This is a genomic window from Nioella ostreopsis, from assembly GCF_004000255.1.
Classification (GTDB): Bacteria; Pseudomonadota; Alphaproteobacteria; order Rhodobacterales; family Rhodobacteraceae; genus Nioella; species Nioella ostreopsis.
On sequence record NZ_RCIQ01000013.1, the window covers coordinates 1 to 109,392 of the forward strand.

General features: G+C 63.4%; 116 protein-coding genes and 2 tRNA genes. 47 read left to right on the plus strand and 71 right to left on the minus strand.

Features of this window, described 5'->3' with window-relative positions:
* Together EP237_RS13795 and EP237_RS13800 are read left to right on the plus strand one after the other, a co-directional pair.
* Window positions 1–713, plus strand: a 713-nt coding sequence (locus EP237_RS13795) for a Hint domain-containing protein (protein ID WP_164744710.1), incomplete at its 5' end; no start/stop codon positions are given.
* A gap of 146 nt (window positions 714–859) precedes the next feature.
* Window positions 860–1,714 carry a hypothetical protein gene (locus EP237_RS13800; protein ID WP_127561489.1) on the plus strand — a complete coding sequence of 285 codons (855 nt, stop codon included), beginning with the start codon at window positions 860–862 and terminating at the stop codon, window positions 1,712–1,714.
* A gap of 23 nt (window positions 1,715–1,737) precedes the next feature.
* Here EP237_RS13800 and EP237_RS13805 read toward each other — a convergent pair whose 3' ends face one another.
* Both EP237_RS13805 and EP237_RS13810 read right to left on the minus strand, forming a co-directional pair.
* Window positions 1,738–2,145, minus strand: a complete 408-nt coding sequence (locus tag EP237_RS13805; protein WP_127561490.1) for a Rossmann-fold NAD(P)-binding domain-containing protein — start codon at window positions 2,143–2,145, stop codon at window positions 1,738–1,740.
* Window positions 2,146–2,212: 67 nt separating this feature from the next.
* A complete protein-coding gene (locus tag EP237_RS13810; protein ID WP_127561491.1) occupies window positions 2,213–2,839 on the minus strand; it encodes a class I SAM-dependent methyltransferase in 627 nt (208 codons plus the stop codon).
* An 86-nt stretch (window positions 2,840–2,925) separates the two neighbouring features.
* On the opposite strand from EP237_RS13810, the gene EP237_RS13815 reads away from it, so the two are divergent.
* Window positions 2,926–3,813, plus strand: coding sequence for a LysR family transcriptional regulator (locus EP237_RS13815; protein WP_127561492.1), 888 nt, complete (start codon window positions 2,926–2,928; stop codon window positions 3,811–3,813).
* Between the two features lie 224 nt (window positions 3,814–4,037).
* Here the strand turns inward: EP237_RS13815 and trpE are convergent, their stop codons facing one another.
* The 4 genes from trpE to EP237_RS13835 all read right to left on the minus strand — a co-directional run bounded on the left by trpE (window position 4,038) and on the right by EP237_RS13835 (window position 9,221).
* Window positions 4,038–5,549, minus strand: a complete 1,512-nt coding sequence (trpE, locus tag EP237_RS13820; protein WP_127561493.1) for an anthranilate synthase component I — start codon at window positions 5,547–5,549, stop codon at window positions 4,038–4,040.
* A gap of 6 nt (window positions 5,550–5,555) precedes the next feature.
* Window positions 5,556–7,415 carry a peptidylprolyl isomerase gene (locus tag EP237_RS13825; RefSeq protein WP_127561494.1) on the minus strand — a complete coding sequence of 620 codons (1,860 nt, stop codon included), beginning with the start codon at window positions 7,413–7,415 and terminating at the stop codon, window positions 5,556–5,558.
* 69 nt (window positions 7,416–7,484) lie between these two features.
* The gene (locus EP237_RS13830; protein WP_240661642.1) at window positions 7,485–8,684 is read right to left on the minus strand and encodes an aminotransferase; all 1,200 of its coding nucleotides are present in this window, start codon (window positions 8,682–8,684) and stop codon (window positions 7,485–7,487) included.
* A 12-nt stretch (window positions 8,685–8,696) separates the two neighbouring features.
* Entirely contained in the window at window positions 8,697–9,221 is a 525-nt protein-coding gene (locus tag EP237_RS13835) for a single-stranded DNA-binding protein (RefSeq protein WP_127561495.1), read from the minus strand.
* A gap of 205 nt (window positions 9,222–9,426) precedes the next feature.
* Between EP237_RS13835 and EP237_RS13840 the strand changes: the two genes are divergently transcribed.
* Window positions 9,427–9,969: a lytic transglycosylase domain-containing protein gene (locus EP237_RS13840; protein WP_240661643.1), complete on the plus strand. Its 543-nt coding sequence runs from the start codon at window positions 9,427–9,429 to the stop codon at window positions 9,967–9,969.
* 26 nt (window positions 9,970–9,995) lie between these two features.
* Here EP237_RS13840 and EP237_RS13845 read toward each other — a convergent pair whose 3' ends face one another.
* Window positions 9,996–10,685, minus strand: a complete 690-nt coding sequence (locus tag EP237_RS13845; protein ID WP_127561497.1) for a hypothetical protein — start codon at window positions 10,683–10,685, stop codon at window positions 9,996–9,998.
* A 157-nt stretch (window positions 10,686–10,842) separates the two neighbouring features.
* Between EP237_RS13845 and EP237_RS13850 the strand changes: the two genes are divergently transcribed.
* On the plus strand, window positions 10,843–11,547 hold the full coding sequence (locus EP237_RS13850) for a hypothetical protein (protein ID WP_127561498.1): 705 nt from the start codon (window positions 10,843–10,845) through the stop codon (window positions 11,545–11,547).
* Here the strand turns inward: EP237_RS13850 and mnmA are convergent.
* Entirely contained in the window at window positions 11,544–12,686 is a 1,143-nt protein-coding gene (gene mnmA, locus EP237_RS13855) for a tRNA 2-thiouridine(34) synthase MnmA (RefSeq protein ID WP_127561499.1), read from the minus strand. The two genes, EP237_RS13850 and mnmA, sit on opposite strands and share 4 nt — an antisense overlap.
* A gap of 124 nt (window positions 12,687–12,810) precedes the next feature.
* Here mnmA and sciP point away from each other — a divergent pair, with 124 nt between their 5' ends.
* The 5 genes from sciP (at window position 12,811) to EP237_RS23695 (ending at window position 18,609) form a co-directional block, all read left to right on the plus strand.
* On the plus strand, window positions 12,811–13,086 hold the full coding sequence (sciP, locus tag EP237_RS13860; RefSeq protein WP_127561500.1) for a CtrA inhibitor SciP: 276 nt from the start codon (window positions 12,811–12,813) through the stop codon (window positions 13,084–13,086).
* 116 nt (window positions 13,087–13,202) lie between these two features.
* Window positions 13,203–13,916: a response regulator transcription factor CtrA gene (gene ctrA, locus EP237_RS13865; protein WP_127561501.1), complete on the plus strand. Its 714-nt coding sequence runs from the start codon at window positions 13,203–13,205 to the stop codon at window positions 13,914–13,916.
* A 76-nt stretch (window positions 13,917–13,992) separates the two neighbouring features.
* Window positions 13,993–16,251 (plus strand): NAD-dependent DNA ligase LigA, encoded by a 2,259-nt coding sequence (ligA, locus tag EP237_RS13870; RefSeq protein ID WP_127561502.1) that lies wholly within the window; start codon window positions 13,993–13,995, stop codon window positions 16,249–16,251.
* Entirely contained in the window at window positions 16,244–18,346 is a 2,103-nt protein-coding gene (gene recG, locus EP237_RS13875) for an ATP-dependent DNA helicase RecG (protein WP_240661644.1), read from the plus strand. Before ligA ends, recG begins: the two co-directional genes overlap by 8 nt.
* Before the next feature lie 140 nt (window positions 18,347–18,486).
* On the plus strand, window positions 18,487–18,609 hold the full coding sequence (locus EP237_RS23695; protein WP_276317003.1) for a hypothetical protein: 123 nt from the start codon (window positions 18,487–18,489) through the stop codon (window positions 18,607–18,609).
* A gap of 196 nt (window positions 18,610–18,805) precedes the next feature.
* On the opposite strand, the gene EP237_RS13880 is transcribed toward EP237_RS23695, so the two are convergent.
* A complete protein-coding gene (locus EP237_RS13880) occupies window positions 18,806–19,261 on the minus strand; it encodes an iron-sulfur cluster assembly scaffold protein (protein WP_127561503.1) in 456 nt (151 codons plus the stop codon).
* Window positions 19,262–19,328: 67 nt separating this feature from the next.
* Between EP237_RS13880 and hisI the strand changes: the two genes are divergently transcribed.
* Window positions 19,329–19,688: a phosphoribosyl-AMP cyclohydrolase gene (hisI, locus tag EP237_RS13885; protein WP_127561504.1), complete on the plus strand. Its 360-nt coding sequence runs from the start codon at window positions 19,329–19,331 to the stop codon at window positions 19,686–19,688.
* A 103-nt stretch (window positions 19,689–19,791) separates the two neighbouring features.
* Here hisI and gluQRS read toward each other — a convergent pair whose 3' ends face one another.
* From gluQRS to gyrA, 10 genes are all read right to left on the minus strand, one after another.
* Window positions 19,792–20,697: a tRNA glutamyl-Q(34) synthetase GluQRS gene (gene gluQRS / locus EP237_RS13890; RefSeq protein WP_127561505.1), complete on the minus strand. Its 906-nt coding sequence runs from the start codon at window positions 20,695–20,697 to the stop codon at window positions 19,792–19,794.
* Window positions 20,694–21,302 carry a class I SAM-dependent DNA methyltransferase gene (locus EP237_RS13895; protein WP_127561506.1) on the minus strand — a complete coding sequence of 203 codons (609 nt, stop codon included), beginning with the start codon at window positions 21,300–21,302 and terminating at the stop codon, window positions 20,694–20,696. Before EP237_RS13895 ends, gluQRS begins: the two co-directional genes overlap by 4 nt.
* A 22-nt stretch (window positions 21,303–21,324) precedes the next feature.
* On the minus strand, window positions 21,325–22,662 hold the full coding sequence (gene trmFO, locus EP237_RS13900) for a methylenetetrahydrofolate--tRNA-(uracil(54)-C(5))-methyltransferase (FADH(2)-oxidizing) TrmFO (RefSeq protein WP_127561507.1): 1,338 nt from the start codon (window positions 22,660–22,662) through the stop codon (window positions 21,325–21,327).
* 51 nt (window positions 22,663–22,713) lie between these two features.
* Entirely contained in the window at window positions 22,714–23,106 is a 393-nt protein-coding gene (locus EP237_RS13905; RefSeq protein ID WP_164744711.1) for a hypothetical protein, read from the minus strand.
* 106 nt (window positions 23,107–23,212) lie between these two features.
* Window positions 23,213–24,067: a LysR family transcriptional regulator gene (locus tag EP237_RS13910; protein WP_127561509.1), complete on the minus strand. Its 855-nt coding sequence runs from the start codon at window positions 24,065–24,067 to the stop codon at window positions 23,213–23,215.
* A gap of 135 nt (window positions 24,068–24,202) precedes the next feature.
* Window positions 24,203–24,631, minus strand: coding sequence for a hypothetical protein (locus tag EP237_RS13915; protein WP_127561510.1), 429 nt, complete (start codon window positions 24,629–24,631; stop codon window positions 24,203–24,205).
* Between the two features lie 330 nt (window positions 24,632–24,961).
* Complete coding sequence (locus EP237_RS13920; protein WP_127561511.1) at window positions 24,962–25,558, minus strand: hypothetical protein; 597 nt, start codon at window positions 25,556–25,558, stop codon at window positions 24,962–24,964.
* Between the two features lie 454 nt (window positions 25,559–26,012).
* Entirely contained in the window at window positions 26,013–26,417 is a 405-nt protein-coding gene (locus EP237_RS13925) for a VOC family protein (RefSeq protein ID WP_127561512.1), read from the minus strand.
* Window positions 26,414–26,653, minus strand: a complete 240-nt coding sequence (locus tag EP237_RS13930; RefSeq protein ID WP_127561513.1) for a hypothetical protein — start codon at window positions 26,651–26,653, stop codon at window positions 26,414–26,416. The genes EP237_RS13925 and EP237_RS13930 overlap by 4 nt, the downstream gene beginning before the upstream one ends.
* Window positions 26,646–29,387, minus strand: coding sequence for a DNA gyrase subunit A (gyrA, locus tag EP237_RS13935; RefSeq protein WP_127561514.1), 2,742 nt, complete (start codon window positions 29,385–29,387; stop codon window positions 26,646–26,648). Before gyrA ends, EP237_RS13930 begins: the two co-directional genes overlap by 8 nt.
* A 194-nt stretch (window positions 29,388–29,581) precedes the next feature.
* Between gyrA and EP237_RS13940 the strand changes: the two genes are divergently transcribed.
* Window positions 29,582–29,851, plus strand: a complete 270-nt coding sequence (locus tag EP237_RS13940) for an usg protein (protein WP_127561515.1) — start codon at window positions 29,582–29,584, stop codon at window positions 29,849–29,851.
* Between the two features lie 93 nt (window positions 29,852–29,944).
* On the opposite strand, the gene EP237_RS13945 is transcribed toward EP237_RS13940, so the two are convergent.
* Entirely contained in the window at window positions 29,945–30,991 is a 1,047-nt protein-coding gene (locus EP237_RS13945) for an ornithine cyclodeaminase (protein WP_127561627.1), read from the minus strand.
* A gap of 5 nt (window positions 30,992–30,996) precedes the next feature.
* Complete coding sequence (gene rocF / locus EP237_RS13950; protein ID WP_127561516.1) at window positions 30,997–31,926, minus strand: arginase; 930 nt, start codon at window positions 31,924–31,926, stop codon at window positions 30,997–30,999.
* Window positions 31,927–32,047: 121 nt separating this feature from the next.
* Here rocF and EP237_RS13955 point away from each other — a divergent pair, with 121 nt between their 5' ends.
* A complete protein-coding gene (locus tag EP237_RS13955; protein ID WP_127561628.1) occupies window positions 32,048–32,479 on the plus strand; it encodes an Lrp/AsnC family transcriptional regulator in 432 nt (143 codons plus the stop codon).
* Here EP237_RS13955 and EP237_RS13960 read toward each other — a convergent pair.
* Window positions 32,444–33,286, minus strand: a complete 843-nt coding sequence (locus tag EP237_RS13960; RefSeq protein ID WP_164744712.1) for a LysR family transcriptional regulator — start codon at window positions 33,284–33,286, stop codon at window positions 32,444–32,446. The genes EP237_RS13955 and EP237_RS13960 overlap by 36 nt on opposite strands.
* 100 nt (window positions 33,287–33,386) lie before the next feature.
* Between EP237_RS13960 and EP237_RS13965 the strand changes: the two genes are divergently transcribed.
* From EP237_RS13965 to EP237_RS13975, 3 genes are read left to right on the plus strand one after another with little or no spacing between them, the layout of a single operon-like run.
* On the plus strand, window positions 33,387–34,430 hold the full coding sequence (locus EP237_RS13965) for an LLM class flavin-dependent oxidoreductase (RefSeq protein ID WP_127561518.1): 1,044 nt from the start codon (window positions 33,387–33,389) through the stop codon (window positions 34,428–34,430).
* 3 nt (window positions 34,431–34,433) lie between these two features.
* Window positions 34,434–34,646 carry a 4-oxalocrotonate tautomerase gene (locus tag EP237_RS13970; protein WP_276317004.1) on the plus strand — a complete coding sequence of 71 codons (213 nt, stop codon included), beginning with the start codon at window positions 34,434–34,436 and terminating at the stop codon, window positions 34,644–34,646.
* Window positions 34,647–34,655: 9 nt separating this feature from the next.
* A complete protein-coding gene (locus tag EP237_RS13975; RefSeq protein WP_127561520.1) occupies window positions 34,656–35,432 on the plus strand; it encodes an alpha/beta fold hydrolase in 777 nt (258 codons plus the stop codon).
* Here the strand turns inward: EP237_RS13975 and EP237_RS13980 are convergent.
* The 3 genes from EP237_RS13980 to EP237_RS13990 all read right to left on the minus strand — a co-directional run bounded on the left by EP237_RS13980 (window position 35,429) and on the right by EP237_RS13990 (window position 38,787).
* A complete protein-coding gene (locus tag EP237_RS13980; RefSeq protein WP_127561521.1) occupies window positions 35,429–37,591 on the minus strand; it encodes a DEAD/DEAH box helicase in 2,163 nt (720 codons plus the stop codon). The two genes, EP237_RS13975 and EP237_RS13980, sit on opposite strands and share 4 nt — an antisense overlap.
* 141 nt (window positions 37,592–37,732) lie before the next feature.
* Window positions 37,733–38,212: a disulfide bond formation protein B gene (locus EP237_RS13985; RefSeq protein WP_127561522.1), complete on the minus strand. Its 480-nt coding sequence runs from the start codon at window positions 38,210–38,212 to the stop codon at window positions 37,733–37,735.
* The gene (locus tag EP237_RS13990; RefSeq protein WP_127561523.1) at window positions 38,209–38,787 is read right to left on the minus strand and encodes a YqaA family protein; all 579 of its coding nucleotides are present in this window, start codon (window positions 38,785–38,787) and stop codon (window positions 38,209–38,211) included. Before EP237_RS13990 ends, EP237_RS13985 begins: the two co-directional genes overlap by 4 nt.
* Window positions 38,788–38,931: 144 nt before the next feature.
* Here EP237_RS13990 and EP237_RS13995 point away from each other — a divergent pair, with 144 nt between their 5' ends.
* The 9 genes from EP237_RS13995 to EP237_RS14035 all read left to right on the plus strand — a co-directional run bounded on the left by EP237_RS13995 (window position 38,932) and on the right by EP237_RS14035 (window position 47,189).
* On the plus strand, window positions 38,932–40,185 hold the full coding sequence (locus tag EP237_RS13995; RefSeq protein ID WP_127561524.1) for a flavin-dependent oxidoreductase: 1,254 nt from the start codon (window positions 38,932–38,934) through the stop codon (window positions 40,183–40,185).
* 261 nt (window positions 40,186–40,446) lie between these two features.
* Window positions 40,447–40,617 carry a DUF1203 domain-containing protein gene (locus tag EP237_RS14000; protein WP_127561525.1) on the plus strand — a complete coding sequence of 57 codons (171 nt, stop codon included), beginning with the start codon at window positions 40,447–40,449 and terminating at the stop codon, window positions 40,615–40,617.
* Window positions 40,614–41,597, plus strand: coding sequence for an XdhC family protein (locus EP237_RS14005; RefSeq protein WP_127561526.1), 984 nt, complete (start codon window positions 40,614–40,616; stop codon window positions 41,595–41,597). The genes EP237_RS14000 and EP237_RS14005 overlap by 4 nt, the downstream gene beginning before the upstream one ends.
* The gene (locus tag EP237_RS14010) at window positions 41,594–42,607 is read left to right on the plus strand and encodes a molybdopterin-binding protein (protein WP_127561527.1); all 1,014 of its coding nucleotides are present in this window, start codon (window positions 41,594–41,596) and stop codon (window positions 42,605–42,607) included. The genes EP237_RS14005 and EP237_RS14010 overlap by 4 nt, the downstream gene beginning before the upstream one ends.
* A 100-nt stretch (window positions 42,608–42,707) precedes the next feature.
* Window positions 42,708–43,193 carry a (2Fe-2S)-binding protein gene (locus EP237_RS14015; RefSeq protein ID WP_127561528.1) on the plus strand — a complete coding sequence of 162 codons (486 nt, stop codon included), beginning with the start codon at window positions 42,708–42,710 and terminating at the stop codon, window positions 43,191–43,193.
* The gene (locus tag EP237_RS14020; RefSeq protein ID WP_127561529.1) at window positions 43,190–43,561 is read left to right on the plus strand and encodes a hypothetical protein; all 372 of its coding nucleotides are present in this window, start codon (window positions 43,190–43,192) and stop codon (window positions 43,559–43,561) included. Before EP237_RS14015 ends, EP237_RS14020 begins: the two co-directional genes overlap by 4 nt.
* Before the next feature lie 38 nt (window positions 43,562–43,599).
* Entirely contained in the window at window positions 43,600–43,956 is a 357-nt protein-coding gene (locus EP237_RS14025; protein WP_127561530.1) for a hypothetical protein, read from the plus strand.
* A gap of 57 nt (window positions 43,957–44,013) precedes the next feature.
* Window positions 44,014–46,377 carry a xanthine dehydrogenase family protein molybdopterin-binding subunit gene (locus EP237_RS14030; protein ID WP_127561531.1) on the plus strand — a complete coding sequence of 788 codons (2,364 nt, stop codon included), beginning with the start codon at window positions 44,014–44,016 and terminating at the stop codon, window positions 46,375–46,377.
* A gap of 23 nt (window positions 46,378–46,400) precedes the next feature.
* On the plus strand, window positions 46,401–47,189 hold the full coding sequence (locus tag EP237_RS14035; RefSeq protein ID WP_127561532.1) for an FAD binding domain-containing protein: 789 nt from the start codon (window positions 46,401–46,403) through the stop codon (window positions 47,187–47,189).
* A gap of 71 nt (window positions 47,190–47,260) precedes the next feature.
* Here the strand turns inward: EP237_RS14035 and EP237_RS14040 are convergent, their stop codons facing one another.
* Window positions 47,261–48,259: a hypothetical protein gene (locus tag EP237_RS14040; protein WP_127561533.1), complete on the minus strand. Its 999-nt coding sequence runs from the start codon at window positions 48,257–48,259 to the stop codon at window positions 47,261–47,263.
* Between the two features lie 187 nt (window positions 48,260–48,446).
* Between EP237_RS14040 and infC the strand changes: the two genes are divergently transcribed.
* Together infC and EP237_RS14050 are read left to right on the plus strand one after the other, a co-directional pair.
* Entirely contained in the window at window positions 48,447–48,989 is a 543-nt protein-coding gene (gene infC / locus EP237_RS14045) for a translation initiation factor IF-3 (protein ID WP_127561534.1), read from the plus strand.
* 109 nt (window positions 48,990–49,098) lie between these two features.
* The gene (locus EP237_RS14050; RefSeq protein WP_127561535.1) at window positions 49,099–49,677 is read left to right on the plus strand and encodes a hemerythrin domain-containing protein; all 579 of its coding nucleotides are present in this window, start codon (window positions 49,099–49,101) and stop codon (window positions 49,675–49,677) included.
* Between the two features lie 56 nt (window positions 49,678–49,733).
* Here EP237_RS14050 and EP237_RS14055 read toward each other — a convergent pair whose 3' ends face one another.
* From EP237_RS14055 to cysG, 6 genes are all read right to left on the minus strand, one after another.
* A complete protein-coding gene (locus tag EP237_RS14055) occupies window positions 49,734–50,588 on the minus strand; it encodes a ferredoxin--NADP reductase (RefSeq protein WP_127561536.1) in 855 nt (284 codons plus the stop codon).
* A gap of 71 nt (window positions 50,589–50,659) precedes the next feature.
* The gene (locus tag EP237_RS14060; RefSeq protein ID WP_127561537.1) at window positions 50,660–51,064 is read right to left on the minus strand and encodes a DUF934 domain-containing protein; all 405 of its coding nucleotides are present in this window, start codon (window positions 51,062–51,064) and stop codon (window positions 50,660–50,662) included.
* Window positions 51,065–51,075: 11 nt separating this feature from the next.
* A complete protein-coding gene (locus EP237_RS14065) occupies window positions 51,076–51,825 on the minus strand; it encodes a phosphoadenylyl-sulfate reductase (protein WP_166435160.1) in 750 nt (249 codons plus the stop codon).
* Entirely contained in the window at window positions 51,815–53,482 is a 1,668-nt protein-coding gene (locus EP237_RS14070) for a nitrite/sulfite reductase (RefSeq protein ID WP_127561539.1), read from the minus strand. The genes EP237_RS14065 and EP237_RS14070 overlap by 11 nt, the downstream gene beginning before the upstream one ends.
* An 81-nt stretch (window positions 53,483–53,563) precedes the next feature.
* Complete coding sequence (locus EP237_RS14075) at window positions 53,564–53,863, minus strand: DUF2849 domain-containing protein (RefSeq protein ID WP_127561540.1); 300 nt, start codon at window positions 53,861–53,863, stop codon at window positions 53,564–53,566.
* Entirely contained in the window at window positions 53,853–55,253 is a 1,401-nt protein-coding gene (gene cysG, locus EP237_RS14080) for a siroheme synthase CysG (RefSeq protein ID WP_127561541.1), read from the minus strand. The genes EP237_RS14075 and cysG overlap by 11 nt, the downstream gene beginning before the upstream one ends.
* 144 nt (window positions 55,254–55,397) lie before the next feature.
* Between cysG and EP237_RS14085 the strand changes: the two genes are divergently transcribed.
* Window positions 55,398–55,871 carry an Lrp/AsnC family transcriptional regulator gene (locus EP237_RS14085; protein ID WP_127561542.1) on the plus strand — a complete coding sequence of 158 codons (474 nt, stop codon included), beginning with the start codon at window positions 55,398–55,400 and terminating at the stop codon, window positions 55,869–55,871.
* Between the two features lie 6 nt (window positions 55,872–55,877).
* Here EP237_RS14085 and EP237_RS14090 read toward each other — a convergent pair whose 3' ends face one another.
* Both EP237_RS14090 and EP237_RS14095 read right to left on the minus strand, forming a co-directional pair.
* Window positions 55,878–56,126 carry a DUF6455 family protein gene (locus EP237_RS14090; RefSeq protein WP_127561543.1) on the minus strand — a complete coding sequence of 83 codons (249 nt, stop codon included), beginning with the start codon at window positions 56,124–56,126 and terminating at the stop codon, window positions 55,878–55,880.
* A gap of 67 nt (window positions 56,127–56,193) precedes the next feature.
* Window positions 56,194–57,414: a bifunctional alpha/beta hydrolase/OsmC family protein gene (locus tag EP237_RS14095; RefSeq protein ID WP_127561544.1), complete on the minus strand. Its 1,221-nt coding sequence runs from the start codon at window positions 57,412–57,414 to the stop codon at window positions 56,194–56,196.
* A gap of 182 nt (window positions 57,415–57,596) precedes the next feature.
* Here EP237_RS14095 and EP237_RS14100 point away from each other — a divergent pair, with 182 nt between their 5' ends.
* On the plus strand, window positions 57,597–57,986 hold the full coding sequence (locus EP237_RS14100; protein WP_127561545.1) for a hypothetical protein: 390 nt from the start codon (window positions 57,597–57,599) through the stop codon (window positions 57,984–57,986).
* 112 nt (window positions 57,987–58,098) lie between these two features.
* Complete coding sequence (locus EP237_RS14105) at window positions 58,099–58,992, plus strand: endonuclease/exonuclease/phosphatase family protein (protein WP_127561546.1); 894 nt, start codon at window positions 58,099–58,101, stop codon at window positions 58,990–58,992.
* Here EP237_RS14105 and dddP read toward each other — a convergent pair.
* A complete protein-coding gene (gene dddP, locus EP237_RS14110) occupies window positions 58,989–60,323 on the minus strand; it encodes a dimethylsulfonioproprionate lyase DddP (RefSeq protein WP_127561547.1) in 1,335 nt (444 codons plus the stop codon). The genes EP237_RS14105 and dddP overlap by 4 nt on opposite strands.
* Window positions 60,324–60,408: 85 nt before the next feature.
* Between dddP and EP237_RS14115 the strand changes: the two genes are divergently transcribed.
* Together EP237_RS14115 and EP237_RS14120 are read left to right on the plus strand one after the other, a co-directional pair.
* The gene (locus tag EP237_RS14115) at window positions 60,409–61,212 is read left to right on the plus strand and encodes a heme-dependent oxidative N-demethylase family protein (protein ID WP_127561548.1); all 804 of its coding nucleotides are present in this window, start codon (window positions 60,409–60,411) and stop codon (window positions 61,210–61,212) included.
* On the plus strand, window positions 61,209–62,408 hold the full coding sequence (locus EP237_RS14120) for a class I SAM-dependent methyltransferase (RefSeq protein WP_127561549.1): 1,200 nt from the start codon (window positions 61,209–61,211) through the stop codon (window positions 62,406–62,408). The genes EP237_RS14115 and EP237_RS14120 overlap by 4 nt, the downstream gene beginning before the upstream one ends.
* 11 nt (window positions 62,409–62,419) lie before the next feature.
* Here EP237_RS14120 and EP237_RS14125 read toward each other — a convergent pair whose 3' ends face one another.
* The 8 genes from EP237_RS14125 to EP237_RS14160 form a co-directional block, all read right to left on the minus strand.
* Window positions 62,420–63,511, minus strand: coding sequence for a 2'-deoxycytidine 5'-triphosphate deaminase (locus EP237_RS14125; protein WP_127561550.1), 1,092 nt, complete (start codon window positions 63,509–63,511; stop codon window positions 62,420–62,422).
* A gap of 59 nt (window positions 63,512–63,570) precedes the next feature.
* Window positions 63,571–63,647 (minus strand) — tRNA-Pro (locus EP237_RS14130).
* A 77-nt stretch (window positions 63,648–63,724) separates the two neighbouring features.
* Window positions 63,725–64,459, minus strand: a complete 735-nt coding sequence (locus tag EP237_RS14135; protein WP_127561551.1) for a MerR family transcriptional regulator — start codon at window positions 64,457–64,459, stop codon at window positions 63,725–63,727.
* Between the two features lie 6 nt (window positions 64,460–64,465).
* Window positions 64,466–64,768, minus strand: a complete 303-nt coding sequence (gene ihfA / locus EP237_RS14140) for an integration host factor subunit alpha (RefSeq protein WP_127561552.1) — start codon at window positions 64,766–64,768, stop codon at window positions 64,466–64,468.
* Between the two features lie 100 nt (window positions 64,769–64,868).
* Window positions 64,869–65,864, minus strand: coding sequence for a beta-ketoacyl-ACP synthase III (locus EP237_RS14145; RefSeq protein WP_127561553.1), 996 nt, complete (start codon window positions 65,862–65,864; stop codon window positions 64,869–64,871).
* Entirely contained in the window at window positions 65,861–66,952 is a 1,092-nt protein-coding gene (plsX, locus tag EP237_RS14150) for a phosphate acyltransferase PlsX (protein ID WP_127561555.1), read from the minus strand. Before plsX ends, EP237_RS14145 begins: the two co-directional genes overlap by 4 nt.
* 30 nt (window positions 66,953–66,982) lie before the next feature.
* Complete coding sequence (gene rpmF, locus EP237_RS14155) at window positions 66,983–67,189, minus strand: 50S ribosomal protein L32 (protein WP_071690374.1); 207 nt, start codon at window positions 67,187–67,189, stop codon at window positions 66,983–66,985.
* Window positions 67,190–67,412: 223 nt separating this feature from the next.
* On the minus strand, window positions 67,413–67,988 hold the full coding sequence (locus EP237_RS14160) for a YceD family protein (protein ID WP_127561556.1): 576 nt from the start codon (window positions 67,986–67,988) through the stop codon (window positions 67,413–67,415).
* Between the two features lie 144 nt (window positions 67,989–68,132).
* Between EP237_RS14160 and EP237_RS14165 the strand changes: the two genes are divergently transcribed.
* Both EP237_RS14165 and EP237_RS14170 read left to right on the plus strand, forming a co-directional pair.
* A complete protein-coding gene (locus EP237_RS14165; protein WP_127561557.1) occupies window positions 68,133–68,594 on the plus strand; it encodes an outer membrane protein assembly factor BamE in 462 nt (153 codons plus the stop codon).
* A 146-nt stretch (window positions 68,595–68,740) separates the two neighbouring features.
* Window positions 68,741–69,493: a GNAT family N-acetyltransferase gene (locus tag EP237_RS14170; protein ID WP_127561558.1), complete on the plus strand. Its 753-nt coding sequence runs from the start codon at window positions 68,741–68,743 to the stop codon at window positions 69,491–69,493.
* Between the two features lie 156 nt (window positions 69,494–69,649).
* Here EP237_RS14170 and EP237_RS14175 read toward each other — a convergent pair whose 3' ends face one another.
* The 3 genes from EP237_RS14175 to EP237_RS14185 all read right to left on the minus strand — a co-directional run bounded on the left by EP237_RS14175 (window position 69,650) and on the right by EP237_RS14185 (window position 70,903).
* Complete coding sequence (locus EP237_RS14175) at window positions 69,650–70,147, minus strand: MarR family winged helix-turn-helix transcriptional regulator (RefSeq protein ID WP_127561559.1); 498 nt, start codon at window positions 70,145–70,147, stop codon at window positions 69,650–69,652.
* Between the two features lie 76 nt (window positions 70,148–70,223).
* Window positions 70,224–70,496 (minus strand): succinate dehydrogenase assembly factor 2, encoded by a 273-nt coding sequence (locus EP237_RS14180; RefSeq protein ID WP_127561560.1) that lies wholly within the window; start codon window positions 70,494–70,496, stop codon window positions 70,224–70,226.
* Entirely contained in the window at window positions 70,493–70,903 is a 411-nt protein-coding gene (locus EP237_RS14185) for a helix-turn-helix domain-containing protein (RefSeq protein WP_127561561.1), read from the minus strand. Before EP237_RS14185 ends, EP237_RS14180 begins: the two co-directional genes overlap by 4 nt.
* 122 nt (window positions 70,904–71,025) lie before the next feature.
* Here EP237_RS14185 and EP237_RS14190 point away from each other — a divergent pair, with 122 nt between their 5' ends.
* Together EP237_RS14190 and EP237_RS14195 are read left to right on the plus strand one after the other, a co-directional pair.
* A complete protein-coding gene (locus tag EP237_RS14190) occupies window positions 71,026–72,228 on the plus strand; it encodes a pyridoxal phosphate-dependent aminotransferase (RefSeq protein WP_127561562.1) in 1,203 nt (400 codons plus the stop codon).
* A 151-nt stretch (window positions 72,229–72,379) separates the two neighbouring features.
* Window positions 72,380–74,029 (plus strand): sulfatase-like hydrolase/transferase, encoded by a 1,650-nt coding sequence (locus EP237_RS14195; protein WP_127561564.1) that lies wholly within the window; start codon window positions 72,380–72,382, stop codon window positions 74,027–74,029.
* A 4-nt stretch (window positions 74,030–74,033) separates the two neighbouring features.
* On the opposite strand, the gene EP237_RS14200 is transcribed toward EP237_RS14195, so the two are convergent.
* The 10 genes from EP237_RS14200 to EP237_RS14245 form a co-directional block, all read right to left on the minus strand.
* Entirely contained in the window at window positions 74,034–75,200 is a 1,167-nt protein-coding gene (locus EP237_RS14200; protein ID WP_127561566.1) for an iron-containing alcohol dehydrogenase, read from the minus strand.
* A gap of 69 nt (window positions 75,201–75,269) precedes the next feature.
* A complete protein-coding gene (locus tag EP237_RS14205; RefSeq protein WP_127561568.1) occupies window positions 75,270–75,887 on the minus strand; it encodes a TetR/AcrR family transcriptional regulator in 618 nt (205 codons plus the stop codon).
* Window positions 75,880–76,767, minus strand: a complete 888-nt coding sequence (gene ppk2, locus EP237_RS14210) for a polyphosphate kinase 2 (RefSeq protein ID WP_127561569.1) — start codon at window positions 76,765–76,767, stop codon at window positions 75,880–75,882. The genes EP237_RS14205 and ppk2 overlap by 8 nt, the downstream gene beginning before the upstream one ends.
* A 53-nt stretch (window positions 76,768–76,820) precedes the next feature.
* Window positions 76,821–77,768, minus strand: a complete 948-nt coding sequence (locus tag EP237_RS14215; RefSeq protein ID WP_127561570.1) for an alpha/beta fold hydrolase — start codon at window positions 77,766–77,768, stop codon at window positions 76,821–76,823.
* Between the two features lie 2 nt (window positions 77,769–77,770).
* Entirely contained in the window at window positions 77,771–78,715 is a 945-nt protein-coding gene (gene metA, locus EP237_RS14220; RefSeq protein WP_127561571.1) for a homoserine O-acetyltransferase MetA, read from the minus strand.
* A gap of 36 nt (window positions 78,716–78,751) precedes the next feature.
* Entirely contained in the window at window positions 78,752–79,624 is an 873-nt protein-coding gene (locus EP237_RS14225) for an ATPase (RefSeq protein WP_127561629.1), read from the minus strand.
* 81 nt (window positions 79,625–79,705) lie between these two features.
* Window positions 79,706–80,608, minus strand: coding sequence for a DMT family transporter (locus EP237_RS14230; protein ID WP_127561572.1), 903 nt, complete (start codon window positions 80,606–80,608; stop codon window positions 79,706–79,708).
* A 108-nt stretch (window positions 80,609–80,716) separates the two neighbouring features.
* The gene (locus tag EP237_RS14235; RefSeq protein WP_127561573.1) at window positions 80,717–81,832 is read right to left on the minus strand and encodes an OmpP1/FadL family transporter; all 1,116 of its coding nucleotides are present in this window, start codon (window positions 81,830–81,832) and stop codon (window positions 80,717–80,719) included.
* 162 nt (window positions 81,833–81,994) lie between these two features.
* Window positions 81,995–82,825, minus strand: a complete 831-nt coding sequence (locus EP237_RS14240) for a DMT family transporter (RefSeq protein WP_127561630.1) — start codon at window positions 82,823–82,825, stop codon at window positions 81,995–81,997.
* A gap of 141 nt (window positions 82,826–82,966) precedes the next feature.
* Complete coding sequence (locus tag EP237_RS14245; protein ID WP_127561574.1) at window positions 82,967–83,248, minus strand: putative quinol monooxygenase; 282 nt, start codon at window positions 83,246–83,248, stop codon at window positions 82,967–82,969.
* Between the two features lie 164 nt (window positions 83,249–83,412).
* Between EP237_RS14245 and msrB the strand changes: the two genes are divergently transcribed.
* Window positions 83,413–83,853 carry a peptide-methionine (R)-S-oxide reductase MsrB gene (gene msrB, locus EP237_RS14250; RefSeq protein WP_127561575.1) on the plus strand — a complete coding sequence of 147 codons (441 nt, stop codon included), beginning with the start codon at window positions 83,413–83,415 and terminating at the stop codon, window positions 83,851–83,853.
* A 114-nt stretch (window positions 83,854–83,967) separates the two neighbouring features.
* On the opposite strand, the gene guaA is transcribed toward msrB, so the two are convergent.
* Both guaA and EP237_RS14260 read right to left on the minus strand, forming a co-directional pair.
* The gene (gene guaA / locus EP237_RS14255; RefSeq protein WP_127561576.1) at window positions 83,968–85,539 is read right to left on the minus strand and encodes a glutamine-hydrolyzing GMP synthase; all 1,572 of its coding nucleotides are present in this window, start codon (window positions 85,537–85,539) and stop codon (window positions 83,968–83,970) included.
* Between the two features lie 58 nt (window positions 85,540–85,597).
* Window positions 85,598–86,140, minus strand: a complete 543-nt coding sequence (locus EP237_RS14260) for an NUDIX hydrolase (RefSeq protein ID WP_164744713.1) — start codon at window positions 86,138–86,140, stop codon at window positions 85,598–85,600.
* A gap of 234 nt (window positions 86,141–86,374) precedes the next feature.
* On the opposite strand from EP237_RS14260, the gene EP237_RS14265 reads away from it, so the two are divergent.
* On the plus strand, window positions 86,375–87,922 hold the full coding sequence (locus EP237_RS14265) for a trimethylamine methyltransferase family protein (RefSeq protein WP_127561578.1): 1,548 nt from the start codon (window positions 86,375–86,377) through the stop codon (window positions 87,920–87,922).
* Window positions 87,923–87,932: 10 nt separating this feature from the next.
* Here the strand turns inward: EP237_RS14265 and EP237_RS14270 are convergent, their stop codons facing one another.
* A complete protein-coding gene (locus EP237_RS14270; protein WP_127561579.1) occupies window positions 87,933–88,184 on the minus strand; it encodes a DUF6477 family protein in 252 nt (83 codons plus the stop codon).
* A gap of 214 nt (window positions 88,185–88,398) precedes the next feature.
* Between EP237_RS14270 and EP237_RS14275 the strand changes: the two genes are divergently transcribed.
* Window positions 88,399–89,538, plus strand: coding sequence for a DUF6456 domain-containing protein (locus EP237_RS14275; RefSeq protein WP_127561580.1), 1,140 nt, complete (start codon window positions 88,399–88,401; stop codon window positions 89,536–89,538).
* 109 nt (window positions 89,539–89,647) lie between these two features.
* On the opposite strand, the gene EP237_RS14280 is transcribed toward EP237_RS14275, so the two are convergent.
* Window positions 89,648–90,868 (minus strand): MFS transporter, encoded by a 1,221-nt coding sequence (locus EP237_RS14280; RefSeq protein ID WP_127561581.1) that lies wholly within the window; start codon window positions 90,866–90,868, stop codon window positions 89,648–89,650.
* A gap of 89 nt (window positions 90,869–90,957) precedes the next feature.
* Window positions 90,958–91,932, minus strand: coding sequence for an arginase family protein (locus EP237_RS14285; protein ID WP_127561582.1), 975 nt, complete (start codon window positions 91,930–91,932; stop codon window positions 90,958–90,960).
* Window positions 91,933–92,016: 84 nt separating this feature from the next.
* Here EP237_RS14285 and EP237_RS14290 point away from each other — a divergent pair, with 84 nt between their 5' ends.
* The 5 genes from EP237_RS14290 (at window position 92,017) to speB (ending at window position 96,479) form a co-directional block, all read left to right on the plus strand.
* Window positions 92,017–92,646 carry a DNA-3-methyladenine glycosylase family protein gene (locus EP237_RS14290; protein ID WP_127561583.1) on the plus strand — a complete coding sequence of 210 codons (630 nt, stop codon included), beginning with the start codon at window positions 92,017–92,019 and terminating at the stop codon, window positions 92,644–92,646.
* Window positions 92,643–93,326: an alpha/beta hydrolase gene (locus EP237_RS14295; protein ID WP_127561584.1), complete on the plus strand. Its 684-nt coding sequence runs from the start codon at window positions 92,643–92,645 to the stop codon at window positions 93,324–93,326. Before EP237_RS14290 ends, EP237_RS14295 begins: the two co-directional genes overlap by 4 nt.
* A 360-nt stretch (window positions 93,327–93,686) precedes the next feature.
* Window positions 93,687–94,277: an HNH endonuclease gene (locus EP237_RS14300; protein WP_127561585.1), complete on the plus strand. Its 591-nt coding sequence runs from the start codon at window positions 93,687–93,689 to the stop codon at window positions 94,275–94,277.
* 9 nt (window positions 94,278–94,286) lie between these two features.
* Window positions 94,287–95,501 carry a reductive dehalogenase domain-containing protein gene (locus EP237_RS14305; protein WP_127561586.1) on the plus strand — a complete coding sequence of 405 codons (1,215 nt, stop codon included), beginning with the start codon at window positions 94,287–94,289 and terminating at the stop codon, window positions 95,499–95,501.
* 30 nt (window positions 95,502–95,531) lie between these two features.
* Window positions 95,532–96,479, plus strand: a complete 948-nt coding sequence (gene speB, locus EP237_RS14310) for an agmatinase (protein ID WP_127561587.1) — start codon at window positions 95,532–95,534, stop codon at window positions 96,477–96,479.
* Window positions 96,480–96,598: 119 nt separating this feature from the next.
* On the opposite strand, the gene EP237_RS14315 is transcribed toward speB, so the two are convergent.
* Window positions 96,599–97,540, minus strand: coding sequence for a radical SAM protein (locus tag EP237_RS14315; RefSeq protein ID WP_127561588.1), 942 nt, complete (start codon window positions 97,538–97,540; stop codon window positions 96,599–96,601).
* 206 nt (window positions 97,541–97,746) lie between these two features.
* On the opposite strand from EP237_RS14315, the gene zwf reads away from it, so the two are divergent.
* Genes zwf through pgi form a run of 3 tightly spaced genes read left to right on the plus strand, consistent with a single transcriptional unit; the run spans window position 97,747 to window position 101,529 of the window.
* Window positions 97,747–99,201, plus strand: a complete 1,455-nt coding sequence (gene zwf, locus EP237_RS14320) for a glucose-6-phosphate dehydrogenase (protein ID WP_127561589.1) — start codon at window positions 97,747–97,749, stop codon at window positions 99,199–99,201.
* Window positions 99,198–99,869 carry a 6-phosphogluconolactonase gene (pgl, locus tag EP237_RS14325; protein ID WP_127561590.1) on the plus strand — a complete coding sequence of 224 codons (672 nt, stop codon included), beginning with the start codon at window positions 99,198–99,200 and terminating at the stop codon, window positions 99,867–99,869. Before zwf ends, pgl begins: the two co-directional genes overlap by 4 nt.
* Window positions 99,870–99,915: 46 nt before the next feature.
* On the plus strand, window positions 99,916–101,529 hold the full coding sequence (gene pgi / locus EP237_RS14330; protein WP_127561591.1) for a glucose-6-phosphate isomerase: 1,614 nt from the start codon (window positions 99,916–99,918) through the stop codon (window positions 101,527–101,529).
* A 38-nt stretch (window positions 101,530–101,567) separates the two neighbouring features.
* On the opposite strand, the gene EP237_RS14335 is transcribed toward pgi, so the two are convergent.
* The 9 genes from EP237_RS14335 to EP237_RS14375 form a co-directional block, all read right to left on the minus strand.
* Window positions 101,568–101,641 (minus strand) — tRNA-Gly (locus tag EP237_RS14335).
* A gap of 38 nt (window positions 101,642–101,679) precedes the next feature.
* Window positions 101,680–103,065, minus strand: coding sequence for a T6SS phospholipase effector Tle1-like catalytic domain-containing protein (locus EP237_RS14340; RefSeq protein WP_127561592.1), 1,386 nt, complete (start codon window positions 103,063–103,065; stop codon window positions 101,680–101,682).
* Window positions 103,066–103,137: 72 nt separating this feature from the next.
* Entirely contained in the window at window positions 103,138–103,689 is a 552-nt protein-coding gene (locus tag EP237_RS14345) for a carboxymuconolactone decarboxylase family protein (protein WP_127561593.1), read from the minus strand.
* 42 nt (window positions 103,690–103,731) lie between these two features.
* The gene (locus EP237_RS14350) at window positions 103,732–105,780 is read right to left on the minus strand and encodes an ASKHA domain-containing protein (RefSeq protein WP_127561594.1); all 2,049 of its coding nucleotides are present in this window, start codon (window positions 105,778–105,780) and stop codon (window positions 103,732–103,734) included.
* A gap of 103 nt (window positions 105,781–105,883) precedes the next feature.
* Window positions 105,884–106,591 (minus strand): hypothetical protein, encoded by a 708-nt coding sequence (locus EP237_RS14355; RefSeq protein WP_127561595.1) that lies wholly within the window; start codon window positions 106,589–106,591, stop codon window positions 105,884–105,886.
* Between the two features lie 148 nt (window positions 106,592–106,739).
* Window positions 106,740–106,970, minus strand: coding sequence for an N-(5'-phosphoribosyl)anthranilate isomerase (locus tag EP237_RS14360; RefSeq protein WP_127561596.1), 231 nt, complete (start codon window positions 106,968–106,970; stop codon window positions 106,740–106,742).
* A 35-nt stretch (window positions 106,971–107,005) separates the two neighbouring features.
* The gene (locus tag EP237_RS14365; protein WP_127561597.1) at window positions 107,006–107,971 is read right to left on the minus strand and encodes a methyltetrahydrofolate cobalamin methyltransferase; all 966 of its coding nucleotides are present in this window, start codon (window positions 107,969–107,971) and stop codon (window positions 107,006–107,008) included.
* 10 nt (window positions 107,972–107,981) lie between these two features.
* Complete coding sequence (locus tag EP237_RS14370; protein ID WP_127561598.1) at window positions 107,982–108,914, minus strand: methylenetetrahydrofolate reductase; 933 nt, start codon at window positions 108,912–108,914, stop codon at window positions 107,982–107,984.
* A gap of 35 nt (window positions 108,915–108,949) precedes the next feature.
* Window positions 108,950–109,261 (minus strand): virulence factor, encoded by a 312-nt coding sequence (locus EP237_RS14375; RefSeq protein ID WP_127561599.1) that lies wholly within the window; start codon window positions 109,259–109,261, stop codon window positions 108,950–108,952.
* Between the last annotated feature and the right edge of the window lie 131 nt (window positions 109,262–109,392).

The following is a 109,392-nucleotide window of genomic DNA, read 5'->3' on the forward strand; positions in this document are numbered from 1 at the left end:
ATGACGATCTGCTGATCGGGGCCTATCTGGCGGATGATGGCGGCGGCAGCAACTCCGGCAGCAGCTACCTGATCCATGCCGCCGATCTCGCCACGCTCGATGCGGCCGATGGCACCACAGACGGGGTCATCGACCTGGGCAATGTGATGTGCTTCTGCGCGGGTACCCGGATTGCAACGCCCACCGGCTGCCGCGCGGTCGAGGCGCTGGCGATCGGCGACCGGATTCTGACGGCAGAGGGCCGTGCGGTCCCGGTGAAATGGATCGGCCGCCAGACGGTTGTCACCCGCTTCGGCCCTGCGGAAAGGCTAATGCCGGTACGGTTTGCGGCGGGATCGCTTGGGGCTGGCCTGCCTTATAAGCCGCTGACCGTCACCGCCGATCACGGGATGCTGGTCGAGGGCGTGATCTGCCATGCTGGGGCTTTGGTGAATGGCACCACGATCACGCGGGTGCCACTCGCAGAGATGGGAGAGACCTACACGGTCTATCACATCGAAACCGAGGACCACGAGATCATCCTCGCCAATGGCGCTCCCGCCGAAACCTTCATCGACAACGTTTCCCGCCGCGTCTTCGACAACTTCGCCGAGTTCGAGGCGCTCTACGGCGACGTGCCCGAGATGGAAGAGCTCCCCTATCCCCGCGCCATGTCCTCCCGGCAGGTTCCGGGACGCATCGCGTCAAAGCTGGTGGGGCGACAGGTTGCGTGATGATTGCTCCGGCGCGGGTTTCCTGCGCTGAAGCACCAGTTTGGAACTGCGAAAATCACAACAGTGTAAAAAATACACTATCATTATCCTTCCGGTTTGGATAGGCTCGCCTCATCACATTGAGAATCACAATCGAGAGCTTTTCCATGACCCGTTTTCCCATGATCCTTGCCGGTGCCGCCGTGGCGCTCAGTTCCGTTTCCGCCCATGCGCAGCAGGGTTATAGCTGGCAGCATTACGCGACCCTCTCTGCCGATCCGTTCCAATCCAATGTCACGCTGGTTTACGGGGTGCCCGAAACCGATGATCTGCAATTCTTCGCCAGTTGTCAGATCGGCGCGGGCGGGCCTTACGCCCTGGTGCAGATCGCGGCCGATACGGCGGGTCTGCCCAATGGCGCGCCTGTCTCGCTCTCCTTCACCGATGGGGCCGGGGCGGGCACCATCCTTGACGGCACGATCATCGGCGTGAATGCGGAGTTTGGCGTGACCGGGGTCGAACTGGCGCTGGAGCTGGACGATGGGCTGTTCAACCTGATGCGGGTGCGCGATGTGCTGAGCTATGCCATTCCCGGCGGGCAGGGGATCGAGATTGGTACTGCGGGCGTCGCCGGACCGATGGATCAGTTCCTGTCGACCTGCGCCGATCCGGTGGCAGGCGCGGCCCCCGTGACCGGGGGCGAATTGCCGCCGCCCGCAGGTGACGCCCATGGCTGTGAAATGCTGGGGCAGGTCCTGTCGCATACCGGCGACATGCCGCAGCAGATCACCCTGACCAATATGACCGACGGCTATCGCGGCGTTGTCTGGATCGACTATAACGGCAACTTCGTCGATATGGGGGCGCTGAACGCGGGCGAGACGATGACCATCGACAGCTATGTCACGCACCCGTTCATGATCACGGACGGGCCGGGCAACTGCCTTGAGGTGATGGTGACGACCGGCGGGCAGCCCGAGTTTTCGATCACCGCGCCGGGGCAGTTCTTCGGGAACGAGTGACGGGGCAGGGCGGCAGGGAACACCTAGCCCTTGTCGCCCTTCATCAGCCGGTCGGCCTTCTTGCGCACCAGCACGCTGCGCAGGTCGTGCATGGCCATCAGCAGCCGGTCGGTGACGTCTTCCAAAGCGGCATCATCGGCGCGGCTTTGCGCCCATTGGGCGGTCAGGTTCAGGTGGTCGATGGTGCGGTGGATGTCGTCGAGGTCGCGCCGGGCCAGCAGTGCCTCGCGCTCGGCCATCCACTCGGCAATGACCCTGGTTTCCTCAGGCGTGAGAACATGGTCGCCATGGGGTTTCACCCGGCCGTTCTTGATGTTCACGACCGCGATCTCGTTCATCTCGATCCGCCGCTGGCGGTTCTGGGTATCGACCCGATAGACCGCCGCGCCGTTTTCGCGGACCCGGAAGTAGAACTCTGGTAACTCTGACATGAAACGCCCCGCCGATCTGGCCAATGGCGGCCAATCTAGAAACGGGGCGCGACACTGTCAAAGCCTGTCAGCGCTTGCGGGCCACGAAATAGGGACGCTTGGCGGAGTTGTTGAAATCCTGCACTTCGGTGATCTCGAACCCGGCGGCCTCGATCCGCGCGCGCAGATTGTCTGCGGTCAGGTAGAGGATATGCGGGGCCTTGTTGATCAGCTGCATGCACGCAATGATCGGCCGGAATGGCGAGAACGCCCCGCCGATGCACACGGTCTTGGAAATCAGCAGCCCGCCGGGTGCCAGACGATCATGCATTTCAGCAAGCCCCGCGTCGAGATCATCCAGCAGGTGCAGGGCGTTGAAGGCCAGAACCGCGTCAAACGGGCCGTCCGGCAACACCCCCTGATCCGCCGCCGCGCGAATGAACCTTAGGTTTTGCAGGCCCGCGTCCCAGCATTTTTCCCGCCCGATCTCGACCATCTTGCCCGAGACATCCGTGGCCACGTAATCCGCGACGGCAGGAGCGAGGTCAATCGCCGTGCTGCCGGTGCCACAGCCGATCTCCAGCACCCGGTCGCCGGGTTTGAGATAGCTGCGGGTGTGATCGAGCGTTGCCTGGTAGGCGGCGATGTCTTTCACCGGATGGGCGGCGTATTTCGGGGCGATCTTGTCCCAGAAGGCGGTGGCGGCGGCTGTCATGGTGTGTCTCCTTTGACGGCAGGAGGTATCTGGCGGACATACTAAAAGAAATTGCAGAAATCCGCAGTCAGTTTATACGAATATGCATGAATTGGGCAGCGATCTCCTTCGACTGGAACCAGGTGCGCGCCTTCCTTGCCACGGTGGAGGAGGGCACGCTGTCGGGTGCGGCGCGGGCTCTGCGACTGACGCAACCGACGCTCGGGCGGCAGGTGGCGGCGCTGGAGGAGAGCCTGAACATCACGCTGTTCGAACGGGTCGGCAAAAGCCTGATCCTGACGCAGGCGGGCATGGATCTGCTGGAACATGTGCGCGCCATGGGGGAGGCGGCGAACCGGATTTCGCTGTCTGCTGCGGGCCATGTGCAGGAGGTGCGGGGCGAGGTCCGCATCTCGGTCGCCGATGGCTATGCCGCCTATATCCTGCCCGATATCCTGAAGCGCCTGCGCAAGGAAGCCCCTGGACTGACCATTGAAATCGTTGCGGAAAACCGCGTTTCGGACCTGCGCAGGCGCGAGGCGGATATCGCCATCCGCCACATGCGGCCCGAGGACCCGGAGCTGATCGGCAAACGCCTGCGCGACGGAACCGGCAGTTTCTACGCGTCAAAGGAATGGCTGGACCGGAATGGCAGGCCCTCAACCATGGCCGATCTCGAAAAGCTTGAGATGATCGGCATCGACCGGCCCGAACGGATGGTCATGGAGCTGAACAAGCGCGGTATCCCGGTCAGCCATTTGAACTTCCCGATCCGCACGCTGAATTCGGTGGTGGCCTGGGAAATGGTGCGCCGTGGGCTTGGGGTCGGCGTGGGATCGGACCTTGTGGCGGCCGGCACGCCCGAGGTGGAACGCCTGCAGATCGAGGGGCTGGCCCCGATTTCCTTCCCCAACTGGCTGGTCACGCATCGAGAGCTGCGCAACAGCCGCCGCATTCGGGTGGTGTTCGACCTGCTGGCGGAGGAGCTGGGGTAGTGATCCGAGCTGAATAGGGGTCAATTAGCCCACGGGATTTCCCTTTGCGGACTCAAGGCGAAGCCGACGCGCCATCGCCGACGCGCCCCCACGCGGAGGCGATTTGGTGAGGCTGGGAGAGCCAGTTGAGCCGCGAAGATGCGGCAGAGATAAAGTGGTCCCCGAATGGGTTCAGAACGCCACCGCGCGCGTCGACAATGGCGCTTGATGGCCCCACAGCCGTCTCAGCTGTTCCTGCGCCCCGAGAACAGGCTCGCTTCCTCGGCGGCCCTGCGCAGTGCGCGGGACTTGTTCACGGTTTCCTGAAACTCGGCCTCGGGGTCGCTGTCATAGACGACGCCGCCGCCCGCCTGGATATAGAGCTTTTCATCCTTCAGAACCGCCGTGCGCAGGGCAATACACATATCCATGTCGCCACCGGCGCTGAAATAGCCCACGCCGCCGCCGTAGACGCCGCGCTTTTCCGGCTCCAACTCGTCGATGATCTCCATCGCGCGAACCTTGGGTGCGCCGGACACGGTCCCGGCAGGCAGACCCGCCAGCAGGGCCGAGAGCGCGTCGTGGTCGTCCGACAGCTCGCCCACGACGTTCGACACGATATGCATGACGTGGGAATAGCGTTCAATCACGAATTCCTCGGTCGGGCGCACGGTGCCGATCTTGGACACGCGACCGGTGTCGTTGCGGCCAAGGTCCAGCAGCATCAGATGCTCGGCAAGTTCCTTCTGGTCGGCCAGCAGGTCCAGTTCCAGCGCCTTGTCTTCCTCGGGCGTCGCACCACGGGGACGGGTGCCTGCGATCGGGCGAATTGTGACCTCGCCGCCGAAGACCCGCACGAGGATCTCGGGGCTGGCGCCAATCACCTGGAAGCCGCCGAAATTGAAGAAGAACATGAAGGGCGAGGGGTTGGTCCGGCGCAGCGCGCGGTAAAGCGCGAAGGGCGGTTCGCGGAATTCCTGCGTCCATCGCTGCGAGGGCACGACCTGAAAGATATCGCCCGCGCGGATGTAATCCTTGGCGGTCTCCACCGCCGCGAAATAGTCTGCTTTCGCAAAATTCGACACGGGTTCCGCCACCGCATGGGCCTCGCCCATTTCGCGGGCGGCGGTGGTGGGCGCGCGTTCCAGATCGCGGACCGCGTCCATGACCCGCTCGGCGGCCTGCGCATAGGCCGCGCGGGCCGACAATCCGCCCCCGACCCAGGCGGGGGAGACGACGGTCACCTCGCCCTTGACCCCATCGAGAACCGCGATGACCGAAGGCCGGATCAGCACCGCGTCGGGCAGGCCCAGAGGGTCAGGGTTCACATTCGGCAGATGCTCCACCAGCCGGATCATGTCATAGCCGAGATAGCCGAATAGCCCTGCCGCCGCAGCGGGCAGATCGTCGGGGATGTCGATGGCGCTTTCCGCCAGCAGCGACCGGATCGCCTTCAGCGGTGGTTCCGAACAGGGGTCGAACGCATCCCGGTCATAGCGCGCTGACCGGTTCAGGCGACTGTCCTCGCCCCGGCATTCCCAGATCAGATCGGGTTTCATGCCGATGATCGAGTAGCGCCCACGCACCTCGCCCCCGGTGACGGACTCGAGGATGAAACTGTCGCGGCCGGCATCGGCGAGCTTCATCATCACCGACACGGGCGTGTCCAGATCGGCGGCAAGCCTGGTATAGACCAGCTGGTTCTTGCCCTGCGACCAGCCTTGGTCGAATGCCTCGAAGGACGGGGTCAGTGCCATGGTGCCTCAGGGAAACTGTGCGTTGACCGCATTGATGACAGCGGAATCGAGGGAAATGCCGATCTCGGTTTCCAGCGCCTGGCCGAAAGCCTCGAACACATCCGCCGCGATGGAATTGGCAATCTGCGCCCCGAAGAGCCCCTGAAGCGCCGCCACCTCGGGCGTGCCACGGGTGCCCTGGTTGATGCTGTCGAGCCGGGCGATATAGGCTGCGCGGGCGCCGGGAATGACCACCATGTCGCCGGGGGCGTCCAGCTGGAACACCTGCGGCACCAAGGTGGGCGGCGCGTCGGGGATGAAATCCTGACGGCGGATCTGGTCTTCGGTTGTCAGCGCAAGCCCCTGATCCTCCAGGTTGCCGGTCAGAGCAAGGTTCGCCAGGATCGCATTGGCACGCTCCTCCAGCCGGATGCGCAGCTGAGTGGCGCGCCAGGCGGCGGCGACCTCGGCTTCGATCTCTTCCAGCGGCGGGATGGACGGCGGCACGACCGCGTCGAGGCGCAGGGCGAACTGGCCCCCGTCAGAGAGGCCCAGAAGCTCGGGGAAATCGCCGTCCTGCGCGGCGGCCGCGGCCTCGGCGAAGCTGTCATAGGCGGCGATGCCCTGATCCATGCCGTCGAACCAGTCGATGGTGCCGAACTGCATGGCGGTTTCCTCGGCCAGTTCTTCCAGCGTGGCGCCCCCGGCCAGCAGGTCGTCCAGATCCTCGCGCATGTCGTCGATGGCGCGGCGGGCGGCGTCCTCGGCCAGTTCATCGCGCAGATGTTCGGCAGCGTCTTCATAGGGCACTTCGGTCGCGTCCAGCACCGCGTTGATGCGGAACAGTGCGGGGCCGAAACGGCTTTCGAGCGGGCCGATGATTTCGCTTTCGGTATCGGCGAAGATCACCTCGGCGGCAGCGGCGGCAAGGTCGGTTGCGGCGGTTTCGCCAAGATCCACGTCATCGAGCGTCAGGCCCCGATCCTCGACCAGCGTGTCGTAATCGGTTTCCCCAGCATCGAGCGCGGCGCGGGCGGCATCGGCTTCTTCCTGGCTGGGGAAGACCAACCGTTCCAGCAGGCGGCGTTCGGGCTGGACATATTCCGCAATGCGTTCGTCATAAAGCTCGCGGATCGCTGCAGGGTCGACCTCGACCTCATCCATGATCATGTCGGGGATGATCCAGGCGTAAGAGATGGTCCGGCTTTCCGGGCGTTCGAAGCGCTGGCCGTTCTCGTCGTAATATTCCTGCAATTCCTCGGGCGTCGCGGCGGCCAGACCGGCGGTCAGGTCGGTTTCGGTGACGCGGGCAAGGGTGAAGCTGCGGGTTTCGGTCTGATAGGCGACCATGATCTCGGTAAAGCTGTCGGGTGTCGGCAGCCCGCCGATAACGGCTGCCTGCAGGATCGAACGGGAGACATCCTCGCGGATGGTTTCCTCGAATTCCTCGACGCCGTAGCCTGCCTGTGTCAGCGCCAGTTCATAACCTGCGCGGTCGAAATTTCCGTCGATGCCCTGAAAGGTGGAGGTCGTGGTGATCTGGCGCGCGACTTCTTCGTCCCCGACAGAGAGCGACATTTCACCGGCTTCATGGGTCAGGGCGGCGCGGGCGACCAAACCTTCCAGAATGGCACGGTCGAGCCCGGCATTGCGCAGATCGGTCAGCGTCTGGTAGGGGCCGCCTTCCGCCGCCTGCGCACGCAGCTCCGCCTGGATGGCGCGGGCATAGGCATTGGCCGAGATCGAGGCGTTACCGACCGAGCCGACCTGAACGGCGGAATTGCCGAAATTGCCGATGCCGAAGCCAGCAAGCCCAAACATCAGAAGGGCAAGAATGGCCCAGACGAAATAGTCTGACAGCTTCCGTTTGCCTGCGCGTCGTGCCATGCCGGATATCTCCCTTGATCTGGCTCTGAAGCGCAGGTTTAGGGGGTCGCGGCAAGGGGGGCAAGGGGCTCAGAGGGAAAGCTGGGAAATCCTGTGCCCAACTTCGGCCAAACCGGCGGCATCCGCATTGGCAAAGGCGATGCGCAGGGTGGTTTCGGCCTGACCCGATCCGCCTTCGTGCTTGAGGGGGCCGAACATGGTGCCGGGCAGGGTCAGAAGGCCCGCTTCCGTCACCATGGCCTTGGCGACCTCATCCGAGCGCATGTCGAACGGGTGGCGCACATAGGCGAAATAGGCCCCGCAACCGAGCAGCTCCCAGCCCGACAGCCGCTGAAAGGCAGTTTCCATGGCAGCGCGGCGATTGAGGATCTCCAGCCGCTCGCCCGCCAGCCAGTCGGCAAGGTTCCGCATTCCCCACAGCGCGCCGATCTGGCCGACCTGGCTGGGGCAGATGGCGACGGTGTCGAGGAACTTCTCAACTTCAAACAGCCGCTCGGGGCTGGCCACGATGGCGCCGACGCGGTGGCCGGTGAGGCGGTAGGATTTGGAGAAGGAATAAAGCTGGATCAGCGTGTCGTCCCAGTCGGGATCGGCAAACAGATCATGTGGCGCACCTTCGACCGAATGGAAATCGCGATAGGTTTCATCGACGATCAGCGCAATCTTGCGGCGGCGGCAGAGGTCGCGGAAGGCGGCCATGATCTCGGGCGGATATTCTACGCCACCGGGATTGTTGGGCGAGATCAGCACGATGGCGCGGGTGCGCTCGGTGATCAGAGTCTCCGCCGCGTCAGGATCGGGGATCAGGGTTTCGCCGGTTGCCAGCAGTTGCGCCTCGACCCCGGTCATATCCAGCCACATCTTGTGGTTGAAATAATAGGGCGTGGGCAGGATCACCCCGTCGCCTTCGCCCGCCAGCGTCGCCATGACCGCGCAGAACGCCTGGTTGCAGCCAGAGGTGATCGCCACCTGATCGGGCCGGACCGCGCCGCCATAGCCGTCGGACCATTGTGCGGCCAGTTCGCTGCGCAGCTCCTCACGCCCCAGAACCGGGCCGTAAAGATGGCTGTCGGCCTGCGTCAGCAGCGCCTCTGCCATGGCCTGTCGCAAGCCTTCGGGCGGGGGATCGACGGGCGCAGCCTGGCTGAGATTGATCAGCGGCCGGTCGGCGGGGAAGGTGACCCCGTCGACCCAACGCCGCGCCTCCATCACAGGGGGCGGGAAGGTGGCCGCGAATCTGGGGTTCAGCACATGCATGGCGCGCCTCATCGGATGGGTGTCTTAGAAGGGAATCTCGTCATCCATGTCGTTCGAGCGACCACCGCCACCCTGGCTGCTGCCGCCGCCGCCACCGCCGTAGCCGCCGTCACGGTCATCTGGGTAGCCGCCGCCACCGCCATAGCCGCCGCTTTGACCGCCACCACCATAGCCGCCGCCGCCACCGCCGCCTTCGCTACGGCCGTCAAGCATGACCAGCGTGCCGCCGAAGCCTTGCAACACGACCTCGGTCGAATAGCGGTCCGCGCCGGATTGGTCCTGCCATTTGCGGGTTTGGAGCTGGCCCTCGATATAGACCTTGCTGCCCTTGCGCAGATATTGCTCGGCCACGCGGACCAGACCTTCCTGGAAGATGGCGACGCTGTGCCATTCGGTCTTTTCACGCCGTTCGCCGGTGTTGCGGTCTTTCCAGGTTTCGCTGGTGGCGATGCGCAGGTTGCAGACTTTGCCGCCATTCTGGAACGACCGAACCTCGGGATCGCGTCCCAGATTGCCTATCAGAATGACCTTGTTGACGGACCCAGCCATGATCTCTCCCCGTTATTCGAATCTCAAGCACAGAAGCACGGAGCTTAGATCACCGCAACACGGTTAAGAAAACCCAAATGCGCGGTCGATTGCCAACCGGGCTGTGGCAAGCTGGAAATGCCGCATCTTTTCCGTATATTGCGGCGAGTTGCAAACGAAGCGAGGGCGCATGCTGCCTGCGAAAGCCTGTCTTTATGTATTTGCCATGATCTGCGGGAGCGCAGGAGGGGCGCTGGCGCAAGGCCTGAGTTCCGACCGTCTGAGCCGGTTCAGCGAACAGCTGGACCTGCTCGACAGCCGCGCGGCCACCCAATACGAGTTTTCCGACCGGCTGCGTCCTGACAGCGAGGCCGAGGAGACCATCCCCTATTACAACGGCAGCTACAACGGCCCCTGGCTGGAGGTCGCCCGCTCTGCCGCGCGCCGTCATGGCATTCCCGAAGATCTGTTCCTGCGGCTCGTGCAGCAGGAAAGTGCATGGGATCTGGATGCGGTCAGCCATGCAGGCGCGATCGGGCTGGCGCAGCTGATGCCCGATACGGCAGCGCTGCTTGGGGTGGACCCGCATGACGCCAATGAAAACCTCGACGGCGGCGCGCGCTATCTGGCGCAGCAATATCGCCGCTTCGGCAATTGGCGTCTGGCGCTGGCGGCCTATAACGCCGGGCCCGAGGCGGTCGAGACCCATGATGGCGTGCCGCCCTATGCCGAGACGCAGGAATATGTCCGCGCGATTCTGGGCGCCTGATCAGCGCGCATGAACATCCTGTGGCGTCATCCCCCCGGCAGACAGACACCGTCATAGCCGCGTCCGGTGGTGCGGGTCATGCGCGACGGGCGATGCGGCAGCCGGCAGGCCACCAGCGTGTAGCCATCTGGATTGCCCGGTATCGACGACAGGAGCGCGCCCGCGCGGTCGAGCAAGGTGGAGTCGCCGGGGGCCAGAACGATGGATTGTGCGCAGGGGCTGGGGTTTTCTTCGCCAGGCAGGCACAGGCCCACGACAATCTCGTGATCGCAGAGATTGGTCGCATCCAGATTGTCCTCGGCCCCCTGCGTATAGCGCACGCAGCCATTCACATCGGCCCTGAGCGAGGGGCGCTGATACGCGCCGGTAAGACTGTCCACCAGGACGGGAACCGCGAAGGCCATGCAGGTGGCGAACAGCAGACCGGCCCAGATCGGCACCCTGCGGGGCTGGCCCTTTCGCTCGAACAAGGTCAGTGCTGCAAGCGCGAACCATGCGCCCAGAAACACCATGCCCCCGGTGATCTCCGGCAGCCAGGGCGACGCCCGCCAGTATGGCTGGATCCACGCCAGGAGATGGGGCAGCACATAGGCCGAGGCAAGCGCGACAAGCAGCACCCGCCGAAACGAGATGCCGCCGCGCCCATGCGCCACGATGATGGCAAAAAGCCCCCCGAAGAGGCCGAAGAAAACGGAACCGTCAGAAAAGCCGGGCATGGATCCTCGGATATGGGGGCAGGGACTGCGAACGCGGCGCGTCGCAATTGGCTCAGTCTGGCGTGCAATGCAATGATTTGCCAAGCCGATTCCGTCACGTAGCCGTCGCCGGTCTTGAGGCTGTACGGACGCGGCTGGCTGCGCCACAATCGCCGCTATGCTACGCCTGACCGCGCCCCTTCTGATGCTTGTCCTCTTGATCGCCCCGCTGAGGGCCGATCCCGTTCCGCCGGATCTGGGCGCTTTGCTGGATATCGCGGAAGCCCCCTTTCAACAGCGCGACGCGGTCGAACGGCAATTGGCTGGGGCCTTGCCGCAGTTCAGCCCCTCGCCTGAGCCCGCGCAGCCCGGACCCACTGTGGGGGATTTGTACTACTGGTCGCTCGAAGGCCGCTTCGGCCTGCATATCGCAGGAACAAGCGCCCCCGGCGGTTTTGTGACCTGCGCCCGCTACGGGCGGATCACGCTGGACCGCCTGCAGGAGCTGCCAAGCTCTGATCCGCGTGTCTTTCCACTGATGCGGCAGGCGGCGATCCTGCATGACGACGCCAGCGCCTGGCCGGAACAGGCGGTGGCCCGGCTGGTCTGCCAGGTGACATGGGACGATGGCCGCAGGGTCGCGCCGCTGGAGCGTGATACCGTCGAGGACCTTCTGTCGGACAGGTTCGCAACAATCCTCAGTCGTCCGGATCCGGCCGAGCGCCCAAATTCGGTGCGGGTCTTCGGGCCGGGGGGCTACGTGATCGAAGGGCAGGGCGGGCCTGCGGACATGATCCGGGTGGTGGACCACGCAGAGGTCAGGCAGGTGGCCACGCACCAGTTGATCCTGCTGCGCGGCTTTCTGTTGGGCGGGGGGGCCTAGTTGCCGCGCCAGATCCAGCCGCCGCCGAAAATGCGGCTGCCTTCGGGGTCGTAGAACACGCAGGCCTGACCGGGGCTGACGCCTTCCTCGGCCACGATCAGTTCCACCTCGGCCTCGGTGTCCGAGATCGGGCGGATCACCGCCTCGCGCGGGGGGCGGGTGGAGCGGATCTTGACCGACAGGTGCCATTCGGGCCGCGACGTGAAGGGCTCGTCCCCAAGCCAGTTGATCTCGCGCACGGGGACGATCCGCCTGGACAAAGCCTCTTTCGGGCCAACCACAACCTGCCGCGACTCCGGGTCCAGCTTGACCACGTAAAGCGGCGTATCCAGCCCGCCAATTCCCAATCCGCGGCGCTGGCCAATGGTGTAGTGGATGACGCCGCGATGCTGTCCCAGAATCGTGCCATTCATATCGACGATATCGCCGGGATCGGCCGCACCTGGACGCAGTTTCTCGATCACCGAGGCGTAGTTTCCATCCGGGACGAAACAGATATCCTGACTATCGGGTTTATCCGCGACCGGCAGCCCGTATCGCGCCGCCAGTTTCCGCGTTTCGTCCTTCGAGGGCAAATGGCCCAGGGGAAAGCGCAGGAACTCCAGCTGTTCCTTTGTGGTCGAGAACAGGAAATAGCTTTGATCGCGGGACGAATCGGCGGCGCAATGCAATTCGGCCCCGTTGGTGCCGTCCATTCGCTGAATATAGTGTCCGGTTGCCATGCAATCCGCGTCGAGCTCTCGGGCGGTTTCGAGAAGGTCCTTGAACTTCACCCGCTCGTTGCAGCGGATGCAGGGCACTGGCGTGGCCCCGGCGAGGTAGCTTTCGGCGAACTCGTCGATCACCGCGTCCTTGAAGATGTTTTCGTAGTCCAGCACGTAATGGGGGAATCCCATTTCCTCGGCCACGCGCCGCGCATCGTGGATGTCGCGGCCCGCGCAGCAGGCGCCTTTCTTGGCCAGTGCCGCCCCGTGATCATAGAGCTGCAAGGTCACGCCGATGACGTCATAGCCCTGTTCTGCAAGCTCTGCCGCTACGACAGAGCTGTCGACACCGCCCGACATCGCCACCACGACCCGGGTTTCGGAGGGCGGTTTGGCAAAGCCAAGAGAGTTCACGGGATGTGGGTCAAGGGGCATGGGCGTCTCCGGGGGTTTGAGGCGCAATATAGGAAAATGCCACCCATCCTCAAGGGACGTGCTTACCGGCTGTTAAACTTATTGCGACAGGGTGGCCCCAAACCCGAGCGGTGAGAGGAGCGCCATGTATATCCGACGTGTCAAAGGGGTCCATTCCGTTACCCTTCCCGATGGCAGCGTGATGACCCGCGCCGATCTGCCCAGTGCCTCGACCAGTCGATGGGTTGCCAGCCGGAAAGCGGCGGTGGCGAACGCTGTGTCATATGGCTTGCTGGATCGTGAAGAAGCCTGCCGCATTTACGCTTTGTCCGAAGAAGAATTGGACAGCTGGACACGCGCCGTTTCCGAACATGGGACGCAGGCATTAAAAGCAACAGCCCTGCAGAGATTTCGTGCTTAATGCAATTTTGGGATTGCATTAATGGATTTTTTCGGAAGACTATCTAAAAAGATAACTTGAAATTAACGAAGTGTGCCCATGGTCGTAACCAGTTCGAAAGATTCGGAGAGTTCGTGATGCGTGTCTTGCTTGTAGAAGATGATCCCACCACCTCGAAAAGCATTGAGATGATGCTCAGTCATGCCAATCTTAATGTCTATTCGACCGATTTGGGGGAAGAGGGCGTCGATCTTGCAAAGCTCTACGACTACGATCTGATCCTTCTCGACCTGAACCTTCCTGACATGAATGGGCACGAGGTGCTGCGCCAGCTGCGCCTGGCCCGTGTCGATACCCCGATCCTGATCCTGTCAGGCTCCGATGATACCGAAAGCAAGATCAAGGGATTTGGCTTCGGGGCCGATGACTACCTGACAAAGCCCTTCCATCGCGATGAACTGGTGGCGCGCATCCACGCCATCATTCGCCGGTCCAAAGGTCATGCCCAATCCGTGATTCGGACGGGGCGGATCAACGTCAATCTCGACGCCAAGACTGTCGATGTGGATGGTCGCTCGGTGCATCTGACCGGCAAGGAATATCAGATGCTGGAACTGCTCAGCCTGCGCAAGGGCACCACGCTGACGAAAGAGATGTTCCTCAACCATCTTTATGGCGGCATGGACGAGCCGGAGTTGAAGATTATCGACGTCTTTATCTGCAAATTGCGGAAAAAGCTCTCGCAGGCCACAGGCGGCGACAACCATATCGAAACGATCTGGGGCCGGGGTTATGTACTGCGCGATCCGATAGAAGAGGCGCAGCCGCAGGGCTTTGCCGCCACGGCCTGAAGCGCTCTCACATCTGGACCTCCCGGTTGCGGCCTCCTATCACTTCAGGAGGCCGTGACAGTTTCGAGGGGCAGAGATGGCAACGCAATCCGAGACACCGGAAGACCGGGCGAGGGCCGTGACAGAGGCCGAGGCCCCCGCACGGCTGAAGGACCTGGCCGAGGCCATTGCGCGGGCCAATGACGCCTATCACCGGAAAGATGCGCCCGAGATCTCGGATGCGGAATACGACGCGCTGAAGCGTGAGAACGCGGCTTTGGAGGCGCGCTTCCCGGCCCTGAAACGTTCCGACAGCCCGACAGATCAGGTGGGCGCCGCCCCGGCGGAGGGGTTTTCCAAGGTCACCCATGCGGTGCGGATGCTCTCGCTTGGCAACGCGTTCGAGGATGAGGACGTTGCGGAATTTGCCCGATACATCCGCAATTTCCTGGGCCTTGCTGCCGATGCGCCGCTGGCCTTCACGGCGGAACCCAAGATCGACGGGCTGTCCCTGTCGCTGCGCTATGAAAACGGGCGCCTGGTGCAGGCCGCGACCCGTGGCGATGGCGAGGTGGGAGAGAATGTCACCGCCAATGCCCGAACCATCGCCGATATACCGCAGACACTCACCGGCGCGCCGGAGGTGCTGGAAGTGCGCGGCGAGGTCTATATGTCCCACGCCGATTTCGAGGCCCTGAATGCGCGGCAGGCGGACCGGGGCGGCAAGACCTTCGCCAACCCGCGCAACGCCGCCGCCGGTTCGCTGCGCCAGCTGGATTCGGACATCACCCGCGAACGCCCGCTGAAGTTCTTCGCCTATGCCTGGGGCGAGCTGTCGGAACCGCTGTCCGACACCCAGATGGGCGCCATCGAGCGGTTGAATGCGCTCGGCTTCCAGACAAATAACCGCACGAAGCTTTGCGACACGACCGAGGCGATGCTGGCCCATTACCGCGACATCGAACAGGCCCGCGCGACGCTTGGCTATGATATCGACGGAGTTGTCTACAAGCTCAACGATCTGGCGCTTCAGGCTCGGCTCGGCATGCGCTCCACCACGCCCAGATGGGCCATCGCCCATAAATTTGCGGCCGAACTGGCCTGGACCCGGCTGGAGGCCATCGACATCCAGGTGGGCCGCACCGGCGCGCTCAGCCCTGTTGCGCGGCTTTCCCCGGTCACGGTCGGCGGTGTCGTCGTGTCGAACGCGACGCTGCACAACGAGGATTACATCGCCGGGCGCGATTCCAGCGGCAACCAGATCCGCGAGGGCAAGGACATCCGCGTGGGCGATTGGGTGCAGGTCTATCGCGCCGGGGACGTGATTCCGAAAGTGGCGGATGTGGACCTGACGAAACGGCCCGAGGGTGCGCAACCCTACGCGTTTCCAACGCTATGCCCAGAATGCGGGTCCGATGCGGTACGCGAGGAAGGCGACGCGGTGCGCCGCTGCACCGGCGGGCTGATCTGCCCCGCGCAGGCGGTGGAAAAGCTCAAGCATTTCGTCAGCCGCGCCGCGTTTGATATCGAGGGGCTCGGCGCCAAGCAGGTGGAGCAGTTCCACAAGGACGGCTGGATCGCGGAACCCGCCGACATTTTCGAGCTTCAGGCGCGCTATGGCAGCGGTTTGCAACAGCTGAAGAACCGCGAGGGCTGGGGCGAGAAATCGGCGGAAAACCTGTTCAAGGCAATTGAAGAGAAACGCTCCATCCCCCTGAAACGGCTGCTGTTTTCCCTCGGGATCCGGCATGTGGGCGAGGTGGCGGCGGCGGACCTTGCCCGCCATTTCTCGACCTGGGAGGCTCTTGCGGAAACGGTGGATCGCGCACAGCCCGCCGCCGACGCGGCCCGCACGGCGGATGAGGCCATCGCAACCGAACGCGCGCGCGCGGCCGATGAGGGCCGCCGGGCCCAGATCAGCGCCACGCGAGAGGCAGCCTGGCAGGACGTTCCTGCCGAGGCGCGCGCGGCCTGGGATGAGATCACCGGCATCGACGGGATCGGCGCAACCGTGGCGCAGGCGCTTGTGACGGCCTTCGGGCAATCCCGCGAGCGGGCGTCGATCGACCGGCTGGTGACCGCGTTGACCGTGCAGGCAGAGACCGCGCCCACCACGTCTGGCAGCCCTGTCGCGGGCAAAACCGTGGTCTTCACCGGCACGCTGGAAAAGATGACCCGCGCCGAAGCCAAGGCGCGGGCCGAGGCCTTGGGGGCGAAGGTCTCTGGGTCCGTTTCCGCCAAGACCGATTTGCTGGTGGCGGGGCCGGGGGCTGGCTCGAAGGCGAAAAAGGCCGCCGATCTGGGCGTGGAAACCATTGATGAGGACGCGTGGCTCGCGTTGGTCGGCGATGGTTGAGATGCCAAAGGGACGCCCGGAAATCCTCTTCCCTCTCTTTGCAGAGCTGGAGGGGCTGGATGGGATTGGCCCCAAAACGGCAAAGCATTACAAAGGTTTGGGCGTTGAAACGCCCAAGGATTTGCTCCTGACCCTGCCGGTTGGTGGCGTCGACCGGACCCGGCGGGCCAGCATTCGCGACGCGGTGCTGCCGGGGGTCGTGACGGTCGAGGTCGAGATTGGCCCGCATCGCAAACCCGCCTCTCGTGGCCGGCCCTACCGGGTGCAGGTGACGGACGCGGCGACCAGTTTCGAACTGGTGTTCTTCCATGCCCATGGGGATTATTTGCAGCGGGTTTTGCCGACGGGCAGCCGTCGTCTGGTGTCGGGCAAGGTGGAGCTTTTCGACGGGCTGGCGCAGATGGTTCATCCCGATCACATCCTACCGATTGCCGAGGCGGATGAGATTCCAGCCTATGAACCGGTCTACCCCCTGACCGCTGGCGTCACCCAGAAAGGGATCACAAAGGCCATCGCCTCGGCCCTGCCGCGCGCGCCCTATTTCGGGGAATGGATTGATCTGGAACTGCTGAAATCCCGCAAATGGCCCGCCTGGCCCGATGCGTTGGAGCAGCTGCATTGCCCCGATGGCCCCGAAACCCTGTCGCGCAGCCACCCGGCGCGGGAGAGGCTGGCCTATGATGAGCTCTTGGCCCATCAGCTGACGCTTGGCCTTGCGCGGCTGAAACTGAAACGCGCCAAGGGGCGGGTCAGCGAAGGTGACGGGGCGTTGCGGGCCAAGGTATTGAATTCGCTACCCTATCGACCCACGGGGGCTCAAGACAGGGCGATTGCCGAGATCGCTGCCGATATGGCGCAGCCGATCAAGATGAACCGTCTTCTGCAAGGCGATGTGGGTGCGGGCAAGACGCTGGTGGCCCTGATGGCCCTGTTGGTCGCGGTCGAGGCTGGCGGGCAGGGGGTGATGATGGCGCCGACCTCGATCCTTGCCGCGCAGCATTTCGACGGGCTGAAACCGCTGGCCGAGGCGGCGGGGGTGCGCCTGGAAAGCCTGACGGGGCGCGACAAGGGGGCGGAGCGGCGGGAAAAACTGGCCGCACTGAAATCGGGCGAGATCGGCATTCTGGTCGGCACCCATGCGGTGTTTCAGGATGATGTGGAGTTCGCTGACCTGCGGCTGGCCATCGTCGACGAACAGCACCGGTTCGGGGTGCGCCAGCGGGTGAAGCTGGGCCAGAAAGGCGCGCAGGCCGATGTGCTGGTGATGACGGCGACGCCCATTCCCCGCACACTCAGCCTCGCCACCTATGGCGACATGGATATCTCGGTGCTGGATGAGAAACCGCCGGGCCGCAAACCGGTGCGCACCGCACTTGTCAGCACCGCGCGGATGGATGAAGTGGTGGATCATCTGCGTCAGGCGGTGGCCGAGGGGCGGCAGGCCTATTGGGTCTGCCCGCTGGTCGGCGAAAGCGAGGCGGTGGAAATGACCGCTGCCGAGGAACGCTTCAAGCATCTGCGCGCGGCCCTGGGCGAGGGTGTGGTGGGGCTGGTCCATGGTCAGCTGCCGCCCGCCGAGAAGGATTCCGCAATGGCCGATTTCGTGGAAGGGCGGGCCCGCGTTCTGGTGGCGACCACGGTGATCGAGGTGGGCGTGAACGTGCCCAATGCCACGATCATGGTGATCGAGCAGGCGGAGAATTTCGGGCTGGCGCAACTGCATCAGCTGCGCGGTCGCGTGGGAAGGGGCGAGGGGGCCTCGACCTGTCTGCTGCTTTATCGCGCGCCGCTTGGGGAAACCGCCACGCGGCGTTTGCAGGTGTTGCGCGAGACCGAGGACGGGTTTCGCATTGCCGAGGAGGATCTGGCCATTCGCGGCGCGGGCGATTTGATCGGCACCGCGCAATCGGGGCTGCCGAAGTTCCGGGTGGCGGATCTGGAGGGGCAAACAGCGCTGATGAGCATCGCGCAATCGGATGCGCGGGCGCTGCTGGACCGGGACCCGGAGATGATCAGCCCAAGGGGGCAATCGGCGCGGGTTCTCTTGTGGTTGATGGAGCAGGAAAAGGCGATTGGGTTGATCTCGGTTGGGTAAGAAAGGTTAATAACCTATTAACCATCGTTAACCATTGGACCGGGTTTGTTCTCAAATGTTCTCATAAAGTTCTTGCATTGCGGCGGTGAATATGAGAACAAAGCGTTAACACGCACCAAGTTGTTCAGGAATTGGAAACCATGATCACCCAGATCCGCCAGATTCTCGAAAGTTCGCGCGACTCCTTGCTCTATGATTTCGCCGGTGTTCTGGCGATCGGAGTCATGACACTTGGCGCCCTGCATCTGCCCGGCGCGCTCTGACACGCCTGCCGTTCTGCCTGCGGTCGTACCTCCGGATGGCTTCTCAATAGCTGCGGGTCTGTCCCCAACCCCGCGCTGCCTCTGCCTCAGGGTTCTTGGAACTGCCTGTCCAAGACCCGGCCCCCGGACGCCCCGACACGCATACCTGCCGCCGCCTCCGTGCCCCGGAGTGCGGCGGTTTTTTTGTGCTGGGTGATCAGGCGCAGGAGGCGGCGGCTTCCGCGTCTGCCATGGCCTGAGCGGTGGCCTCGAACGCCAGCATGATCGAGGCATGGCGGTTCTTGTAATCGCGGGCGGGCTCCAGCACTTCGTAACCGGAAAACGGGGCCTCGGGCGGCGGGGCACCGTCCTTCAGCATGGCGCGCAACTGGTCGCGGCCCCGTTCCACCTCGGCGCGGCTGCGCCCGATGATATGGGCCGCCATCAGCGCGGCAGAGGCCTGACCAAGCGCGCAGGCTTTCACATCCTGACCGAAACGGATGATGCGGCCGTCTTCGATATCGAGATCCACAGTCACGGTCGAGCCGCAGAGCGGCGCGCGTTTTCGCACGGTCGCCTGGGGGGCCTCCAGCCGGTCGGTCAGCGGAATATCTGCCGCCAGCGCAAGAATGCGCTGCGAATAGAGTTTGATCAGGTCGCTTTCGGTGCTCATGGGCTTTTCCCCCGCGCTTGTGCCCTATAGGTAGCGGCCAATCACAGGATTGCAAAGGGTGCTGGTCATGAGCTTCGATCCCGCAACGCTGACATATACCGCTGACGGGCTGATCCCCTGCATCGCGCAGGAGGACGCCACGGGCGAGGTGCTGATGATGGCCTGGATGAACGCGGAAGCGGTGGCGCGGACGCTGGAGACGGGCCGGGTCACCTATTGGTCGCGCTCGCGGCAGAGCTTTTGGGTGAAGGGCGAAAGCTCCGGCCATGTGCAGGAGCTGGTGGAGCTGCGCGTCGATTGCGACCGGGATTGCCTGCTGGCGCTGGTGCGCCAGACCGGGCCCGCCTGTCACACCAACCGGCGGAGCTGTTTCTATACGGCGGTGCGGGAGGGGGACGAGGTGGAGATCATGGCGCCCATGGTCTGAGGCCTGTGCCTTGCGGCTTCTGTTGGACGCCTCCGGCGGGAGTATTTTGGCCAAGAAGAAGGGGCGGGCGCGTTAAGGTTAACGGGGATGCGTAAGGATCTCGTTAAGCTTGGGGGAGCCCGACCATGCGGCGGATGTCACCGGGGGTGAGGCCATCTTCGCGATATGTGCGGATGGCGCGGGCGTCGTCGCGTTTCGCAAGGCGTTTGCCGTGCTGGTCCCGGATCAGGCGATGGTGGTGATAGCGGGGGGTCGGCAGGCCGAGCAGCCGTTGCAGAATGACATGGATGCGCGTGGCGTCGAACAGGTCCGCGCCGCGCACCACATCGGTGATGCCCTGTGCGGCATCGTCGAGCACTACGGCCAGATGGTAGGATGTTCCCATGTCCCGGCGCGCGATCACCACATCGCCAATGTCGCGGTCGATTTCGTCTGGGGTGAATTCGACGAGGCCGCGTGGGATGCCCTCGCCATTGCCCAATTCCTCGAATGCGGCGACGCGCGTCGTACCGATCCGCCGGGTGTAGACGTCATTGGCCCGGGCAGCCTGCGCCATGTCGAGCCGCAATGCACCAGAGGGGCGCGGGATTAGGTGGCCATGGGAGTGCGTTTTTGGTCGGCAGGTGCCGGGATAGATGATCCCGTCAGGCCCCAGCAAGGGGGCGCCTTCCTGCGGGGCGGAGGCGGCCTCGGCGATATCGCGCCGTTTGCAGGTGCAGGGATAGAGCAAGCCGCGCGCCCAGAGCGCGTCGAGCGTTTCGGAATAGCTGTCCAGCCGCTCGGATTGGCGCATCACCGGCCCGTCCCAGCCGAGACCGAGCCAGGTGAGATCCTCGTAGATCAGATCCTCCCATTCCGGCCGCGCGCGGGAGCGGTCGATATCTTCGATTCGGAGCAGGAACTGACCGCCGCGGGCGCGGGCCATGTCATGGGCCAGGATTGCCGAATAGGCATGGCCCAGATGCAGGGGGCCGGTTGGAGATGGGGCGAAGCGGGTGCGAAAGGTCACGTCTTTTCAAACACGTAGACGGTCGACTTCAAGCCGATTCCCGGAAGGTGATCGCCATGTTCCTCGAGGCGCAGAACGAGGTCTGCCCGCGCCTTGTTCGCGGCGACCTTGCTGGCGTAGCCCGGATCGGCTAGCGCCTTGTCGTTCAGCGAATAGAGCAGGAGCATGCCGGGTTTCAGCGCGTCGACCATCAGGTCGATCAGCTCGGGTGGGGCCGCGCCATGGCCGAGAACCCCGACGCCTGCAATGACATCATAGGCGCCCTCGGGCAACGGCGCCCCCGGTTCGGTGAGCGTCAGGTTGCGATAGATCGCGCGTTTCTCGGCCACGGCCATCATGTCGGCCGAGACATCGACCCCGTCGAAGAGCGAGAACCCCGCCTTTGCAAATGCCACGGCGGACAGACCCGTGCCGCAGCCCACGTCGAGGATCGCCACATCTGGCGACAGGCCGAGGCTGGCCAGGGCTTCCGCCGCCCGGCGCGGCAGGGCGTAGCCGTTTTCCATGATCTCCGCATCATAGCTCGCGGCCCATTTGTCGTAATGGGCTTTCACGTCTTGGGGATCCGTCAGATCGTAGGTTGAGTCGAGAAAACTTCTGGCCATGATCCAAGGCTAGCAGCGTGGTTCAAGCCACGTCCAGCCATTCCTGCCACGCGGATTTCGCACGGTCGGTATAACCTTTGTAGCGCGCCTTGCGGTTCTTGCGCCCGCCTTTCAGATCAACGGGCGGGAAGAGGCCGAAATTCACGTTCATCGGCTGGAAAGTCTTGGCCTCTGCCCCGCCGGTGATGTGGTGGATAAGCGCCCCCATTGCGGTTTCCTGCGGTACGGGCGGCAGGCTGTGCCCCAGCACCTCGGCGGCAGCGAGCCGACCGGCCAAGAGGCCCATGGCGGCAGATTCCACATAGCCCTCGACCCCGGTAATCTGGCCGGCAAAGCGGATATGCGGCTTGGAGCGCAGGCGCATCTCGTGATCCAGCAGGGTGGGCGAGTTGATGAAAGTGTTGCGGTGGATGCCGCCAAGGCGCGCGAAACGGGCGTTTTCCAGACCGGGGATCATACGGAACACTTCGGTCTGTGCGCCATATTTCATCTTGGTCTGGAAGCCCACGATATTGAACAGCGTGCCAAGCTTGTTGTCGCGACGCAGTTGCACCACAGCGTGGGCCTTGATGTCGGGCTGGTGCGGGTTGGTCAGGCCCACGGGTTTCATCGGCCCATGGCGCAGGGTTTCGCGGCCGCGTTCGGCCATGACCTCGATGGGCAGGCAGCCGTCGAAATACTTGGCGGTTTCGCCCTCGTGGAACTCTGTCTTGTCGGCGGCCAGCAGGGCGTCGATGAAGGCCTCGTAGGTGTCGCGGTCCATCGGGCAGTTGAGATAGGCGGTGCGCTCTTCCTCGGTCTCGCCCTTGTCGTAGCGCGACTGCATCCAAGCCTTGGACATGTCGATGCTGTCGGCATGAACGATGGGGGCGATGGCGTCGAAGAAGGCGAGGCTGTCTTGCCCAGCCTCCTGCGCGATGGCCTCGGCCAATGCGCCGGAGGTCAACGGACCGGTGGCAATGATCGCGGGGCCGTCATCGGGCAGGGCGGTCACTTCCGCCTCGCTCACGGTCACGAGGGGATGGCTGCGCAGCCGGTCGGTGACGGATTGGGCGAAATTCTCCCTGTCCACGGCCAGAGCGCCGCCTGCGGGCAGGCGATGGCGGTCGGCCATTTCCATGATCAGGCCGCCGGCCGCACGCATTTCCCAATGCAGCAGCCCGACGGCGTTCTGTTCGTCATCATCGGAACGGAAGGAATTGGAACAGACCATTTCCGCAAGGTTGCCGGTCTGGTGCGCAAAGGTGCCCACACGCGGGCGCATTTCGTGAATGACCACGGGAACGCCAAGATTGATCGCTTGCCAGGCGGCTTCTGAGCCGGCCATGCCGCCGCCGATAATGTGGATCGCTTTTGTCATGATCGGGGATGTAGGCTAGGGGAGCTGATTTGCCAAGCCACGCAGTTGCGATCAGGCGAGACGCTTTTCACCCTTGCGATACGGCGCAAACTGTCCGCCGCCGAACAGCGCCACAGGAACGGCGGTTGCCGCGGCTGCGATGGCCAGCCATGCGCCATACACCGTCTGGATTTGCATGGCATCGAACCAAAGGGTGAGCCCGCAGAGCAGGGCCGCCCCAAGCATGGCGACTGCCCGGCTGCGGATGCCGACGAGAAGCCAAACCGCCGTGGACAGGATAAGAGCGCAGAGCACAATGATGGCGGTCCATTCCACGCCGTGGATTCCGCGCGTGCCGGCGCTCCAGTGCAAATCGATAACCGCAAGCGCCTCGATCGCGCCTGTTGTCAGCAGGAAAGCGGTCAGCATCCTGCACAATAGATGTGTCATCTGCCAGAATGTCATAGAGAGTCTGCCTGTGCGCTGCAATTTTTTTTATTAACAATAATCGTTAATGAAATATCTTAAAGCCGAAACGTTGCAAAAGCATCTTTGCAAGAACCAGGAGGGCTTACTCTATATTCAAAAGGTTAGGTTGCGACTGTTCGAAAGAGGAAATGATCCAGCTCATGGCATCGATTGCGGCCTGGTCTTTTTTCCTGGAACTGTGAAATGCCGCCCAGAAATCCACGTTGATTGGGTCGATGTCGTCAAACGCTGGTTGAAATTCCGAATTCTGTTTTGCCAGAAAGGTGGGAAGCAACACTGGCAGGCCGGTCGATTTCGAGATTCGGAATGCATCGAAGAAATTGGCGGCGCGGAGAGACGGGGGGCGCCGGAACAGCGCCCGTGCGCGGCGCATCGGCTCGAAATCATCATGCTTGTCCACGAGCCCGACCCAATCGTCGCCGAGGTCGGAGGATGACTTGCTGAAGATGTTGAATTCCATTTTGCCCACACGGCGAGTGATAAGACTGCCGCGATCGGGCGGGGCGTCCATGATCATTATGTCGACATCACCAAGACCCGACCGCGATGTGCGGTTGTGAAGTTCTATCGTGTAGCCTTTGTTTTTAGATAGAAAATCACCAACATTGGAAGACAGAACGCCACCCAGAACAATGGGCGGTGCCCCGACGCGGATCATGACGGGGTTTGCGGCGTCGGATTTCAACGCGATCTGATTGCGCTCCGCGTTCAGCTTTCCTTCGAAGTCTTCGACCAGAAAAAGCAGGCTTTCCAGGTCAGGGTTCAGCTTCCAATCTCCTGATGTCTTGATGAAAAGCGGAGCGCCCAGTGTCTGGCCAAGACGTTCGATCCGACGGGAGACGGTCGCCACATTCGCACCAAGATGACGGGCAGCCGCGACCATCGTACCGCTTTTGTGTACAGCGAGAAAATATTTCAGATCGTCCCAGTTGTCCATCTTGAGGAACTTCCATTTGTCTTCGTCACGCCAGCTGTCCGCTGGCCATTCCCTATACTAGGGGAAATGACAATGGAAAACAGGCAATTGACGATCAATTGCCTGTATTAAATAAAGTGCGATCTGGACAATTTGTCAAGCGGATTGCGTTTCGCTGTCCTGCTGTCCACGATTGATATTGAGTGCTTCGTGAACTTCATAAAGCGTATAACGTCCGCCGCCATACAGGATCAGAGGCACCGAGAAGACCGAGACCAGGGTTATCTTGACGGCCAATGCGGGATCTCCGTCGGGGTTGGTCATGATTGCGGGCAGGACCAGGAGCGCCATCGACATAGCGGCGACCATCGAAGTGCGAATGCCCAGGATCAGCCAGAAGCTCAGAACGAAGAAGAGTGCGGCCAGTGCGGCAGAGTGGTACTCCAGCCCCTCCATGCTGCCGACGACCGTCGGGACGTTGCAATCCCTGAGCTGCGGAATCAGGCCGATGGCGGCCTCGATCATGAGAGTCGCCGAGAGGCAGACCCGGAAGTTCAGGCGGAGCCATTCGGTAAGGTTGTTCATCGTCTCTGTCCCGTTAAGGTTAATTGCTCGATATGGTCAGTCTCTTCGCCAATTGGGGCAGGACAATGCCGCTGAAGGGGAACCTTCGGGGAGATTTATGCCCAACACATGCTTCAATGGTTTGGTCGTGCCAGTATTGTTTTCAAATTGGAAACCAGACCTGAACTTTTAGGCAGGTCTCTGCCTTAATTCCCGGTGAAGTCGCAGCGAAACACCGGCATTGTTTATCGGGTTTCAGGAACGAACCGGGATGGCTGTCGAGCCATGCAAAAACGCCGCGCCCCCTTTACGGAGAGCGCGGCGCCTGGGCACACCCGCTGGAGCAGGGCGTTAACCGGTCGCGGTGAGATCGGTAAAGATGTTGTCAATCGGGTCAGGAAGATTGGCGGCCAGCTTGCGACGGCTGACGAAGGCGGCGACCGGTGCGATTGTGGGCAGCGTGGTCTGCGGCGCGGGCGTCACGGCTGCCGGACGCGGCCGGTGCGGATGATCGACCGGAGCCACCCGGCGCGGCGTCACCTTGCGGCGAATGGCGCTGCGCATCCGGTGGTCACGCGGCGCGTTTTCCGCATAGGTCAGCATCAGGGCCGCGATCAGCACGAGGTCACGCCAGAAGGTGCCAAGCTCATCCGCGACGCCCAGTTCGATCATCCGCAGGTAGCTGGCAAAAAGCGTCATTAGGCCAAGCACCAGAGCGGCGGGACGCATGTAGAGGCCGATCATGACAAGAAAGGCGAGGGCAAAGACCATCATGGCCGCCAGTGGCTCGGCCACATGGGACGGCAACACTTGCTCGGCGAGGATGGTCAGGTTGGTGCCGGGGATCAGATTCAGCCCGACAGCGAGAAAGTAAGAGGCGATGACGATCCGCAGCAGGTTCTGGGCGGTGGCATTCAGCGTGATGCGTTCGGCACTCGGGTTGGTCATGACCAATGTCTTCTCTGCTTGGCAGCCTTGCAGACTGGTTGTCGCCCCCCGGCGTGTCGCCCCAGTGAGACCAATCTGGGTCCGAATTCTGGCGGTTTTATAATGTATTTGAGGTAAAGCCGGTGCATTCGCGGGGCAGGGCAGGGGCGGAAATGCGGCCGGACTGTGGCCAAGCCTGAAAACGCGACCGCCGCAGGCAGAACTGCCCGCAGCGATTGGCATTAACCAATATGGCGACATCAGGCGACGGCTGAGTGGGAAAGACGGCTATCGGCCAAGAACGCCCGGCTCCATGCGCAGCAAAGGCGAGGTAACCGCCTGCCATTGCGAGGTTTTTCAGGAAGGAGCGTAGACATTGAGGTGGTTCCTTCGAGCTGATGTCTTCTGTCTGCTCGGGTGATGTCTCACCTCTCGCCTGTTCCTCAATGCGCAATCTTGCGCGTATTCCCGCTGTTTATGTGCCTTTCTGTGGCGGCTCGGGTTGAATCAGATCCCACCGGTTGCCGTAGAGGTCGCGGAAAACGGCCACCGTGCCATATGCCTCGCGCCGCGCGTCTTCCTCGAACGTTACACCAGCGGCCAGCATCCGGGCGCGGCTGGCCTCGAAATTATCGGTGTGCAGGACATAGCCCACGCGCCCGCCCGCATGCTTGCCGACAGCGCCAATCTGCTCGCCGACGGCGCGGGCGATCAGGAACTGGGTCGCCGCACCGGCATCCGGGGCCATGCGCACCCATCTCTTGCCGCCGCCCATATCGGTATCTTCCAGAAGCTGCCAATCTAGCGCTGCGCGGAACCAGGCAATCGCGTCGTCATAGTCGCGGGCCAGAAAGGCCACCAGCGCCAGGCGGTTGGTCACGCCTTGCGTTCCAGCGCCGTGGCGATGCGATCCAGCAGGGCATTCTGTTCGCGCAGCAGCGCATTATGCGCCTCTTGCTGCTCAATCTGCCGGGTCTGGTTGGTGGTCACCTTCTCGGTTTCCGCCGTGTGACGCGCCAGATAGTCTTGATACCGGCCCGATTGATAGCGGGCCAGCAGCACCATCGCCAAGATGACCGCCCCTCCAAACAGGAAGAGCGGGCCCCAGTCACTCATCGGCATCGCTGTCCTCGTCATCGCCCTGTTCGGCAATCCACGCGACCGAGACGACCTCTTCGCCCTTGGCGGTGTTGAACACCTTCACCCCGCCCGCAGAGCGCGAGCGGAAGGAAATGCCCTCGACCGGGCAACGGATCGACTGCCCCTTGGAGGTCGCCAGCATGATCTGGTCGCTTATCTCGACCGGGAAGCAGGCCACGAGCGCGCCACCGCGCATCGCCTTGTCCATCGCCGCGACGCCCTGACCACCCCGGCCACGCACCGGATAGTCATGCGACGAGGACAGCTTGCCCGATCCCTTGGCGGTGATCGTCAGGATCAGATCTTCTGCCGCTGACATCTCGGCATATTGTTCGGGGCTGAGCGCGGTGTCGGCCACGGCTTCCTCGTCGCTGTCTTCGACCTCTTCTGTCACACCGGCCACGGCGCGGCGCATCTTGAGATAGGCGGCGCGGTCTTCGGCACTGGCCTCGAAATGGCGGATCACGGCCATGGAAACGACAGTGGCATCACCCGACAGGCGAATACCCCGGACACCGGTGGAATCGCGGCCCTTGAAGACGCGCACATCGGTGGTGCGGAAGCGGATCGCGCGGCCCGCGTCGGTGACCAGCATGACATCATCGTCTTCGGTACAGATGCGGGCATTCACCATGCTGACGGACCCATCCTCGGGCAGTTTCATGGCGATCTTGCCGTTCGCGCGCACATTGGCGAAGTCCGACAACTGGTTGCGCCGGACATCGCCCGCCGAGGTGGCGAAGACGATCTGCAATTCGTCCCAGTGATCCTCGTCGCGGTCGATGGGCAGCACCGCCGCGACGGACACGCCGGTCGGGATCGGCAGGATGTTGACGATCGCCTTGCCCTTCGAGGTGCGCCCGCCCTGCGGCAGACGCCAGGTCTTGAGCTTGTAGACCATCCCGTCGGTGGTGAAGAACAGCAGCGGCGTGTGGGTGTTGGCAACGAACAGGTTGGTGACGACGTCGTCTTCCTTCAGCCCGCCGCCCGACAGCCCCTTGCCACCGCGCTTCTGGGCGCGGAAATCGGCCAGAGGCGTGCGCTTGATGTAGCCGCCCGAGGTCACGGTCACGACCATGTCTTCGCGCTCGATCAGGTCCTCGTCGTCCATGTCGCCGGACCAGTCCACGATCTCTGTCCGGCGTGGCACGGCGAATTGGTCCCGCACTTCGGCCAGTTCGTCCGAGATGATCTGCATGATCCGTTCACGGCTGGCGAGGATGGCAAGGTAGTCCTTGATCTTGGCGGCAAGCTCCTGCAGCTCGTCGGTGACTTCCTTGACCCCGATCTGGGTCAGACGCTGCAAACGCAGTTCCAGGATCGCGCGGGCCTGGGTTTCCGACAGGTTATAGGTCCCGTCGTCGTTCATCGTGTGGGTCGGATCGTCGATCAGCCGGATGTAATCGGCGATCTCGCCCGCAGGCCAGCGCCGCGTCATCAGCGCCTCGCGTGCTTCGGCGGCGTCGGCAGACTGACGGATGGTGGCCACGACCTCATCGACATTGCTGACAGCAACGGCCAGCCCGCACAGAACATGCGAGCGTTCACGCGCCTTACGCAATTCGTAGGCGGTGCGCCGGGCAACCACGTCTTCGCGGAAATCCAAGAACGAGGTCAGGAACCGCCGCAAGGTCAGCTGTTCCGGCCGTCCGCCATTCAGCGCCAGCATGTTGCAGCCGAAATGGGTCTGCATGCTTGTAAAGCGGAACAGCTGGTTTAGCACCACCTCGGGCGTCGCGTCGCGCTTCAGCTCGATCACCACGCGCACGCCGACCCGGTCGGATTCGTCCTGGACGGCGGAAATGCCCTCCAGCTTCTTCTCGCGCACCAGATCGGCGATCTTCTCGATCATCGAGGCCTTGTTGACCTGATAAGGGATTTCGTCGAGCACGATGGCGTAGCGATCCTTACGGATCTCCTCCACCCGCGTCTTGGCCCGGATGATGACGCTGCCGCGCCCTTCCAGATAGGCCTTGCGTGCGCCGGTGCGCCCCAGGATGATCCCGCCGGTGGGAAAGTCGGGGGCAGGGACGTATTCCATCAGCTCTTCGCTGCTGAGATCGGGGTTCACGATCAGTGCCTGACAGGCGTCGATCACCTCGCCCAGATTGTGCGGCGGGATATTGGTGGCCATGCCCACGGCAATACCGCCCGCGCCATTGACCAGCATATTGGGGAAGCGGGAGGGCAGGACCGTCGGTTCCCGATCCTTGCCGTCGTAATTGTCCTGGAAATCGACCGTGTCCTTGTCGATATCGGCCAGCATGAAGGCGGCGGGCTTGTCCATCCGCACTTCGGTATAGCGCATGGCCGCCGCGTTATCGCCGTCCATCGAGCCAAAATTGCCCTGACCGTCGAGCAGCGGCAGCGACATGGAGAAATCCTGCGCCATGCGCACCAGTGCATCATAGATCGCGCTGTCGCCATGGGGGTGGTATTTGCCCATCACATCGCCCACGGGACGGGCCGATTTCCGATAGGGCTTGTCGTGAGTGTTGTTGGTCTCATGCATCGCATAGAGGATGCGCCGATGAACCGGTTTCAGCCCGTCGCGCAGATCGGGGATCGCGCGGGAAATGATCACGCTCATCGCGTAGTCGATGAAGCTGGTCTTCATCTCCTCGGCGATGGAAATCTGGGGGCCATGGTGTGCCGGGGCTACGGGTCCGGTTTCATCCATGTTTTCAGGGGGTTCTGGGGTGTCGGTCACGCCTGATGCTCGCTTCTGTCCGCGCGTCTATATGTTGTTGTCGGGCAGTATAGAGGGCCGGGATATGGGGTGCAATGGCAATGGGCTTGAACCTTTGGCACTCACATCGGCTGACGGATAACAGATTGATTTACTTGATTTTTAATCTGTTGTTGGCATGATTTCCGTCAGAGCAGCTAGACAGGAGGTAAAAGATGCCGGACACCCCGACAGAACTCATGCTGAAGGGCTATGGGCTGACCGTGGCCGAAATGTTCTATCACATGCCAGATTATCCGCATGTCCTGAACAGCTTCATCTGGCAGGATTACGACCTTGCGCCGGACCACCCGAAACTCTTTTCCTTCATCGAGTTCTGGCAGGAAGAGATCGAGGGTCCGCTGCATTCGGTGCGCTTTACCCATCGCAAGCTGATCGGCCCTGGCGAATGGCGCAATGTGGTCGGGGAGTTCACCCTTCATTAACCCCGGCTGCCTTTCATCTTGGCCCAAATACCTCAGGGGGGTGCGGGGGGAGGATCCCCCCGCGGGTCGACGACGTAAGGCGGCGAAACACCCTTATCCCTTGGCGCGCTGAACCATCCCGAACAGGTCGCGCGGGTCATCCGGGTCCGCCAGCATGTCCAGCTGCGCGAACAGCTCCGTCCCTTCCAGCCGGTCGCGCACATAGCGGAGCGCCGAGAAATCCTCGATGGCGAAGCCCACGGAATCAAACAGCGTGATCTGCTGGGGCGACACGCGTCCCTCTGCCTCGCCCAGAATGACCTGCCAAAACTCGGTCACCGGGTGATCTTCCGCCAACTGCTGGATCTCTCCCTCAATCCGTGTCTGCGGCGGGTATTCCACGAAAATGGATGACCGGTGCAGGATCGCGGGGGCCAGTTCCGTCTTGCCGGGGCAGTCGCCGCCGATCGCGTTGATATGAACGCCTTCGCCGACCATGTTGTCGTTCAGGATCGTGGCATATTGCTTGTCGGCGGTGCAGGTGGTGATGATCTCGGCCCCCTCCATGGCCTCCTCAGGCGTGGCGCAGGTGACGACGGTCAGCCCCTGACCGGTCAGGTTGCGCGCCGCTTTTGCCGTCGCAGCCCGGTCGATGTCGTAGAGCCGCACGGTGTCGATTCCCACGACGGCCTTCATGGCAAGCGACTGGAATTCCGACTGTGCGCCATTGCCGATCATTGCCATGGTCTTTGCGCCCTTCGGGGCGAGGTGTTTTGCGACCATGGCCGAGGTCGCGGCGGTGCGGATCGCGGTCAGAACCGTCATTTCGCTGAGCAGCGTCGGATAGCCCGTCGCCACATCCGCCAGCAACCCGAAGGCCGTCACGGTCTGCAGACCCGACCGGGTGTTGGTCGGGTGGCCGTTCACATATTTGAACGCATATTGCTCGCCGTCCGAGGTCGGCATCAACTCGATCACGCCCTCAGCCGAATGCGCCGCCACACGCGGGGTCTTGTCGAAGAGCGGCCAGCGGAGGAAATCCTCTTCGATATAGGCGGCCATCTCCACCAGCATCCGTTCCAGCCCGATGGCATGGACAAGCCGCATCATGTTCTCGACGGACACGAAGGGAACGTAAGCACGATCAGAGGGTTGGGGCAGGGTGTTCATGCGGCGAAACTCCGGGTCGGGCGGTCAAAGACGCGACGGCCCATCAGCGATGCGGTGAGGTCGACCATCAGCGACGCGGTGCGGCCGCGTTCGTCGAGAAAGGGGTTGAGTTCGACAAGATCGAGCGAGGTCACAAGCGCGCTGTCATGCAGGATCTCCATGACCAGATGCGCCTCGCGGAAGGTGGCGCCACCGGGCACCGTGGTGCCAACGGCAGGGGCGATGGAGGGGTCGAGGAAGTCCACGTCGAGCGACACATGCAGCAGGCCATTGGCCGCCTCCACCCGTTCAAGGAACTCTCGCAAAGGGGCGGCGATGCCGTGTTCGTCGATGGCGCGCATGTCCTGCACGTCGATTTCCGTCTCGGCCAGTGCCTGCTTTTCCTCCAGATCGACGGACCGCAAACCGATCATGCAGACGCGGTCCTGCGGCACGGGGGCGGTCAGGGCCGGGAAGTGGTCGAAGCCGGGCAGGCCGGTGACATAACCCACGGGCGTGCCGTGCAGGTTGCCGGACCCGCTGGTCGCGGGGGTGTGAAAATCGGAATGGGCATCGAGCCAAAGGACGAACAAGGGACGGCCCTGCGCCTGAGCGTATTCCGCGACACCCGCCACCGTGCCGAGCGACAGGCTGTGGTCGCCACCTAGGAAGATCGGGAAGCCCTCGGCCATCGCGTCCCGCGCGGCGGGGATCAGCGCCTCGGTCCAGGCGACGGTTTCCGCCAGCGCGTGCACCTTGCCCGATGCAGGAAGGTCCTTGAGCGGGGCCTGAGCCACATCGCCCAGATCATGGGTGTCCATGCCGAGCCGGGTCAGGTGTTCGGCAAGACCGGCGGTGCGGAAGGCGTCGGGGCCCATCAGGCAGCCACGGGTGCGTTTGCCGCTATCCACTGGGGCGCCGATCAGAAGGCAGGGTTTTGAAGTCATGTTGAAATGGTCCTGAATGCGCGTTTTCCCATGGGTAGCGCCCGGATCGGATTGGACAGAAGCGCTCAGAGTGGTCATATTGGAGTTTAATTGAGCGAAATGGATATCAGTTATGACCGAAATGGATGATACAGATCGCCGGCTGCTCGCGGCGCTGCGTCGGGACGGGCGAGCCTCTGTCTCGGACCTCGCCATTGACCTCGGCGTGACCCGCGCCACGGTCCGCGCGCGGATGGAGCGGCTGTCCAAGGCTGGAGAGATCCGGGGGTTCACCGTTGTCACCCGCGGCGACATTGCGCAAAGCCCGGTCAGGGCGCTGACCATGCTGGGGATCGAAGGGCCGGGGATGGACCGCATCCGGCGGCAATTGTCAGGACGGCGAGAGGTTCAGGCTGTGCATTCCACCAATGGCAAATGGGATCTGATCGTGGAACTGGGCACCGAGACGCTGGAGGCGCTGGACGCCGCGCTGAGGGATATCCGGCGGCTGGAGGGCGTCAGCACCTCGGAAACCAGCCTATTGCTGTCCACCAGCCGCTACAGCCGGATCTGAGGGCGCAAGAAACCCGAAGCTGTCCGCACTGGCCTTGCGCCATGAAAGAACAAGGCGTCTGTCGAAGCTGACCGAATCCGCGACCGGATGCAGGTTGCGAGCCTCAATATCCGCCTGAACGATCCTCTCCGGCAGATAGGCGGCGCCCCCGTCGTGGCGCATGTGGTCCAGCGCCCAATCGGGGGTGGAAAAGGCCAGCGCGGCGCTCTCATCGCTGGGCCAGGCTTCGGCATGCTGGGCGCGGAAGAGGGGGCCGTAATCGACATAGATGTAGTGGCTCTGCCACGGCACATCTGGCGCGGTTGTCACGAGGATCAGCCGGTCGGTCGCGAAGTCCCGATGGTCGATCCCCGCGCCGATCACCGGTTCGGGCAGCAGGGCCGCGTCGCTCATCCCGCTTTGCAGCCAGGTGTCCGCATCACGGGCGAGGCCCGACCAGATTTCGATGGCGGTTTCCGGGTGATCCCTGCGGATCGAGTCGATCCAGCGCTGCCCCAGCCCCGTCCACAGCCCCGGATCGCAGACGAAGCTGAACAGCCGCGTCACCCCGCGTGGCAGGTTCGCCCTTGCGCGGGCATTGTCCCAGGTGCGGGCGATGACCTCTGCCTGTTCCAGAAACGCAAAGCCCGCCTTGGTCAGGGTCGCCCCTTTACGTGAGCGGATCAGCAATTGCGCCCCGAGCGCCTGTTCCAGCGTGTCCAGCCGGGCCGTGACGGCGGATTGGGTGACATTCAGCTGCTCTGCCGCGCGGTTGAGGTTGCGGCAACGGACAACGGCCAGAAAGGTCTGAATTGCGGTGATGTTCATACGCAGATAATGCAAGAACTTTGAATTACTGCATAGATAAAATCCGTTTTCCAGATTCAAAACCTCGTGCCACTCTGACCCCATAACAGGGAGGTGCGCGATGGAGTTTTCAGCCCAACTGTCTTCGGACTACCCCGACAAAACCTATGGTGGCGACAGGGTTTACGGCGACATGCTCGACCAGGCGGTGCTGGCCGACCGGATGGGGTTCGACGCGGTGTCGATCACCGAACATCACCTGATGAATTGCCTGATGATGCCCGCGCCGCTGCAGTTCGCCGTCAAGATCGCGGCGATGACCAAATCGGTGAAGATCATGACCTCGATCGTGGTGCTGCCGCTGCATGACATGCGGATCTATGCCGGTGAGGTCGTGGTGGCGGACATTTTCACCGAAGGGCGCCTGCTGCTCGGCGTGGGACGCGGGGCGTTCAAATACGAGATGGAACGGCTTGGCGTCCCGATGGAGGAAACGCAGGCGCGGTTCAATGAATCGCTGTCTGTTCTGCAGGCGCTGCTGACCGAGGAGGAGGTCAGTTGGGACGGGGACTATTACAAGTTCGATCCCATTACCGTCATGCCGCGCCCCGTGCGCCCCGGTGGACCGCCGATGATGATGGCGGTGATGAACCCGGAAGGCATCTACCATTGCACCAGACGCGGCTTTCACATCCAGACGACGCCGCTATCGGGCAATCACCAGTTGCTGCTGGATCAGGTGGGCGCGTTCAACCGGGCCAAGGCGGATATGGAGGGCGCGGGCGACGGGCTGACCCTGACGCTGTCGCGCGTGGCCCATGTGGCGAGGACGCCGGCGGAACGGCAGCGCAAGGTGGAGGCCGCTCATCGTTATTACGGGCGGTTCGACAATGTCTTCACCGGGCCGGGGCTTGTGGATAATGGCATGGTGCGGGAATTGCCCTGCGCGACGCCGGTGGACGAGCTTGGGGAAAGCCTGCTCATCTGTACGCCGCAGGAAATGATCGACAAGCTGGGGCCCTATGCGGATCTTGGTATCGACCGGGTCATCCTGAACTTCAATTTCGGGCTGGACCCGTCCGACACGCTCGACGCGATCCAGTGTTTCGCGGAAGAGGTCATGCCCCATTTCACCGGTAGGCCCGCCAGTGTGGCCGCCGAGTAACCCATTGAAAGGACATATATCATGCCGATCATCCGAGTGGAGATGTTCCCCGGTCGAACCACGGACCAGAAGCGAGAAATGGTGAAGGCGCTGACCGATGCCTTTGTCGCCACGGCGGGCGGCACCCCGGCCAGTGTCCATGTGGTCATCACCGATATCGAGAAATCAAACTGGGGCACCGGGGGAGAGCTGAACTCCGACCGGTTCCCGGATTAGGGGGCGGACATGAGCGAAGCGATGGACTGCGAATACACCGTACAGGGCGAAGGGCCGCCGCTCTTCCTCATTCACGGGATCGGGGCTGCGCGGAACACATGGGCGCGGGCGCTGCCGGTGCTGACCCCGCATTTTACCGTGGTCACTTATGATTTGCGCGGGCACGGGGCGTCGCCGATGCCGGATGGCGCGTTCGGGCTGGATGAACTGGTCGCCGATCTGGAGCGGGTGCGGGAGCGGACAGGCTTCGAGACCGCGCATTTCGCGGGCCATTCGCTCGGTGGCATGATCGGCCCGGCCTATGCGCTGAAATATCCTGACCGGGTGTTGTCGCTCGGGCTGCTGTCCACGGCGGCGTTCCGCACCGAAGATGACAGCGCCAAGGTCTGGGGCGTGGTGCGCGCGATGGAGGAGAAGGGCATTCCGCAGGTGCTGGAAACGCTTTCGGATCGGTGGTTCACCGACGGGTTTATCGCGGCCCACCCGGATGTTGTGCGCAACCGGCTGAAACAGGTGGTGGACACCGATCCTGACGTGTTCCTCAACGTCTTCCGCATCTATGCGGGGACCGAAATGGCCCCCTGGCTGCACGAGGTCACGGCGCCGTCACTGGTGCTGACCGGCGAGTTTGACGGCGGCTGCAATCCGCGTCTGAACCGGTTGATCGACGAGGCGCTGCCCAATTCGGAACTGGTGATCCTGCCCGACCTCAAGCATTCGCTGCTGCTGGAGGCCGGGGAGGTGGTGGCCGAAAATATTCTGCGTTTTGTGCGGACGCTGAATTAGGGCTTGGGACGGCGCGGGGGCGTTGTCCCGCCCTTGCGCGGCTTCGATCCGGGTTTGTTCAGACCCGCCTTGCCCGCGCGGGCGGGCTTGGGCTTGGCTCCGGGGCGCTCGAACCGCTTGGACGGATCGGCAGCGGATACGCGCGGGGCAGGGGCTGCGGCGGGCTTGTCCCCGCGCGGTTTGTCGGAGCCGGGCTTATCGGACCGGGGCTTGCCGCCCTCTGGCTTCGGCCCACGGGGTTTGTCAGACCTTGGTTTGTCAGACCGGGGCTTGTCTGCCCAAGGCTTGGCCCCGTCGCCTTTGGGCTTGCGCGGCTTGTCGAAGGATTTGCCCTTGGGGCCATCCGTCGGTTTTGCACGCGGCTTGCCCTTGGGCGCGTCACCATCGCGGCGGGGTTTGCCGAGGGGCTTGACGGCGTCCTTGAGATAAGCGTCACGCTCGGCGGGCGTGCGGCGCGGTTTTGCCTCGCGCTCCGGTCGGTCTTCACGCGGTGCGCGGCGCGGCTTGTCATCGCGCGGGCCAGAGGATCGGGGGCCGGGGCGCGGACTGCCGCCGGGTTTCGGCGCGCGGGGCATTGCGGCGAAATCGGGCGCGCTGTCCATGGCGCGCACCGTGATGCCCTCATCCAGTTCCGCGCCATTGCCATAGCTGCTTGCGAATTTGGCGGCACTTGCCTCGGTCAGTTCCACGAAGGTTTCCGATTGCTGAACGCGGATCGCGCCGATGGCGTCCTTGTCGAGATTGCCGGCGCGGCATAGCAGCGGCAGCAGCCAGCGGGCCTCGGCCCGGTCATTCGCGCCAACTGACAGGGCGAACCAGCGGCTCGGGCCGAAGGGCTTGCGGTCTTTCGGGGCGGGGCGCGCGTCGGGGGGGCTCAGCTCCTCGGGCGCGGAATGGCGGCTGCGATAGAGCCTCAGATAGGCGGCGGCCACGGCTTCGGGCTTGTGCAGTTCCAGCAGGCGGGCGGCGAAGGCGGCCTGATCCTCTGTCGCGTCTTCCTGCCACGCCGGATCGTTCAGCAGCCGTTCCTCATCCTGCCGCAGAATGTCATCTGCCGAGGGTGGCACCGTCCATTCCGCCGTGATCTTGGCCCATTTCAACAGGCGCTCGGCCTTCTTGACGATCTTGGGAGGCACGATCAGCGCGGAAATCCCCTTGCGCCCGGCGCGACCCGTGCGGCCGGACCGGTGCAACAGCCCTTCGGCGTTCGAGGGCAGATCGGCATGGATCACCAGTTCAAGGTTCGGCAGGTCAATGCCACGGGCGGCCACATCGGTGGCCACACAGACGCGGGCACGCCCGTCGCGCATCGCTTGCAGCGCATGGGTGCGTTCGCTCTGGCTCAACTCGCCCGAGAGGCTGACAACCGAAAAGCCCCTATTGGCGAAACGCGCGGTCAGGCGGGCCACCGCGGCGCGGGTATTGGCAAAGACGATGGCGTTCTCCGCCTCGTGGAAGCGCAAGAGGTTGATGATGGCGTTTTCCGCATCGACCTCGGCCACGCGCAGGGCCTGATAGGTGATATCGGCGTGCTGGCGGCCGCCGGTCTGGGTGCTGACACGAACGGCGTCGCGCTGGTAATGCTTCGCCAGCGTCACGATCATCGGCGGCACGGTGGCCGAGAACATCAGGGTGCGGCGATCCTCGGGCGCTTCGCCGAGCATGAATTCCAGGTCTTCGCGGAAGCCGAGATCGAGCATCTCATCGGCTTCGTCCAGCACCACGGCGCGCAATTGGCTCATGTCGAGCGTGCCGCGCTGGATGTGGTCGCGCAGCCGCCCCGGCGTGCCCACGACAATATGCGCACCGCGTTCCAGCGCCCGGCGTTCATCGCGGAAATCCATACCGCCGACGCAGGAGGTCACCCGCGCACCGGCCTTGGCATAAAGCCAGCTCAGCTCGCGCATCACCTGAAAGGCGAGCTCTCGTGTGGGGGCCACGACCAACGCCAGCGGCGCCTCTGCCGGGCCCATTGTGTCGGCCTCGCCCAGAAGCGTATGCGCAATTGCAAGGCCAAAGCCCACGGTCTTGCCCGATCCGGTCTGCGCAGAGACCAGCAGGTCGGCATCCTGAAGCTCCGGGTTGGTCACGGCCTCCTGCACGGAGGTCAGGGTGTCGTAGCCGCGTTCCGCAAGGGCGTCGGAAAGTGTCTTGATCATTGGGAGGGTCTATCCGTCAGGGTCAGGCGTGGTCGCGGCGGTGTGGTCCGGCGTCGCGGTCACGGGAAAAAACGGACGTCTAACGCCTGATCCGACGAATGTATACAGGGAAAGCGTGATGCGGTGATGATTATCCCACGCTCACGCCCGGCGGGCGGCCATGATCCAGACGCCCATGAGCACCAGCGAGATGATGGCGTTATAGTTGGCCATGGACAGACCGAAGAGCTGCCACGAAATTTGATCGCAGAGCACAATGGCCTCGCCGCAATTGGGGTCGAGCAGCCCACATTCAGAGGCGCTCAGATCCACCCCGCGAGAGGTGCAGGAGGCCGGTCCGATCCACCAGCCCCGTTCCACGCCGGAATGGAAGATGGCAAGCCCCGTGGACACCGCCATGTTCAGAACCCCAATCCAGGCAATCAGCGCTTTGGGAATGGCCAGCCCGACAATGCCCAGAAGGATGCCGATCCGATGCGGCCAGCGCTGCCAGAAGCACATCTTGCAGGGCGCCACACCCACCACATACTGAAAGAACAGCGCCCCGAAGAACAGCCCGGCAGAGCCCAGAGCGGCCAGCAGGACAAGGTTGCGTCGGGTAAGCGTGCTGAGAGAGCTCATAGGTATTTCACCAGGAAGAATCCGCCCACAAGCAGTAGCACGAAGATCGTGAACATCAAGCCGAGGCGGCGTTCGATGAACTCACGAATGGGTGCGCCGAATTTCCACAGAAGCGCTGCGACGATAAAGAACCGCAATCCCCGTGCGATGACGCTGGCCACCATGAAGACGCCGAGATTCAACTGCGTGACCCCCGACATGATGGTGATGACCTTGTAGGGGAAGGGCGTGACCCCCGCGATCAGCACGGCCCAGGCCCCGAATTCGTTGTAGCGCGTGGCGAAGTCGTCGAAATAGGCGTCCTTGCCATAGAATTCGAGAACCGGGCGGCCCACGCTCTCAAACAGGCCATAGCCGATATAGTAGCCCAGAAGCCCGCCAAGCACGGAGGACACGAGGCAGACCGTGGCGATCAGAAACGCCCGTCGCGGGGCGGCGATGATCATCGGGATCATCAGGATATCGGGCGGAATCGGAAAGACCGAGCTTTCCAGAAAGGACACGATGGCCAGCGCCACCAGCGCATAGCGATGTTCGGCCAGGCTGATCGTCCAGTCGTATAATCCGCGGATCATATGCGTCTCCTGAAAATGCCTGCCCGCGATGCCCGATCTCGGCGCGGTGGTCAAGCGCGCTGCGTCAGTGGGCGGGCTATGCGACGCGGACAGGACGCGCTATGCCAAGACAATAGGCAGAAGGTGCAGAAGGAGAGGCAGGCCATGACGGTCATCATCGCGGGCGCAGGGATTGGTGGGCTCAGCCTGGGGTTGTCGCTGCAACAGGCGGGCATTCATTTTCATATCGTCGAAGCGGTGGAGGTGATCAAACCTCTTGGCGTCGGGATCAACCTGCAGCCTCATGCGGTGAGAGAGCTGTTTGAACTGGGGCTTGAGACACAGCTGGACCAGATCGGGCTGCGCACCGCCGAGGTCGCCTATTTCTCGCAACAGGGCGGGTTGATCTGGTCGGAACCGCGCGGCCTGGATGCAGGATATCACTGGCCGCAATACTCGATCCATCGCGGCGAGTTGCAGTTCCTGCTCTACAGAGAGCTGCTGTCGCGCTGCGGGGCTCAGGCGATCACATTGGGGGCCGCGCTGTCCGGATGGGACGAGGATAGCCACGGCGTCGTGGCGCATCTGGTCAACCGCCGGACGGGCGCGCCCCTGCCGGACCTGCACGGGCTGGTTCTGGTCGGCGCGGATGGCATCAATTCGACCCTGCGCGCGACGCTTTATCCCGATGAAGGCCCGGCCCATTGGCGCGGCACGATGATGTGGCGCGGTGTGACGCGGGCCAAGAGCTTTCTGACCGGGCGGAGCATGGCGATGGCGGGCACGGCGGATCGCAAATTCGTCTGTTACCCGATCCAGGAATTCGAGGATGGGGATCTTCGGATCAACTGGATCGCCGACCTTGCCAAGCCCGCCGACTACCAATGGAACCGGCAAGACTGGAACCGCGAGGGGCACCTGCACGATTTCGCGGATCATTTTGCCGACTGGAGCTTCGACTGGCTGGACATTCCGGCCCTGATCCGGGACGCGGAAGGCATCTGGGAATACCCGATGGTCGACCGCAATCCGCTGCCCCGCTGGAGCCATGGGCGCGTGACGCTTCTGGGCGATGCGGCCCATGCGATGTATCCGATCGGGTCGAACGGGGCGACGCAGGCGATTCTCGATGGCCGGGTTCTGGCGCGGGAGCTGCTGAAGCATGGGCAGGGGGCAGAGGCGCTTCAGGCCTATGATGACGACCGTCGCGAGCCGGTGAATGCGCTGGTGCTGGCCAATCGCGGCGACGGGCCGGACGTGGTGCTGGACAAGGTCGCCGAACGTGCCCCTGAGGGGTTTGGCGACATCTCGGAGGTGATGAGCCGCGAGGAACTGGCCGAGATCGCCGGGGCCTACAAGAAAATCGCAGGCTTCGATGTGGATCGGCTGAACGCGCGGCCGGGGGTGATGGAGTTGTAGAGGCAATGTAGAGGGCCTTCAGAGATCCGGTTTGGATCGAGCGCCGCGAAAGGCGCTTCGAAGCGCCTTTCACCTCCCATTCGACCTGGTGTGACAGGTTCGGCCCGGCGCGAGGGATCGAGCGTCAAGCGGGCCTGCCGGGATGCGATCCGCCTGCGTTCTGTCGGAGATGGGCATTCGAATGCCCATGAAAGGCGCTTCGAAGCGCCTTGGCGCAGCGTTCGGCTCGTGCCTTCGGAACGTCTCTGAAACGCTCCGCTCATGGGCTGCGATCGCGATGATGGGACCATCGGCGGCACAGCTCACACTGCCGATTGCGACGATGTGCAAGAATCCACGGCACAGCTTCTCAGCCGGAGGGATGTCGCCTATGTTGATGTCAGATCGGCCCGCAATAACTGTTTCCAGACAAGGATCACCGCTGCGCCATGACACCCAATTACGACCGCATCCCCGAGACTGCTCTGACCTGGCATCGCCAGGGCAAGGGCGCGGCGCTTGCCACTGTCATTGAAACATGGGGCAGCGCGCCCCGTCCGGTTGGCAGTCAGCTGGTGATTTCGGGTGAGGGGGACATGGAAGGCTCGGTTTCGGGCGGTTGCGTCGAAGGCGCGGTTGTCATCGAGGCGATCGACTGCCTGGAGGGCGGTACCGCGACGGTGCTGGAATTCGGCGTCGCGGACGAACAGGCCTTCGCCGTGGGTCTGGCCTGCGGCGGGCGCATTCGGGTGCTGGTGGAACCGGTGGGACGGGTGATCCCGGTCGAGATGCTGGAGGCGCTGGTCGATGCCCGCGCCGGGCGCGAACAGGTGGCCTATGTGGTCAACCCCGATACGGGGCAGCGGCGGCTGGTGACCGGGCAGGGCGATGTGCTGGAGGCGGAAATCGCCGAGCGGTTCCGCACCGATAAATCGGGATTCGAGGGCGACTGGTTCATCGGTATTCACAACCCGCCCCTGCGCATGGCCATCGTCGGCGCGGTTCATATCGCGCAGGCGCTGGTGCCGATGGCGCGGCTTGCGGGCTATGACCCGGTGGTGATCGACCCGCGCCCCGCCTTCGGGGCAGAGGCGCGGTTTCCAGGCGAGACGCTGATGGAAGACTGGCCGGACGAGGCGCTGGCGGCCTACGGGCTGGATCCGCGCACCGCGGTCGTGACGCTGACACACGATCCCAAGCTGGACGATCCTGCGATCCGCGCGGCATTGGGGTCTGACTGTTTCTACCTTGGCTGCCTTGGCTCGACCCGGACCCATGCCAAACGGGTGGAGCGGTTGACCGAAGCGGGCTTCAGCGCGGACCAGATTGCCCGCATCCACGGCCCCGTGGGTCTGGATATCGGCGCGCAGGGACCGGCGGAGATTGCCATTTCGATCATGGCGGAAATCACCAGCCGGTTGCGCAAGGCATGAGGTTCGGGCCGGTTCCCCTGCATGAAGCTGAAGGGACGGTCCTGGCCCATTCGGTTCAGTTGACCAAGGGGCGGCTGCGCAAGGGCCGGATCCTGAGCCGCGATGATATCGCGCTCCTCGCTGCCAATGGTCTGACTCGCGTGACGGTGGCGCGGCTGGACCCCTCCGACATAGAGGAAAACGAAGCCGCCCGCCGCTTGGCCGCCGCACTGGTCCCTGATCCGGAGGCGGCGGGGCTGGAGGTGCAGGAGGCCTTTACAGGCCGCGTCAACATCCGCGCCACGCGGCCCGGTGTTGTTGCCATCGACGTGGCGGCGGTCGAGGCGTTGAACGCGGTCGATCCGATGATCACGCTGGCCACCGTGCCGCGCTGGCAGCGGGCCTGGCCGGGAATGATGGTGGGGACAGTCAAGATCATCGCCTATGGGGTCGATGAGGACGCGCTGACACGGGCCGAGGCGGCCGCCCGCAATACGCTTTCGATCCGGCCCGTGGAGCTGCACAGCGCCGGGTTGATCGTCACAGAGGTTCCCGGCGACCCTGTTTCTCCCGAAGACAAGGGCATTCGCGCCGTGGCGGGGCGGCTGGATGCGCTTGGCATGACGCTGGAGACCGTGCGGATCGTGGCCCATGACACCGGCGCAATCACCAGGGCGCTGACGGATCTGCCGGGCGCGTTGAAGCTGATCCTGACGGCCTCGGCCACTTCTGATATCCACGACGTTGCGCCCTCGGCGGTGGTTGCCGCGGGCGGGCGGATCACCCGCTTCGGCATGCCAGTCGATCCCGGTAACCTGTTGTTTTTAGGCCAAATGGGTTCTGCACCCGTGATCGGACTGCCCGGTTGTGCCCGCAGCCCGGCGCTCAATGGGGCCGATTGGGTTCTGGAACGGGTTGCCTGCGGGGTGTCCGTCAGCGCAGCCGATATTTCGGCCATGGGGGTGGGGGGATTGCTGAAGGAAATCCCGACCCGGCCACAGCCCCGCGCCGGACGCAACCCAAACGGGTAGCACCAGCGGAAACGATCAAATTTTGACCATCCAAAAATTTTTTCATTTGTCCTTCAACGATTCCGTGCTTGGATAATTCCATAACCAAGGGAGGAATTTCATGACCCAGGTCACGATGACCGTGAACGGCAAATCCGTTTCCGGTTCAGTAGAAGGGCGCACTTTGCTGTCCGATTTCATCCGCGAGGGGTTGCGCCTGACCGGCACCCATGTGGGCTGCGACACCAGCCAATGTGGCGCGTGCGTGGTGCATGTGAACGGCCAGCCGGTGAAAAGCTGCACCATGCTGGCGGCCGAGGCCGAAGGCGCGGACGTCAAGACCATCGAAGGCATGGCCAATGCCGATGGCTCGCTCTCAACAATCCAACAGGCGTTTCAGGACCATCACGGCCTGCAATGCGGCTTCTGCACACCCGGCATGGTGATGAGCGCCTCGGCCCTTCTGGCCGAAAACCCCACGCCATCAGAGGCCGAGGTGCGCGCCTATCTGGAAGGCAATATCTGCCGCTGCACCGGCTATCACAACATCGTCAAGGCGATCATGGCCGCAAGCGGTCAGGATGTTGCCGCGGTGGCCGCAGAATGAGGGGCGCTGCGCTTGCCATTGCGGCGACCGTTCTGGTTCCTGCAATGGCCCAGGCCGAGGGGTTTTCCTCGGGCTACGTCACCGGCTTCAACTCCGACACCGAATGCATGGATATGGCCCGCACCTCGATGGATGCGCATTTCCGCACCCATGGTGGAACGCCCGATACGGGCGAGGCCAGCTTTTCGGTCTTCGGCTTCGACGTGCCGCCGGGGCGTACTCAGGTGGCCATTATCTGCACCGAGGATCAGGGCCGCTTCACCGCGACCGTGACCGGCTACAGCCTGCAGGAAGATGGCACCCGGCTGGAAACGGTCGAGGCCATGCTTGACCTGCTGGAGGGGATCACGCCGACCGGCAGCAAGTGAGGATCGGGTAGGGGGTTCCCTGCCGGACTGGAGGATTGATGCGAAAGACCGTTTTTCTTGCTGCGATGCTGATGCTGACATCTGGCGCGGCCAAGGCTGACAATTTCGCCAATATCGACCTGCATTCTGTCGAAAGCCAGCAAGCCTGCATGGCGCAGGCCCGGCAAGCGCTGGTCGTTCTGGCGGCGGAAAACGGATCGGACAATCCCGACATCACTCAAGGCAGCTGGAGCACGTTTGGCTGGGATTTCCCGCCGCGCGCGGTGGATATCTCGATCATTTGCCCGGATATCGACGGGGTCACGTACCCGTTCGCCACCGGTCACACCACCGGCGACGGCAATGAACCCGGCGACATGATCGAGCGACTGGCGGAGATCTTTAACAAGCTATGACAAGCCCACGCCCGCGGGAGGCGGACGCAGGGCAGCACATAAATAAGGGAGGTTACCATGCCAAAGGATAGTGGCATCGGCGCAAGTTCGAAGCGTCGAGAGGACGTCCGGTTCCTGACCGGGACCGGCAATTATACGGATGACATCAACCTGCACGGACAGGCCTATGTGCATTTCCTGCGCTCTGATGTGGCCCATGGCCGGTTGAACAAGGTCGATACCTCGGTCGCGGCGGAAATGCCCGGCGTGGTGCGCATCTTCACCGGTGCGGATTTCGAGGGCGTCGGCGGTCTGCCCTGCGGCTGGCAGGTGACCGACAAGCACGGCAACCCGATGCAGGAACCGGCGCACCCGGTTCTGGCGCAGGGCAAGGTGCGCCATGTGGGCGACCCGATTGCCGCCGTGGTGGCCGAAACCGCCGCGCAGGCCAGGAATGCGGCCGAGGCGATCGAGCTCGATATCGAGGAACTGCCCGCCGTCATCGACATGAAGGAAGCGGTGAAGGAGGGCGCGACCAAGGTCCATGACGATCTGGACTCGAACCTCTGCTATGACTGGGGTTTCGTCGAGGAAAACAAGGCCGCCGTGGATGAGGCGTTCGAGAAAGCCGCCCATGTCACCTCGCTGGAGCTTGTGAACCAGCGGCTGGTTGCCAACCCGATGGAACCGCGCGTTGCCGTGGGCGATTACAACCGCGCCACGGGCGATTCCACGCTCTACACCACCAGCCAGAACCCGCATGTGATCCGGCTTCTGATGGGCGCTTTCGTTCTGGGTATTCCGGAACACAAGCTGCGCGTCGTGGCCCCCGATGTGGGCGGCGGCTTTGGCTCCAAGATCTTCCACTATGCGGAAGAGGCGTTCTGCACCTTCGCCGCCAAGGCATTGGCGCGGCCCGTCAAATGGACCTCCAGCCGGTCCGAGGCGTTCATCTCGGACGCCCATGGGCGCGATCATGTAACCAAGATCGAACTGGCGCTCGATGCCGACAACAATTTCACCGCGCTCAGGACCGACACCTATGCGAATATGGGGGCGTATCTCTCCACCTTCGCGCCCTCGGTGCCTACATGGCTGCACGGCACGCTGATGGCCGGCAACTACAAGACGCCGCTTATCTATGTGAACGTGAAGGCGGTCTTCACCAACACCGTCGCCGTGGATGCCTATCGCGGGGCCGGGCGGCCCGAGGCGACCTACCAGTTGGAGCGTGTCATCGACAAGGCGGCGCGGGAACTGGGCGTCGATCCGGTGGCGCTGCGGCGGCAGAACTTCATCACCGAATTCCCCTATGCCACGCCCGTGGCGGTGGAATATGACACCGGCGACTACAACGCAACGATGGACAAGCTGCTGGAAATGGTGGACCGCGACGGGTTCGAGGCCCGCGCGGCGGAAAGCGCCAAATCGGGCAAGCTGCGCGGCTTCGGCGTCAACACCTATATCGAGGCCTGCGGAATCGCGCCGTCTGCCCTTGTGGGTCAGTTGGGCGCACGGGCGGGCCTGTATGAAAGCGCCACGGTGCGGGTGAATGCCACGGGTGGTCTGGTGGTCATGACCGGCAGCCACAGCCACGGGCAGGGCCATGAAACCGCCTTCCCGCAGGTCGTGGCGGACATGATCGGCATCCCCGAGAATATGGTCGAAATCGTCCATGGCGATACCGCCAATACGCCCATGGGCATGGGCACCTATGGCTCGCGCTCGCTGGCTGTGGGCGGGTCTGCCATCGTGCGGGCGACTGAGAAGATCATCAACAAGGCCAAGAAGATCGCGGCCCATTTGATGGAAGCCTCGGAAGGCGATGTCGAGCTGAAGGACGGCCAGTTCACCGTTGCGGGCACCGACAAATCGGTCGCCTGGGGCGATGTCACGCTGGCGGCCTATGTGCCCCACAATTACCCGCTGGAAGAACTGGAACCGGGGCTGGAGGAAACGGCGTTCTATGACCCGGCCAACTTCACCTATCCCGCAGGGGCCTATGCCTGCGAGGTGGAGGTCGACCCCGATACCGGCAAGGTCACGGTCTGCAGCTTCGCGGCTGCGGATGACTTCGGCAACGTGGTTAACCCGATGATCGTCGAAGGCCAGGTCCATGGCGGTCTGGCGCAAGGCATCGGTCAGGCGCTGCTGGAAGGCGCGGTCTATGACGAGAACGGGCAGCTTCTGTCCGCCTCCTACATGGATTACGCCATGCCGCGCGCCGACGATCTGCCGAGCTTCCAGGTGGATCACAGCTGCGCCACGCCCTGCACCCATAACCCCCTCGGGGTGAAGGGGTGCGGCGAGGCCGGGGCCATCGGCAGCCCGCCTGCAGTGGTCAACGCCGTGGTGGACGCCCTGCAACGCGGGGGCCATAACGTCACCCATATCGACATGCCGCTCAGCCCCGGTCGGGTCTGGCAGGCGATGAACGGCTGATCCCGGAACAAGGAGAGAAACCCATGTATGAGTTTGAATTCAAACGTCCGGGCACCATCGCTGATGCCGTCGCCGCCATTGGTGCGGAAGAGGCGCAACTGCTCGGGGGTGGGCAAACCCTTCTGCCCACGATGAAGCAACGGCTGGCAGCCCCTGCGGTGCTGGTCAGCCTTGGCGGCATTTCCGAGATGCAGGGCGTCTGCACCGATGACGCGGGCCGCATCTGCGTCGGCGGCGGCACCACCCATGCGGCGGTGTCGGCGGCCACGGCGGAAAGCTATCCGGCGCTCTCGCATCTGGCGGGCCATATCGGTGACCCGGCGGTGCGCAATCGCGGCACCATCGGCGGCAGTTTGGCCAATAACGACCCGGCGGCCTGCTATCCGGCGGCGGTTCTGGCCTCTGGGGCCAATGTGGTCACCAATACGCGAGAGATTGCGGCGGATGATTTCTTCGAGGGCATGTTCACCACAGCGCTCAATGATGGCGAGATCATCACCGAGGTGAAATTCCCGGTGCCGGTGGCTGCAAGCTATCAGAAGTTTCTGCAACCGGCGTCCCGCTTTGCCCTGACCGGCGTCTTTGTGGCGAAGTTCGCGGGGGCCGTACGTGTGGCCGTGACCGGCGCGTCGGAAGACGGAGTGTTCCGCTGGTCCGAGGCGGAGGCGGCGCTGTCGGCCGACTTCTCGCCCGATGCGGTGGATGGCTTGTCGGTGTCGGCTGACGGCATGATCGCCGATATGCACGGATCCGCTGCCTATCGCGCGAACCTGGTGAAAGTGCTGACTAAGCGGGCCGTTTCCGCCTGCTGACCCATGCGCATTCGCTGAAACAAAAAACCCCGCGCCGAGGCGCGGGGTTTTCTTTTCGTCTTGTCGAGAGGTCAGAGCCCGAGCGCGTTGCGCAGGCGGGTCGTCACTTCGGGGACAAGCGCGGGGTTGTTGCGCGCCTGCTCGATGGCTGCGGACAGCGAGGCACGGGCGATGGCCGAAAGATCGGCATCCGCCACGGCCGCAAGGGCGGCATCGGCGTCGAATCCTTCGGTGGAGAACAGGGTCGACAGGTCCGAAGCCCCCTCGACCGCATCGACCGCTTCGGTGGTTTCCTCGACGGCGGCGTCGGTTTCTTCGGTCACGGCTTCGGTGGTTTCCTCGACGGCGGCGTCGGTTTCTTCGGTCACGGCCTCGGTCGCTTCCTCAACGGCGGCTTCGGTTTCCTCGGTCACGGCTTCGGTGGTCTCTTCGATGGCGGCCTCGGTTTCCTCGGTCACGGCCTCGGTGGCTTCCTCAACGGCGGCCTCGGTTTCCTCGGTCACCGCTTCGGCAGTCTCTTCAACGGCAGCTTCGGCTTCCTCGGTCACGGCGTCAGCGGTTTCCTCGATGGCGGTCTCCGTGGCTTCGACTGCCTCTGCGGCGTCTGAGGTGCCCTCCTCGACAGCCTCTTCGACCGTTTCGGTCACGGCTTCGGTGGTCTCTTCCGCCATATCGGAGGCCGCATCCGCAGCGTCTTCCGTAACGTCGGCGGCCTCATCAGCCGTGCCGGTCACCTGGTCGAGCAGCCCTTCGGCTTCTTCCATCACCCCTTCAACCGCTTCGGTCGCGGCGTCGGTTACCGTGTCCACCGCGTCCTGAGCGGCTTCCTCGACGGCTTCCACGACCTCACCGGCCGTGTCAGCCGCGTCCTCTGCCATCTCTTCGACCGCGTCTGCCGCGTCTTCAGCGGTCTCTTCAGCTGCCTCTGCGGCCTCTTCCGCGGCTTCGGTTGTTTCTTCCACGGCGGCAGCAGGGGTGGGTTCGGGTTCCGGCTGGCCCAGGGGGCTGAGATAATAGGCGGCGGCGCCGACAACGACCAGCGCGGCAACAATTGCGATAATACGGGACATAGGGAAAACTCCGATGCTCAGAGATGACGATTCCGGCGATTCCATACGCCCCCTGATGCCGCAGCGCAACGAGAACAGGGGCTTTGACCCAATTCCTGCGGCATTCAGCCGGGATTCGCCTTGAAACACCCGTTGGGTAAGGCTAGTTTCGGGCACCGCATATCGTGGCAATAGAAGGATTTTACCGATAGCCCGCAGACCGCATAACGCGCCCCCGCAGCGCGACACAGGCCCCCGCGTCAATGATCGCATCCGGGCCCCCGAGATCCGCCTTATCGGCGCAGATGGAGAGAATGTCGGCGTGGTGTCCCCGGCACGCGCCATGGAACTGGCTGCCGAGGCCGGTCTCGACCTGGTCGAGATTTCGCCCAATGCAGCGCCTCCGGTCTGCAAGATCATGGATTTCGGCAAGTTCAAATACGAACAGCAGAAACGCGAATCCGAGGCTCGGAAAAAGCAGAAGATCATCGAAGTCAAAGAGGTCAAGTTCCGTCCGAACACCGACACGCATGACTACGAGGTCAAGATGCGCAACGTCTTCCGCTTCCTCGAGGGCGGCGACAAGGTGAAGATTACCCTGCGCTTCCGGGGCAGGGAAATGGCACACCAGAACCTTGGCCGCGAGCTGCTGGAACGGGTGGCGGAGGACGTCAAGGAAATCGGCAAGGTCGAGAACATGCCGAAGATGGAAGGCCGCCAGATGGTCATGATGATCGGTCCCTCGAAGTAACGGGGCCAGTCGATCAATCGGGAGGGCGCGCCAGAGATGGACGCGCCCTTTTCTTTTTGCGCCAAGGCCTTACATCTGTCGGGAACAGGAAAAATGAAAAGGGCGTGTCATGGGCAAGGTTGAAAACGCGCGCCCCGATGTGGACGATCTGAAAGAGGCAGACCGCCCCAGGGCGCCTGCGATTCCGGGGGCCACTGCCCTGCAACGGCGGCAGGGGCGGCAATTGGCAGCGATTCACCGGATGCATCTGCAGCAGATGGGGCAGGTGCGTCGGATGATGGAAGCGATTGCTGCGGGACATACCGACCCGGCAGCGCTTGCCAGGGCCGTGCCCGAGATGGATATGACCCGCAACTATCGCCAATTCGGCAATCTCTGCGGTCAGGAGTGTCAGTTCCTGGATTATCACCACGGAGCCGAGGAACACCGGGTCTTTCCGCATCTGGAGGCGCGGGGCAGCGACGGGCTGCGCAAGGTCATCGCCAAACTGCGCGAGGAACATGAGGTCGTTCACGCGCTGCTAGAACGGCTCTATTCGGATGCGGTGCGGCTGGTGCAGGACCCGGGCGAAGACGCCTTCGACGAGGCGCGCCAGACCTTCGATGCTCTGGAACGCGTTGTCCGATCGCATTTCGGCTACGAGGAAGAGGAACTGGAAGAGGCGCTTGGCGTCTATGGTGGGCTGTAGGCCACGAAAAAGGGCCGCCAGATGGCGGCCCGTTCGTGGGGTCCTTGGTGCAAGCCTCAGTCCAAAAAGGCTTTTTCCACCACATAGGTCTGAGGGTCGGAATTTGCGCCTTCCTTCAGCCCGTATTCCTCCAGCATCTCTTTCAGTTCGAGATTGAAGGCAAGGTTGCCGCAGATCATCGCGCGGTCGTTTTCCGGGCAGATCGGGGCGACACCCAGATCCTCGAACGCCTCGCCAGAACGCATCAGGTCGGTGATCCGGCCCATCTTGGCGCTCTCTTCACGGGTCGTGGTCGGGTAATACTTGATCTTCTTCCAGAAGCCCTCGCCGATCACCTCATTGAGCAACTCATCGGTCTTGAGACTTTCGATGATCTCGCGCCCATAGGTCAGCTCGCCCGCCTCGCGGCAGGTATGGGTGATGATGACCTCGTCGTAATCCTCATAGGTCTGCGGTTCGCGCAGGAGGCTCGCGAAGGGGGCAAAGCCTGTGCCGGTGGCAAAGAACCAGATCCGCTTGCCGGGTAGCAGCGCGTCATGGACCAGCGTGCCCACGGGTTTGGGCCGCAGGATGACCTGATCACCGGGTTCGATATGCTGCAAGCGGCTGGTCAGCGGGCCGTCGGGCACCTTAATCGAATAGAACTCCAGCTCCTCGTCCCAGGAAGGTGAGGCAATGGAATAGGCGCGCAGCAACGGTTTCTGTTTGCCGGTCTTGGGGTCTGGGTCGCCCATCAGGCCGATCATCACGAACTCTCCCGACCGGAAGCGCAGCGAGGCCGGCCGCGTGCAGCGGAAGGAAAACAGGCGGTCGGTGTAGTGCTTCACCTCCGTCACGGTTTGCGCGTCGGGCAGGGTGGGCACTTTTACGGGCGATGCGGTGGCTTCGGTCACGGGTTTTTGCTCGGTCATGTCAACAGGTGCGGCTTTTATAAGCCGACTCTCTCATTAAGCTTTGATCTAGGTCAGGAAAAGGGACGCTTTTACGCAGCGCGCAGCCGTGACCTGTGGTCATGGTCCCGCCAATCGGCGCGGGCACGCCATTGCGCCTCGGGCTGGCGGGCGGCCAGCGTGCGGTCGATTTCCACGTCATCGAAGCCCGAGCGGCGCGCCATGGCGTATTGATCGGCCAGAACGTGACCCTTTGCGCGCAGGTGCCCGGTATACCCCATCTGGCGTAACCGCCGCGCCAAGGTAAAGCCGCGTCCATCCGCGAAGCTGGGAAAGTCAATCCGCACGATCCTGTTCGAGGTCAGCGCGCCAAGCAGATCCTCGGGCGTGGCATCCGATGCCAGATCAAGTGTGTCGAGCACCGGGGCGGGGGTAAAACCCTGATCGGTAACAAGGACGGTTTCGGTCAGGGCCTCTTGGGCTGCCAGGTCATTCATGTTGTCGCTCCTTACGAGGCGGTTTTCAGGGGGCCGCGGACGATACGCCCGTCGATGAAGTGGATGCCGCATTCTTCCTTCTCTGCCCCGCGCCAGCGGCCCGCGCGCGGGTCTTCGCCGGGTTTGACGGGGCTGGTGCATGGGGCGCAGCCGATGGAGGGGTAGCCCTTGGCCACAAGCGGATGCCGGGGCAGGCGGTTGTTGACCATATACTCCTGCACGTCTTCCGGCGCCCAATGGGCCAGGGGGTTGATCTTGATGCGAATGTCGCCCTCGGTCTCGAAGAAATCGAGCGCGGCGCGGGTGCCCGACTGGAACCGTTTGCGCCCAGTGATCCAGCTGTCGAACGGGGCAAGCGCGTGTTCCATGGGTTGCACTTTGCGCAGGTCGCAGCAGGCGTCGGTGCTGTGTTGGTGCAGGGTGCCATCGGGGTCGCCCGCCAGAAGCGAGATCTTGCTGGCGTGGATCGTGCGCACATCCCTTAGGCCCAGTTTGCTTGCCACGTCCTGTTGGTACGTCAACGTTTCGGGAAACAGCATCTGCGTGTCCACGAACAGCACCGGCGTGGCCGGGTCGATCACGGACACCATGTGTAAAAGCACGACGGATTCAGCCCCGAAAGAGCTGACCAGCGCGATCCGGCCCAGGTCAGGGTCTTTCAGCGCGCGTTCCATCACCGCCGTCGCGGAATGGTGTTTGTAGCGCGCGTTCAGCCCCTCGACCCAGGTCGCCAGCGATCCTATGGGCGCGTCAAGCGGCACGGGTCTTTGTCTCCGGGTAGAGGGCGGCTTTGAAGGGGGCGATGCCAACGCGGCGGTAGGCTTGCAGGAAGGTTTCCTCAGCGCTGTCCCGCATGTCCAGATAGGTCCGCACGATGGTTTCAATCGCGCCCACGATCTCGTCATAGGCAAAACCCGGCCCGGTGCGGGTGCCGATGACCGCATCCTCGGTGCCGTCGCCGCCAAGGGTGATCTGGTAATTTTCCACCCCCGCCCGGTCGAGCCCCAGAATGCCGATATGGCCCACATGGTGATGCCCGCAGGCATTGATGCAGCCCGAGATCTTGATCTTGAGCGGCCCGACCTCGTGTTCCAGCTTCAGCTCCTCGAAGCGCGTCGCGATCTCCTGCGCCACGGGGATGGACCGCGCTGTCGCCAGCGCACAGTAATCCATGCCGGGGCAGGCGATGATGTCGGAGATGAGCCCGATATTTGCCGTGGCCAGCCCCGCCGCGCGCAGGTCCGCATGGATCTGCGGCAGGTGGCGCTTGTGCACATGGGGCAGGATGACGTTCTGTTCATGGCTGATGCGCAACTCGTCATGGCCGTAGCGCTCCGCCAGATCGGCCATGACGCGCATTTGTTCTGCCGTGGCGTCGCCGGGGGTATCACCCTGTTTTTTCAAGGAAATCGTGACGATGGTATAGCCCTCGGCGCGATGCTCAGAGAGGTTCGTATCGGCCCAGGAGCGGAACACCGGGTCTGCCTGATAGGCCACATCGAAAGCGTCGGTCGGCGCGGTCTCGAAATCAGGGGCGGCGAAATGCGTCTTGATCTCCTCCAGCAAAGCCACGTCCTTGCCGCCCGCATAGAGCGGTTTGCGTAGGGCGAATTCCTTTTCTACCTCGTGACGCAGGTTCTCCAGCCCGAATTCATGGACGAGGATCTTGATGCGCGCCTTGTACTTGTTGTCGCGCCGCCCAATCACGTTCCAGACGGCCACGGTCGCCTCCAGATAGGGCAGCAGGTCATCCGCCGGAATGAACGCTGCCAGCACCTTGCCGATCATCGGCGTCCGGCCAAGCCCGCCGCCAACCAGCACCTGATAGCCGATCTCGCCGTCGCGCTCGACGATGCGCAGGCCGATGTCATGGGCCGCCGTCACCGCGCGGTCATTGGGCGCGCCGGTAATGGCAATCTTGAATTTGCGCGGCATGAACTGGAATTCCGGGTGGTCTGTGGACCATTGCCGCAAAAGCTCCGCCACTGGGCGCGGGTCGGCCACTTCATCGGCGGCGGCCCCGGCGAAATGATCGGCGGTCACGTTGCGGATGGTGTTGCCGCTGGTCTGGATCGCGTGAAGCCCCACTTCGGCCAGCGCATCGAGCATGTCCGGCACATCGCGCAGGCGCGGCCAGTTGTACTGGATGTTCTGGCGGGTGGTGAAATGGCCATAGCCCTTGTCCCAGGTCTCGGCCAGATAGGCCAGTTGCCGCATCTGGGCGCTGTTCAAAGTACCATAGGGAATGGCGACCCGCAGCATATAGGCGTGCAGTTGCAGGTAGAGCCCGTTCATCAGGCGCAGCGGTTTGAACTCGTCCTCGGTGAGCGATCCGTCGATGCGGCGTTCCACCTGCGCGCGGAACTGGCGGTTGCGTTCGGTGAGGAAATCACGGTCGAAGTCTGAATAACGGTACATAGGGGCGTATCCTAGGTCATGGGGCGCTGGCGAAAATCCTTCGAAGGATATTGAAAGAGCTCTTCGAAGAGCTTTCCCCGCTCAGAGCTCCACCTGTTTGCCATGGGCGTAGTTGGACGGGCCACGGGTGCGGAACACCTCGCGGAAGTGGGTGGGTTCGGGGCCTTTGGGGCCGTCCTGCGCATCCGCCAGATAGGCGCCGACGATGGTGTCCGCCTGCCGTTGCGCGTCCAACAGACGGATCTGGGCATGGGCCTCGTCTGTGATCAGCTCGGCCTCCGCGTGGTAGCGGGTCCAGCGGTCATCGGCGGTCAGGTAGACAACATCGCCCTCCAGCAGATGATTGGCGGTGATGACCTTGGGGGTGAAGTCACGGGGCATTTGCAAGCTCCTGAAGCTCTGGCAGACGGGCCTCCGCCGCGCGGGGCGCGAGGCCGTAAAGATGGATGGCGGGGCCGGTCAGGTCGGCACTGTCGAGATCGGAAGCGAGCGTGGCCAGCGTGCTGGCAACGGTGCGCTGGTTGGGGCGTGAGGCGTTTTCCACGATGGTCACGGGCGTTGCGGCGGGGGCACCATGCATCAGCAGGCGTCCCTGCAGGAAGCGCGCGCCTTTCTTGGCCATGTAGATCGCAGCCACGGTGCCGGGGCGGGCGAGTGCGGCCCAATCCTGTTCGGCGAAGCCTTCGGTGTCGTGGCCAGTGAGCACCCGCAGGGCAGAGTTCCGGCCCCGGCGCGTCAGGCTCTGCCCGATCCCGGCGGCGGCGGCAGAGGCCGAGGTGATGCCGGGCACGATGGACCAGGTGACCCCCGCCGCGTCGAGCGCGTCGATTTCCTCGTCAAGACGGCCATAAATCACGGGATCACCGGATTTCAGGCGCACGACCTGCAGGCCTTTCGCGGCGTGCTTCACCATCAGCCGGGCGATCTCATCCTGCGGCGTGTGGCGGCCGAAGCCCTGCTTGCCCACATCGAGCAGCGTGGCCTCGCGGCGGGCAAGTTCGAGGATCTCCGGCGCGACCAGCCGGTCATGGATGATCACGTCGGCCTCATCGAGCGCCTTGCGGGCCTTCAGCGTCAGGAGTTCCGGGTCTCCCGGGCCTGCGCCAACAAGGGCAACATGGCCGTCCCTGTCCCGCGCGGTCAGGTGCTCGGCCAGCAGGGCGCGCAGCCCGGCCTGAACGCCCGCTTCGCCGTCAGCGGCCAATGCCTTGGGGCCGGTGTCGAAATAGTATTCCGCCCAGAAGTCCCGCCGCTTGCGTCCGAAGGGCAGGGCGTCCACCGCGCCGCGAAACCGTTTGCCGATCCGCGCCAGCGTGCCAAGCGTGACGGGCAGTCTTTCCTCCAGATCACGCTTGATCGCACGGGCCAGCACCGGGGCCGCGCCCTCGGTGCCGATGGCCACGGTCACCGGATCACGGTCCACGATGGCGGGGGTGATGAAGGCGCTGTCATGCAGGTTGTCGACCACGTTCACCAGCACGCCCGCCACCTCGGCCAGCTGTTTGATGCGGGCATCCTGCGCCTCATCCTCATCGGCGGCATAGACGAGGAGCGCTCCGGGCAGATCGGCGGGCGCAAGCGTGCGATGGTGCAGGGTCAGACGGTCCTCATCAGCCCAAGCAGCAATCTCTGGGGCGGGGGTATCGGCAAAGACCTCGATCCGCGCGTCGGTCTTCAGCAGAAGGCGCAGTTTCGCCAAAGCGGCCTCACCGCCGCCAGACAGCAGGATGCGCCGGTTTTCGACCGAGAGGAAGATCGGGAAATGTTTCATCGGGCAGCTCCTGCCTGTTCGCGTCTTGCGGCCAATGTAGAACAATTTCCCGGTAATTTGCCATATGGGCTTGCAGATAAGAACGTATGTTTAGTAGTAGCGGTCAAAGTTGCCGCCATGTTCTTCCATGAAGGAGTCCACCGAATGTCTGCCCAAATCGATGCGCTGGATCGGAAAATCCTCGCCGCCCTGCAGGAAGATGCCAGCCAGTCGCTGGATGATATTGCCAAGGTCGTGGGCTCTTCCAAGACGCCGGTCTGGTCGCGCATCCGCAAGATGCGAGAGGCCGGAATCATCGGTCGCCAGACGGTTCTGCTGGATGCGGAGGCGCTTGGGCTGGAGGCGTGTTTTTTCGTGCTGATCCGCACGTCGGAGCATGAATCCGACTGGCAGCAGAGGTTTCTACACGCGTTGCAAAGCCGCCCCGAGGTGCTGGAGGCGCATCGGCTGGCGGGCGATATCGACTATATTCTCAAGGTGCGCGTGGCCAATGCCCGGGCCTATGACCGGTTCTATCAGGCGCTGATTTCAGAGGTGCGCATCCACAATGTCACGGCGCTGCTTAGCATGGAGGAGATCAAGTCCACCACGCTGCTGCCGATCCAGACCGAGACCTGAGCGGCCTCAGGCGCGGTGCATCACATCGCGGTTGCGGCAATAGGACGGTGCATCATCCAGCTTGGCGTTGTCGTCCAGCAAGTGGCGGCAATCCTCGTGTTGCTTGCAAGCGGTGCAGGACAACACCATGGACCGATAGGCCAAGGCAGAGCTTTCCACGTCCAGACCGCCAATATGGGTCAGGTCCACATCCAACCGGTCGGCCATATCGTCCACCAGACCGGCACTGTTGCTGAGAGTCTTGAAAATGCCCATCGGGGCCTCCTGTCTTCCTGTTCAGGGTCAGAAGGCATGGGTTTCGTTGCAAATGCATTGATCTGGATCAAGCAGGCACGGGCAACAGCTCCGTTTCCACCGTTGCGCCATGTTCCAGCGTGCGATGCACGGGGCATTTGTCGGCAATTTCGCGCAGACGTTCCCTCTGCGTCTCATTAAGGGCGCCTTGCAGGGTGATCCGGCGCATGAACCGGTCGATCCGCGCGTCCTGCCCGCCTGCGTCCTGCGCGTGCACCTTGTCATGGGTCACATCCACCGAAACATGATCGAGCGGCCAGCCCTTGCGGCGCGCATACATGCGGATGGTCATCGAGGTGCAGGCCCCAAGCCCGGCGGCGAGGAACTGATAAGGGGTGAACCCCTGGTTTGTACCGCCATAGGCAATCGGCTCATCGGCCACCGCGTGGTGGATCAGTCCCGCCTGAACATCCTGCCGAAAGCCCTTCGGATCGGCCTCTGACACGCGGGTCACGCCTTCGGGCGCGCCAATGGGCGGGGCGGGGCTGCGCAAGGGCAGGTAGCGCCCGGCCCATGCGGTGATGACCTCGGCGGCATATTCGGCATCTTCGGGGCGGCTGATCAGGTGATCGGCATCATCGAGCGTGACGAAGCTTTTGGGATGCTTCGCGGCCAGGAAGATTTCGGTCGCGTTTTCGATCCCGACGACGCTGTCGCGCGGGGCGTGCAGCACCAGTAGAGCTTTCTTCATAGTGGCTATCGCAGGCCCAAGCGCCTCGGCCCGCACATCCTCCACGAACCCCTTGCCGATCCGCACAGGACGCCCGCCCAGATGGACTTCGGCCACGCCGTCACTGTCGATCCGGTCCAATGCGTTGCCGAAATTATGGGTGACATGACCGGGGTCGAAGGGCGCACCGATGGTCACCACGGCGCTGACACTGTCGATCTGTCCCGCCGCCTTCAGAACCGCCGCCCCGCCAAGCGAATGGCCAATGAGCATCGCTGGCGCCATCCCCCGGTCGGTCAACGCCTCGGCTGCGGCCAGAAGGTCATCCACGTTGGAGCTGAACGAGGTGTTCTCGAACTCGCCGCCCGAATGCCCCAACCCGGTGAAATCGAAGCGCAGAACCGCGATGCCCATACCCGCCAGCCGCGCGGCAATCCGGCGCGACGCTGCAATGTCCTTCCCGCAGGTAAAGCAATGGGCGAGGATGGCCGTGGCCAGATGCGGGCCTTCGGGCATGTCCAGCCGGGCAGAGAGGTCGTGCCCGGCATGGCCGGGGAAGGTGAAGCGATCAGTGGGCATGTGGGGCGTCCTTCGGGTGCGTGCCCTAGAAGACTGGCGATGCCCCGCCGGTTTCGCAACCCGCCTCACGGGGGCGTGTTGGTCCGTGTGACGCGGTGACCGCCCATTGCCGTCTGTTTACAGTTTTGAAGGGTCCGTCCGATAGGCTTGCCGAGATCGGGGAAGGGATCGAAAGATTGCGCATGTTTGTCCTGATCCTCCTGTCCACCGCGTTCCTTGTTTTGAACGGGGGCATTGCGCAGGCGCAAAGCGGGAACGTGCTGTCGTTGGAGGAAATGGCGCTTGCGGATTGCGCGGGGCAGGCCCTGGCCGTGGAACAGGCGATGCAGGACGGTGCCTCGCCCACGGAACACCAGGCGGCCGTGGCCCGCGCCGATGCGTTGCTGCAGATTGCCATCAATCGCTATGTCGCGATCAGCCGGGTGGAGGCATTTCGTCGCCGCGCTGCCTTGGCCATGGCGGCTGAGCACATGCGGATGGACCTTGCGATGCAGATCACCGGCGCTGCGGATCGGGCGATTGACCGGGCCAACAGTGACTTGGAAGAGGCCTGCCGACACTACCTCGACTGATGTTGGACGGGCGCTTTACCGCATGTATCGCCAGCATTCTGGCGCGGGGCTGGACGGGCTGGGCAAAACCTGATGCCTTTCCAGCCATGCCAAGCGCCATCCCGGAGGCCCGATGAAGCAAAGCGCCCATTGGATCAGTCGCATCCTTCGCGGAACGGGCTGGGTCGTGGCAATCGCATGCTCGATCGTGCTGCTGGCGGGATTTGGCGGGGCATTTCATCCGGCGCTCGATTCGCTGGCATTGCTGCGCATCCCGGCAGCGGCAGGGTGTTTGATCTTGACGCTGCTTCTGGCACGACCGCGGGCGCTGGTCTGGTCCGGGGCCGGGGTGTCGGCATCGGTCCTGATCGTGCTGGGTGCTGCAAGGATGATGGCGGGACCGGATGGGCAGGGGATCACGATCTACCAAAAGAACCTCTGGGCCGGAAATGTCGCCAACCGGGCCTTGATCGCGGATATCCGCGACAGCGGCGCCGATCTGGTGATGTTGCAGGAGGTGTCAGACCGCAATTTCCCGCTGCTGGCCCTGCTGGAAGACGACTATCCTTACCAGCAGTTCTGCCGCTTCTCGGCCTGGAGCGGTATGGCCGTGCTGTCACGCTTTCCCGCCCTGGGCGACGGCATCTGTTCAGACGGGCGCGGCATGGCGGGGTTGCGGGTCGAGGGGCCGAACGGCCCGGTCTGGGCGCTTTCCATCCACTTGCACTGGCCCTGGCCGCATGGTCAGGCGCGGCAGGTGGCGCGGCTGTTGCCGCAACTGGACGCGCTGGAGGGGCCGGTGATCATCGGTGGCGATTTCAACATGGTGCCCTGGGGGTATTCCGTGCGAAGGGTCGCGGCAGCCACCGGAACGCAAAGGGTCGGTCAACGCCGTCCGACGATCTACCCCTATGGTGTGCCCCTTCCGATCGACATGGTCTTTGCGCCGACGCCCGGCCGCAATGAACGCCGCCCACTCTTCGGGTCCGACCATTATGGCCTTGTCGCGCGTGTTGCCGCCCCCTAGTCCCGCCAGCCCAGAAGCCGTTCGTCGAACGGATAGCTGGTCAGGTTTTCATACCCGTTTTCGGTGATCAGCACCTGATCCTCCAGCTTGATCGAGAAATCGCCGCCTTCGGGGCTGACCAGAGCCTCGACGCAGAGCGTCATGCCCGGCTCCAGCGCGTAGTCAAACGCGCCTTCGACCGCGTGATCGGGATAGGCAATCAGGGGCCACTCATCGCAAAGACCCACGCCGTGCATCAGACAGCCGTATTTCTGCTTCTGATATTGCGGCTCCAGCACATGGGTGTTCTTTGTCAGCTCGCTGAACGGCACGCCGGGCTTCAGCAATTCCATATTGGTCATGATGTGGTCATAGGCCACCCGCATGGCGTGGATCATGTCGGGGCGCGGGTCGTCATCGCCGATCCACCAGGTGCGCGACAGGTCCGAGCAGATGCCGTAGCAGCCAATGAGGTCGGTATCGAAGGCGAGGATCTCGTTGTTTTGCAAGACCCGCGGCCCGCATTCCTGGAACCAGGGGTTGGTGCGCGGGCCGGTGGACAGAAGGCGGGTTTCGATCCACTCACCGCCGCGCCGGATATTGGCCTTGTGCAGTTCCGCCCAGATGTCGTCTTCGGTCATGCCGGGTTCAACCGCCGCTTCCATATCGGCCATGGAGGCCTCGCAGGCCAGCATCGCGCAGCGCATCGCCAGGATCTCATCCGGTCCTTTGATCGCCCGGGCCTTTTCGGTAACCTCTTCGCCTTCCATGACCTCGAAGCCACGGGCCTCTAGCGCCCGCAGCCCGTGCAGCATGATCTTGTCGACCGCCAGCCGCTTGTTGCCGCCTGCATGCTCGCGGATCAGTTCTTCCACCTCGCCGGTCACCGCCTGCGCCTGCTGGCCGAGCTTGTCGCCCCGGTCGAAATAGAACAGGTCAAAGCCGGATCGAACCTCACGCACCAGCGGGTTGTGATCGGCCAGGAAGGGCGAGTTCTTGTAGTCCCACAGCACCATGTAGCCATCGGCGCAGACCAGGCAGGCGCGGAACGGGTTATGAGTGTTCCACAGCTGCATATTGGTGCTGTCGGTGGCGTAACGGATGTTGAGCGGATCGAACATCAACAGCCCGCCATACCCCCGCGCGTTGATTTTCTCGACCAGCCGGTTCAGCCGATACTGCCGCATTGCGGGCAGATTGGGCAGGATCAGCCCCGCCGCCTCAAACTCCGCATAGGCCAGCATGGTCGGCCCGATCTCGATCCGGTCATTGTCATTCAATGTGCCATCGGGCAGGGATAGGCCCTTGGTGGGGTCGATCTTGCGGACGGGCAGGCGATAGGCTTCATTCATGGCGAAAGCTCCCTGGGTCTTTGCGATAGAGTGGGGGCGAACGCCCCGGGTGGCGCGCCGTTTTGCGGCATGAGAGAGGTCGAAAATGGAAGAAATCTGCCAAGACAGCCTGCCTTTCGCGCCCTGGATGCATCCCGCCACGCGGCGGCTGCCGGGCATTCAGCCGCTCGATATGGGCGATTGGCTGGTCCGGGATGAGGCCTTTGCCGCCCAGATGGCTCTGCGCGACCGGTTGCTGGAGGAACGGCGGGAGGACGTGTTCCGGGCGTTGCCCGAGGCTTTGACGGCGGCGGAGGAACTGTTGCAGTTGATCCTGTCGCGCTTGGATGACAGCTATCGGCGCGACGGACGTAGGATCACCCGGCCCGACGGCGTGACGGTTGATCTGGAGGGCGATTACCCCCTGATCGTGGCCGCGCGGCTGGTGCAGGAGGATCTGTGCCTGTTGGACCAAAACGGAGGTGCGGGCGAGCACATCCTGACCGGCGCGGTGCTGTGCTTTCCCGCAAGTTGGACCCTGGCCCAGAAGATCGGCCACCCCATGACGCGCATTCACGTTCCGGTGGAGGAATACACGGACAACATGGCCGCCCGCGTTCAGAGGCTGTTCGATGCGCTGCATGTGGACCGGCCGCTGTGGCGCGCCAATGCGTTGCTGTATCACGATCCATCGCTCTTCCAGCCACGGCGAGAGGATGACCGGCGTCAGGCCCCCAAGGGGAGGGCGAACTATCTACGCTCCGAACGGCAAAGCCTGCTGCGTCTGCCACAGACCCGCGCGGTGGTCTTTTCGATCCACACATGGGTGGTGCCATGGGCCAGGCTGAGTGACGAACAGCGCGCGGGCCTTGACATCCACCCCGTCGAGACCGCAGGGCAGGGCGCATGAGCCAGATCGAAGACCAGTACAACGCCTATCCCTACCCGGAGCGTGATCCGGGCGATGAAAAGACACGCCTGATCACCGGATCGCCCTCGCATCCGGTGGAGCTGGACCATTTTCTTTTCGCGGGCAAACGCGATTGGTCGCGGCCCTTGCGGGTGCTGGTCGCAGGCGGCGGCACCGGTGATGCGCTGATCCAGCTGGCGCAGGTGATGACCACGGCCGGCAAACCCTATGAGATCACCTATCTGGACCTGTCGCGCTCTGCCCGGAAAGTGGCCGAGGAGCGGGCCAAGGTGCGCGGGCTCAAAGGCATCCGATTCGAAACCGGGTCGCTGCTCAACGCCGCGCAATATGGGCCGTTCGACTATATCGACTGCTGCGGCGTCCTTCACCACCTGCCGCATCCGCAGGAGGGATTCAACGCACTGGCCGGGGCGCTGGCGCCCGATGGCGGTATCGGCCTGATGGTCTATGCGCCCTATGGCCGGTCTGGCGTCTATCCGCTGCAAGAGGCGTTCGGCGCCCTGTTGCAGGGCAGCCCCAAGGACCGGCTGAAAGCGGCCAAGGCGATCTATGCGCGCCTGCCAGACGACCACCCGTTCAAGCGCAACACCGTTCTGGTTGACCATGAGCAGGGGGATGCGGGGTTTTATGACCTGCTGCTGCACAGCCAGGACCGGCCCTATTCGATCCGTCAATTGCACGAGGCGCTGACCGCCGCCGGGCTGGAATCGGTCGGCTCGCCGCAGGCCTATGCCTATGATCCCAAGCCCTACCTGCCGGATCCGGGGATGCTGGTGGGGATCGACCCGCTGACCCGGATGGAGATTGCCGAGAAACTGCGGGGCACGATCAAGACCCATGTTCTCTATGCCGTGCCCGTGGGCAAGGCAGAGGGACGGGTGGCGCAGCCGACACCGCAATCGGTGCCGCATTTCAAGGGTGGCAATGCCGCGAAGGTCGTACAGGCGATTTCTCGCAAGGGCGTCTTGCCTCTAAACTTGGGCGGCGAAAAGGTGGAGATCCCGGTGTCCGGCGCCGTTGTCGGCCTGCTGCGCCATGTGAACGGACGCAAATCTCTGTCTGAAATCGCGGCGGCAGAGCGTCTGGACCCGGTGGCGTTCTCGGCGCTCTGGAACGGGTTTTCCAAGGATCTGGCGCGCTATGGGCTGCTCTACTATTCCGCTATCCTGAGATGAACGTCGCCGCGTTACATCTTGAAATGTTTGGATAGTTTCAGGCCCTGACCCTGGTAATTCGAGGCCAGATCGGAGCCGTACAAAACCTCTGGCAACGCCGCCATCCGTTCATAGACCAGCCGCCCGACGACCTGCCCGTGTTCCAGCACGAAGGGCGCTTCGTGGCAGCGGACCTCCAGCACACCACGAGCGCCCGCGCCACCTGCCGGGCCGTAGCCGAAACCGGGGTCGAAGAAGCCCGCATAGTGGACCCGGAACTCGCCCACCATGGCCAGATAGGGGGCCATTTCGGCGGCGCAATCGGGCGGGATCGTCACCGCCTCCTGGCTGACCAGAATGTAGAACGCGCCGGGGTCGAGGATGATGCGGCCCTCATCGGTCTCGATCTTCTCCCAGAACTCCGCCGGGTCGTAGTGGCCGATCAGATCGAGGTCGATCACGCCCGTATGCGGCTTGGCGCGGTAGCCCACGAGGTCGCCATTGCCGGGGCGCAGATCGACGGAGAAGCCAAGCCCGTCGTCAATGACAGCCTTGCCGCTGACCAGCGGCGCTTCGGCATGGCGCGCGCGCAGATCGGCATCCGACAGCACCGCCTGACCGGACCGGAACCGGATCTGATTGAGCCGCATGCCGGGACGCACCAGAACCGAGAAGCTGCGCGGGCAAATCTCGGCATAGAGGGGGCCTGTGTACCCTTCCGCAATCCGGTCGAACTCCACCCCGTTATCGGTGATGGCGCGGGTCAGCAGGTCAAGCCGCCCGGTGGAGCTTTTGGCATTCGCCACGGCGGTGATTCCCGATGGCAGCGCCAGCGATTCCATCAGCGGCACCACATAGACGCAGCCCTTTTCCAGCACCGCGCCCTTCGTTAAGTCCACCTTATGCATGGTAAACTCGGCCAGCCGGTCCGCCACGGTGCGCCCGTCGCCGGACAGGAATGAGGCGCGCACGCGGTAGGCCACGCTGCCAAGCCGCAGATCGAGACTGGCAGGCTGGACTTGCGTTTCGGCAAAAGGCAGATCGCTCAGGATTTCGCCGCGCGCCGCCATGGCGTGAATGGCGTGATCCGGCAGAACACCGGGCTGGGACTGATCGGCTGTCATTGCGACCTCCTGATACGGAAAACCGCCCCGCCCGGATGGGCAAGAGCGGTTTTAGGTGTTGGTCGGGCTAGCAGGACTCGAACCTGCGACCTTCCGTCCCCCAGACGGACGCGCTACCAGGCTGCGCCATAGCCCGACGTTCGGCTGTTCTAGCGATTTTGCTGCGGGGTGCAAGCGGGAATAGGCCGGAAAATCGCTCATCTGCAAAATAGATCAGGCCGAAGGTCCACGGCCGTCCAGCCGGTTTGCCAAGGCTTCCAGCCGGGCGACCATCGGGGTCAGTTGCTGCTGCTGATCAAGAGAGAAGGGCACCGCGGCGTGCAAAAGCGCCCGCAGCTCTGACAGCGGGGTCGGCGGGGCATCTGCGGGCAAGTCTTCGCAAGCGCTTGCCATGGCGGCAAGGTCGGGAGTCTCATTCTCCGGCTCCGGCTCCGGCTCTATCTCTAATGGTTCGGGGGGCGGGTCCACCTCAAGCTCCGGTTCGGGTGGTGGTGCAGTTTCAACCGGGGTGGTGTCTGCTTCCGGTTCAGCCGGGGCGCTGGCGTTTTCAACAGGGGCCTCGTCACCGGCCAGCGCGTCGATATCGACGAAACCGCCAGACTGTGGCGCCTGTTCGTCCACGCCGGCACTGTCGGCCACGCGATCTTCGATAATTCCGTCCAGATCCTCGTCGAGCGGCGGCGAGAGCGCAGCCACATGCGCCACGCCTTCCTCGCGGATCAGCTTCTGGACGCCGCGAATGGTCAGGCCCTGATCGTGCAGCAGCGTCTTGATGCCGCCAATCAGCCGCATGTCCGACGGCCGGTAATAACGCCGCCCTCCGGCGCGTTTCACCGGTTTTATCTGGCTGAACTTGCTTTCCCAGAACCGCAGGGCATGGGCCTCAACCTCCAGCCAATCAGCCACCTCGCGGATGGTGCGGAAGGCCTGAGGCGACTTGTCGGCCATGCGGTCTTACCCCTTGTTGCCAGCGGCAACCCGGTCCTTCATCAGATGCGAGGGCCGGAAGGTCAGCACCCGGCGGGGCGGGATCGGGGCCTCTTCGCCGGTCTTGGGGTTGCGACCGACGCGGGCGGTCTTGGACCGCACGGAAAAGGTGCCAAAAGACGAGATCTTGACCTGTTCGCCTTCAACAAGGCTGTCCGACATCAGTTCGAGCACCCGCTCGACAAGGCCGGCGCTTTCATTGCGTGACAGGCCGACCTCTCTGAAGACGGCCTCGCTCAGGTCCATGCGTGTCAGGGTCTTGCCGCTCATGACTGTCCTCCCAAGGTGGTTGGCCCATCCTGCGCCTTCACAGATAGCAAGTCAATATCAAGGACTTGGGCGTTAACCTTCTAAGCGGGTGCTTGCCGCCTTACCAGCGCAGAACGGCAGAGCCCCAGGCCAGGCCGCCGCCAATGGCCTCGGCAACCAGCAGATCGCCCGGTTTGATGTGGCCCTGCGCCACGCCGACCGACAGCGCAAGCGGGATCGAGGCGGCAGAGGTATTGCCGTGATCCTGCACCGTGACGATGACGCGATCCATGCCGACACCCATCTTCTGGGCGGTGCGGGTGATGATGCGCAGATTGGCCTGATGAGGGACGATCCAGTCCACATCATCGGCCCCAAGCCCGGCGCGATCCAGCGCAGTATGCGCGGTTTTTGCAAGCTTTTCAACGGCGTGACGGAAAACCTCTTTGCCTTCCATCTTCAATACACCGCTGGATTGGGTGCGCGACACGCCGCCATCCACGTAAAGCAGATCACGGAACTGCCCGTCGGAATGCAGGTCCACGGCCAGAATGCCACGATCCGCATTGCTGCCATCGCCGTCGCGCGCTTCGAGGATCAGCGCGCCCGCGCCATCGCCGAACAGAACGCAGGTGGTGCGGTCTTCCCAGTCCATGATGCGGCTGAAAGTTTCGGCGCCGATGACCAATACGCGATTGGCCTGGCCCGACAGAATATAGGCATTCGCGGTCGAAAGCGCATAGATGAAGCCCGCGCAGACCGCCTGCACGTCGAAGGCAAAGCCATGGCGCATCCCAAGGCCCGCCTGAATCATCGTGGCGACCGAGGGGAAGGTAAGGTCGGGGGTCGAGGTGGCGACGATGATCGCGTCGATATCGCCCGGCGTCAGCCCGGCATTGTCCAGCGCGGCGCGGGCGGCCTTGATGCCCAGATCAGAGGTGGTTTCGCCTTCGGCCGCGAAATGGCGGCGTTCGATGCCGCTGCGGGCGCGAATCCATTCATCAGAGGTGTCGACCATCGCTTCGAATTCGGAATTCGGAACAACGCGTTCTGGCAGGTAGTGGCCTATGCCCACGGCCACAGCGCGGCGGGTCTGGGCGCCGGTTTTGCCGGTCATTCTTCGGAACCTCCGTTTGCATGGGCAATGGCCCGTTCGGATGCCGCGATACGCGCGGCCAGACGGTCACTGAACCCGGCTGCCGACAGTTCTGCCGCCAGTTTGATCGCCGCCGACACCCCGGTTCCGTCGGAGGAGCCATGGGATTTGACCACCGTACCGTTCAGACCAAGAAAGACCCCGCCATTCACCCGGCGCGGGTCGATCCGCCGCGACAGGCGCTGCAACGACGTATAGGCCAGCACGGCGGCCAGCTTCGACAGGATGGAATAGCGGAAGGCTTCGCCCAGAAAGTCGCGGATCAACCCGGCCGTGCCTTCACCGGTTTTCAAGGCGACGTTGCCGGTGAAGCCGTCGGTCACGATCACGTCGACCCGATCAGAGGGGATGTCACCGCCCTCGACAAAGCCCACATATTCGAAATTCGCGGCGTTCGCGGCTGCGGCGATATTCTGAGAGGCGAGCTTCAATTCTGCCCGGCCCTTGAATTCCTCGGTGCCGACATTCAACAACCCGACCCGCGGGCGCCGAAGCCCAAGACCGTTGCGCGCATAGGAGGCCCCCATGAGAGCATAATGCAGCAACTCGGTCTCATCGGCACGGATATCGGCGCCGACATCGAGCATTATGTTGAACCCGTGCGGATTGCGCGATGGCCAGAGGCAGGCGATGGCGGGGCGGTTCACGCCCTCGATCTTGCGCAGGCGTACCATGCTGATCGCCATGAGAGCGCCGGTATTGCCGCAGCTGATGGCCACGGTCGCCTCGCGGTTGCGCACCGATTCGATGGCCGACCACATGGAGGTGTCCTTGCCAGACCGCATGACCTGGCTTGGCTTGTCCTCCATGGTGACGACATCGGCGGCATGGCGAATGTCACAACGCCCGGCAAGTCCGGACTTGCGGGCGATCAAGCTTTCCAGCTCGGGTTTGTTGCCGTGAACGATGAAGCTCAGACTGGGGTTCTTGGCGGCGGATTTCGCCATGCCGTCGACAATTGCCGACGGCCCGCGATCCCCGCCCATGGCGTCGATTGACAGCACGATCTCAGACGCTGAAACGTCGCTTGCTCGTGCTGTGTCTGCCATGTTGGACCTGCCTTGGACGAACCCGCTGCGTTATGCCGCGTCGTCGTCCAGGTCGATCTCGTCCGCCTGAGCGATCACTTCGCGATCTGCATAGGTGCCGCAGGACGGGCAAATGTGATGCGGGCGCTTCAGTTCGCCGCAAGAGGGGCACTCGTTCGGATTGCCAGCGGTCAGCGAATCGTGTGCACGACGCATATTCCGGCGCGAACGGGTGACTTTATTCTGGGGGACAGCCATGTCTCAACCTCGGTGTTTTTGCAGGGTGGGCTGTGGCAGCTTTGCCCCGCTTGCGTCTTTCAAATCGTTCTGTCTCGTATCCGCCTTGCATGCGTCGTTCCGGCTGGTCCGGACCGACCGGGAGCGCACGAACGGCGCGTCAGTCCTACGCGGCGAATGAGGCCGGGAACATACTCGGATTCCCCCGTCATGCAAGCCCTAATCACCACCCCGGTATCCCGCGTCAATCCGTGCTGTCATCGGCATCCGGCTTGCCCAGCTTATCGCGCAATTCCGCAAGCGCTGCAAAGGGTTTCGCGGCCTCGTCGGTCAGCGGCACAACGCCCGGTTCGGCAACGCTGACAGCACCAAGCTCGGCCCCGTCGGCGCGGGGATAGAGAGGCAGGTGCAACGCCAGAGCCTCGGCCATGACCATCGCGGGGTCGATATGGGACCCGAGCGGCTCGATCGTGTCATCCTCGGGCATCTCGGCCTCGCCATCCTCATCCAGGGTCAGATCGGGCATCCTGGCAAGGAAGCGTCGCGTCACCTCCACGTCGATCCGGGTCGTGACCGGGGCCAGCGTCACCACGCAGGGCTGCACCACCGTTGCCCCAAGCTTGCCGTCGAGCCGCCAGTCACGCTTGCCGTCGGCGCGGATTTCTCCGGCGAAGCGGAGTTTGCGAATCCCTTCGATGCCCAGATCTGCCGCCAGACCCGCGCGGGTCGGGGCATCGGGCACGATCTCGAACCGGGTCGGGGTCTTGGTGGACAGCTCCGACAGCGCGTATCCGGGCTCGGCAGGCTTGGATTGGGTCATCGGCTGCTCCTGTTCGATGCGGCGCGGCGTCAGGCAGCTTACGCGGAACTTGCCCTGTGCGCCATGGTCGGTTAAGCCGATAGAAAGCTTTGCCGGGCCTTGCAAGAGCCCGGTGCGATTGGGCGTGCAGGAGGATCAGGGCAGATGATCAGACAGCTTCGAGGCGGACGGCTGATTCTCGCGGGTCTTCTGGCCCTTGGTGTCAGCGCCTGTGCGGCGACCTACACAAATCACGGCTACATCCCGCCCGCCGAAGATCTGGAGATGATCCTGCCCGGCGTCGACACCCGTGACAGCGTGGCGGAAACCATCGGTCGCCCTGCGGCCTCTGGTATCGTGTCGGAAAGCACCTGGTTCTATGTCGCCTCGCGTCACCGCCACTTTACCTACAACGCCCCCGAAGTGGTGGAGCGGGATATCGTGGCGATCAGCTTTGACAGTCGCGGCACGGTGGAAAACATCCGCGAGCTTGGGCTCGAGGACGGGGAAATCGTGCGGTTCTCGCGTCGTGTGACCGAATCCAACATTCAGGAAGTCACCTTCCTGCGGCAACTGATCGGCAGCGTCGGTCGGGTGAACATCGCCGAAGCGCTGAACGGCAACTGACCGGGTGGTCAGATTCGGACGTCCGCCCGGTGATCGTTTCGGCAGGTTAAGGCTTGTCGTCGGGTTGTCATGCCCCCACAGTACCAGTGTATGAGCAATGGTAAGCGCCATCTGCCCGATGGCGCCGGAGTATAGAGGTTCAGCGCATGAACCGACCGCTGACGCTGACACGGGGCCGATTCACAGCCCGATTTGCCCAGTCCGAGGGCGACCTGCACGCGGCCCAGAGACTGCGATTCCGATGCTTTCGGGGCGGGCAGCAGGTTCGGGATGCGCGTGATCACGACAGGTTCGACAGGCTGTGTCGCCATGTCCTGATCGAGGACAGCGCGACCGGTCAGCTGGTCTGCTGCTACAGGCTTCTGTTTCTGGAAAGCGGTGCAGAGATCGCGCGCAGCTACTCTGCCCAGTATTATGACCTCTCCGGTCTCGCGGGATTTGCGCGCCCGATGGTCGAGATGGGCCGGTTCTGCATGGATCCGCTAAAGCATGATCCTGACATCCTGCGTCTGGCGTGGGGCACCATGACCGCTTTGGTGGACCGCGACGGGGTCGAGATGCTGTTCGGTTGTTCATCCTTCCGGGGGACCGATGCCGCGCCCTATGCCGATGCCTTCGCGCTGTTGCGGCAACGCCATGTCGCGCCAGACCGATGGCGGCCCCGGATCAAGGCGGGCCGGGTGATCGAGTTCTCGACCCTGGCCGCCGCCGTCCCTGACCCGCGGCTGGCGCAATCCGAAATGCCGCCGCTGTTGCGGACCTACCTGCTGATGGGGGGCTGGGTCAGCGATCATGCGGTGATCGACCCGGATCTCGATACGCTGCATGTGTTCACCGGGTTGGAGATCCGCACGGTTCCGGCAGGCCGTGCCCGCTTGCTGCGTGCCCTCGCGAAATGACCATCGCGCGGTGCGAGAGGGGGGGCAGGGCCGCGATCCGGGCGCGGGAGGCGCAGGTCGGGCGGGAAATGGGGCAGGGGCCCCCACCCTGCGCATGCCAATTGCGCAATATGCCCCCAACCGATGCCGGGAGTGTCCTGCAAATCCCGACACAGGTCAGTAGATATAGCGGATCTGGTCGGTCCAGAATCGTTCCATGCGCTTTAGCGAATGGTTCACCTGGTCGATGCCATCGGGCCCGAGCACACCTTTTTCCTGAAGCGTATCCGCATGGCGGCGAAACAGCCCGGTCACCACTTCGCGCACCTCGCGGCCCCGGTCGGTCAGCCGCACCCGCACCGACCGGCGGTCGATTTCACAACGCTGGTGATGCATATAGCCCATCTCGACCAGTTTCTTGAGGTTATAGGAGACATTCGACCCCTGGTAATAGCCGCGCGACTTCAACTCGCCCGCCGTCACCTCGTGATCGCCGATATTGAACAGCAGCAGCGCCTGAACGGCGTTGATGTCCAGCACCCCAACCCGTTCAAACTCATCCTTGATGACGTCGAGCAAGAGCCTGTGCAGCCGTTCCACCAGCGACAGGGATTCCAGATATCCCGGCATGACACCGTGCCGGGAGGTTTCGCCAAGGGGGCTGTGCAAACTCATCATGATCTCCGCATATCTGCTTGTCCCGCAGACTTGCCGATAAATCCAAATAATGAGTTAAACGCGGCTCAGTTTTTCAGGAGCTTTGTTTCGATGCCGCCCCATCTGCCAGAACCCGTGCGAATTCTGACATGTATTCAGGGGCTTGTCGCTGGCCAGAGATCCATTGGTATAGATCCTGGTCTTCCTCTTCCAGCACCCGTTCAAAGAGATCGAGCGCCGCGTCATCGGCCGATTTCAGATGCGCATCAGCCCATCCGCCAAGGATCAGGTCCATTTCCTTGATGCCCCTGTGCCAGGCCCGCATATGCAGGCGCTTGATGCGAATCTCGCGCGGCTCGGTGCTCATGTGCGGCCTTCCTCCTTGGACAGGGTCTTGCGCAGCCGCTTTTCAAGGCGGCCCATCTGCTCGCCAAGCCGGCCATGCTCCTGCCGGATCTGCCGCAGGTCGAGGATGATCTGGTTCAGGTCACTCTCCACATCCACCAGATCGGGGTCTTCGGGGCCGCTGCCTTCCCCGGTCAGCAGCCAGCGGATCGACACGTTCAGCAGCCCCGCCACCATCTGTAGCTTGTTGGCACGCGGTTCGCTCCAGTCGTTTTCCCAGGCCACAACGGTCTTGAGTTTCACACCCAATCGCCGCGCCATGTCTTCCTGACTTACTCCCGCCGCCTCGCGCGCACCGGCAAGCCGATCTCCGAACGTGGCGATCTCTTCGCTGAACCAATCCGCTTGGCCTGGGGTCGTGTCGGTCATTCCATCTCCTTCCACGGGGCATTTTGGCCCCTTGATCGTTGAGCATCGCGACCCTAAGCAGGACCCGAGCCGATGTAAACCGGACCGATTGACCGGCCCCCTCGCAACCCTGGAGAATTCAGATGACCTTCTTGTCCGAAACGCTGGCCCGCGTGAAACCTTCGCCGACCATCGCGGTGTCTACCCTTGCGGCGGAACTCAAGGCCGCGGGCAAGGACGTGATCGGCCTTGGCGCGGGGGAGCCCGATTTCAACACGCCTCAGAACATCTGTGACGCGGCGAAAGCGGCGATTGACGCAGGCAAGACCAAATATACGGCCCCCGATGGCATCGTGGAGCTGAAACAGGCCATCTGCGACAAGCTGCAACGCGATAACGGGCTGAGCTACACGACCAAGCAGGTCAGCATCGGGACCGGCGGCAAGCAGATCCTCTACAACGCGCTGATGGCGACGCTCGATCCCGGCGATGAGGTGGTCATTCCCGCGCCTTACTGGGTCAGCTACCCCGACATGGTGCTGCTGGCGGGTGGCGAGCCGGTGATTGCCTCGGCGCGTGCCGAAAACGCCTACAAACTGACGGCAGAGGAGCTGGAGGCCGCGATCACCCCAAAAACCAAGTGGTTCATCTTCAACTCGCCCTCGAACCCCACCGGGGCTGGTTACAACCGCGAGGAACTGAAGGCACTTACCGATGTGCTGATGCGCCATCCGCATGTCCGGGTGATGACCGACGACATGTATGAACACCTGGTCTATGACGGGTTCGAATTCGTGACGCCCGCACAGGTGGAACCGGGCCTTTACGACCGGACGCTCACCTGTAACGGCGTGTCCAAGGCCTATGCGATGACCGGATGGCGGATCGGCTATGCGGCGGGGCCGGAAAGCCTGATCGGTGCGATGCGCAAGATCCAGTCGCAATCCACCTCGAACCCCTGCTCGATCAGCCAATGGGCGGCGGTCGAGGCGCTGAATGGCACCCAAGACTATATCGCGACCAATAATGAGGTCTTCAAACGCCGCCGCAATATGGTGGTCGAGATGCTGAACGCGGCAGAGGGCATCACCTGCCCGACTCCTGAGGGCGCCTTCTACGTCTACCCCTCCATCGCGGGCTGCATGGGCAAGACCACGCCGGGCGGCAAACTCATTGAAACCGACGAGGATTTCGCAACCGCGCTGCTGGAGGAAAAGGGCGTGGCGGTCGTCTTCGGCGGGGCCTTCGGCCTTTCCCCCAATTTCCGCGTGTCCTACGCGACCTCGGACGAGAATCTTGAAAAGGCCTGCACCCGCATTCAGGAATTCTGCGCTGAGCTAAGCTGAGCCTCCACACTCTGCGATCATCAATCAGGCCCCGTCATGACCCATGGCGGGGCCTGTCTTTTGAACGGGTGATCATTTGGGCTTTTGGGCGGGCGTGCCGCTCGTTATCCTTCTGCATGATCTGGGCACGGGGATGCGAAGGAGCCAAGACTTGAACATCCTGTTCATCATGTATGACCAGCTCAGGTTCGATTACCTCAGCTGCGCCGGGCACCCGCATCTGCACACGCCCAATTTCGACCGGGTGGCGGCGAAGGGCGTGCGCTTCACCAATGCCTATTGCCAGTCGCCCATCTGCGGCGCCAGCCGGATGAGCTTTTACACCGGGCGCTATGCGTCTTCCCACGGGGCGCAATGGAACGGCTATCCCCTGCGCGTGGGTGAACAGACCATGTGTGACCATCTGCGCAAGGTGGGGATGGACTGTTGGCTCATCGGCAAGACCCATATGAAGGCCGATGCGGAGGGGATGGCGCGGCTCGGGCTGGAACCTGACAGCCTGATCGGCGCGCGGCAGGCGGAATGCGGGTTCGATGCCTGGGTGCGCGATGACGGGCTGTGGGCCGAAGGGCCGGACGGGTTCTATGACGAAAAACGCTCGCCCTATAATGAGTACCTGAAATCAAAGGGATATGACGGGGACAACCCCTGGGCACAGAATGCGAATGCCGGGGTGAAGGACGGCCAGATCGCCTCTGCCTGGATGTTCGACAATTGCGACCTGCCCGCCAATATCCGCGAGGAAGACAGCGAAACCCCGTGGCTGACGCAGAAAACCATCGAGTTCATGGAGGCGCAGACCGGCCCCTGGTGCGCCCATGTCTCCTATATCAAGCCCCATTGGCCCTATATCGTGCCCGCGCCCTACCACGACATGTACGGCGCCAATCACGTGCCTGCGCCCACGCGGTCCGAGGACGAATGGCGCGACGCGCATCCGGTCTTCCATGCCTTCCTGAAGGGCAAGGTGGCCGAGGCCTTCCAGCGAGAGGAGGTCCGCCAAAAGGTGATCCCCGCCTATATGGGCCTGATCAAGCAATGCGATGACCAGTTGGGCGTGATCCTCGATTATCTGGACCGCACGGGGAAGGCGGATGACACGATGATCGTGCTGACCTCAGACCATGGCGATTATCTGGGCGATCACTGGATGGGCGAGAAGGACCTGTTCCATGACCCCTCCGTCAAGATCCCGATGATCGTCTATGACCCGCGCCCCGAGGCCAATGCCACCCGCGGCACCACCTGCGATGCACTGGTGGAATCGCTCGATCTGGCCGCCACCTTCGTCGAGGTCGCAGGCGGCGAGGTGCCGGGGCACATCATCGAGGGCCGCTCGCTCCTGCCCTGGCTGCGCGGGGATACACCGGACTGGCGCGACTTCGTCATCAGCGAATATGACTACTCGGCGCGCCCCTTCGGCGAAACGCTGGTCAGCCGCAGCGCCGATGCGCGGCTCTTCATGGTGTTTGACGGGCGCTGGAAGCTCATCCATGCCGAGGGCGGGTTCCGCCCGATGCTGTTCGACCTGGAAACCGACCCCGATGAGCTGAACGACCTTGCGCGCGGCCCCGGTTACGAGGATCAGATCGCGCGGATGCGGGGTCTTCTGGCCCAATGGGGCCTGCGCCTGTCGCAGCGAGTCACGAAATCCGACGCAGATATCGCCGCCATGCGTGGAAAATCCCTCAGGCGCGGAATCCTGCCGTTTCTCTATGACGGCAGCGAAGTGCCTGGCGAGTTGGTCGAGAAATACCGAGGCCCTGCCGGGACGGATTACACTCCGCCCGACAAGGGCTGAGTGGTCATCGGCCCGTGGTCACGGCCTCGACGATCACCGGCACGATCTCCTCCACCGTCAACGCCCTGGGGTTGGTTCCGGCGGCGCTGTCCTGAATGGCCTTGGCGGCGATGCGGGGGGCGCAGTCGGCGGGAACGCCGATATCGGCCAGCGTCTTGGGAATGCCGATCTGATCCAGAAGCCCGCAAATATGGGCGTGGAAGGCGTCAAAGCTGGTGTCCTCCAGCCCCATTGCCTGCGCCATGGCAGGCACTTTCGCGGCAATATCGGGGGCGTTGAAGCGCAGGACGGCGGGCAGCAGAACCGCATTGGTCAGCCCATGCTGCGTGTCATATTCCGCCCCCACCATATGCGAAATGGCATGGACCAACCCAAGCCCCTTCAGGAACGCCACCCCGGCCAGGCAGGACCCGGCGAGCATCCCGCCCCGTGCCTCCAGATTGCCCGGCTCTGCTACCGCGACGGGCAGCCAGCGGGCGACCAGCCGCAGCCCTTCCAGCGCCAGACCGTCGCAAAGCGGGTGGAAGCCGGGCACGCAATAGGCCTCAATCGCATGGACCATGGCGTCAGCCCCGGTCCAGGCGGTCAGGTGCGGGGGCAGGCCAAGAGTGATTTCCGGGTCGAGCAGCGCCAGCGCCGGTTTCAGCTCGGCATGCCAGATGCACCATTTCATGCCCTTGGCAGTGTCGGTGATCATCGCCGTGCTTTCCGTCTCCGCCCCGGTTCCGGCGGTCGTCGGAATGGTGATCAGCGGCGGGAAGGGGGCGTGGGCGGACATGTCGGGCGGGGTCTGTTCGAATTCGAAGGCCCAGAGGTCGATGTCATTCGTCGCGGTCAGCGCAATGGCCTTTCCGCCATCCATGCCGCTGCCGCCACCGATGGCGATCACCCCGTCATGATCGCCCCCGCGGAACATCGCCTTGCCTCCGGCGATCTCATCATCGCGCGGGTTGGGGGAAATCTCCGCATAGAGCGTGGCGTGCAGGCCGCCTTCAGACAGGTGGCGCATGAGATCGGCCAGAAACGGCAGCCCGGCGCTGCCCCGGTCTGTCACTACCAGCGGGCGCGACATGCCCGCATCCCGGCACATGCCCGCGATTTCTTTTAGGCGGCCGGGGCCATAGGCAATGGGGACGGGAAAGCTCCAATCCTGCGGGTCGAGTAGGCTCATCGTGGCGCTCCTGTATGGTCGTCAGGCGTCACCATCATGGGCGGGGGCAGGGGCGTCAAGCCCGCGCGGTCACTGATCGGGTTCTATCAACCCAAGGCCCCGAAGGTAGATGCCGATCCCGGCCTCCAGCAGTTCCTCGGGCGGGAAGGGGGCATTGCCCCCAGGCTTGCCACGGGCGAAAAGCTCCACCACCCCGTGGCTCATCGCCCAGATATGGGCGGAGAACATGCTGGCGGGGGGGCGTTTTTCCGGCGGGATATGTTGTGACAGCGCGTCGGCGGCCTTTTCAAGGATGGCGCGGGACCGGGCGGCGGCGCTGGCCAGACCCGGCGTCGCATTCATCGGAATGCCGCTTTCGAACATCGCCATGTAGTGGCCGGGATACTTGCGGGCAAAGGCCAGATAGGCGCGCCCCGTGGCCTCGAAAGCCGCAAGGGCCGATGGACCGCCAGACTCGAACGCGTAATCCATCACATCGGCAAAGATTTCATGCCCCTGCCGCGCGCCCTCGGCAATCAGCGCCTCGCGCCCTTCGAAGTGGCGGTAGACGGCAGCAGGTGTCACGCCTGCGGTCTTGGCGGCCTCGGACAGGGTAAACCCCGTCGGGCCCTTCTGTTCGATCAGAACAAGGGCCGCATCGACCAGAGCCTGGCGCAGATTGCCGTGATGGTAGCCGCGTTTACCCATGCGCCGGGTTGTCCGTCCACATCTCGGGCCCGCCGCAGATGGCCGGGTCGGGCTGGCCGACCAGATCGTGATCCTTGCGGTCATAATCGAGCCCCGACAGGATCTTGCGGATGACCGCCAGCCGCGCGCGGCGCTTGTCGTCGGACCGGATGACGGTCCAGGGCGCGGCCTCGGAATGGCCACGCTCCAGCGTTTCGCTGATCGCGGCGCTGTAGGCGTCCCACTTCTTCAGCCCCTCGACGTCGATCCAGCTGAGCTTCCACTGTTTCAGCGGATCGCCCTCGCGGTCGAGGAAGCGGCGCAGTTGTTCAGCCCGCCCGACATTCAGCCAGATCTTCACCAGATGGATGCCGTCGCGCACCATCATGTCCTCGAATTCCGGTAACTGGCCGAAGAAATTCTGTCGCTGCGTGGGGGTGCAGAAGCCGAAGACATGTTCCACAACGCCGCGATTGTACCAGCTGCGGTCGAAGAGCCGCATTTCCCCCCCTGCGGGCAGGTGCTGGATATAGCGCTGGAAATACCATTGCGTTGCTTCGCGGTCGGTGGGTTTGGACAGGGCCACCACGGATGCCACGCGCGGGTTGAGGTTTTCGCGCACTCTTTTGATGCAGCCCCCCTTGCCAGCCGCATCGCGCCCCTCGAAGACGACGGCCACCCGCTTGCCGCTGTCCTTGACCCAAGCCTGGCATTTCACCAGCTCGATCTGAAGCGCCTCCAACTGCTTTTCGTAGTCTTTCTTGTCCATCCTGTCCCGGTACGGAAAGGACGGATCCAGAACGCTGTCTTTCTTTGCGTCCTGAATGGCTTTCCGCACCTCGGCAGGGGCTGCGGACTGAAAGAACTGGCTGATGGCGCCATCGAAGGGCAGGTCTGGCATGGATCGCCTCTTTTCGGGTTTCTGCTCGTATTCAATATGGGCCGCGCAGGGGCCTAGTGCAATCCGGCGCGGGTGGCGGCGCGGTCGATGGCGGCAGCAACTTCGCCGGGATGGCTGTGATGGGGCATATGGCTGGCGCTGTTGATCGCGGTCAGGTTGGCGTCGGGTATGGCGCGGGACAGCGGCTCTGCGTGGATGCGGTAGCCGACGGCGGTATCGCCGGTCGCATGCAGGATTTCCGTCGGGATGTCGATCTCGCCATAGCGCGGCGCCTGTGCGGAGATCCATCGCAAAAGATGGCGCCGCTGCAGCGCATTGGCCCGCATCGAAGCGCGGCGCAGCGTCAGGCGTGGGCCGAAATGGGCGGCATATCCGGGGGGCGGCGCGTCGGGGGCGAAGATGGCGGCGATCTGGTCCTCGATCACCTTGTCAGGCGTAAAGGCCGTCAGGGCCGGGATCAGCATATGCCGACCGGGCCAGCTGGACAGAGTGCTGTAATAGGCGCCAAGCCCGGTCGTCCAGGGGTGCGACACGGCAGAGACCGGCACAAGCGCGGCGATCTGATCGGGGTGGTTCAGCGCCCAGGCTAGGGCCACCGCGCCGCCCAGGCTCTGACCCATCACAATGGGTCGCGTCGCCCCCAACATCCGCGCCGCCGCCGCCAGCACCGTTGCCTGCTGGTCCAGCGAGTCCCCATGCGGCGTGATCGGGTCGGAATAGCCAAGGCCGGGCCGGTCGAAACTGATTACCCGATAGCGGTCCGCCAGCAGGGCATGCATCCCGTAGGAGAAGTCCCGCAGATTGCCGGAAGACCCGTGGATCAAGACCAGATCGGGACCGTTGCCTGCCACATGCGCATGCACCTGCACGCCATCCACGTCCAGCAATTGCCCTAGCGGCGGGTGGCTGGCCTCGGCCCGCGCTTCCTGCACGCCCGCGCGCCAATGGGTCAGCCCCGCCAGAGCCCCGGCAGCGGCCAGTGCGGTCGCGGCAAGGGCCATGGTCAGCCCCTCAGGTCGGTGCGGTCGAGCCCGATGCGGGACAGGTCGAAGGGCGTGGTTTCGTAGATCTCGGAAATCCAGTTGCCATAGAGCAGATGCGCGTGGCTGCGCCAGCGGTTCTGCGGCGGCTTGGAGGGATCGTCATCGGGGTAGTAATTCGTGGGCACGTTGATCGGCGTGCCTTCGGCCACATCCCGATCATATTCCTGCTTCAGCGTGTTCGAGTCATATTCGAAATGGTTGAACACATAGAGCGCCCGATGGCCCTGATCTTCGACCAGAGCGGGGCCGACCTCGTCCGAATGCAGCAGCACTTTCAACCCCGGCACCGCCTCGATCTCATCCCGGCGCATTTCCGTCCAGCGGCTGACCGGCATCACCAGATCGTCAGAAAATCCACGCAAAAGAGGGGTTTCCGGGGCGAGGTTCATGTGGCGGAAACAGCCGAACGCCTTGTGGTCGAGGATGTGTTTCTTGACCCCATGGAAATGGTTGATCATCGCCATCCCGCCCCAACAGACGCCGAAGGTGGAATGCACATGGGTCTGGGTCCAGTCGAAAATGCGGCCCAGTTCCTGCCAATAGGTGACCTTGTCGAAGTCGAGATGTTCAATGGGCGCGCCGGTGATGATCAGGCCATCAAACTTCTCTCCACTGGCCTCGACTTCCATGAAGGGACGATAGAATTCCTCCATGTGTTCGGCGGCGGTATTTTTGGCCTGATGCTCGCTCATGCGGATCAGGCTGAACTCGATCTGCAGGGGTGTCGCGCCGATCAGGCGGGCGAACTGGTTCTCCGTCTGGATCTTCTTGGGCATGAGGTTGAGCAGCCCGATCCGCAAGGGCCGAATATCCTGACGCGCCGCCGCATCTTCGTCCATGACCATGACCCCCTCGTGCGAAAGCACGTCATAGGCGGGCAGGGTCGAGGGCAGTTTGATGGGCATCGGTTGGCTCCGGGGTTTCGGGTCGGGAAAGGAAATCTAGGCGGTCTGGCGGCGGCTCTCAAGGGCGGCGGCGACCAGATCGGTCACGTCCGTGGCATCACGCACAGTGGCCACGTCGCTTGCCTGCACGGTGATACCCCAATTCCGCGCCATCCCGGCGTAAAGCGGCACCCGGTGGCGGATCGCGCGGGCATAGGCGAAGCGGATGAAATCGTCGGGCACCACGTCAGCGGCATTCACTCCACGTTCGCGTTTGAAATCGTCCCAAAGCTGCCGCATGATCCGGGGCTGGTAATACATCGGCTTCGGGGCGCGGTCGAAGCGGCGGATCAGTTCGTCGGTGTGATCCTCACTGCCCTCGATCCAGACCATCAGCGTATGGGTGCTGAGCGTCTTCAGCACCTCGTCGCGAGGATCGTTCGGCTCCACCACCTCGCAGATCGAGCCGCCAGTGTCGCAGACGAAATTCGAGTAGCCATAGAGGTCATGGGCGCGACGGATGAAATGCGGCGTGTCGAGCAGCGCGTTGACCTCGGCCCGGCGGTGCAGATCCTGCCGGCGCATGTATTCGGTGAAGCTGAGGCCCCCCAGATCGGGATTGCCCGGCTTGCCCAGATAGGTGGACAGCGGTGCGAGATTGTCGAAGGTGATGTTGGACCCGATATAGATCGAGTCCGACTTCAGCAGCTCCGCCAGAAACGGCACCTGCATCGCCTGTTGCTTCAGGTTGTCCGAGATATGTTCGCCCATATAGGCGGTGCCGATGCGGTAATCGACGGAATAGTGAAACCAGTGCCCCTCGGCGCGCAGCAGATTGGCCAGATGCGTCTTGCCAAGCCCGGACATGCCAAAGAACAGCACCCGCTTGTCGGGGGCCGCGTTCCAGTCGCGGGCGGTCTTGTAGATCAGGCTCATGGCGCGTCGCTTTCCCATGGGTCGCAGAGGTCCGCATTCGATACCGCGCAAGGCCCGGTGCGTCCATGCGGAATTTCAGCGCTTTAGGGCCCGCCACAGCCGCCCGTCGAGGATCAGAAGCCCGATGGCCAGCAGCGCAAACCCTGCAAAGGCCGTGGGGGCCAGCCGTTCGCCAAGCACCACAGCGCCAAGGCCGATGGCCACGGGCGGGATCATCAGCGTCACCAGCATCGCATTGGCGCTGCCCGCCGCCTGCACGATCCGGTAGTAGAGCAGATAGGCCAGCGCCGTGCCGATCACCGCGAAATAGCCAATGGCGGCAAAGGTTTGCGGGTGCGTGGGCAGGGCAGGGGTGCCTTCCAACCACAGCGCCAAGGGCAGCATGATCAGGCTCGATCCGGTCAGCATGCCGGCGGCGGCGACCTGTGGCTTGAGGTGCGAGAGCCACGCCCGCGCCCATGCCGAAGCGAAAGCATAAGAGAGTGTGCCCGCCAGAACGGCCAATTGCGCCAGCGACCGGATGTCGAAGCTGTGCAGCGCGTCGAGGCCGATGGCGACGGCGACCCCGGCGAAGGCCACCAGAACCCCCACCACCCGGCGCGGCGTCATCCGTTCATCGGCGAAACAGGCGGCGGCGACGGGCACGGCGAAGACGGCTGTGGCGGCGTTGAAGATCGAGGTCAGCCCGGTCTCGATATGCAACTGCCCCCAGGCCATCAGCGAAAAGGGGATGACGTTGTTGAGGATGCCCATGACCAGAAACGCCCCCCAGACCCTCAGATCGGTTGGCACGGCCATGCGCCTCAGGGCCACGTATCCCCACAGGATCACGCAGGCCCAGACCACCCGATGCGCGACAAGGGTGAACACCCCGATCTCGTCCAGCGCCACGCGGATCGACAGGAAGGACGCGCCCCAGATGAGGGCGAGAAACATGAGATCGGCCCAGGCCCGGGCGGGGATACGGTCGGTTGTCATGAGGTTTGTCTAGACCGCTCCATCAGGCCACACGACCCGAAACCTGCGCAAAGAAAAACCCCGGACGCAGATGGCCCGGGGTTGATCCTGTGACGTGTCGGAAACGGCTCAGAAGTTGAAGCCGACCCGCAGGCCGAAGGCCACGACGTCGTTGTCGTAGAAGTCCGAGGTGACGGGACCGGGGGCCAGAATGGTGTTGGCGTCGCCGATCATGACATAGCGGACACCAGCGGCGATCGACATGTTGCCCTGGGTGTATTCCGCGCCGAGACCGATCGAGGTGAAGCCATCGGTCGGGCCGAGGTTGCCGGAGAAGCCGTCCTGTTCGGCTTCATAGCCGAGCGTGGCGGACACCGCCCAGTTTTCGTTCAGGCGACGCGCGATGCCGAGGGTATAGGTCCACACGTCCTCGTCATAATCCACGAGGCTACCGGCCGGGTAGGCATTGGGCATGATCGCGTAGCCGTCCCAGTTGGTCCAGCGGATCGAGCCGAAGAGCAGCGTGTTGGCGGCAATGCCGGACTGCGCTTCCAGCAGGATCGACTGGGGCAGGGTGTTGTTGAATGACGTCGCGGGCGCCACAGCCAGAATGGCTGCTTCCGGTGTGCCTGCCGGCGCGGGGGATTCCACGCCAGACAGGCTCAGGTCGACTTCGCTGAAATAGGTCAGCGCAACGCGCATGGCGATATCGGGGCGCTCATAAGCCGCGCCGACCATGTAGCCGAATTCGAGATCGGTATCGGCACTCAGCGCATAGGCGAAGAGCGGCGTCGAGACATAGACATCGCCCTCAACCTGCACGCCGCGAAGACCACCATAGACCGAGAAGTTTTCGTTCAGTTCGTAGCGCAGGGCCGCGGTGATCTGGCGCGAGGACAGTTCCGCGTAGGAGCCCGCGAAGGGATAGCCGGTGCCGGTGGGGTAGGCCACATCCGCGCCCACGGGCTCGTCAATCACAAGCGAGAAGGACAGCGCATCGGTGATGTCCTGGTGATAGCCGAGTGTGACCGAGTTGTAGGTCGGGCTGATGTCGCCCGAGGCAACCGCCGGAACGCCGGTCACGTTGCCAGTCACCGTCGGCGAAACCGAACCGTAGCTCAGTTCGACATAGGTGCCTTCTTCAAACAGGATCCCGGTGGTGAAACCGGTACGCTCGATGCCACCTGCGGACGCGGCTGCGGTGCTTGCCAGCAAGGCCGCTCCTGCGAGAGTGATCTTTTTCATGTTGTCCCTCCAAGACCGATTACGGTCATCCCTTGTACTGCGGATACTTCGCCAAAACTGGAGTTCAGGGTCAATTCTTCCCTGACGTAAGGGGCCGATACGGGGGGCTGTGGACGGAATTGCGTGCGCGTTTGTGACGGATTTGCTACAGCTGACCTGAGGTCAGGTCCGTCGGGACTCAGTCGCGACGTTGACGTAATTGGCCCCGAAGATCAGCGCCGCCCCCAGAAAAACCGGCCATGTCAGCGGTTCGTCATACAGCACCATGCCGATGATGGCGATGACCGGCAGGCGGGCGAAATCAATCGGCAGCACGACCGTTGCAGGCGCCAGCGTCATCGCCGTGGTGATGCAGAAATGCGCTGTCAGCCCGCCCAGACCGATGACGATGATCCAGGGCATGCCTTCGGCTGTGGGCAGCGCGATATCGCCGTCGAAACCGGCGCAGACCAGCCCGAACAGCAGTTGCATCGTGGTCAGGTAGAACAGGATGCAGGTGACGCTGTGCCGGCGGGTCAACTGCTTGGTGAAGATGCCGGTCAGGGCAAAACAGACAGCGGCGCTGGCGGCGGTGAACGTGCCGAGCGACAGCGGCGTGGTGCCCGGCTGCGCCACGATCAGGATGCCGATGAAGCCACATAGAACGACACCGAGTTTTTTCAGCGTGAACCGTTCCCCAAGCAGGAACGGGGCCAGCAGGATCACCCAGAGCGGGCTGGTGAATTCAAGCGCAAAGACCTGCGCAAGGGGGATCAGCGTCAGGGATGCAAACCACAGGTTCTGGCCGGCGAAATGGGCGATATTGCGGATGGCGTGACGGGGGAGATCGCGGGTTGTGATGTCGCCGAGATTGCCCCGCAGCGTGGCCATCGACACGACGATCACCACCCCGATGACCGAGCGGTAGGTCATCATCTCGAACGTATCGAGGTCGCTGGACAGCGCCCGCCCTGCCACCGCCATGGCCGAGAAAGACACGATGGCCCCGATCATCCAGAGCGCGGCCAGCCCCGCCTGCGCGGGTTCGATCTCTATGCGATTGGCGGTCAACGGGGCAATCCTGTCAGAAACTGGCCCATTTCGGGCGATGCGGCGACCAGACACCAGCCCCGCGCGCTTGGCAAGAGGCGGGGCTCAGTCAGTCAGGCCGGTGACGCTGTAGTCGCGCGGAATACCGGCGCTGATCCGGGCCCAGTCAGAGGCTTGCGTGCGGGTTTGATGGGCGCGGAAGGCATCGGAATCGGTGAATGCCTCGGCGACATTGAAACGGCCGGGGATGGCGGGATCTTCGGTCACGTCGAAGCTGAGGCAGCCGGGTTCGTTGCGGGTCAGGCGGATATGCTCGACCAGCCCGGCGCGGATCTGCTCCAGCCGGTCCGCCGGTACGTCGATTTGGCCTTTGAGGGTGACAGTCATCCGCGATCTCCTGTGTTGCCGAGAGGTTGGTAGCCCCGGCGATCCCGATGGGCCAGAGGAATTGTTGCAAATGCCCCTCGGTCTCGTGATCATGGCGGGTCTGGGCAAATGGCTCTGCCAGCCCCATATCCTGCGCTGGACGACTGAAACGGAGGGACCGCCCCATGAGCTACGCCAAGACCGACGACGCCCTTTCCCGCCTGACCCCGGAACAATACCGCGTCACACAGGAAAACGGCACGGAGCGGCCGTTTTCGGGAGAGTATGACCAGCATTTCGAGCCGGGCCTCTACGTGGACGTGGTGTCGGGCGAGCCGCTATTCGCATCATCGCAGAAGTTCAATTCCGGCTGCGGCTGGCCGTCTTTCGCCAAGCCGGTGGAACATGCCCATGTGGTGGAACTGCGCGACACGACGCATGGCATGATCCGCACCGAGGTGCGGTCTGCCCATGGCGACAGCCACCTTGGCCATGTCTTCCCCGATGGCCCGCGCGAGATGGGGGGCTTGCGCTATTGCATCAACTCCGCCTCGTTGCGCTTTGTTCCCAAAGGGGAAATGGAGGCCGAGGGCTACGGGGCCTATCTGGATCAGGTAGAGGGCTGAGCGTCTTGGGTTTCGCCGCCTTCGGCGTCGACCCGCCGGGGGCTCTGCCCCCGGACCCCCGAGGTATTTTGACCAAGATGAAAGAGGGCGCCGCGCGTTAACCTTAACGGAGCGTTATTCCAGCTCGATGGTACCCGGCGGTTTCGAGGTGCAGTCGTAGAAGACCCGGTTCACGCCCTTGACCTCGTTGATGATCCGGGTTGAGGTTTCCGACAGGAAGTCATGGCTGAACGGGTAGTAATCCGCCGTCATGCCGTCGACAGAGGTCACGGCGCGTAGCGCCAGCGCATAGTCATAGGTGCGCCCGTCGCCCATCACGCCAACGGTCCGCATCGGCAGAATCGCGGCAAAGGCCTGCCAGATCTCGTCATAGAGACCGTGCTTGCGGATCTGGTCGATATAGACCGCATCGGCCTTGCGCAGAATCTCCAGCTTGTCGCGGGTGATCTCGCCGGGGCAGCGGATGGCGAGGCCGGGACCGGGGAAGGGGTGACGCCCGATGAAGCTGGCGGGCAGGCCCAGTTCGTGGCCCAAAGCGCGGACCTCGTCCTTGAAGAGCTCGCGTAGCGGTTCGACCAGTTTCAGGCCCATCTTCTCGGGCAGGCCGCCGACATTGTGGTGGCTCTTGATGGTCACCGACGGGCCACCGGAAAAGCTTACCGATTCAATGACATCAGGGTAGAGCGTGCCTTGCGCCAGGAACTCCGCCCCCTCGATCGTATCGGCATATTTCTGGAACACGTCGATGAAGAGCCTGCCGATGATCTTGCGCTTGGTCTCGGGGTCGGAAACGCCCTCCAACTCGCCCAGAAACAGATCGCTTTCATCCGCGTGAATGAGGTTCAAGTTGTAGTTGTCGCGGAACATCGCGACGACCTGTTCGGCCTCGTTGAGACGCAAGAGGCCATGATCGACGAAGACGCAGGTCAGCTGGTCGCCGATGGCCTCGTGCAGCAGGATGCCGGTCACGGAACTGTCGACGCCGCCGGAGAGCGCACAGATCACCTTCCTGTCGCCCACCTGTTCGCGGATCTTCGCGATCATCTCTTCGCGATAGGCGCCCATGGTCCAGTCGCCGATGAATCCGGCGAGTTTGACAAAGTTCTCGTAGAGCGTCGCGCCATTGGGGGTGTGGTGCACTTCGGGATGGAACTGCACCGCATAGAAATGGCGGCTGGTGTCGGCGGTGATGGCGAAGGGCGCGCCGGGCGAGGTGCCGTAGACCTCGAAGCCCGGGGCAATCTCGGCCACATGGTCGCCATGGCTCATCCAGACCTGTTCCTTGCCGGACCCGTCCAGGAACCAGCCTGCCAGCAGATCGACATGCGCGTCAGAGGGCGTGACATAGGCGCGGCCGAATTCGGCGGTGGCGTGCTCGCCCGCCTCTACCCGGCCGCCCAGATCATGCATCATCACCTGCTGGCCATAGCAGATGCCCAGGATCGGCACGCCAAGCGTATAGGCCGATTGCGGCGGGCGCGGGCTGCCAGAGCGCATCACGCTGTCGGGGCCGCCGGAAAAGATGATGGCCTTGGGCGCGAAGTCGGCCAGGAACGCATCGGTCACGTTCTGGTAGGGGTGGATTTCGCAATAGACATTCAGCTCTCGCAGGCGGCGCGCAATCAGCTGCGTCACCTGGCTGCCGAAGTCGATGATGAGAAGGCGGTCATGAGAGGTGCTGGTCATGCGCCAGCCAATAGGCGCGGGAGGGGTTTTGTGCAAGCGGGATTGACGCCGGATCGGGCTATTCGCCCAGAAGATCGGCCAGCCCGTCGGGGAAGAGCTGCATCCGGCCCGCGCGGGCCTTTTCCAGAGAGACCCATTTCGCGGTCATCTCGGGGCCGTCGCCCTCGCGGAACGCCAGTTGGTCGGCCTCGTAGAGCGTGTCATTGGTAAAGCGGGCAGCAAGGACGAAGACGATTTCATGGCCCGCCATGCCTTCATGTTCGAAGAGGTTTTCAAGAACGCCGAGGGGCCGGATATCGGTGATCTCCTGCTCCGATTCCTCCCGGATTTCCCGCGCCAGCGCCTCCGCGGCCCGTTCGCCGAATTCGATGGCTCCACCAAGCGGGCGCCATCCCTTGATGGTGCCGTCGTCACTATGGACAGGTCCGCAAAGGATTTGCCCGTCACGTTGGAAAATCCCGACAGCCAGCGTGCGCACATGTGCTGCGGGCCGCCAAGGGCGCGGGGCTTCGGCCACGGGCGGGCGGGGGCCGACCGGATTGGCGCCGTGGTCGTGGCCGCAGCCGCAGGCCGGGTCGTGACAGCTGTGATCGTGGGGCATGGGCGGTCTCCTCGGTCCAAGGGCTACAAGCCAGGCGCCGCGCGGGCAAGGGCAAGCTTGGGGGCTCTTGCCCTTGCGCATACAGCCCGGAAGGGGCGCGCCAACCGGCTTTTCGACCCGGTCGCATGCAGGTGATGTCGCTTTTTCCCCGCATTCGCCGCAAATCACACGCGGTTGCCCCCCGCCGCTTTGTATCACAGCTGAAACATCCCCCCCTGTGAGAGGAACCAAGCGATGAGTGATGCAGCAACCGCCCGACGCCGGGGACGTGGTGGTGGCGGGGCCGCCCGCCGCGCCGAACGCAGTGCCGTCAGCATCGAGACCGCCCGGTATATCGAACGGAACATTCCGAATTTCGAGGTGCTGACCGAAGAGGCGCTGGAGATCATCGAGGCCAATGCCGAAACGGTGCTGGAAGAGATCGGCGTCAATTTTGTCGACAATCCCGCCGCATTGGACCGTTGGCGCGAGGCGGGGGCCGATGTGGATGGCGAACGGGTGCGCCTGCCCAAGGGGCTTGCGCGAAAGCTGTGCTCTACCGCGCCCTCGCACTTCACGCAGCACGCCCGCAACCCTGAGCGCAATGTCGAGATTGGCGGCCGCAATCTTGTGCTTGCCCCGGTTTACGGCCCGCCCTTCGTGCAGGACATGAACGGTGGCCGCCGCTATGCCACGATGCAGGATTTCCAGGACTTCGTGAAACTGGGCTACATGTCCAAATGGCTGCACCATTCGGGGGGCACCGTCTGCGAACCCACGGATATTCCGGTGAACAAGCGCCATCTGGACATGCTCTACGCCCATATGTCGCTGTCGGACAAACCCTATATGGGGTCGGTGACAGAGCCATCGCGGGCGGTCGATTCCATCGAGATGTCCAAGATCCTGTTCGGCGATCAGTTCGTGCAGGACAACACGGTGATGACCTCGCTGATCAACATCAACTCACCGCTGACCTTCGATTCGATCATGATGGGCGCGCTGGAACATTACGCCGCCCACAATCAGGCCGCGATCATCTCTCCCTTCATCGTCGGCGGGGCCATGGCGCCGGTGTCGATTGCTGGGACGCTGACGCAGGTTCTGGCCGAGGTGCTGGCAGGCGTGGCCTACAGTCAGTTGATCCGCCCCGGTGCGCCGGTCATCTTCGGGGCTTTCGTGACCTCGATCGACATGAACTCCGGCGCGCCCACCTTCGGCACGCCCGAGGCGTCGCATATCACCATGGGTGCGGGCCAGTTGGCGCGGCGTCTGGGGCTGCCCTACCGCTCCGCCGGGTCCTTCAACGGCTCGAAACTGCCCGATGCGCAGGCGGGCTATGAGACGGCGAATTCGCTGAACATGGGTCTGCTGGCGGGTGTGAACTTCATGCTGCATTCCTGCGGGTGGCTGGAAGGGGGCCTTGTGTCCAGCTTCGAGAAATTCGTGATGGATGCCGATCAGCTTGGCGCGCTGCATCATTTCGCCCGCGGCGTCAGCATCGACGAAAACGCCCAGGCCATGGATGCGATCCGCGAGGTGGGCCCCGGCGGACACTACCTCGGTTGCGCCCATACCCAGGCCAATTTCAAGTCCAGTTTCTGGCGGTCGGACCTGCTGGATTACAAACCGTTCGAAACCTGGGCCGATGAAGGCAGCCGGGACACGATGGCGCTGGCCAATGCGCGGGTGCGCAAGCTGCTGGCCGACTACCAGCAACCGGCGCTGGACCCGGCCATCGACGAGGCACTGCGCGCCTTTGTGGCCAAGCGCAAGGAAGAGATGCCGGACGCATCCTACTGAGCCTGCGGGCCTAGATCGCCTGCGCGGTCTGGGCCACCAGCATCACGGCGATCAGCAGATCCACATGGCGGCGGGGCGAGTAATCAGCCTCGCCGTCCTTGCGTTTGCGGTCCATCTCCGATTCCTCCGACAACAGCCGCGCCAAGCCAGCGCGGGGCAGTGCGCGACCGCTGCGCAACAGCGATCTGGCGCCGATGCTGGCCGCCTGAACCAGAAGGCGCGGGCGGGTCAGGGTGGAAAGGTCTTGGGGCATGTCGGTCATGTCTGGGCTCCTGCCTTGGTCGGGTGAGTCGCCCTCAGCATGGCCCGACCGGGCAGGGTGTTGCGTTGCCTTCGCGACCCCCGTTCGGTGTTCTGTGTTTGTTTACGAAATGGAAACAATTAGGGCCAAATTGCGGGGATTTTAACCAAACAGTAATCAATACTCCCAAAGGCTTGCGGGGCTTATCCACAGCAGACGCGCCCGGAGGCCCGCAATGACAGGTGATGTGACGAACAGTTCAGGACAGGCCGTTTATCCCGGCTGGTTGCCGGAAAACGCGCGCAATTACCTCGATCACGTGGGTTGCGGCACATCCTTGCGGGACATCGCGCGCAGGAAAGGGTGCCACCCGTCCACCATCGGCCGCCGCGTGCGTGCCGTCGAGGCGCGGCGCGAAGACCCGCTGGTCGATGAGGCGCTGACCGCGCTTCAGGCTTGCTGTGTTTCCAGTTCAGAAACAATTAACCAGTTCGAGGAGCATCTCCCTATGACAGCACCCCTGAGGCCACCCCTGGTTTCCGACGACACCACCGTCAACCGGGAAGCCCGCCGCATCCTGCGCAGGCTGTGTGAAAAAGAGGCCACCCTGGTGCTGGCGCAGGACATGGACAAGGCGATTGTCCTGCGTAAGGGCAGCGATGGCAGCCAGACCCGCACCGCCGTTCTGGACCGCAAGGTGGCCCATGCCTTCGCGCTGAAGGATTGGATCCAGACCGCCAAACAGGGCCGGGTCAGCATCTACACGATCACCGAGGCGGGCAAGTCGGCGTTGAAACGGCTGATCGAGGAAGACCGCAAGCGCCGCCGCGCGCCGATGGAAATGGCCGAGGCCGCCACGCCCTTCCTCGCGCAACATCAGACCTGGGGCGAAAAGCCGGTAAAACAGGAGGACGGGACGATCCGCAAGATGCGGATAAACCTGGCGGAATCCCCGCTGGCCATGCTGGCACGACGCAAGGGGGCCGACGGCAAACCCTTCCTGACCATGGATCTTGTACAGGCGGGTGAAAAGCTGCGTGAGGATTTTGAGCGCGCTCAGATGGGGCCGCGCGTGGCGCAGAACTGGGACAGGTTCCTGACCGGCGGCGACCGGGGGGCGGGCTTTTCCGATGGCGGGATCGGCGAGGGCCCAAGCGCCGCGCGTGACCGGGTGGCTCGGGCCGTTGATGACATGGGGCCGGGCTTGGCCGATGTGGTCATGCGGGTCTGCTGTTTCCTCGAAGGGCTGGAATCTGCGGAAAAGCGGCTCGGATGGTCGGCAAGGTCGGGCAAGATCGTGTTGAAGATCGGGTTGCAGCGCTTGCTGAAACACTACAACGAGGTTTACGGTTTTGTTCCCGCCTCGCTCGATTGATGCTATTTTGGAAACGATAGGCGCGGGGGCCGTTTCCGAAACCTCTCCCTGAATTCCTCCGCCACCTTGCCGCCCGCCCTGTTCAGGGTCGGGCGGTTTCTTTGCGGGATCAGGCCTCTTTCGGGCGCAGCGCCAGCCAGATCAGCGCGCCGCCCGCCAGCGCCAGGAAGGGGATCATCGCAAGATTTACGGAGGTCCAGCCAGCCGTGACAGACCCGCCCGCGCAGTTCATCAAGCCGCCCGAGGCCAGCGAGGCGATGGTCACGCAGCCAAAGACAATGGCGTCATTCATCCCCTGCACCCGGCCCCGTTCCTCTGGTGCATGGGCGCTTTGCAGCATCGCGGTCGCGCCGATGAAGCCGAAATTCCAGCCAAGACCCAGCAGGATGAGCGCGATATAGAAGTTTTCCAGCTCCACCCCCATCAGCGCCACACTGCCCGCACCGGCCAGGATGAAGAGGCCAAGCGCCACGATATTGGTGGTGCCGAAGCGCGCGATCAGGTGGCCGGTGAAGAAGGAGGGGATGAACATCGCCAGCACATGCGCCGACACGATATCGGCCGCCGTATCCTGTTCATACCCGCAGCCCACGACGGCCAGCGGTGTCGAGGTCATCACAAGGTTCATCAGCGCGTAAGAGACCATGGCGCAGATGATCGCCACGACGATCTTGGGGTCGCGCAACAGCTCGCCCCGCGTCCGCCCGGCCGGGTCGCCCTCGGCCCGCATCGGTGGTTTCGGGATGTCGAGGAAGAAAAACAGCAACATGCCGCCCAGATTCAGCGCAATGATGGTCAGGTAGATTCCAAGAAAGGGAATCACCGTCGCGTCATTGGTCAGTTTCACCAGCTGCGGCCCGATGATCGCCGAGGCCAGCCCGCCCGCCATGACATAGGAAATCGCCTTGGGGCGGAAGCTTTCCGACGCCGTGTCCGAGGCTGCGAAACGGTAGAACCCCTGTGCCGACATGTAGATGCCGGCCAGGTAGGACCCGACCAGGAAGATCAGGAAATTGTCCACGTAAAGCCCATAGGCCGACACCGTCGCCCCAGCCGCGCCGCCTAGCGTGCCGATGGAGAACCCAAGCTTTCGGCCGAAACGCTGCATGGTGTTCGACATCCACGGCGCAGTGGTCATCGAGCCGAACACAATGAGAGAGATCGGCAGCGTCGCAAGGCACGGATTCGGGGCCAGCATCTGCCCGGCCAGCCCGCCCACGACGAACATCATCGGCATCTGACTGCCCAGAATCGCCTGCGCGGCCACGAGGACGATCACATTGCGCCAGGCGCGTCGGTCGTCGGGGGGGGAATGAACTGCGTCAACCATGTTGAAATCGCTAGACCCGTTTTTCGACGAAGGGAAGAGGGTCAGGGCAAAATACTTGCCCTGTTAACTCATCTGAAAAAGCGGGTCAGTCAGACCGGCACGTTTTCCGCGATCATCGAGATCATCTCGAACATGACCGCGCCCGCCACCATCGCGGTGATATTGTTGGGGCTGTCCTTGGTGGGCATCAGGCAGACCACGTCGCCACCGACGATATTCAGCCCCCGCGCCGCATGAAGCAGCGCAATTGCCTCGTCGATATCGAAGCCCTTCACACCGGGTTCGATATTGGACACGGCGGGCGCCACGCTCGGGTCGAGGCAATCGAGATCGAAGGTGATGTAGACGGGCCGCCCCGCCAGCACCTCTTTCGCCTGCTCGATCACATCCGCCGCGCCCCTGCGACGGTAATCCGCCATCGTCACCACGTTGTAGCCGTAGTCATAGGAGGGTTGCAGCCAGTCCAGCGTGCGCGGATGGCCGCGCAGCCCGATCTGCATCGACCGGGTCGGATCGACCTTGCCCTGATCGGCCAGATAGGCCCCCCAATGGGCCGCCGATTTCTCGGCCCCCAGGAAATGATCGACCTTGGTGAACACATCCGTATGGGCGTCGAGATGCAGAAAGCTGATCGGCTCTCCCCCTGCGAGCTTGCCTCGCCCAAGCGCCTGCACAATGCCGCCGGTGATCGAATGATCGCCGCCAATGGATACGGGCCGTGCACCGCTTGCGTCGATTTTCGTATAGAAATCCGTGATCTGCTGGATGCAGTGTTCGTTGTCATTGGCGCGGGGGAAGGGCACGTCGCCCACATCCACGATGCGCCGCTGCCAGGGATCGACGCCAACTTCGCCATGCACCCGCCGCTGCACCGCTGACATGTTGCGCACCGCACGCGGCCCCAGATGCTGGTCGCGTTCGGTCGTGCCGTTGCCGGTGGAATGGGGCACGCCGACAAGGGCGATATCCGCCCCCTCCGGGCCTTCGTTTGGCGCGCGGAAAAAGGTGGGGATGCCCCACCAGTAGAGGTTGTTCATCATGCTGGCGTCGTGTTCTTCGGCCATATCCGGTCCCCGCTGTTGACTGCCCTCAGCGTGGCGCGGCTTTGGCCGCTTGGCAAAGCTTTTCCGACCTGAAAGGGTGCGGTCATGGTTGGACGGATCATCGAAACCCCTGATTGCGTGGCCGAAGGTGCCGCGTGGCTGGCAGTAGCAGAACCGCGCTTCGCCCATGTGCTGGAGCTCACCGGCCCCTTGCCGCTGCGCCGCCGCAAGGACGGGTTCGAAGAGCTGCTATCGGCCATCATCAGCCAACAGGTCTCGGTCGCCTCGGCCCGCGCGATCTGGGGTCGGATGCAGGATGCGGGCTTGACCGAGCCGGGCCGCATCGCATCGGCCTGCGACGACGATCTGCGCGCAGCAGGGCTTTCCCGCCAGAAGATCCGCTATGCCCGCGCGCTGTCCGGGGCTGGCATCGACTTTGCGGGCCTGCGGACCGCGCCCGATGACCAGGTCATTGCAATCCTGACGCAGGTCCCCGGAATCGGTCGCTGGACGGCCGAGGTCTACGCGATGTTCTCGCTCGGTCGCGCCGATGTCTTCGCGCCCGCCGATCTGGCCTTGCAGGAAGCGGCCCGAATCCTCTTCGATCTGCCGGAGCGGCCGAAAGAAAAACCGCTGCGCGACATGGCCGAGGCCTGGTCCCCCTGGCGCGCGGTTGCCGCTCGCGCGCTTTGGGCCTACTACCATGTCGCCAAGGACAGGGAAGGGATCAGATGACTCGCACATTAGACTTCGCAACACGGCCTGCGGCCTCCGGTCAGGCCGACAGCCTGGTGATCTTCCTGCATGGCTATGGCGCTGACGGGAACGACCTTCTGGGCCTGGCCGACCCGCTGGCCCCGCATCTGCCCAACACCGTGTTCGCGGCCCCCGACGCGCCCGAACGCTCTGCTATGAACCCGATGGGCTTTCAGTGGTTCCCGATCCCGTGGATCGACGGATCGTCGGAAGAGGCCGCGTCAGAGGGCATGGCCCGCGCCGTCGATGACCTGAACGCCTTCCTCGATCACATCATGCAAACCCAGGGCGTGCCCGCGCATCGCACGGTTCTGGTAGGCTTCTCGCAAGGCACGATGATGAGCCTGCATGTCGCCCCCCGCCGTGCCGAGCCCTTCGCGGGCGTCGTGGGCTTCTCGGGCCGCCTGCTGGAACCGGAGCTGCTGGCCGACGAGATCGTTTCCCGCCCGCCGGTTCTGCTGATCCATGGCGATCAGGATGACGTTGTGCCGCCGCAAAGCCTGCCCCAGGCCGCAGAAGCCCTGCAGGCCGCGGGCATCGACGTTTACGCCCATGTCATGCGCGGCACCGCCCATGGCATCGCCCCCGACGGGCTATCCGTGGCCCTGGCCTTCATCCGCCAGGTGCTTGGGATAGAGGACGAAGCGGAAAGTCTTTAATCCTTCTTTTTGGCCTCAATACTCCCGCCGGAGGCATCCGCCCGCGCCACAGACGCCGACACTGGAATCAGGACACTGACCCTGCAATATGTCCGTGGCAACGCGGACCGACGAGGCCTCCGGCGCAAGCCGGGGGTTGAGGAGGGCCGCCCATGGGTCGACGCCGGCAGGCGGCGAAACCGTCACGCCCGTGGATATCTGTCATACCCCCGTCATCCAACTGACTTATCACAAAAGCGCGCAACCCAAAATGTGGCGCTTGCCAGTCGGATTTTGGCAGATATAGTGGTTACATGGCTGGAGCGGGTGCTCCCGTTCTGATGCCGAAAACGGGCAGACAGGGCGAGGGCGGAGTCACTCATGGATGGCGACGGCAGTTTCAGAACGGAATTCGTAAGAGAGCCGGGAAGGCTCAACCAGCATCCCGCCTTGGTCCTGAATGCGGACTACAGGCCGCTCTCCTACTATCCCCTGTCTCTCTGGCCCTGGCAGGACGCGATCAAGGCGGTGTTTCTCGACCGGGTCGATATCGTCGCCGAATATGATGCCTTCGTCCATTCCCCCACGACCAGGATCCGCATCCCCTCAGTCGTGGTCCTGCGCGACTATGTGAAACCGCAAAAGCGCGTGGCCTTCACCCGGTTCAACCTGTTTCTGCGCGACGAGTTCTCCTGCCAGTATTGTGGCAGCAAGGGCGATCTGACCTTTGACCACGTGGTGCCGCGCGCCAGTGGCGGCATCACCTCCTGGGAAAACGTCGTTGCCGCCTGTTCGCCCTGCAATCTGCGCAAGGGGTCCAAAAGCCTGCGCCGTTCGGGTCTTTCCTTGCGCAAACCGCCCCGTCAGCCGGGGGCGGAGGAGCTGCGCAATATGGGCCGCAAGTTTCCTCCGGGTCATTTGCACGACAGCTGGCTCGATTTTCTCTATTGGGATGCCGAACTGGACGCGTAAGCTGCGCCCATGAATTGGCCCAAGAATCGAGACGACACGCCCGACCACCTGTTGGAGAGCGACCGCGCCGCGGGGTTTGAGGTGACGCCGGATTATACCCGGTTTTCCCAGATGAACGACATGTTCACCCGCGCCTTCTGGGACGACAGCGTGCGCAACAAACATAGTGACGGCTTCTTTGCCTCCTACCGGATGGAGGCCGCCCCGCGACGGGGCGAAGGATTCCAGACCCGCGATTTCGCGCTGAGGAACGCGGCCTGGCGCGTCTCCGACATGGTGTCGGATCGTCATGCCGCCGAGGGAGAACGCGAAGGCTTTCAAGCCCCGCTGCGCAGCGACACGCCCGTTGCGGCCGACAGGGCCGATCTTGGCACCCCGCAGGACGAGGCCGAAGGGATCAAACGCGTCGCAAAGCTCTTTGGTGCGGATCTGGTGGGCATCACCCATATGGACCTGCGCTGGCATTATTCCGACCGCCCCGACACCCGCGACATGACCCCGGTTGCCAATGATCTGCCCGAGGGGCTGACCCATGTCATCGTCATGGCCCATGCGATGGATTTCGACCTGGTGGAGACCTACCCGAGCGCACTGGCAGGCGCGGCGACGGGGCTTGAATACTCCCACGAGGCCGCCATCGCGATGCAGCTCTCCGCCTATATCCGCAATCTTGGCTTTCAGGCGGTGGCCAGCATGAACGACACGGCGCTGGTCATCCCCTACGCGGTGAAGGCCGGGCTTGGCGAATACGGGCGTAACCAGATGGTGCTGACGCCGGAATTTGGCCCGCGCGTCCGGTTTTCCAAGATCTTCACCGATATGCCTTTGGCCGTGGATGCCCCGAAGACCCTGGGCCTTGCCGCCTATTGCCACGGCTGCACCCAATGCGCCGACAGCTGCCCGCCCAAGGCGCTGCCCTTCGGCGCGCCGGATTTCGGAGAGGAAAAGGCGGCAGGCAGCCCGTCCACGCAACGGGGCGTGCGCAAATGGTCGGCAAATTGCGAGGCCTGCTTCGGCTACTGGGCGAAACTGAAATCCGATTGTGCGATCTGCATGCGGGTCTGCCCGTTCAATCATCGCGGCACCTGGCGGGACCGGCTCTGGCGCTGGCTGGCCCTTGGCGGGGCAGGGGCCACGGGCGTCCGGCTGGCGCGGGCCTGGCAGAAACGCCATGGTGTGCGGCCTCGCCTAAAGCCGCGTGACTGGTGGGCAAATCCCCGCTAGCCTCGCGCCAAACAGACAAGGGAGTCATCCATGGCCGATCCGTTCTTCACCCCCATCTCGGGCTTCGACCTGCCGCGTTTCGCCGGCATCCCCAGCTTCATGCGCCTGCCGCATGTGGGGCTCGATCATGCCCGCATCGGCGAGGTGGAAATCGGGCTCATTGGCGTGCCCTGGGACGCCGGCACCACCAACCGCCCAGGCCCCCGTCACGGCCCCCGTCAGCTGCGCGACATGTCCACCATGATCCGCGCCCAGAATGATGCCACCGGTATCCGCCCGTTCGAGGCAAGGAACTGCGCCGACCTCGGCGATGTCGGCCCCAACCCCGCCGACCTGATGGACAGCCTGACTCGCATCACAGCCTTCTATGACAAGGTGAAAGCCCATGGAATCAAACCCCTGACCGCAGGGGGCGACCACCTGACCACATTACCGGTCCTGCGCGCCATGGCCAAGGATGGCCCCCTTGGCATGATCCATTTCGACAGCCACACCGACCTCTTCCACAGCTATTTCGACGGGCGCATGTACACCCATGGCACCCCCTTCCGCCGGGCGGTGGAGGAGGGGCTGCTCGACCCCAAGCGGGTGGTGCAGATCGGCATTCGCGGCACGGCATACGACAGCGAGGACCGCGATTTCGCCGACAGCGTGGGCATCCGCGTGATCCCGATCGGGGAATTCCACGCGCGCGGCGTGGAGGACGTGATGGCTGAAGCGCGCGAGATCGCGGGCACGGGCGACACCTATGTCAGCTACGATATCGACTTCGTCGATCCCGCCTTCGCGCCCGGCACCGGCACGCCAGAGGTGGGTGGCCCCAACAGCTATCAGGCGTTGCAGGTGGTGCGGGAATTGCAGGGCGTCCATATCGTCGGCGCCGATCTGGTGGAGGTCTCACCGCCCTTCGATCAGTCCGGCAACACCGCCTATCTGGCCGCGTCGATCATGTTCGAACTGCTTTGCGTGATGGTCTGAGAAACAGTCCCGCGCATCGGCCCGGCTCTGCGCTTGTGCTTTCATCTTGGCAAAAATACCTCGGGGGGTGCGGGGGGCAGAGCCCCCCGCGGGTCGACGCCGTAAGGCGGCGAAATCCCTCAGGCAGAACAGCTCGCGCCGCCCAACACACAGAACTTCGCGCAATGGGGGTGGTTCAGGGCCACCTCTCGTTCCGCCTCCTCCAACGTCTCGCCCATTTCGAACGCCTCGTCATAGGCCAGCAGCGTGCAGGCCAGCACCACGGGCCGCGCAGCGCCCTTGCGTTTGACCACCATCCTTGACGACGCACACATGACGCTGTCAGGCGATTTGCCGAGGATGTCCCAGCATCCGGTTGTGATCTCGGGCACATCGACGCGCTCGTCCATTTCGGGAAACAGCACCAGCGCGCCGGGGTCGTTTGCCTCAATCGCATAGGAGCGATCTGCAAAAAGCGCGGCGAACTGCGCCCGCGCGCTGTCCTCGCGTTCCCCCCAGACCGTGCGCGCAGCGACGGCCATGGCAATGCCCTGATCGCGCAGCCAGTCCATGCCTTTCAGCGTCTTGTCAAAGCTGCCCGCGCCCCGTTCCTCATCGTGCAGCGCCTTCGACCAGTGGTCGAGCGACACGCGCAAGGTCAGCTTGCCGGGATAGGCTGCATTCAGCCGCGCCAGCCCCTCGCGCATCCGGGGCCGCATCATCGGCAACATGGCATTCGTCAGGATCAGCACCTCGTAGCCGCGCATCAACGCCGCCTCGGCCAAGCCGATCATCTCGGGGTTCATGAAGGGCTCGCCCCCCGTGAACCCGATCTCGCGCACGCCCCAGTTCCGGGCCTCCGACTGATCGAGATACGCCTCGACTTCGGCCCGGCTGATATAGACCAGCGCATCATTGGTCGGGCTCGACAGGATGTAGCAATTCGCGCATTCGATATTGCACAGCGTCCCGGTGTTGAACCACAGCGTCTGCGGGTTGCTGAGCGCAACCGTCGCGCGCGTTTCGCCATTGGCGGTCGTGGCCGGGTCCTGGAATTTCTGCGGATGTAACGTGTCTTTCATGATCTCGGCCCTTGTCTTGGTCCAAGGGCTAAGACGTTCGGGGGAAAAAGAAAACCACTCGGGCGTATATCAACACCATTGTGATCTTTCCGTGAAAGGCTGGACGTGAAAGAAATATCGGTGTAGAGCCTGCATGACAGCGCCTGATAGCGCTAACATTTTCCGGGGCGGCCCGGCTGCCGCCCCAAGCCTGAAGGATGGTTTCCATGGTTGCGCGCGTCATTCCGGTGGAGGAATTCGATCTGGTGATCTTTGGCGGCACGGGCGATCTGGCCCGGCGCAAGATCCTGCCGGGGCTCTACCGTCGCTTCTGGGCAGAACAGATGCCAGCAGGCGCGCGCATCATTGGGGCCGCCCGGACCGAGCAGGACAGTGACGCCTGGCGCGCCTTCGTGCGCGAGGCGATCGAGGAATTCGTTTCGGACCGCAAGCGGGTACCCGAAACCATCGAGGCCTTTCTGCAGTGCCTGACCTATGTGCCGATTGACGCCATGGGCACCGGTGGCTGGTCGGACCTGCGGGACCAGATGCGTCCCGATGTGGTTCAGGCGTTCTATTTTTCTGTCGCTCCCAGCCTGTTTGGCCCCATTGCCGAGCGGCTGAAAGACAACGGTATTGCCCGCGACGACGCGCGGATCGTGGTGGAAAAGCCCTTTGGCCGCGATCTGGACACGGCGAAGGCGCTCAATGCCACGCTCGCCGCCCATTTCAACGAGGCGCAGATTTACCGGATCGACCATTATCTGGGTAAGGAAACCGTCCAGAACCTGATGGCGGTGCGCTTTGCCAATATGCTCTTCGAGCCGCTGTGGAACGCGCAATATGTGGACCATGTGCAGATCACCGTGGCCGAAACCGTAGGCGTCGGCGGGCGTGGATCCTACTATGACAAATCGGGCGCGATGCGCGACATGGTGCAGAACCACCTGATGCAGCTTCTGTGTCTGACCGCGATGGAACCGCCCGCGCATTTCGAACCCAATGCGGTGCGGGATGAGAAACTCAAGGTGATCCGGGCGCTTGATCCGGTCAAACCCGATGACATCGTGCGCGGCCAGTACAAGGCAGGCAAGGACGGGGCCAGCTATCGCGACGACGCGGAAAACAGCGTCAGCCTGACCGAAAGCTTCGTCGCCATGAAGGTCCATATCTCCAACTGGCGCTGGAACGGCACGCCCTTCTATCTGCGCACCGGCAAGCGCATGACCGCGCGCATGTCCGAGATCGTGGTGCATTTCAAGGAACCGCCCCACAACATCTTCACCGAGGCCGCCGATCCGCGCAGCAATATCCTGACCATCCGCCTGCAACCGGATGAAGGCATCGACCTGCGCATGACCATCAAGGAACCGGGGCCGGGCGGCATGCGCCTGGTCGAGGTGCCCATGGACATGACCTTCGCCGAGGCGCTTGGGCCGGAAGCCGCCGATGTGCCCGACGCTTATGAACGGCTGATCATGGATGTGATCCGGGGCAATCAGACCCTGTTCATGCGTGGCGACGAGGTCGAGGCCGCCTGGGCCTGGACGGATCCGATCATTGCTGGATGGTCGGGCCGTGAAGATGTACCCTTGCCCTACGACGCCGGGTCGGCAGGGCCGGAGGATGCGCTTATCCTGCTCTACCGCGATGGCCGCAGATGGAGGGAGATTTCCGCATGAACCTGGTTGAGTACCCCGACAGCGACATGATGATGCTGGACTTGGCCGATACGCTGGCCAGCGAACTGGCCGACCATCTGCGCCGCGACAAGGCTGTCAGCTTCTGCGTTCCGGGCGGCAGCACGCCGGGTCCGGTCTTTGATGTTCTGAGCGAACAGGCACTGGATTGGGACCGGGTGACCGTGTTCCTGTCCGATGAACGGTGGGTGCCTTCGGACAACCCGCGTTCCAACACCCGGCTGATCATGGAACGGCTTCTGATCTCCAAGGCGCGGCGGGCACATTTCGTGCCGCTCTATGCTGCGGCCCATACGCCCGAGGATTATGTGGAGGAACTGGCGAAGGGGTTGGAGCCTCACCTGCCGATCACGCTCCTGCTGCTTGGAATGGGCACGGATATGCACACCGCGTCTCTCTTTCCCGGTGCCGACCGGTTGGCCGATGCGCTGGACGATCATGCGCCTGTGCTGGTTCCCATGCGCGGCGGTGGCGCGCCGGAGGCGCGGGTGACGCTTTCGGCACGGGTGTTGGCGGCGGCGATGTCGACTCATATCGTGATCACTGGCGACGAAAAACGCGCCGCGCTGGAAAAGGCGCAACATCTGTCGGTGGAGGAGGCCCCGGTGCGCGCTGTTCTGAACGGTGCGACCGTGCATTGGGCGCCTTAACAACGCCTTGTAACCCATTGATATATTGTCAAGAAGGGAATCGCCCATGTCGATCTGGGACGATCTGAAAGCACATCACGCAGCCAAGTCGGGCCGCAGCATCGCAGACCTTTTCGCCGCCGATCCTGAGCGGTTTGAAAGCTACAGCCGTGCGGCGGACGGGATGCTTTTCGACTTCTCCAAGACCACGATCGACGCGGGCGCTCTGTCGCTGCTGATCGAACTGGCCCGGCAGGCCAAGGTCGAGGACCGGCGCGAGGCGATGTTCACCGGTGAGAAGATCAATGAAACCGAAGGCCGGGCCGTGCTGCACACCGCGCTCCGCGCACCGGGCGGCGTGGTCGAGGTGGATGGGCAAAACGTCATTCCCGGCGTGTTGGAGACCCGCGCGCGGATGGAGGCGTTTGCCACCGCCGTGCGCTCGTCAGAGATTGCCGGGCAGGGCGGGGCCTACACGGATGTTGTGAATATCGGCATCGGCGGCTCGGACCTCGGCCCGGTCATGGGTACGCTGGCGCTGGCGCCCTATCACGACGGGCCGCGTCTGCACTACGTGTCGAACGTCGATGGCGCGCATATCCACGACACGCTGAAAGGGCTCGATCCCACGCGGACGCTGGTCATTGTAGCGTCGAAAACCTTCACCACCATCGAGACCATGACCAACGCCGAAACCGCGCGGGACTGGATGGCGGGGGCGGTGAATACTCCGGCCGACCAGTTTGTGGCGCTCTCCACGGCGGCAGATCTGACCGCCGATTTCGGCATTGCGCCTGACCGGGTCTTCGGCTTCGAGGACTGGGTTGGCGGGCGCTATTCCATGTGGGGGCCCATCGGCCTTGGCATGATGCTGGCCGTGGGGCCGGAGGATTTCGGGCAGTTCCTTGCCGGTGGCCACGCGATGGACAGCCATTTCCGGCAGGCCGATCTGGCCGACAACCTGCCGGTGCTGCTGGCGCTCGTGGGGATCTGGCACAACCAGGTGCAGGGCCACGCCACCCGCGCCGTGCTGCCCTATGACCAGCGGCTATTGCGTCTGCCCGCCTATCTGCAACAGCTGGAAATGGAGAGCAACGGCAAGCGCGTCTCGATGGATGGCGCGGATCTGGAGATGAATTCCGGCCCCGTGGTCTGGGGGGAGCCCGGCACCAACGGTCAGCATGCGTTCTACCAGCTGATCCATCAGGGCACCCGCGCGGTGCCGTGCGAATTTATCGTGGCCTCCGAGGGGCATGAGCCCGATCTGGCCCATCACCACCGGCTGCTGGTCGCCAACTGCCTGGCGCAATCCGAGGCGCTGATGCGGGGCAGGTCACTGGAGGAAGCGACCGCGATCATGGCCGCCAAGGGCCTGACGGGGGCGGAGCTCGACCGCCAGGCGCGCCACCGGGTTTTCCCCGGCAACCGGCCCTCGACGACGCTGATCTATCCGAAACTGACGCCCTTCGTTCTGGGCCAGATCATCGCGCTCTATGAACACCGCGTGTTTGTTGAGGGTGTGATCCTCGGCATCAACAGCTACGACCAATGGGGCGTGGAACTGGGCAAGGAACTCGCCAAGGCCCTGGAACCGGTTCTGACGGGCGCGTCGGATGGCGCGGGCAAGGATGGCTCAACCCTCGGGCTGGTGGCCTATGCACAGGCGCACGGTCTGAGCTGATCCCAACAAAAAAGCGCCCCGACTGTGGGGCGCTTTTTTGGAGCGGGTAGCGGGAATCGAACCCGCACCTTAAGCTTGGGAAGCTCGCATGATACCATTTCACCATACCCGCGCTCTGGAGGCTGGAGGTAATCCGGGGCCGGGGGACAGTCAAGGCCCGTCGGGCCATTTCCCCCGCAGATTTTGCGGCCGGTAGAAGGGCCAACGCGCCATGCGCTCGGTGACGCTGCCGTCGATCTCGTGGTCTTCGGGGATGAAGCGCGGTTCTTCCAGTGGCAGATACCATTTCCAGAACACCGGCAGACGCCCCGGCCAGCGGCGGCGCTTGATGGATTTGGGCAGGATTTCAAGCGGATACCACCAGACGGACATGCTGTCATGGATCTCGGCCATGGCATCGGGGCGCGCATACGGGGTGCCGTCGAGCGCGCTGGCCTTGGGATTTGCCCCTTCAAAATGGACCTTGCGCCGCTTGGGGTTCAGCTTCAGCCCCGGCGGTGGCAGGGGCAGGCTGCGGTCGGGATCGGGGGGCGCCTTTGTGCGGTCTTCGCGGTCGGCGGCGATCTCCTGACGTTCCAGTTCATCCAGCATCCACAGAAGTGTCAGCTTGCCGATGCCGGACTCCCGTTCCCTTGGGCTGCCGCCGATGTCGGAGTGATATCCCGGAAACCAGCGCTGGCGCACATATTGCTGGCGCTTCATGCTGTCGTGGCGGAAGCGGTTGCCGAAATAGGGCTCCCGCTGCTCCCAAAGCAGCGGGCGGAACATCGAGCGGCGTTCATCCACCGCCAGCGCATGCAACACGATGCGGACGGAGGGGTTGGACAGGACATTGGCATGGACCCTGAGTTCCATGGGGCTGTAATTCGTCACCAGCGAGTGCAGGGGCCGTTCGAAGCCGACCATGGAGCTGACTGTGTCGAAGAGGCACAGCGCCCGAATGGGCACGCTTTGATCGGGTTTCAGCGTGTCTTCATAGCGGCGCAGCTGGCGGAAGGTGACGGAATGGGGCAGGTCGCGCTCATGGTCCGACACGGCGCGATAGGCGCGGAAGGCACCGGTCACCAGATGCAGCTTGTCGGGCTCGATCAGGCCGAAATTATGGATAAACCCCGCCAGAATCCGCGCGGCATAAGCGCCACGGGAAAAGCCGAAGATGTAGATATGGTCCTTCTGCGCCTCGGGGCGGGTTGCCTTACCGGGTACCCCAAGCTGCTTTTTCAGGCCCTGCTCATAGCTCCAGTCCCTGTTCTTCTGTGCGGTGCTTTTATAGGTCCGGCAGAGGAAGCGATAGGCGTCGAGCACGTCATCCTCCAGCCCCAGACCGAAGGCGAGCCCGGCGACAGACCGCGCCTTCTGCCGCCATTTCCAGTCAAAAAGCCGGGGTTCGTCGAAGGTGCCGACACCCGGAACGTAATGGGTGATCTGGTCATCGTCGCACCGCAATGCGTTGTAAAGCTTGATGATATTCGTTTGGAAATCACCGACTTCGTTGCCGGTTCCGTCAAAGCAGATGACAATCTTGCGGGCTTTCATGACGTCGGGCCTCGTGACTTGAACATGCGTTCAGTGTGACGGACCCGCGCTGCAACGCAAGTCGGGATAACCCTAGTCCAGCACCCCAGGCCGTTCGGCAAAGCCCTTGTAGTCGGCGCTTTTATCCGCGTCAGTCAGCGGGTCTTCCGGCGCATAGGCGAAATCCACCCCGGCACCTTCCACCAGCCGATTAAAAAGATTGAACAGGGCGCAGACCTGTACCGCGTGGTAGAGCGCGTCTTCGGACCAGCCCGCATTTGTCACAGCCGCGACATCGGCGGGCGTCAGGCGGCTCGGCAGGGTGTTCAGCTTGGCCACATAGGCCAGCAGCGGGCGCAGTTTCGGGTCAACTGGCGCGGTGTCAGGGTCGTCCAGCAGCGCGTTAATGAGGCCCGGTTCGATGCCAAGCGCCTCCGCATAGATCTGGTGCGATCCATGGCAGAAGGCGCAGGCATTGAGGCCCGAGACATAGGCCGCGATCAGCTCGCATTCCGCTTGTGAAAGGGGTGCGCCTGCCTTCATGACGCCATCCACATGCAAAAGCAGCGGCCCCGCATGGGCCGGGTGACGGGTCAGCAGGTCCGACAGGCGGGCAGGGCTGGGAAGGCTGGGGAATAGCGGCATGGGCGGGCTCCGGTTCAGGCTACCCGCCCACGCTAACAAGGATCAGCCCCGGCGTCGCCTGCGGCGGCCACCGCCTTCACCGCCATCGGGTCCGGCAGCGCCGAAATGCACCTTGGGCAGATCCACGACGCTGTTGAGGATGGGGAAGGGCTCCACGGCGTTTGGAATGGCCGAGGCGTTGACGAAATGCTCCTGGAACTTTGGCTCCACCGCGGTTTCGATCTTGTGGATCTGCCGCACGACGGTTTCGATCCGCCCCCGCGCCTCGCGTGAACAGAGCGCAATCCGCGCCCCGTGACCCGCCGCGTTGCCTGCGCTGGTCACCTTGTCGAGCGGCGCATCCGGGATCATGCCCAGAACCATCGCGTGTTTCGGGCTGATATGGGCCCCGAAGGCCCCTGCCAGCGTGACCCGGTCGACGGTCTCTACGCCCATTTCATCCATCAGCAGCTTGGCCCCGGCATAAAGCGCCGATTTCGCCAGCTGGATCGCGCGGATATCGCCTTGCGTGACGGTGATGCGCGGCCCGCCCTCGGCGCTGCCATCGTGGATCAGATAGACATGGGTCCGCCCCTCTGCCTCGCACCGCGGCGTTCCCACCTGCTCGGCCGAACCGATCAGGCCCGAGGCGTCGAGTATGCCCGCAAGGCGCATCTCGGCCACCGCCTCGATAATGCCGGAGCCGCAGATGCCGGTCACGCCAGTCGCCGCGCTCGCCTCGGCGAAACCGGGATCGTCGGACCACAGATCGCAGCCGATGATGCGGAAGCGCGGTTCCTTGGTGACGGGGTCGATCTCCAGCCGTTCGATCGCGCCGGGGGCAGCCCGCTGGCCGGAACTGATCTGCGCGCCCTCGAAGGCGGGCCCGGTGGGCGAGGAACAGGCCAGAACCTTGTGCTTGTTGCCCAGAAGGATCTCGGCGTTGGTGCCCACATCGACGACCAGTATCAGATCTTCCGATTTGTTGGGTTCCTCCGACAGCGCAACGGCAGCCGCATCGGCCCCCACGTGTCCTGCGATGCAGGGCAGGACGTAGACCTGCGCCTCGGTGTTGAGCGCGGTGAGGTCCAGATCGCGGGCGGGCAGGGTCAGCGACGAGGAGGTCGCCAGCGCAAAGGGTGCCTGGCCCAGTTCCACCGGGTCGATACCCAGCAGCAGGTGGTGCATCACCGGGTTGCAGACGAAGACAGTTTCCATGATGAGCGTGGGCTCGATCCCGCCCTCGGCGGCGATTTCCCCGGCCAGCGTGTTGATCGCCTCGCGCACCGCATTGGTCATTTCGACGTCGCCGCCGGGGTTCATCATCGCATAGCTGACCCGGCTCATCAGGTCCTCGCCGAAGCGGATTTGAGGGTTCATCAGACCGGAGGAGGCAAGCACCCGCCCGTCGCTGAGGTCGCACAAATGCGCCGCGATGGTGGTGGAGCCAAGGTCGATGGCAAGCCCGTAGATGCCGCCCTCATGCAGGCCCGGCCAGATGTCGAGGATGCGAAACCCGTCCGCCCCCTGCGCCTGATGCAGCGCCACGGTGACCTGCCACTTGCCCTTGCGCAGCACCGGTTGCAGCTTGCGCATGAGGGGAAGGCCCGCACGGACATTCTCGATCTGCCACTGGTCTTTCAGCGCCTTGCACAGCCGTTCGAAATCGCCCGAGGGCTCGTGCATGTCAGGCTCTTCCACCTCGACAAAGACCAGACGCGTGGCGGGGTCCATGACGATGGCCCGATCAGAGGCCGCCTTGCGCACCACCTGCCTGTGAACCTGGCTTTCGGCGGGCACATCAATGACGATATCGCCCTGCACCGTGGCCTGACAGCCGAGGCGACGCCCTTTCTTGAGACCCCGGACGCGGTCATAGCGGGCCTCGACCGCGTTCCATTCCGACAGGGCGCCTTCGCTGACGGTGACCCCGTGCTTGGGAAAATCGCCATAGGACGGTGAGACCTGGCATTTGGAGCAGATCCCCCGCCCACCACAGACGGAATCAAGGTCCACACCCAGTTTGCGGGCTGCGGTCAGAATGGGGGTGCCAACGGGGAACCGGCCCCGTTTGCCAGAGGGGGTGAAGATCACGAGAGGAGTATCAGACATGCGCGCGCCTTTCCTTTGCGGTTGTTTTAACGCGTTGGCGGACAAGAGAAAGGAGCGAAACGTCAATTTCCTGCCGGCTTGCGGCATGATGGGGGAATTCGTCTCAGGCAGGCAGCCAAGGCATCAACCCGCTGTTTCCCGCGAACCACATGAACAGGGGAAATGGCAGGATGGCCAAGGATATCGTGGGAAGGGTGATGCGGGGCGTGAAGACGCCACTCATTCCGGCCATGAGGCATATTCCTCCGCCCCCGCCAATGAGCCCGGACCCCGGCATGTTGATCAGCATGGCAAGGCCAACATAGCGGTAGCGCAGGGCAAAGCGCGCATGTTTGCGGGGCAGTGAGCGTTGCAACTCTCGCACCCGCTGCGCGGGGCCGAGGGGGGCCAGCCTGTCCACAAGGGTAGCCGCCCTGAGCAGATGCAGATCGAGAAAGAGCCGCCTGAGCGAGCGGATCGGCACAAGCCGTCCGGCGAGAAAGGCCAGCGACAGGCCGCCCAATGTGGCGAGATAAATGGGCAGAGCGAATTCAGGGCCGCGCAGGACCAGAAGCGCAATGGCTATTTCGATGCCAGGCACAAAGGGCAGGGCGATCAACAGGGCATAGGTGATGAATATCGCAAGAAGAATCAGGCGCTCGGCACGTGCTTCGGATCGCGCCGGCAGGCCCTCGGCCCAGGTCAGCGCATAGTCGATGACATAGTGCGACAAGACCACAATGCCGATCAGTACGACCAGTTTGACCGCAAGGCGCGGGAGCGACTCGCGCCAGCTTGGCGGTGCGGCACCGATCTCTGGAGGTGAAGTCATTCTGCGGCCTGATGAAGTGCTCGGGCCCCGTAGGTAGGGTGTTTTGTGCCGGGAAAGAAGATTTTTCTGGAAAAATCTTCAGCATCCAACGAAGAATTTTCCAGAAAATTCTTCGGGGCTATTGGAAAAATCTTCTGGAAGATTTTTCTCAGCAGACGATCCGAATGTCACCACGGTCACAGATGATCAGAAATTGCTCGCCTGCTTCAACAAGGTGGAAACCACGCCGCCGCACTTCAAGTTCAAGCCTGGATCGGCCGACCTTCCTGTCCACATCCAGCTTGTTCCGGCGTATCACGCCACCTTGTGTCGCGGCTTTGGCGGAAAAGATCTGGTGAAGCCAGATGTCGTTGCGATGAAGGGGGCGAAGATAGCTCATGCAGCCACCTTCGCCCGATTCAGGTTAACAGGCGATTAAGCGCGGCGACGTCCGCCACGGCGGCCACCGCGGCCTCCACCGGCTGCCATCGCGGCTGCCGCGGCCTCGGGGAAGGGGGTGCCTTCCTTGGTGGCGTCCAGGACCTTCGCGAAATTGATCCACTTGCCGCCATTGGGGTCGTGGTTCATCAGGAAGTTGGCGGCGTTGATCGCCTCCATCTCGACCGGGCGCACCGGGTTCATGATCGCCGAGGTCATGCCCGCGCCGATGGCCATCGGCAGGAAGGCTGCGTTGATGCCATGGCGGTTGGGCAGGCCGAAGCTGATATTCGACGCGCCGCAGGTGGTGTTCACACCCAATTCCTCGCGCAGCTTGCGCACCAGGGCAAAGACCTGCTGGCCGGCGGTGGCCATGGCGCCCACGGGCATCACCAGCGGGTCGACCACGATGTCATGGGCCGGAATGCCGAAGTCGGCGGCGCGTTCAACGATCTTCTTGGCCACGGCGAAGCGTACTTCGGGGTCTTCCGAAATGCCTGTATCGTCGTTCGAGATCGCAACAACCGGCACGTTGTATTTCTTGACCAGCGGCAGAACCAGTTCCAGCCGGTCTTCCTCGCCGGTGACGGAGTTCAGCAGCGGACGGCCCTCGGCCGCGGCAAGGCCCGCCTCCAGCGCGCCGGGCACCGAGCTGTCGATGCAGAGAGGCACGTCCACCAGCCCTTGCACCAGTTCGATCATCCGGCGCATCAGCGGCGGCTCGGTCTCGTTGGGGTTGGGGTTGGAGTTGTAGACAACGCCTGCGTTCACGTCGAGCACCATGGCCCCGCAGGCGACCTGCTCCAGCGCGTCCTTTTCCACGGTCGAGAAATCGCCCGCTTCCAGTTCCGCGGCCAGTTTCTTGCGGCCGGTGGGGTTGATGCGTTCGCCGATCACGCAGAACGGTTCGTCAAAGCCGATGACGACGGTCTTGGATTTGGATTCGAGGACGGTACGGGTCATTGGCTCTTTCTCAGTTCTGGTTTGCGGGGGTGCCGGAAGCACCGCCATTGGCGATGGCCCACTGGGCATTGGTCTTGATGCCTCCGAGCGGGAAGAAGTGGACCTTCTCGATATTGAAGTCGGGGTTGGCGGCCTTGTGGGCGGCCAGTTCGTTCAGGATCTCATGCGGCTCGAAGGGCATCAGCAGCTTGGTGACGTCCTTGGCACGCTTCTGCAGCACCTTCAACGACGGGCCGACGCCGCAGGCGATGGCGAACTTGATCAGGGTCTGCAGTTTCGCGGGGCCGGCGATGCCGATATGGATCGGCAGCTTGATGCCTTCAGCGGACAGGCGGTTCGCCCATTCGATGACGGGACCGGCTTCAAACGCGAATTGCGTGGCCAGCGCCATCTGCGCATCGGTGCGATCCGAGAAGGCCTGTTTCCAGCGCAGCGCCTCCATCACCACTGCGTCGCCGCCCTTGGGGTCGATGTCGCGGTTGCCCTCGGGGTGACCGGCAACGTGCAGCCGCTGAAAGCCCGCCTTGTCGAAGAGCCCGGTTTCCATCAGCTGCATCGAGCTGTGGAAGTCGCCATGGGGCTTTTCCACACCACCAGCGAGCAGCAGCGCCTGTTTCACGTCCGCCTCGCCCTGATACATGGCGATCCAGTTTTCCAGCGTCGCGGCATCCTTGATGATGCGGGCCGGGAAATGGGGCATCGCGTCATAGCCTTCGGCCTTGAGCCGCTTGGCGGTGGCCACCATGTCCTCGATCGGCGTGCCCTCGATATGGGCGATATAGACGCGGGTGCCTGTCGGCAGCAGGTCGCGGAAGTTTTCCACCTTTTCGGCGGTGCGCGGCATCACCTCGATGGAGTAGCCCTGCAGGAAGGCCTCAAGCGCGGCGGGATTGCCTGCGGGGGCCGCCGGAGCGGCGGAGGAGCGGAATTTGAGCAGGGCCATCAGTTTCTCCAAGAACGAGGATGGTGGGGCGTTGGTCATTCGGCAGGGGCTGCGGCATAGCCGTCATTGGCGATCAGCTGCTTGAGCTTGTCGGCGTCGTATTCGGCATCGATGGCTGCGGCTTGAGCATTTGCGACCTCCTGCGGGTCTCCTTCGACCTCGAAGGGCTCTGCCTTGCGAAAGCCGGACATGTAGGCGTCATCATCCTTGGCGCCCACCTTCATTGCGGCCCGGTCGATGGCCTGTTCGAACCGTTCCGGCAACGGTGCCTTGGCACCCCGACGACCTTTTCCGACAATGACCTGGGCGGGCATGTCGCGCCAGTAGACGATGGTGACAGCTGGCATGAGGCGTGATTCCTTCCTGATAGGGCTGCGCGGTGTTTTGCAGCAATCTAGGGCTTGGTCGGTCATTCGCCCGTCTTGTTTTCGACCTCGTATCGCGCCCCTGCGACGCGCTGTCCGATCAATAGGCGGCA

What these genes read in the sequence shown, in the direction of transcription:
- EP237_RS14270 (WP_127561579.1), bottom strand. Translation starts at nt 88,184, where the DNA reads ATGACCGACATGCCCCAAGACCTTTCCACCCTGACCCGCCCGCGCCTT.
- EP237_RS23695 (WP_276317003.1), top strand. Translation starts at nt 18,487, where the DNA reads ATGATCACCCAGATCCGCCAGATTCTCGAAAGTTCGCGCGACTCCTTG.
- EP237_RS13815 (WP_127561492.1), top strand. Translation starts at nt 2,926, where the DNA reads ATGAATTGGGCAGCGATCTCCTTCGACTGGAACCAGGTGCGCGCCTTC.
- EP237_RS13940 (WP_127561515.1), top strand. Translation starts at nt 29,582, where the DNA reads ATGCCGGACACCCCGACAGAACTCATGCTGAAGGGCTATGGGCTGACC.
- EP237_RS14350 (WP_127561594.1), bottom strand. Translation starts at nt 105,780, where the DNA reads ATGTCTGATACTCCTCTCGTGATCTTCACCCCCTCTGGCAAACGGGGC.
- EP237_RS14175 (WP_127561559.1), bottom strand. Translation starts at nt 70,147, where the DNA reads ATGAGTTTGCACAGCCCCCTTGGCGAAACCTCCCGGCACGGTGTCATG.
- EP237_RS14030 (WP_127561531.1), top strand. Translation starts at nt 44,014, where the DNA reads ATGCCAAAGGATAGTGGCATCGGCGCAAGTTCGAAGCGTCGAGAGGAC.
- trpE (WP_127561493.1), bottom strand. Translation starts at nt 5,549, where the DNA reads ATGGCACTGACCCCGTCCTTCGAGGCATTCGACCAAGGCTGGTCGCAG.
- guaA (WP_127561576.1), bottom strand. Translation starts at nt 85,539, where the DNA reads ATGACCAGCACCTCTCATGACCGCCTTCTCATCATCGACTTCGGCAGC.
- pgi (WP_127561591.1), top strand. Translation starts at nt 99,916, where the DNA reads ATGTCGATCTGGGACGATCTGAAAGCACATCACGCAGCCAAGTCGGGC.
- EP237_RS14025 (WP_127561530.1), top strand. Translation starts at nt 43,600, where the DNA reads ATGCGAAAGACCGTTTTTCTTGCTGCGATGCTGATGCTGACATCTGGC.
- EP237_RS14170 (WP_127561558.1), top strand. Translation starts at nt 68,741, where the DNA reads ATGAACCGACCGCTGACGCTGACACGGGGCCGATTCACAGCCCGATTT.
- EP237_RS13985 (WP_127561522.1), bottom strand. Translation starts at nt 38,212, where the DNA reads ATGAGCTCTCTCAGCACGCTTACCCGACGCAACCTTGTCCTGCTGGCC.
- hisI (WP_127561504.1), top strand. Translation starts at nt 19,329, where the DNA reads ATGAGCTTCGATCCCGCAACGCTGACATATACCGCTGACGGGCTGATC.
- EP237_RS14375 (WP_127561599.1), bottom strand. Translation starts at nt 109,261, where the DNA reads ATGCCAGCTGTCACCATCGTCTACTGGCGCGACATGCCCGCCCAGGTC.
- EP237_RS13830 (WP_240661642.1), bottom strand. Translation starts at nt 8,684, where the DNA reads ATGAGGCGCGCCATGCATGTGCTGAACCCCAGATTCGCGGCCACCTTC.
- EP237_RS14010 (WP_127561527.1), top strand. Translation starts at nt 41,594, where the DNA reads ATGAGGTTCGGGCCGGTTCCCCTGCATGAAGCTGAAGGGACGGTCCTG.
- EP237_RS13840 (WP_240661643.1), top strand. Translation starts at nt 9,427, where the DNA reads ATGATCTGCGGGAGCGCAGGAGGGGCGCTGGCGCAAGGCCTGAGTTCC.
- ppk2 (WP_127561569.1), bottom strand. Translation starts at nt 76,767, where the DNA reads ATGCCAGACCTGCCCTTCGATGGCGCCATCAGCCAGTTCTTTCAGTCC.
- EP237_RS14055 (WP_127561536.1), bottom strand. Translation starts at nt 50,588, where the DNA reads ATGACCGAGCAAAAACCCGTGACCGAAGCCACCGCATCGCCCGTAAAA.
- EP237_RS13835 (WP_127561495.1), bottom strand. Translation starts at nt 9,221, where the DNA reads ATGGCTGGGTCCGTCAACAAGGTCATTCTGATAGGCAATCTGGGACGC.
- EP237_RS14000 (WP_127561525.1), top strand. Translation starts at nt 40,447, where the DNA reads ATGGGCTGCGATCGCGATGATGGGACCATCGGCGGCACAGCTCACACT.
- EP237_RS14180 (WP_127561560.1), bottom strand. Translation starts at nt 70,496, where the DNA reads ATGAGCACCGAGCCGCGCGAGATTCGCATCAAGCGCCTGCATATGCGG.
- EP237_RS14340 (WP_127561592.1), bottom strand. Translation starts at nt 103,065, where the DNA reads ATGAAAGCCCGCAAGATTGTCATCTGCTTTGACGGAACCGGCAACGAA.
- EP237_RS14305 (WP_127561586.1), top strand. Translation starts at nt 94,287, where the DNA reads ATGAATTGGCCCAAGAATCGAGACGACACGCCCGACCACCTGTTGGAG.
- EP237_RS14360 (WP_127561596.1), bottom strand. Translation starts at nt 106,970, where the DNA reads ATGAGCTATCTTCGCCCCCTTCATCGCAACGACATCTGGCTTCACCAG.
- EP237_RS14165 (WP_127561557.1), top strand. Translation starts at nt 68,133, where the DNA reads ATGATCAGACAGCTTCGAGGCGGACGGCTGATTCTCGCGGGTCTTCTG.
- EP237_RS14085 (WP_127561542.1), top strand. Translation starts at nt 55,398, where the DNA reads ATGTCTGCCCAAATCGATGCGCTGGATCGGAAAATCCTCGCCGCCCTG.
- EP237_RS14355 (WP_127561595.1), bottom strand. Translation starts at nt 106,591, where the DNA reads ATGACTTCACCTCCAGAGATCGGTGCCGCACCGCCAAGCTGGCGCGAG.
- metA (WP_127561571.1), bottom strand. Translation starts at nt 78,715, where the DNA reads ATGCCCATCAAACTGCCCTCGACCCTGCCCGCCTATGACGTGCTTTCG.
- EP237_RS13850 (WP_127561498.1), top strand. Translation starts at nt 10,843, where the DNA reads ATGCTACGCCTGACCGCGCCCCTTCTGATGCTTGTCCTCTTGATCGCC.
- EP237_RS14005 (WP_127561526.1), top strand. Translation starts at nt 40,614, where the DNA reads ATGACACCCAATTACGACCGCATCCCCGAGACTGCTCTGACCTGGCAT.
- EP237_RS13810 (WP_127561491.1), bottom strand. Translation starts at nt 2,839, where the DNA reads ATGACAGCCGCCGCCACCGCCTTCTGGGACAAGATCGCCCCGAAATAC.
- EP237_RS14160 (WP_127561556.1), bottom strand. Translation starts at nt 67,988, where the DNA reads ATGACCCAATCCAAGCCTGCCGAGCCCGGATACGCGCTGTCGGAGCTG.
- EP237_RS13905 (WP_164744711.1), bottom strand. Translation starts at nt 23,106, where the DNA reads ATGACATTCTGGCAGATGACACATCTATTGTGCAGGATGCTGACCGCT.
- EP237_RS13895 (WP_127561506.1), bottom strand. Translation starts at nt 21,302, where the DNA reads ATGGCCAGAAGTTTTCTCGACTCAACCTACGATCTGACGGATCCCCAA.
- msrB (WP_127561575.1), top strand. Translation starts at nt 83,413, where the DNA reads ATGAGCTACGCCAAGACCGACGACGCCCTTTCCCGCCTGACCCCGGAA.
- EP237_RS14100 (WP_127561545.1), top strand. Translation starts at nt 57,597, where the DNA reads ATGTTTGTCCTGATCCTCCTGTCCACCGCGTTCCTTGTTTTGAACGGG.
- EP237_RS13995 (WP_127561524.1), top strand. Translation starts at nt 38,932, where the DNA reads ATGACGGTCATCATCGCGGGCGCAGGGATTGGTGGGCTCAGCCTGGGG.
- EP237_RS14040 (WP_127561533.1), bottom strand. Translation starts at nt 48,259, where the DNA reads ATGTCCCGTATTATCGCAATTGTTGCCGCGCTGGTCGTTGTCGGCGCC.
- ligA (WP_127561502.1), top strand. Translation starts at nt 13,993, where the DNA reads ATGGCAACGCAATCCGAGACACCGGAAGACCGGGCGAGGGCCGTGACA.
- EP237_RS14290 (WP_127561583.1), top strand. Translation starts at nt 92,017, where the DNA reads ATGGTTGGACGGATCATCGAAACCCCTGATTGCGTGGCCGAAGGTGCC.
- EP237_RS14125 (WP_127561550.1), bottom strand. Translation starts at nt 63,511, where the DNA reads ATGACAGCCGATCAGTCCCAGCCCGGTGTTCTGCCGGATCACGCCATT.
- EP237_RS13930 (WP_127561513.1), bottom strand. Translation starts at nt 26,653, where the DNA reads ATGAGTGACTGGGGCCCGCTCTTCCTGTTTGGAGGGGCGGTCATCTTG.
- cysG (WP_127561541.1), bottom strand. Translation starts at nt 55,253, where the DNA reads ATGAAACATTTCCCGATCTTCCTCTCGGTCGAAAACCGGCGCATCCTG.
- EP237_RS13920 (WP_127561511.1), bottom strand. Translation starts at nt 25,558, where the DNA reads ATGACCAACCCGAGTGCCGAACGCATCACGCTGAATGCCACCGCCCAG.
- EP237_RS13990 (WP_127561523.1), bottom strand. Translation starts at nt 38,787, where the DNA reads ATGATCCGCGGATTATACGACTGGACGATCAGCCTGGCCGAACATCGC.
- EP237_RS14070 (WP_127561539.1), bottom strand. Translation starts at nt 53,482, where the DNA reads ATGTACCGTTATTCAGACTTCGACCGTGATTTCCTCACCGAACGCAAC.
- EP237_RS14315 (WP_127561588.1), bottom strand. Translation starts at nt 97,540, where the DNA reads ATGAAAGACACGTTACATCCGCAGAAATTCCAGGACCCGGCCACGACC.
- EP237_RS14060 (WP_127561537.1), bottom strand. Translation starts at nt 51,064, where the DNA reads ATGAATGACCTGGCAGCCCAAGAGGCCCTGACCGAAACCGTCCTTGTT.
- recG (WP_240661644.1), top strand. Translation starts at nt 16,244, where the DNA reads ATGGTTGAGATGCCAAAGGGACGCCCGGAAATCCTCTTCCCTCTCTTT.
- EP237_RS14245 (WP_127561574.1), bottom strand. Translation starts at nt 83,248, where the DNA reads ATGACTGTCACCCTCAAAGGCCAAATCGACGTACCGGCGGACCGGCTG.
- EP237_RS14135 (WP_127561551.1), bottom strand. Translation starts at nt 64,459, where the DNA reads ATGGCCGACAAGTCGCCTCAGGCCTTCCGCACCATCCGCGAGGTGGCT.
- plsX (WP_127561555.1), bottom strand. Translation starts at nt 66,952, where the DNA reads ATGGCAGACACAGCACGAGCAAGCGACGTTTCAGCGTCTGAGATCGTG.
- EP237_RS14105 (WP_127561546.1), top strand. Translation starts at nt 58,099, where the DNA reads ATGAAGCAAAGCGCCCATTGGATCAGTCGCATCCTTCGCGGAACGGGC.
- zwf (WP_127561589.1), top strand. Translation starts at nt 97,747, where the DNA reads ATGGTTGCGCGCGTCATTCCGGTGGAGGAATTCGATCTGGTGATCTTT.
- EP237_RS14275 (WP_127561580.1), top strand. Translation starts at nt 88,399, where the DNA reads ATGACAGGTGATGTGACGAACAGTTCAGGACAGGCCGTTTATCCCGGC.
- trmFO (WP_127561507.1), bottom strand. Translation starts at nt 22,662, where the DNA reads ATGACAAAAGCGATCCACATTATCGGCGGCGGCATGGCCGGCTCAGAA.
- EP237_RS14285 (WP_127561582.1), bottom strand. Translation starts at nt 91,932, where the DNA reads ATGGCCGAAGAACACGACGCCAGCATGATGAACAACCTCTACTGGTGG.
- EP237_RS14095 (WP_127561544.1), bottom strand. Translation starts at nt 57,414, where the DNA reads ATGCCCACTGATCGCTTCACCTTCCCCGGCCATGCCGGGCACGACCTC.
- dddP (WP_127561547.1), bottom strand. Translation starts at nt 60,323, where the DNA reads ATGAATGAAGCCTATCGCCTGCCCGTCCGCAAGATCGACCCCACCAAG.
- EP237_RS13910 (WP_127561509.1), bottom strand. Translation starts at nt 24,067, where the DNA reads ATGGACAACTGGGACGATCTGAAATATTTTCTCGCTGTACACAAAAGC.
- EP237_RS14235 (WP_127561573.1), bottom strand. Translation starts at nt 81,832, where the DNA reads ATGAAAAAGATCACTCTCGCAGGAGCGGCCTTGCTGGCAAGCACCGCA.
- ctrA (WP_127561501.1), top strand. Translation starts at nt 13,203, where the DNA reads ATGCGTGTCTTGCTTGTAGAAGATGATCCCACCACCTCGAAAAGCATT.
- EP237_RS14205 (WP_127561568.1), bottom strand. Translation starts at nt 75,887, where the DNA reads ATGGGTAAACGCGGCTACCATCACGGCAATCTGCGCCAGGCTCTGGTC.
- EP237_RS14370 (WP_127561598.1), bottom strand. Translation starts at nt 108,914, where the DNA reads ATGGCCCTGCTCAAATTCCGCTCCTCCGCCGCTCCGGCGGCCCCCGCA.
- EP237_RS14090 (WP_127561543.1), bottom strand. Translation starts at nt 56,126, where the DNA reads ATGGGCATTTTCAAGACTCTCAGCAACAGTGCCGGTCTGGTGGACGAT.
- EP237_RS14035 (WP_127561532.1), top strand. Translation starts at nt 46,401, where the DNA reads ATGTATGAGTTTGAATTCAAACGTCCGGGCACCATCGCTGATGCCGTC.
- EP237_RS14120 (WP_127561549.1), top strand. Translation starts at nt 61,209, where the DNA reads ATGAGCCAGATCGAAGACCAGTACAACGCCTATCCCTACCCGGAGCGT.
- EP237_RS14145 (WP_127561553.1), bottom strand. Translation starts at nt 65,864, where the DNA reads ATGACCGGCAAAACCGGCGCCCAGACCCGCCGCGCTGTGGCCGTGGGC.
- EP237_RS14240 (WP_127561630.1), bottom strand. Translation starts at nt 82,825, where the DNA reads ATGATCGGGGCCATCGTGTCTTTCTCGGCCATGGCGGTGGCAGGGCGG.
- EP237_RS13805 (WP_127561490.1), bottom strand. Translation starts at nt 2,145, where the DNA reads ATGTCAGAGTTACCAGAGTTCTACTTCCGGGTCCGCGAAAACGGCGCG.
- ihfA (WP_127561552.1), bottom strand. Translation starts at nt 64,768, where the DNA reads ATGAGCGGCAAGACCCTGACACGCATGGACCTGAGCGAGGCCGTCTTC.
- EP237_RS14280 (WP_127561581.1), bottom strand. Translation starts at nt 90,868, where the DNA reads ATGGTTGACGCAGTTCATTCCCCCCCCGACGACCGACGCGCCTGGCGC.
- EP237_RS13800 (WP_127561489.1), top strand. Translation starts at nt 860, where the DNA reads ATGACCCGTTTTCCCATGATCCTTGCCGGTGCCGCCGTGGCGCTCAGT.
- EP237_RS14345 (WP_127561593.1), bottom strand. Translation starts at nt 103,689, where the DNA reads ATGCCGCTATTCCCCAGCCTTCCCAGCCCTGCCCGCCTGTCGGACCTG.
- EP237_RS14215 (WP_127561570.1), bottom strand. Translation starts at nt 77,768, where the DNA reads ATGGCCCTTGCCGCGACCGCACTGGCCGCTGCCGGGGCTCTGGCGGGG.
- EP237_RS14230 (WP_127561572.1), bottom strand. Translation starts at nt 80,608, where the DNA reads ATGACAACCGACCGTATCCCCGCCCGGGCCTGGGCCGATCTCATGTTT.
- pgl (WP_127561590.1), top strand. Translation starts at nt 99,198, where the DNA reads ATGAACCTGGTTGAGTACCCCGACAGCGACATGATGATGCTGGACTTG.
- speB (WP_127561587.1), top strand. Translation starts at nt 95,532, where the DNA reads ATGGCCGATCCGTTCTTCACCCCCATCTCGGGCTTCGACCTGCCGCGT.
- EP237_RS14185 (WP_127561561.1), bottom strand. Translation starts at nt 70,903, where the DNA reads ATGACCGACACGACCCCAGGCCAAGCGGATTGGTTCAGCGAAGAGATC.
- EP237_RS14295 (WP_127561584.1), top strand. Translation starts at nt 92,643, where the DNA reads ATGACTCGCACATTAGACTTCGCAACACGGCCTGCGGCCTCCGGTCAG.
- EP237_RS13975 (WP_127561520.1), top strand. Translation starts at nt 34,656, where the DNA reads ATGAGCGAAGCGATGGACTGCGAATACACCGTACAGGGCGAAGGGCCG.
- EP237_RS13955 (WP_127561628.1), top strand. Translation starts at nt 32,048, where the DNA reads ATGGATGATACAGATCGCCGGCTGCTCGCGGCGCTGCGTCGGGACGGG.
- EP237_RS14190 (WP_127561562.1), top strand. Translation starts at nt 71,026, where the DNA reads ATGACCTTCTTGTCCGAAACGCTGGCCCGCGTGAAACCTTCGCCGACC.
- EP237_RS13845 (WP_127561497.1), bottom strand. Translation starts at nt 10,685, where the DNA reads ATGCCCGGCTTTTCTGACGGTTCCGTTTTCTTCGGCCTCTTCGGGGGG.
- EP237_RS14260 (WP_164744713.1), bottom strand. Translation starts at nt 86,140, where the DNA reads ATGCCCCACGATCACAGCTGTCACGACCCGGCCTGCGGCTGCGGCCAC.
- EP237_RS14075 (WP_127561540.1), bottom strand. Translation starts at nt 53,863, where the DNA reads ATGCCCCGTGACTTCACCCCCAAGGTCATCACCGCCAATCATCTGCTG.
- EP237_RS14265 (WP_127561578.1), top strand. Translation starts at nt 86,375, where the DNA reads ATGAGTGATGCAGCAACCGCCCGACGCCGGGGACGTGGTGGTGGCGGG.
- EP237_RS14115 (WP_127561548.1), top strand. Translation starts at nt 60,409, where the DNA reads ATGGAAGAAATCTGCCAAGACAGCCTGCCTTTCGCGCCCTGGATGCAT.
- EP237_RS13915 (WP_127561510.1), bottom strand. Translation starts at nt 24,631, where the DNA reads ATGAACAACCTTACCGAATGGCTCCGCCTGAACTTCCGGGTCTGCCTC.
- mnmA (WP_127561499.1), bottom strand. Translation starts at nt 12,686, where the DNA reads ATGCCCCTTGACCCACATCCCGTGAACTCTCTTGGCTTTGCCAAACCG.
- EP237_RS14200 (WP_127561566.1), bottom strand. Translation starts at nt 75,200, where the DNA reads ATGAGCCTACTCGACCCGCAGGATTGGAGCTTTCCCGTCCCCATTGCC.
- EP237_RS13825 (WP_127561494.1), bottom strand. Translation starts at nt 7,415, where the DNA reads ATGGCACGACGCGCAGGCAAACGGAAGCTGTCAGACTATTTCGTCTGG.
- EP237_RS14050 (WP_127561535.1), top strand. Translation starts at nt 49,099, where the DNA reads ATGGGCAAGGTTGAAAACGCGCGCCCCGATGTGGACGATCTGAAAGAG.
- rocF (WP_127561516.1), bottom strand. Translation starts at nt 31,926, where the DNA reads ATGACTTCAAAACCCTGCCTTCTGATCGGCGCCCCAGTGGATAGCGGC.
- EP237_RS14300 (WP_127561585.1), top strand. Translation starts at nt 93,687, where the DNA reads ATGGATGGCGACGGCAGTTTCAGAACGGAATTCGTAAGAGAGCCGGGA.
- EP237_RS13965 (WP_127561518.1), top strand. Translation starts at nt 33,387, where the DNA reads ATGGAGTTTTCAGCCCAACTGTCTTCGGACTACCCCGACAAAACCTAT.
- EP237_RS13880 (WP_127561503.1), bottom strand. Translation starts at nt 19,261, where the DNA reads ATGAGCACCGAAAGCGACCTGATCAAACTCTATTCGCAGCGCATTCTT.
- EP237_RS14365 (WP_127561597.1), bottom strand. Translation starts at nt 107,971, where the DNA reads ATGACCCGTACCGTCCTCGAATCCAAATCCAAGACCGTCGTCATCGGC.
- EP237_RS13980 (WP_127561521.1), bottom strand. Translation starts at nt 37,591, where the DNA reads ATGATCAAGACACTTTCCGACGCCCTTGCGGAACGCGGCTACGACACC.
- EP237_RS13960 (WP_164744712.1), bottom strand. Translation starts at nt 33,286, where the DNA reads ATGAACATCACCGCAATTCAGACCTTTCTGGCCGTTGTCCGTTGCCGC.
- rpmF (WP_071690374.1), bottom strand. Translation starts at nt 67,189, where the DNA reads ATGGCTGTCCCCCAGAATAAAGTCACCCGTTCGCGCCGGAATATGCGT.
- EP237_RS14020 (WP_127561529.1), top strand. Translation starts at nt 43,190, where the DNA reads ATGAGGGGCGCTGCGCTTGCCATTGCGGCGACCGTTCTGGTTCCTGCA.
- sciP (WP_127561500.1), top strand. Translation starts at nt 12,811, where the DNA reads ATGTATATCCGACGTGTCAAAGGGGTCCATTCCGTTACCCTTCCCGAT.
- EP237_RS14015 (WP_127561528.1), top strand. Translation starts at nt 42,708, where the DNA reads ATGACCCAGGTCACGATGACCGTGAACGGCAAATCCGTTTCCGGTTCA.